The 115343-nt window shown below is 72.5% G+C and carries 90 protein-coding genes and 2 pseudogenes (1 of these 92 running past the window's edge); 54 read left to right on the top strand and 38 right to left on the bottom strand.

Annotated elements, in window-relative coordinates:
* On the bottom strand, positions 1-1418 hold the 5' portion of the coding sequence (locus ACFPP6_RS14765) for a helix-turn-helix domain-containing protein (protein ID WP_382041490.1). The gene continues 625 nt to the left of window position 1, outside the view; 1418 of the gene's 2043 nt are visible here — the first part of the coding sequence; it begins with the start codon at positions 1416-1418; its stop codon lies off the left edge, out of view.
* 291 nt (positions 1419-1709) lie between these two features.
* Here ACFPP6_RS14765 and ACFPP6_RS14760 point away from each other — a divergent pair, with 291 nt between their 5' ends.
* Together ACFPP6_RS14760 and pabB are read left to right on the top strand one after the other, a co-directional pair.
* The gene (locus ACFPP6_RS14760; protein ID WP_382041489.1) at positions 1710-2483 is read left to right on the top strand and encodes a 50S ribosomal protein L11 methyltransferase; all 774 of its coding nucleotides are present in this window, start codon (positions 1710-1712) and stop codon (positions 2481-2483) included.
* An 18-nt stretch (positions 2484-2501) separates the two neighbouring features.
* On the top strand, positions 2502-4592 hold the full coding sequence (gene pabB, locus ACFPP6_RS14755) for an aminodeoxychorismate synthase component I (protein WP_382041487.1): 2091 nt from the start codon (positions 2502-2504) through the stop codon (positions 4590-4592).
* Positions 4593-4954: 362 nt separating this feature from the next.
* Here the strand turns inward: pabB and ACFPP6_RS14750 are convergent, their stop codons facing one another.
* Positions 4955-6121, bottom strand: coding sequence for a transaldolase family protein (locus tag ACFPP6_RS14750; protein ID WP_382041484.1), 1167 nt, complete (start codon positions 6119-6121; stop codon positions 4955-4957).
* Positions 6122-6577: 456 nt separating this feature from the next.
* On the opposite strand from ACFPP6_RS14750, the gene ACFPP6_RS14745 reads away from it, so the two are divergent.
* From ACFPP6_RS14745 to tal, 5 genes are all read left to right on the top strand, one after another.
* Entirely contained in the window at positions 6578-7750 is a 1173-nt protein-coding gene (locus ACFPP6_RS14745; RefSeq protein ID WP_382041481.1) for a 3-deoxy-7-phosphoheptulonate synthase, read from the top strand.
* Positions 7751-7756: 6 nt separating this feature from the next.
* Positions 7757-8437 (top strand): isochorismatase family protein, encoded by a 681-nt coding sequence (locus ACFPP6_RS14740; protein WP_382041478.1) that lies wholly within the window; start codon positions 7757-7759, stop codon positions 8435-8437.
* Between the two features lie 29 nt (positions 8438-8466).
* Entirely contained in the window at positions 8467-10389 is a 1923-nt protein-coding gene (locus ACFPP6_RS14735) for an anthranilate synthase family protein (RefSeq protein WP_382041475.1), read from the top strand.
* Positions 10386-10895, top strand: coding sequence for a transketolase-like TK C-terminal-containing protein (locus ACFPP6_RS14730; RefSeq protein WP_382041472.1), 510 nt, complete (start codon positions 10386-10388; stop codon positions 10893-10895). The genes ACFPP6_RS14735 and ACFPP6_RS14730 overlap by 4 nt, the downstream gene beginning before the upstream one ends.
* 476 nt (positions 10896-11371) lie before the next feature.
* A complete protein-coding gene (gene tal, locus ACFPP6_RS14725) occupies positions 11372-12457 on the top strand; it encodes a transaldolase (protein ID WP_382041469.1) in 1086 nt (361 codons plus the stop codon).
* Here tal and ACFPP6_RS14720 read toward each other — a convergent pair.
* Positions 12403-13212, bottom strand: a complete 810-nt coding sequence (locus ACFPP6_RS14720) for an NADPH-dependent FMN reductase (RefSeq protein ID WP_382041466.1) — start codon at positions 13210-13212, stop codon at positions 12403-12405. The two genes, tal and ACFPP6_RS14720, sit on opposite strands and share 55 nt — an antisense overlap.
* Positions 13213-13818: 606 nt before the next feature.
* On the opposite strand from ACFPP6_RS14720, the gene ACFPP6_RS14715 reads away from it, so the two are divergent.
* The 3 genes from ACFPP6_RS14715 to ACFPP6_RS14705 are packed head-to-tail and all read left to right on the top strand — an operon-like array spanning position 13819 to position 18064.
* Positions 13819-14859: an arylamine N-acetyltransferase family protein gene (locus tag ACFPP6_RS14715; protein WP_382041463.1), complete on the top strand. Its 1041-nt coding sequence runs from the start codon at positions 13819-13821 to the stop codon at positions 14857-14859.
* Positions 14856-16496, top strand: a complete 1641-nt coding sequence (locus ACFPP6_RS14710; RefSeq protein ID WP_382041460.1) for a class I adenylate-forming enzyme family protein — start codon at positions 14856-14858, stop codon at positions 16494-16496. The genes ACFPP6_RS14715 and ACFPP6_RS14710 overlap by 4 nt, the downstream gene beginning before the upstream one ends.
* Positions 16493-18064 carry an FAD-dependent monooxygenase gene (locus tag ACFPP6_RS14705; protein ID WP_382041458.1) on the top strand — a complete coding sequence of 524 codons (1572 nt, stop codon included), beginning with the start codon at positions 16493-16495 and terminating at the stop codon, positions 18062-18064. Before ACFPP6_RS14710 ends, ACFPP6_RS14705 begins: the two co-directional genes overlap by 4 nt.
* Before the next feature lie 772 nt (positions 18065-18836).
* Here ACFPP6_RS14705 and ACFPP6_RS14700 read toward each other — a convergent pair.
* The 3 genes from ACFPP6_RS14700 to ACFPP6_RS14690 form a co-directional block, all read right to left on the bottom strand.
* Positions 18837-20228, bottom strand: a complete 1392-nt coding sequence (locus ACFPP6_RS14700; RefSeq protein WP_382041456.1) for an MFS transporter — start codon at positions 20226-20228, stop codon at positions 18837-18839.
* A gap of 45 nt (positions 20229-20273) precedes the next feature.
* Positions 20274-20861, bottom strand: a complete 588-nt coding sequence (locus tag ACFPP6_RS14695) for an SRPBCC family protein (protein WP_382041453.1) — start codon at positions 20859-20861, stop codon at positions 20274-20276.
* A gap of 136 nt (positions 20862-20997) precedes the next feature.
* A complete protein-coding gene (locus ACFPP6_RS14690; protein WP_382041450.1) occupies positions 20998-21993 on the bottom strand; it encodes an NADPH:quinone reductase in 996 nt (331 codons plus the stop codon).
* 301 nt (positions 21994-22294) lie between these two features.
* On the opposite strand from ACFPP6_RS14690, the gene ACFPP6_RS14685 reads away from it, so the two are divergent.
* The 10 genes and pseudogenes from ACFPP6_RS14685 to ACFPP6_RS14640 all read left to right on the top strand — a co-directional run bounded on the left by ACFPP6_RS14685 (position 22295) and on the right by ACFPP6_RS14640 (position 36715).
* The gene (locus ACFPP6_RS14685) at positions 22295-24355 is read left to right on the top strand and encodes an FAD/NAD(P)-binding protein (RefSeq protein ID WP_382041448.1); all 2061 of its coding nucleotides are present in this window, start codon (positions 22295-22297) and stop codon (positions 24353-24355) included.
* A gap of 455 nt (positions 24356-24810) precedes the next feature.
* Positions 24811-26190, top strand: coding sequence for a nitrosuccinate lyase (locus ACFPP6_RS14680; RefSeq protein ID WP_465269376.1), 1380 nt, complete (start codon positions 24811-24813; stop codon positions 26188-26190).
* A 219-nt stretch (positions 26191-26409) separates the two neighbouring features.
* A pseudogene (locus ACFPP6_RS36655) lies at positions 26410-27432 on the top strand (ATP-binding protein); the annotation flags it as partial.
* Positions 27433-28301: 869 nt separating this feature from the next.
* Entirely contained in the window at positions 28302-28754 is a 453-nt protein-coding gene (locus ACFPP6_RS14670) for a roadblock/LC7 domain-containing protein (protein WP_382041439.1), read from the top strand.
* Positions 28751-29113, top strand: a complete 363-nt coding sequence (locus ACFPP6_RS14665; RefSeq protein ID WP_058042179.1) for a DUF742 domain-containing protein — start codon at positions 28751-28753, stop codon at positions 29111-29113. The genes ACFPP6_RS14670 and ACFPP6_RS14665 overlap by 4 nt, the downstream gene beginning before the upstream one ends.
* The gene (locus tag ACFPP6_RS14660; RefSeq protein ID WP_382041436.1) at positions 29091-29708 is read left to right on the top strand and encodes a GTP-binding protein; all 618 of its coding nucleotides are present in this window, start codon (positions 29091-29093) and stop codon (positions 29706-29708) included. The genes ACFPP6_RS14665 and ACFPP6_RS14660 overlap by 23 nt, the downstream gene beginning before the upstream one ends.
* A gap of 689 nt (positions 29709-30397) precedes the next feature.
* Positions 30398-31921 (top strand): cytochrome P450, encoded by a 1524-nt coding sequence (locus tag ACFPP6_RS14655; RefSeq protein WP_382041788.1) that lies wholly within the window; start codon positions 30398-30400, stop codon positions 31919-31921.
* On the top strand, positions 31918-33021 hold the full coding sequence (locus ACFPP6_RS14650; RefSeq protein WP_382041433.1) for a cytochrome P450 family protein: 1104 nt from the start codon (positions 31918-31920) through the stop codon (positions 33019-33021). Before ACFPP6_RS14655 ends, ACFPP6_RS14650 begins: the two co-directional genes overlap by 4 nt.
* 194 nt (positions 33022-33215) lie before the next feature.
* A complete protein-coding gene (locus ACFPP6_RS14645) occupies positions 33216-35267 on the top strand; it encodes an APC family permease (protein WP_382041430.1) in 2052 nt (683 codons plus the stop codon).
* Between the two features lie 110 nt (positions 35268-35377).
* Positions 35378-36715, top strand: a complete 1338-nt coding sequence (locus ACFPP6_RS14640; RefSeq protein ID WP_382041427.1) for a class I SAM-dependent RNA methyltransferase — start codon at positions 35378-35380, stop codon at positions 36713-36715.
* Between the two features lie 478 nt (positions 36716-37193).
* On the opposite strand, the gene ACFPP6_RS14635 is transcribed toward ACFPP6_RS14640, so the two are convergent.
* From ACFPP6_RS14635 to ACFPP6_RS14615, 5 genes are all read right to left on the bottom strand, one after another.
* A complete protein-coding gene (locus ACFPP6_RS14635; protein WP_382041424.1) occupies positions 37194-37535 on the bottom strand; it encodes a MerR family transcriptional regulator in 342 nt (113 codons plus the stop codon).
* 968 nt (positions 37536-38503) lie between these two features.
* On the bottom strand, positions 38504-38842 hold the full coding sequence (locus ACFPP6_RS14630) for a RipA family octameric membrane protein (RefSeq protein ID WP_465269375.1): 339 nt from the start codon (positions 38840-38842) through the stop codon (positions 38504-38506).
* A gap of 60 nt (positions 38843-38902) precedes the next feature.
* Positions 38903-39421 (bottom strand): hypothetical protein, encoded by a 519-nt coding sequence (locus tag ACFPP6_RS14625; protein WP_382041420.1) that lies wholly within the window; start codon positions 39419-39421, stop codon positions 38903-38905.
* Positions 39422-39548: 127 nt separating this feature from the next.
* Positions 39549-39719 carry a hypothetical protein gene (locus tag ACFPP6_RS14620; RefSeq protein ID WP_382041417.1) on the bottom strand — a complete coding sequence of 57 codons (171 nt, stop codon included), beginning with the start codon at positions 39717-39719 and terminating at the stop codon, positions 39549-39551.
* Between the two features lie 35 nt (positions 39720-39754).
* Positions 39755-40111 carry a PRC-barrel domain-containing protein gene (locus tag ACFPP6_RS14615; RefSeq protein ID WP_382041414.1) on the bottom strand — a complete coding sequence of 119 codons (357 nt, stop codon included), beginning with the start codon at positions 40109-40111 and terminating at the stop codon, positions 39755-39757.
* Positions 40112-40272: 161 nt separating this feature from the next.
* Here ACFPP6_RS14615 and ACFPP6_RS14610 point away from each other — a divergent pair.
* A pseudogene (locus ACFPP6_RS14610) lies at positions 40273-40865 on the top strand (hypothetical protein).
* A 52-nt stretch (positions 40866-40917) separates the two neighbouring features.
* On the opposite strand, the gene ACFPP6_RS14605 reads toward ACFPP6_RS14610, so the two are convergent.
* Positions 40918-41880: a YihY/virulence factor BrkB family protein gene (locus ACFPP6_RS14605; RefSeq protein ID WP_382041785.1), complete on the bottom strand. Its 963-nt coding sequence runs from the start codon at positions 41878-41880 to the stop codon at positions 40918-40920.
* 564 nt (positions 41881-42444) lie between these two features.
* Between ACFPP6_RS14605 and ACFPP6_RS14600 the strand changes: the two genes are divergently transcribed.
* Together ACFPP6_RS14600 and ACFPP6_RS14595 are read left to right on the top strand one after the other, a co-directional pair.
* The gene (locus ACFPP6_RS14600; protein ID WP_382041411.1) at positions 42445-43359 is read left to right on the top strand and encodes a hypothetical protein; all 915 of its coding nucleotides are present in this window, start codon (positions 42445-42447) and stop codon (positions 43357-43359) included.
* A 160-nt stretch (positions 43360-43519) separates the two neighbouring features.
* A complete protein-coding gene (locus ACFPP6_RS14595; RefSeq protein WP_382041409.1) occupies positions 43520-44575 on the top strand; it encodes a hypothetical protein in 1056 nt (351 codons plus the stop codon).
* 234 nt (positions 44576-44809) lie between these two features.
* Here the strand turns inward: ACFPP6_RS14595 and ACFPP6_RS14590 are convergent, their stop codons facing one another.
* The 12 genes from ACFPP6_RS14590 to ACFPP6_RS14535 form a co-directional block, all read right to left on the bottom strand.
* A complete protein-coding gene (locus tag ACFPP6_RS14590) occupies positions 44810-45850 on the bottom strand; it encodes a ParA family protein (RefSeq protein WP_382041407.1) in 1041 nt (346 codons plus the stop codon).
* Positions 45847-46851, bottom strand: a complete 1005-nt coding sequence (locus tag ACFPP6_RS14585) for an ATP-binding protein (protein ID WP_382041405.1) — start codon at positions 46849-46851, stop codon at positions 45847-45849. The genes ACFPP6_RS14590 and ACFPP6_RS14585 overlap by 4 nt, the downstream gene beginning before the upstream one ends.
* A gap of 816 nt (positions 46852-47667) precedes the next feature.
* Entirely contained in the window at positions 47668-48189 is a 522-nt protein-coding gene (locus ACFPP6_RS14580) for a flavin reductase family protein (protein WP_382041402.1), read from the bottom strand.
* 34 nt (positions 48190-48223) lie between these two features.
* Positions 48224-49498: an ATP-grasp domain-containing protein gene (locus tag ACFPP6_RS14575; RefSeq protein WP_382041399.1), complete on the bottom strand. Its 1275-nt coding sequence runs from the start codon at positions 49496-49498 to the stop codon at positions 48224-48226.
* Positions 49495-50463, bottom strand: a complete 969-nt coding sequence (locus tag ACFPP6_RS14570; RefSeq protein ID WP_382041396.1) for a 3-oxoacyl-ACP synthase III family protein — start codon at positions 50461-50463, stop codon at positions 49495-49497. Before ACFPP6_RS14570 ends, ACFPP6_RS14575 begins: the two co-directional genes overlap by 4 nt.
* Positions 50460-51254 carry a thioesterase II family protein gene (locus tag ACFPP6_RS14565; RefSeq protein ID WP_382041393.1) on the bottom strand — a complete coding sequence of 265 codons (795 nt, stop codon included), beginning with the start codon at positions 51252-51254 and terminating at the stop codon, positions 50460-50462. Before ACFPP6_RS14565 ends, ACFPP6_RS14570 begins: the two co-directional genes overlap by 4 nt.
* Positions 51251-54499: an amino acid adenylation domain-containing protein gene (locus ACFPP6_RS14560; protein WP_382041390.1), complete on the bottom strand. Its 3249-nt coding sequence runs from the start codon at positions 54497-54499 to the stop codon at positions 51251-51253. The genes ACFPP6_RS14565 and ACFPP6_RS14560 overlap by 4 nt, the downstream gene beginning before the upstream one ends.
* Positions 54496-55569 (bottom strand): MupA/Atu3671 family FMN-dependent luciferase-like monooxygenase, encoded by a 1074-nt coding sequence (locus ACFPP6_RS14555; RefSeq protein WP_382041387.1) that lies wholly within the window; start codon positions 55567-55569, stop codon positions 54496-54498. Before ACFPP6_RS14555 ends, ACFPP6_RS14560 begins: the two co-directional genes overlap by 4 nt.
* Before the next feature lie 8 nt (positions 55570-55577).
* Positions 55578-57158 (bottom strand): amino acid adenylation domain-containing protein, encoded by a 1581-nt coding sequence (locus tag ACFPP6_RS14550; RefSeq protein ID WP_382041384.1) that lies wholly within the window; start codon positions 57156-57158, stop codon positions 55578-55580.
* Positions 57155-59173 carry a beta-ketoacyl [acyl carrier protein] synthase domain-containing protein gene (locus ACFPP6_RS14545; RefSeq protein ID WP_382041382.1) on the bottom strand — a complete coding sequence of 673 codons (2019 nt, stop codon included), beginning with the start codon at positions 59171-59173 and terminating at the stop codon, positions 57155-57157. The genes ACFPP6_RS14550 and ACFPP6_RS14545 overlap by 4 nt, the downstream gene beginning before the upstream one ends.
* A 17-nt stretch (positions 59174-59190) precedes the next feature.
* A complete protein-coding gene (locus ACFPP6_RS14540; RefSeq protein ID WP_382041379.1) occupies positions 59191-59499 on the bottom strand; it encodes an acyl carrier protein in 309 nt (102 codons plus the stop codon).
* A gap of 279 nt (positions 59500-59778) precedes the next feature.
* Complete coding sequence (locus tag ACFPP6_RS14535) at positions 59779-61110, bottom strand: MFS transporter (protein ID WP_382041376.1); 1332 nt, start codon at positions 61108-61110, stop codon at positions 59779-59781.
* Positions 61111-61178: 68 nt separating this feature from the next.
* Here ACFPP6_RS14535 and ACFPP6_RS14530 point away from each other — a divergent pair, with 68 nt between their 5' ends.
* Positions 61179-61685, top strand: a complete 507-nt coding sequence (locus tag ACFPP6_RS14530) for a MarR family winged helix-turn-helix transcriptional regulator (protein WP_382041373.1) — start codon at positions 61179-61181, stop codon at positions 61683-61685.
* A 47-nt stretch (positions 61686-61732) separates the two neighbouring features.
* On the opposite strand, the gene ACFPP6_RS14525 is transcribed toward ACFPP6_RS14530, so the two are convergent.
* On the bottom strand, positions 61733-62734 hold the full coding sequence (locus tag ACFPP6_RS14525; RefSeq protein ID WP_382041371.1) for a ParB/RepB/Spo0J family partition protein: 1002 nt from the start codon (positions 62732-62734) through the stop codon (positions 61733-61735).
* Positions 62735-63009: 275 nt separating this feature from the next.
* Here ACFPP6_RS14525 and ACFPP6_RS14520 point away from each other — a divergent pair, with 275 nt between their 5' ends.
* The 10 genes from ACFPP6_RS14520 (at position 63010) to ACFPP6_RS14475 (ending at position 72996) form a co-directional block, all read left to right on the top strand.
* Positions 63010-63984: a helix-turn-helix domain-containing protein gene (locus tag ACFPP6_RS14520; protein ID WP_382041369.1), complete on the top strand. Its 975-nt coding sequence runs from the start codon at positions 63010-63012 to the stop codon at positions 63982-63984.
* Positions 63985-64140: 156 nt separating this feature from the next.
* Complete coding sequence (locus tag ACFPP6_RS14515) at positions 64141-66156, top strand: glycosyltransferase family 2 protein (RefSeq protein WP_382041366.1); 2016 nt, start codon at positions 64141-64143, stop codon at positions 66154-66156.
* A 252-nt stretch (positions 66157-66408) separates the two neighbouring features.
* Positions 66409-67512 (top strand): histidinol-phosphate transaminase, encoded by a 1104-nt coding sequence (hisC, locus tag ACFPP6_RS14510; protein ID WP_382041364.1) that lies wholly within the window; start codon positions 66409-66411, stop codon positions 67510-67512.
* A 207-nt stretch (positions 67513-67719) separates the two neighbouring features.
* Positions 67720-69015, top strand: coding sequence for an ATP-grasp domain-containing protein (locus ACFPP6_RS14505; protein ID WP_382041361.1), 1296 nt, complete (start codon positions 67720-67722; stop codon positions 69013-69015).
* 111 nt (positions 69016-69126) lie between these two features.
* Positions 69127-69738, top strand: coding sequence for a type 2 periplasmic-binding domain-containing protein (locus ACFPP6_RS14500; RefSeq protein ID WP_382041359.1), 612 nt, complete (start codon positions 69127-69129; stop codon positions 69736-69738).
* 4 nt (positions 69739-69742) lie between these two features.
* Positions 69743-70156: a DUF2000 family protein gene (locus tag ACFPP6_RS14495; RefSeq protein ID WP_382041356.1), complete on the top strand. Its 414-nt coding sequence runs from the start codon at positions 69743-69745 to the stop codon at positions 70154-70156.
* 159 nt (positions 70157-70315) lie between these two features.
* Positions 70316-70729, top strand: a complete 414-nt coding sequence (locus ACFPP6_RS14490; RefSeq protein ID WP_382041354.1) for a cell division protein SepF — start codon at positions 70316-70318, stop codon at positions 70727-70729.
* A 24-nt stretch (positions 70730-70753) separates the two neighbouring features.
* A complete protein-coding gene (locus tag ACFPP6_RS14485; RefSeq protein WP_382041352.1) occupies positions 70754-72010 on the top strand; it encodes an AAA family ATPase in 1257 nt (418 codons plus the stop codon).
* A gap of 37 nt (positions 72011-72047) precedes the next feature.
* Positions 72048-72383: a nucleotide pyrophosphohydrolase gene (locus ACFPP6_RS14480; protein WP_382041782.1), complete on the top strand. Its 336-nt coding sequence runs from the start codon at positions 72048-72050 to the stop codon at positions 72381-72383.
* A gap of 154 nt (positions 72384-72537) precedes the next feature.
* Positions 72538-72996, top strand: a complete 459-nt coding sequence (locus tag ACFPP6_RS14475; protein ID WP_382041350.1) for a DUF6099 family protein — start codon at positions 72538-72540, stop codon at positions 72994-72996.
* Between the two features lie 11 nt (positions 72997-73007).
* Here ACFPP6_RS14475 and ACFPP6_RS14470 read toward each other — a convergent pair whose 3' ends face one another.
* The gene (locus tag ACFPP6_RS14470; RefSeq protein ID WP_058042285.1) at positions 73008-73202 is read right to left on the bottom strand and encodes a hypothetical protein; all 195 of its coding nucleotides are present in this window, start codon (positions 73200-73202) and stop codon (positions 73008-73010) included.
* Positions 73203-73450: 248 nt separating this feature from the next.
* Between ACFPP6_RS14470 and ACFPP6_RS14465 the strand changes: the two genes are divergently transcribed.
* From ACFPP6_RS14465 to ACFPP6_RS14435, 7 genes are all read left to right on the top strand, one after another.
* Entirely contained in the window at positions 73451-74374 is a 924-nt protein-coding gene (locus ACFPP6_RS14465; RefSeq protein ID WP_382041347.1) for an LLM class F420-dependent oxidoreductase, read from the top strand.
* Positions 74375-74411: 37 nt separating this feature from the next.
* Positions 74412-75329 (top strand): homocysteine S-methyltransferase, encoded by a 918-nt coding sequence (mmuM, locus tag ACFPP6_RS14460; protein WP_382041344.1) that lies wholly within the window; start codon positions 74412-74414, stop codon positions 75327-75329.
* A 116-nt stretch (positions 75330-75445) separates the two neighbouring features.
* Complete coding sequence (locus tag ACFPP6_RS14455) at positions 75446-76966, top strand: hypothetical protein (protein WP_382041341.1); 1521 nt, start codon at positions 75446-75448, stop codon at positions 76964-76966.
* A gap of 4 nt (positions 76967-76970) precedes the next feature.
* Entirely contained in the window at positions 76971-77804 is an 834-nt protein-coding gene (locus ACFPP6_RS14450; protein ID WP_382041338.1) for an NUDIX hydrolase, read from the top strand.
* A 34-nt stretch (positions 77805-77838) separates the two neighbouring features.
* A complete protein-coding gene (locus ACFPP6_RS14445; protein ID WP_382041335.1) occupies positions 77839-79359 on the top strand; it encodes a 3' terminal RNA ribose 2'-O-methyltransferase Hen1 in 1521 nt (506 codons plus the stop codon).
* The gene (locus ACFPP6_RS14440) at positions 79356-82046 is read left to right on the top strand and encodes a polynucleotide kinase-phosphatase (RefSeq protein WP_382041332.1); all 2691 of its coding nucleotides are present in this window, start codon (positions 79356-79358) and stop codon (positions 82044-82046) included. The genes ACFPP6_RS14445 and ACFPP6_RS14440 overlap by 4 nt, the downstream gene beginning before the upstream one ends.
* 114 nt (positions 82047-82160) lie before the next feature.
* On the top strand, positions 82161-82601 hold the full coding sequence (locus tag ACFPP6_RS14435; RefSeq protein ID WP_382041330.1) for a hypothetical protein: 441 nt from the start codon (positions 82161-82163) through the stop codon (positions 82599-82601).
* Between the two features lie 39 nt (positions 82602-82640).
* Here the strand turns inward: ACFPP6_RS14435 and ACFPP6_RS14430 are convergent, their stop codons facing one another.
* Entirely contained in the window at positions 82641-83120 is a 480-nt protein-coding gene (locus tag ACFPP6_RS14430; protein WP_382041328.1) for a RidA family protein, read from the bottom strand.
* Entirely contained in the window at positions 83117-84253 is a 1137-nt protein-coding gene (locus ACFPP6_RS14425; protein WP_382041325.1) for an acyl-CoA dehydrogenase family protein, read from the bottom strand. The genes ACFPP6_RS14430 and ACFPP6_RS14425 overlap by 4 nt, the downstream gene beginning before the upstream one ends.
* Before the next feature lie 193 nt (positions 84254-84446).
* Between ACFPP6_RS14425 and ACFPP6_RS14420 the strand changes: the two genes are divergently transcribed.
* Together ACFPP6_RS14420 and ACFPP6_RS14415 are read left to right on the top strand one after the other, a co-directional pair.
* The gene (locus ACFPP6_RS14420; RefSeq protein ID WP_382041323.1) at positions 84447-86105 is read left to right on the top strand and encodes an AMP-binding protein; all 1659 of its coding nucleotides are present in this window, start codon (positions 84447-84449) and stop codon (positions 86103-86105) included.
* Entirely contained in the window at positions 86098-86940 is an 843-nt protein-coding gene (locus ACFPP6_RS14415; protein ID WP_382041320.1) for a PaaX family transcriptional regulator, read from the top strand. The genes ACFPP6_RS14420 and ACFPP6_RS14415 overlap by 8 nt, the downstream gene beginning before the upstream one ends.
* A 114-nt stretch (positions 86941-87054) precedes the next feature.
* Here ACFPP6_RS14415 and ACFPP6_RS14410 read toward each other — a convergent pair whose 3' ends face one another.
* The 5 genes from ACFPP6_RS14410 to ACFPP6_RS14390 form a co-directional block, all read right to left on the bottom strand.
* Positions 87055-89307, bottom strand: coding sequence for a bifunctional salicylyl-CoA 5-hydroxylase/oxidoreductase (locus ACFPP6_RS14410; RefSeq protein ID WP_382041317.1), 2253 nt, complete (start codon positions 89305-89307; stop codon positions 87055-87057).
* A complete protein-coding gene (locus tag ACFPP6_RS14405) occupies positions 89304-90131 on the bottom strand; it encodes an enoyl-CoA hydratase family protein (protein WP_382041314.1) in 828 nt (275 codons plus the stop codon). Before ACFPP6_RS14405 ends, ACFPP6_RS14410 begins: the two co-directional genes overlap by 4 nt.
* 146 nt (positions 90132-90277) lie before the next feature.
* A complete protein-coding gene (gene argF / locus ACFPP6_RS14400) occupies positions 90278-91279 on the bottom strand; it encodes an ornithine carbamoyltransferase (protein WP_382041311.1) in 1002 nt (333 codons plus the stop codon).
* 88 nt (positions 91280-91367) lie between these two features.
* Positions 91368-92675 carry an arginine deiminase gene (locus ACFPP6_RS14395; protein WP_382041308.1) on the bottom strand — a complete coding sequence of 436 codons (1308 nt, stop codon included), beginning with the start codon at positions 92673-92675 and terminating at the stop codon, positions 91368-91370.
* A 117-nt stretch (positions 92676-92792) separates the two neighbouring features.
* On the bottom strand, positions 92793-94322 hold the full coding sequence (locus tag ACFPP6_RS14390; RefSeq protein ID WP_382041305.1) for a helix-turn-helix domain-containing protein: 1530 nt from the start codon (positions 94320-94322) through the stop codon (positions 92793-92795).
* 103 nt (positions 94323-94425) lie between these two features.
* On the opposite strand from ACFPP6_RS14390, the gene ACFPP6_RS14385 reads away from it, so the two are divergent.
* From ACFPP6_RS14385 to ACFPP6_RS14350, 8 genes are all read left to right on the top strand, one after another.
* Positions 94426-95412, top strand: coding sequence for a hypothetical protein (locus ACFPP6_RS14385; RefSeq protein WP_382041302.1), 987 nt, complete (start codon positions 94426-94428; stop codon positions 95410-95412).
* 1 nt (position 95413) lies between these two features.
* The gene (locus ACFPP6_RS14380) at positions 95414-95776 is read left to right on the top strand and encodes a GntR family transcriptional regulator (RefSeq protein WP_382041299.1); all 363 of its coding nucleotides are present in this window, start codon (positions 95414-95416) and stop codon (positions 95774-95776) included.
* A 126-nt stretch (positions 95777-95902) separates the two neighbouring features.
* A complete protein-coding gene (locus ACFPP6_RS14375; RefSeq protein ID WP_382041297.1) occupies positions 95903-96799 on the top strand; it encodes an alpha/beta fold hydrolase in 897 nt (298 codons plus the stop codon).
* A 219-nt stretch (positions 96800-97018) separates the two neighbouring features.
* Entirely contained in the window at positions 97019-99733 is a 2715-nt protein-coding gene (gene acnA / locus ACFPP6_RS14370; protein WP_382041294.1) for an aconitate hydratase AcnA, read from the top strand.
* 257 nt (positions 99734-99990) lie between these two features.
* On the top strand, positions 99991-100260 hold the full coding sequence (locus ACFPP6_RS14365) for a hypothetical protein (protein WP_168092120.1): 270 nt from the start codon (positions 99991-99993) through the stop codon (positions 100258-100260).
* Positions 100261-100299: 39 nt separating this feature from the next.
* Positions 100300-100644 (top strand): hypothetical protein, encoded by a 345-nt coding sequence (locus ACFPP6_RS14360; protein ID WP_382041290.1) that lies wholly within the window; start codon positions 100300-100302, stop codon positions 100642-100644.
* Positions 100645-100728: 84 nt separating this feature from the next.
* Positions 100729-101973, top strand: coding sequence for a zinc metalloprotease (locus ACFPP6_RS14355; RefSeq protein ID WP_382041287.1), 1245 nt, complete (start codon positions 100729-100731; stop codon positions 101971-101973).
* 83 nt (positions 101974-102056) lie between these two features.
* Positions 102057-103280 carry a serine hydrolase domain-containing protein gene (locus ACFPP6_RS14350; protein ID WP_382041284.1) on the top strand — a complete coding sequence of 408 codons (1224 nt, stop codon included), beginning with the start codon at positions 102057-102059 and terminating at the stop codon, positions 103278-103280.
* Positions 103281-103362: 82 nt separating this feature from the next.
* On the opposite strand, the gene ACFPP6_RS14345 is transcribed toward ACFPP6_RS14350, so the two are convergent.
* Positions 103363-104418, bottom strand: a complete 1056-nt coding sequence (locus ACFPP6_RS14345; RefSeq protein ID WP_382041281.1) for an FG-GAP repeat domain-containing protein — start codon at positions 104416-104418, stop codon at positions 103363-103365.
* A gap of 120 nt (positions 104419-104538) precedes the next feature.
* Positions 104539-108384, bottom strand: a complete 3846-nt coding sequence (locus tag ACFPP6_RS14340) for a GH92 family glycosyl hydrolase (RefSeq protein ID WP_382041278.1) — start codon at positions 108382-108384, stop codon at positions 104539-104541.
* 616 nt (positions 108385-109000) lie between these two features.
* Between ACFPP6_RS14340 and ngcE the strand changes: the two genes are divergently transcribed.
* From ngcE to ACFPP6_RS14325, 3 genes are all read left to right on the top strand, one after another.
* The gene (ngcE, locus tag ACFPP6_RS14335; protein ID WP_382041276.1) at positions 109001-110446 is read left to right on the top strand and encodes an N-acetylglucosamine/diacetylchitobiose ABC transporter substrate-binding protein; all 1446 of its coding nucleotides are present in this window, start codon (positions 109001-109003) and stop codon (positions 110444-110446) included.
* Between the two features lie 223 nt (positions 110447-110669).
* Complete coding sequence (locus ACFPP6_RS14330) at positions 110670-111587, top strand: carbohydrate ABC transporter permease (protein ID WP_382041273.1); 918 nt, start codon at positions 110670-110672, stop codon at positions 111585-111587.
* 1 nt (position 111588) lies between these two features.
* Positions 111589-112497 carry a carbohydrate ABC transporter permease gene (locus tag ACFPP6_RS14325; RefSeq protein WP_382041270.1) on the top strand — a complete coding sequence of 303 codons (909 nt, stop codon included), beginning with the start codon at positions 111589-111591 and terminating at the stop codon, positions 112495-112497.
* Positions 112498-112587: 90 nt separating this feature from the next.
* On the opposite strand, the gene ACFPP6_RS14320 is transcribed toward ACFPP6_RS14325, so the two are convergent.
* The 3 genes from ACFPP6_RS14320 to ACFPP6_RS14310 all read right to left on the bottom strand — a co-directional run.
* Positions 112588-113070, bottom strand: coding sequence for a hypothetical protein (locus ACFPP6_RS14320; RefSeq protein WP_382041268.1), 483 nt, complete (start codon positions 113068-113070; stop codon positions 112588-112590).
* Positions 113071-113263: 193 nt separating this feature from the next.
* Positions 113264-114928: an FG-GAP-like repeat-containing protein gene (locus ACFPP6_RS14315; RefSeq protein WP_382041266.1), complete on the bottom strand. Its 1665-nt coding sequence runs from the start codon at positions 114926-114928 to the stop codon at positions 113264-113266.
* 121 nt (positions 114929-115049) lie between these two features.
* Positions 115050-115343 (bottom strand): FG-GAP repeat domain-containing protein (locus ACFPP6_RS14310; RefSeq protein ID WP_382041263.1); only part of this gene is annotated, 294 nt, incomplete at its 5' end.

Raw genomic sequence — 115343 nt, 5'->3', positions numbered from 1 at the left:
GAGGACGCCCAGATGGCCATCTTGCCGCGGGCGTCGCCCTCGGGGCGCGCCACGACCACGACGTGCGGCTTGCTCAGGTTGATGCCGAGCCGCCGCGCGTGCTGTTCGAGCTGGTGCGGCGGCCGCTGCGGGCTCGCCAGCAGGTCGGCGAGGAAGTCGTCGCGCACCTGCCCCTCGGCGATCGCCGTCCGGCTGCTCTCCACCAGCAGCTGCACGGCCATGACCTGGGCCACCAGCCGCAGCAGCCGCTCGTCCTGCACCGCGTCGGGGCGGTCGGGGCGCAGCAGCAGGGTGCCGAGGTTGCTGCCGGTGCCCGCGGAGATGGGCACGGCCCACAGGCCGTCGGCGAGGGCCACGGGTTCGCGGGCGGCGTGGGCGTCCATGGCGGCGGGCACCAGCAGCGTCTCGGCCGGGGGCGCCTCCCCGTCCTCGTCCGCATCCCCGGTGAACTCGGCCTCTCCGGCGTCTCCGGCCTCTCCCGCGTCCTCCGCGGCTTTCGCGGCCTCCCGGACGAGCCCCGCGGAGGTGAGGACGGTGCCGTTGGCGGCGCACACCTGGACCGCGGCGCCCAGCTCCGTGGCGGAGGCGCGGGCGAGGGTGTCCAGGTTGCAGTCGCCGAGCACCAGCTGGATCAGCCGGTGCTGGGCGTCGCTCAGCTCCTGGGCGCTGCGCAGCCCGGCCTCGACGCGGGTCGAGTGCTGCTCCAGCTCGGCCACCAGGGCGGTGGTCCGGTCCAGCAGCTCGGCCTTCTCGATGGCCACGCCGGCCAGGTCGCTGAGGGAGCTGAGGAGCGCTATCTCGTCGGTGGTGAAGTGCCGGACCTTGCGCTCGGCCACGTAGAGGGTGCCGAAGGGGCGCGCGCCGCGGCTCAGCGGGACGGCGAGGACGGCCTGCAGCCCCTCGGCCTTGACCACGTAGTCGATCTCGCCGCTGTGCTGGATGCGCTCGTCGGCGAGGTAGTCCGGGGTCCAGAACGGCGAGGGGTTGTCCATGACCGCGGAGCCCAGCCCGCTGCCGCCGGGCAGCCGCAGGCCCACGTTGAGGGCGGTGGTGTGGCCGTCGGCGGCCCGTATGCTCACGTACCGCTCGCCTTCGGCGTACATCCCGATGTACGACATGTCGACGGCGAGGAGCCGCCGGGCCCGCCGGAGGATGACCTTCAGGAGGGTGTCGAGGTCGTGCGGGGTCGCGAGGTCGCGCGCGGTGTCGATGAGCGCGGACATGCCGGCCTCGCGCTGCTGCTGACGCTCCGTCCACGTCCGTATGGTCAGGCCGAGTTGGACCGCCTCACCGAGCCGGTCGAGGAGTTGCGGCTGCGCGCCGGCGCGGCGGAACCGTTCGACGAGGGCTTCGTATTCCTGGGCCGGCGCCCCGGCGGCCAATAGTTCCAGCACGGCGAATATGCCGTCCTCGGACATGCCTTGCGACACGATGCCCCCCGGGTCCGGTGCGCTCTGCCGCACGGATAGAGCCGCGGCACGGTATGCGGGGAAGCTATGCACACGGGCAGTGGTGCGTCAACCGCAGCCGATCAAGACGCCGGTGGCGGCCGCAGCAGGCGCGGCGGGGTGCGTCCGGTGGTGTCCGGACCACCGCCGAATCCCGACGGTGTGTTACTGGATCACCTTCCTGTTAAGTGCCCTTATAGGTGAAGGTTGATGAACACCCGGCGCGCGGCCGGGAGTTGTCGCCGATTCAGGGGGCTCGGTATGACGGGGGTACGCGACTACAGGCTCTCTCTCGAACGCAGCCGTCAAGCGCTCGTGCGGGAGGACCGGCCGGCCGCTTTCACGATGCGCGGCCTCGAGTGGGATCTCTTACCGGAAGTATTTGCTCCGATTTACTCGCCCGCGACGGGAATCGCACTCGACTTCCTCGGCCTCGCCGGGGCGTCCGCGGAGACGGATTCCCCGCGGTTCCCCGGGGCACCCGGTGCCCGGCGGGGGTCGCTGCTGGAGATCGGCAGCGGCACCGGCGTCGTCGCCGTCGCCGCCGCCCTGGCGGGCTGCACCCGCGTGGTCGCCGCCGACATCAATCCCGCGGCGGTACTGAACACCTCGATGAACGCGGCCCGGCACGGAGTGTCCGGCAGGGTCCGCGCCCTCCGCAGCGACCTCTTCGACCGGCTGGATCCGGGGGAAAGGTTCGACACGGTCTTCTGGTCCTCCAATTATGTGCTGGCGCCGGCGGAGTACCGGCCCCGGACCATGCACGAGCGGGCCTACATCGACCCCGGCTATGCGGCGCACAGCCGCTTCCTGGAGGGGGCGCCCGGCCTGCTGGCCCCGGGCGGCACGGTCCTGCTGCACTTCAGCAGCCGGGGGGACGTGCCGGCCCTGCGCCGCATCGCGGACCGGTGCGGCCGCCGGCTGGACGTCGTGCGCCGCACCGTCGTGAGGGAAGGCGAGCACGAAGTCGAGCACATGCTGCTGGAGGTGACCCCGGCGGCGGATTCCGCCCGCCGCCCGGAAGTCGTCCGATAACGCCGAGACGGGGGATACGTGCGTACGTTATTAGTCGACAACTACGACTCCTTCACCTACAACCTGTTCCACTATCTGGCCGAAGTCAACGGCCGGGAACCGGAAGTCGTCACCAACGACGACCCGTTCTGGAAAACCGGCCGGCTCGCCGAATTCGACAATGTCGTCCTCTCGCCCGGACCCGGAACCCCGGAACGCGAGGCCGACTTCGGAATCTGCGCAGATATCCTGCGCCACGGCACGCTCCCCACGCTCGGCGTCTGCCTGGGCCACCAGGGCATCGCCCTGGTGTACGGAGGCGAAGTCGGCCGGGCGCCCGAGCCCCGCCACGGCCGGGTCTCGCCCGTCCACCACGACGGCACCGGCCTCTTCGAGGGGCTGCCGTCCCCTTTCGCGGCCGTGCGCTACCACTCGCTGGCCGTGGGCAGGCTGCCCGCGTCCCTGGAGGTGACGGCGCGCACCGCCGACGGCACGGTCATGGGGCTGCGCCACCGTGAGCTCCCGCTGTGGGGGGTCCAGTTCCACCCCGAGTCGATCGGCAGCGCGTACGGGCACCGCATTCTGGACAACTTCCGCCGCATGACGGAGCGCCACGGGGTGCGGCGGAGCGCAGGGCCCCGCCCCGCGGCCCTCCGCACGCCGGAGAAGCCGCGGCCCGGGCGCCGCCTCCGGGTCCTCACCGCGGCCCTGCCGACCCGCTGGGACGACGAGGTCGTCTTCGACCGCCTCTTCCGCAGGGGCCCGCACGCCTACTGGCTCGACAGCAGCAGGCGCGACGGCCCCGCCGGACGGTTCTCCGTCATGGGGGACGCCTCCGGGCCGCTCGCCCGGATCGCCTCGGCGGACGTCCGCAGCAGCACGGTCACCGTCCGCGGCCGCCACGGCACCGAGGTGGTGACGGGAGGCTTCCTGGACTGGCTGGCCCGGGACCTGGAAGCGACCCGCACCGCGGAAATCCCCGCCCTGCCCTGCGACTTCGCACTCGGCTGGGTGGGCTACCTCGGCTACGGCCTGAAGGCGGAGTGCGGCGGCGAAGCGGGCCACCGGCCCGACGAGCCGGACGCCACCACGGTCTTCGCGGACAGGGCCCTCGTCCTGGACCACGCGACCGGCACCACCCATCTCCTGGCACTCGCCGAGGACGGCGACGAGACCGCGGCCCGCTCGTGGCTCGACGCCACCGCCCGCAAGCTCACGGCCCTCGCCGGACTGCGGCCCTTTCCCGCCGGCCGCCCCGGCGCGCTCGGCGAACTGCGGCTGCGCCACGACCGCGACGCCTACCTGCAGCTGATCGACGAGTGCCGGGAGGAGATCGCGGCGGGGGAGACCTACGAGGTCTGCCTGACCAACATGGCCGAGGCCGCCGGCACCCTGGACCCCTGGGAGGGCTACCGCTTCCTGCGCCGCACGAGCCCCGCCCCCTTCGGCGCCCTCCTGTCCTTCGGCGGCCTCTCGGTCCTCAGCACCTCGCCGGAGCGGTTCCTGCGCATCGACCGGGACGGCCGGGCCGAGTCCAGCCCGATCAAGGGCACCCGCCCGCGGGGCACGACCCCGCAGGAGGACGCCCTGCTCGCCGCGGACCTGGCCGCCAGCGAGAAGGACCGGGCCGAGAACCTGATGATCGTGGACCTCGTCCGCAACGACCTCGGCCGCTGCGCCGAAGTCGGCTCCGTCGAGGCGGAGGACGTCTTCCGCGTGGAGAGCTACGCCAAGGCCCACCAGCTCGTGAGCACGGTACGGGCCACGCTGCGCCCGGACCGCTCGCCCGTGGACTGCGTCCGCGCGGCCTTCCCGCCCGGTTCGATGACCGGCGCGCCCAAGGTCCGCACCATGCAGATCATCGAACACCTGGAACAGGGCCCGCGCGGCGTGTACTCGGGCGCGATCGGCTACTTCTCGCTCAGCGGCGCGGTCGACCTGAGCGTCGTGATCCGCACGGCCGTGGTCACGGCGGACCGGGTGCGGTACGGGGTGGGCGGCGCGATCATCGCCCTGTCCGACCCGGAGGAGGAGTACGAGGAAACGGCGGTGAAGGCGGCCCCGCTCACCGCACTCACGTGCACGGACTTCCCGGACCGCCACGGGGCGAAGGACAGGGTGACGATCTGACGAGACGAAGCGGGCGGGTCGGGCCCGGCCCGCCCAGGCACGAGGAGCGACCGACGGAGCCCACCCACAGGCGGCAAGGGACAGAAGGGGCAAACGCCCGCCCGCCCACCAGGAGCGACCGACGGAGCCCACCCACGAACAGCAAAGGACAGGTAGGGCAGGCGCCCGCCCGCCCGACCCCTCACCGGGGGACCGGGTGCAGGAGACGGGAGGGGACGGGGCCGCAGGGGCAGGGGTCCGGGACGCTGACGTGTATTTGCGGGTCCGGAGGGGCAGGGGGCGCCAGGACGGCGCCGGGCGCGGACCCGAAAATATACGGTCCCGGACCCCTGCCCCGGAGGCCCCGGCCCCGCACCACCCGCTCACCCGCCCGACCCCCCGCGCAACCGATCCGCCACGGCCCCCCGCAACGCCCCCCACGCCCGCCCCGGCCGCACCGAACTCTCCGCCTCCAGCGCCCCCGCCACCTCGTCGAACGACACCCCGCTCGCCTCGAACCGGACCACGGCAGCCCGCGCCGCCCCCTCCTGCCCCGTCAGCGTGTCCCCCCGCAGCCGCCCGCGCCGCCCCGCCGCGGCCAGCGTCGTCCCGGACATCGCGCTGACGGTGCCCCAGGCCACGAGCGACTCCACGTACGGCACGCCGCGCGGCTCCGTCTCCACGGGGGAGCCGACGGACCACATCACCCGCTGCGGGCGGGCCCCCGCCGCGGCCAGGACCCGCCAGCGCGCGCTGCCCAGCCCTTCCTCGTAGCGCCGGTACACGAGCCGGGCGACGGTCAGGGCGGCGCTGCCCCGTACCTCCGGGACCGCCGCACGCCCCGCACGCCCCGCACCCGAGGCCCGCAGCCGCGCCCCGACCTCGGCGTCGATCCGCGCCACGGGCAGCGAGGCGAGCGAGGGGATCGCCGACAAGTCGAGGCCGGCGGCCCGGGCCCGTTCCAGGCCGGTGAACCACACGTCCACGACCTGCTCGTAGCGGCGCACGGAGAAGACGTCGGTGACGTGCACCCCGATGCCGCGGGCCAGGCACGCTCCGGTGGCGGCGAGCCCCTCCTCCGTGGCGGGGATCTTCACGAGCGCGTTGGGCCGGCAGGCGGCCCGGTGCAGGGCGGCCGCGGCGTCGGCGAAGGCGCCGGCCGTCACGCGGGCGCCGCCCGCCGCCAGCCATGGATCCGGGCCCATGGACACGTGCCCGTCGATCCCCTGCGTGGCGGCGAAAACCGGCCGCAGCTCGTCGCACGCGGCGCGCAGGTCGTAGGCGCACAGCGCCTGCACCGCGGTCGCGGGCGGGACGGACCGGCAGGCCAGGTGGTCCAGTTGCTGCTCGTAGGCGGTGCCGCCGGCGACCTCGGCGGCGAGGGCACCGGGGTCGGACGTGGCCCCCCGCACCTCGCCCGCGGCGACGAGCCGGGCGAGGGCGCCGGAGGCGAGGAGCGAGCGGCGCAGCCCGTCGAGCCAGGGGGAGACGCCTTCCGCGAGGAGCTCCCGCAGGACCTCACCACCAGACGTCACCGTGCGCTCTCCCATGGCAGGGTCGCCCCCTCTCCGGATCGGCCGCGGAAACACATAGGGCAGAGAGCACGACAGTAGGTCCGGTCCGGGGCGCCGCGGGAACAGCCTGTCTGTACTCCGTCAACTTGGCGCAAACGGAGTCTTGACAGCCATCTGATGGAGTCGGGCTCCATCTGACGGAGTGAGCGGGGCGGCATTGGCGGAACAGGGGCGTTCTCGGACGATCGAGAACCGACCGCGTCCGCGGCCGGACGAGGCCCGCAGGCCGGACGAGGCCCGTACGCCGGACGAACCCGCACACCAGACGAAGCCCGCGCGCCGGACGAACCCGCACGCCACCGGCACCACTCAGGCCACTCGCCCCAGCAACCCAGGGAGCCGCCGCTCACGAACCCGGGCACGCCCCTTGCTTTGCCTTGCATGCTTGCTTGTTCTCAAGAGCAGTCACTTAAGCGTTTTTTGGAGAACCCCATGACCGACGCTCTGCTCGACGTCCAGGACAAACCCGCTCTCCAGCAGCCCGATTGGGGCGACGCCCCCCAGGTGCGCCGGGTCCGCGAGGAGCTGGCGCGCCGCCCGGCCCTCGTCCGCGCCGACGACGTACGGACCCTGCGCCACCACCTCGCCGAGGTCGCCCGCGGCGCCGCCCAGGTGATTCAGGCGGGCGACTGCGCGGAGGACCCCGCGGAGTGCACCTCGGGCTACGTCGCCCGCAAGGCCGGCCTCCTGGACGTCCTGGCCGGGGTCCTGAAGATGGTCGCCCACAAGCCGGTGGTCCGCGCGGGCCGCATGGCCGGGCAGTTCGCCAAACCCCGCTCCAGCGCCACCGAGCGCGTCGCGGGGACGGAACTGCCCGTCTACCGCGGCCACATGGTCAACAACCCCGAGCCCCACCCGGAGCGCCGCCGCCCCGACCCGCAGCGCCTGCTCTCCGGCTACCTGGCGGCCGGCGAGGCCATGACGCACCTCGGCTGGCTGGACCCCTCCCGCCGCTCGGGCGTCTGCCCGCCGGTGTGGACGAGCCACGAGGCGCTCCTGCTCGACTACGAGCTGCCCATGGTCCGCGCGGGCGAGGACGGCCGTCCCCTGCTCACCTCCACGCACTGGCCCTGGATCGGCGAGCGCACCCGCCGCACGGACGGCGCGCACGTCGCCCTGCTGGCCGCCGTCGCCAACCCCGTGGCCTGCAAGGTCGGGCCCACGACGACCACGGACGAGATCCTGGCCCTGTGCGAGCTCCTCGACCCGGGGCGGGAGCACGGGCGGCTCACCCTCATCGCCCGCATGGGCGCCGACAGGACCGGCGAGAAGCTGCCCCCGCTCGTGGCGGCGGTCCGCGATGCCGGGCACCCCGTCATCTGGCTCACCGACCCGATGCACGGCAACACCCTCACCGCGCCCGACGGCCTCAAGACGCGCCTGCTGGACACGGTGATCCGCGAGGTCCGCAACTTCCAGTGCGCCGTGCGGACCTCCGGGGGGATCGCGGGCGGCCTGCACCTGGAGACCACTCCCGAGCACGTCACCGAGTGCGTCCGCAACGAGTCCGAACTCGACCACGTGGGCGACAAGTACACGAGCTTCTGCGACCCCCGGCTCAATCCGCAGCAGGCCATCTCCGTCGTCTCGGCCTGGGAGGGCTGATCCACCATGGCAGGCATTCCCCCCATCGAGCCCTATCCGATGCCGGCCCCGGGCGAGCTGCCCGGGAACACCGCCGACTGGGACGCCGACCCGGCCCGCGCCGTCCTGCTGATCCACGACATGCAGCGCTACTTCGTCGGGCACCTGCCGGAGCACCCTCGCGAGGAACTGGTCGCCAACGCGGCCCTGCTGCGCGAGGCCGCGGCCGCGCTCGGCATCCCCGTCGCGTACACGGCCCAGCCCGGCGGCATGGACGACGAACAGCGCGGCCTGCTCAAGGACTTCTGGGGCCCGGGGATGCGCGTCGACCCCGCCGACCGGCGCGTCGTCGAGCCGCTCGCCCCGGCCCCCGGCGACTGGGTCTTCACCAAGTGGCGCTACAGCGCCTTCTTCCGCTCCGACCTGCTCGGGCGGATGCGCGCCAACGGCCGCGACCAGCTGATCGTCTGCGGGGTGTACGCCCACGTCGGCGTGCTGATGAGCGCCGTGGACGCGTTCACCAACGACATCCGCCCGTTCCTGGTCGCGGACGCCGTGGCCGACTTCTCCGCCGCGTACCACCGCCTCGCCCTGGAGTACGCGGCGGCGCGCTGCGCGGTGGTCACCACCACCGAGGACATGCTGGGCCGGCTGCAGGACGCGGGGGGTCCTGCGGACACGCTCGCGGTACGGGGGGCGGCGGTATGAGCGCCGAGAGGAAAGGACCGGGTCCGATCGTGAACACGACCGATGACACGACCGCGAACGCCGCCGGCGACCTGCTCGCCCGGGTGCTGGGCCCCCGGCCGCCCGCCTTCGCCCTCCTCCACCGCCCCGAGTCCACCGGACCGGGCGCCGTCGAACTCCTCCTGGGCGAGATCTCCCGGCCGGAGACCGTGGCGTCCATCCCCCTGCAGGACGCCCCCACCGGGGCGGCACCCCGCGGGGCCTCGCACGACGTCCTGGCGATCGTGCCGTACCGCCAGATCGCCGAACGGGGCTTCCGCGGCGCGGACGACGGCGCCCCGCTGCTCGCCATGACCGTCACCCACCAGGCCGTCCTGCCCCTCGCCGAGGTCCTCGCCCGGACCCCCGAGACGCCGATCACCCTGTCCGGCGGGCACTTCGACATGGACGACGAGGCGTACGCGGACACCGTCCGCCGGGTCGTCGCCGACGAGATCGGCGAGGGCGAGGGCGCGAACTTCGTCATCAAGCGCTCCTTCCTCGCCGGCATCGACGGCTACACCCCCGCCCACGCCCTGACCTTCTTCCGCCGCCTCCTGGAGCGCGAGTCCGGCGCCTACTGGACCTTCGTCGTGCACACGGGCGAGCGCACGTTCGTGGGCGCCACGCCCGAGCGCCACATCAGCGTCCGCGGCGGCACCGCCGTGATGAACCCCATCAGCGGCACCTACCGCTACCCGGCCGCCGGGCCCAGCCTGCCCGAGGTCATGGACTTCCTCGCCGACCGCAAGGAGGCCGACGAGCTGTACATGGTCGTCGACGAGGAACTGAAGATGATGGCCCGCATCTGCGCGGGCGGCGGCCGCGTCGTGGGCCCGTACCTCAAGGAGATGGCGCGCCTCGCCCACACCGAGTACTTCATCGAGGGCACCACCGACCGCGACCCGCGCGAGATCCTGCGCGAGACGATGTTCGCGCCCACCGTCACCGGCAGCCCGCTGGAGAGCGCCTGCCGGGTCATCGACCGCTACGAGCCCCAGGGCCGCGGCTACTACAGCGGCATCCTCGCCCTCGTCGGGCGCGACGCGCACGGCGAGCGCACCCTGGACTCGTCGATCCTCATCCGCACCGCGGACATCGACCGCACCGGCGGCGTGCGGATCGGGGTGGGCGCCACCCTCGTACGCCACTCCGACCCCGCCTCCGAGGTCGCCGAGACCCGCGCCAAGGCCGCCGGGCTGATCTCCGCCCTGGAGTCCGGCGGCGCCGCCCGGTTCGGCGGCCACCCGAGCGTCCGCGCCGCCCTGGAACAGCGCAACGACAGCATCGCCGGCTTCTGGCTCGCCCAGGAGGCCGACCGGGCGCTCACCGCACCCGGCCTGGCCGGGCGGCGCGTCCTGGTCGTCGACGCCGAGGACACCTTCACCTCCATGATCGGCCACCAGCTGCGCGCCATGGGGCTGACGGTGACGGTCAGGCGCTTCGACGAGCCGTACGTCTTCGGCGGGCACGACCTCGTCGTGATGGGGCCCGGCCCCGGCGACCCGCGCGACGGCCGCCACCCCAAGATCGCCCATCTGCGGGGCGCCGTCCGCGCCCTCCTGGACGAGCGGCGGCCCTTCCTCGCCGTCTGCCTCAGCCACCAGGTGCTCTCCCTCGCCCTCGGCTTCGAACTCGTCCGCCGGGACGTCCCCAACCAGGGCGTCCAGCGCGAGATCGACCTCTTCGGCAGCCGCGAGCGCGTCGGCTTCTACAACACCTTCGCCGCACGCAGCGACCGCGACAGCGTGGACGTGGAGGGCATCGGCACGGTCGGCGTCAGCCGCGATCCGCTCACCGGCGAGGTGCACGCGCTGCGCGGGCCCCACTTCGCCTCCATGCAGTTCCACGCGGAATCGGTCCTCACTCAAGGAGGACCGCGCATCGTGGGCGGACTGCTCGCCGCTCTCGCTCCGGAGGTGCCCGTCGCATGAACCCCGCCCAGATCACCGAAGTCCCCGTCGCCGCGGGCGACGGTGCCGCCCGCGGCGGCTACGTCCTCGCCGAGGCCCACGACGCGGACCTGGCCGCCGCGGCCCCCGACGTCGTCCTCGTCGCCGCGGGCGGCGAGGTGCCGACCGCCCTGGACGCCCGCCGCATCCTGCAGCGCGAGGGCATCGCCACCCGCGTGGTGTCGATGCCCTGCGCCGCCTGGTTCCACCGGCAGAGCAGCGCCTACCGCGACGCCGTCCTGCCGCCCGGCGCGCCCGCCACCGTCTCGGTGGGGGCGGCCGCGGAAGTGGGCCGGTACCAGCTCCTCGGCGGAACCGGCGAGCACGTGTGCCTGGACCACTTCGACACCGGCACGCCCGGTCAGGGCCCGTACGGCCAGGGTCTCTACGGCCAGGGTCTGTACGGCCACCACGGCCTCACCCCGGAACGGGTGGCGGCCGCGGCCCGGGCGGCCCTGTCCCGCGCCACGGGAAGAGGCCGGCCGTGACGCCCGTGGACGGCCGCGGCGGCGGCTGCGGCCGCGAGGGGGTGGGTGCCGCCCCGTCGACCCCTGCACGCGGACCGGGCCCGGCCGGGGGTTCTGCGAACGGCCCGGCCGGGGCCGACGGGGGTCCGAACGGGCAGGGCCCGGCCCGGCCTCCGAACGGAACCGACGACGCAGGCGCCGCGGGCACGGTGAGGCCCCGCGGCGCCGACGGCGCTCGGGGCGGTCCGGCCCGGTCTCCGGAGGGAGCGGACAGTGGCAGGGCTGCGCACGGGCGGCGCCCGGCCGCGGCTCCGGGCAGGCCCGGCGCAGCCGATGACGTTTCCGGTGGCACGGCCCGGGCTTCGGGTGGGCCCCGTGCCAGCGGTGCTGCTTCGGGCGGGTCTCGTACTGCCGGTGGTGCTTCGGGTGGGTCCTGCGCTGCCCGTGCCGCCTCGGGCGAGCCCCGTGCCGGCGGCTCCGTGGTCGGCGGGTCCGGGGTGACCGGGGTTTCCGTGTGGCTCGACGGGCTCGCCCGGCAGCGGCTGGCGAGCGGCCGGCTGGCCGCGCTGGCCCGGCAGGGGCGCATCGCCGGTGTCGTCTCCGACCCGGCCTTCCTCGCCCGGTCCCTGACCCGCGGCCCGTACTACACGGGCCAGCTCGGCGACCTCGCCGAGCGCGGCATCCCCGCCGAGCGGGCCCTGAAGGCCCTGGCCGTCCACGACATCCGGTGGGCCTGCGACATCCTGCGGCCCGTCCACGAGGCGACCGCGGGCGTCGACGGGCTCGTCTCCGTGAGCCTCGACCCCCGCCTCGCCCACGACAGCGAGGCCACCCTCGCCGAGGCCCGCGCACTGTGGCGGGCCGTCGACCGCCGCAACGCCATGCTCGGCATCCCCGCCACCTCCGCCGGCCTCACGGCCCTCAGCGCCTGTCTCGCCGAGGGCATCAACGTCAACGCCACCCTCGTCCTGTCCGCCGCGCGCCACCGGCAGGCCGGCGAGGCCTACCTGGAGGGGCTGGAGCGGGCGCGCGCCGCAGGGCGTCACCTCCCCGCGCTCGCGTCGGTCGCCTCCTTCCCCGTCAGCCGCATCGACGCCGCCGTCGACGCCCTGCTCGACCGCGAGGGCACCCTGGAGGCCAGGGCGATGCGCGGCGCCACCGCCGTAGCGGTCGCCCGGCAGCTCCACGAACAGTACGAGCGCACGCTGGACGAGCCCCGGTGGCACGCCCTGGCCGCCCACGGGGCCCGCCCGCAGCGGCTGTTGTGGACCGCGACGGCCGTCTCCGGCCCCGGTCTCCTGCCCACGCGCTACGCCGCCCCGCTGCTGACGCGCGGCACGGTGACGGCCGTCCCGGAGGACCTGCTGGACGAACTGGGGGCGGTACCGGCCGGTCCCCCGCCCGGTGCCGGTGCGTACGCCGCCGCCGGGCGGCTGCTCGGGCACCTGGAGTGGTTCGGCATCGACCACGGCGAACTGGCCCTGCGCCTGGAGTCCGAGGCGCTCAAGGAGCTCAACGACGCCTGGCATCAGCTCCTGGACGAGGTCACGCTGGCCCTCGACGGAGCGTCCGCGCCCCGCTGAGGCGCCGGCGGCACGGTCCCGTGCGCAGTCCGCACGGGACCGCGCGGCGCCCGTACCGGCCTGCCCTCTTCCCGCACGGGGCTGCTCTCCGCTTCCCTTACGGGGCTGCTCTCGACGCGTACAAGCCCGCTCTCCGCGCGTACGGGCCCGCTCTCTTCGCCCACGCGCGCGTGCAGCTCCCGCACCGACCTGCGCTGCTCCTCCATGATGGCCACCGCCTCGAACGTGGCGTCGACCAGCTCGCACAGCGCCCGCACCGCCTCACCGTCGGTCATCTCACCCGCGGCGTCGAGCCGCTGGTGCGCCCGGCGGATGGCCACGGGCGGGTGCTCGACCGTGATCGCCTCGCAGCTGTCCAGCAGGTCGAACAGTGCCGGCTGGGCATCGATGCCTCCCCGCCCGCCGGGCGAGGCGCTCAGGACGGCGGCCACCCTTCCGGTGAGCGGGCTCGCACCGTCCGGGCGGGAGAGCCAGTCGAGGGCGTTCTTCAGCACGCCGGGCACCGCGCCGTTGTAGCAGGGCGTGCTGATCATCAGGGCGTCGGCGCCTGCGACCAGCGCGCGGGCGGCGGCCACGGCCGGGGTCGTCCCCGTGCCCTCCATGTCGCCGTTGTAGAACGGCAGCCGGCCGATCGGCAGCGAGACCACCGAGGCGGCCGGACGGGTCCGTCCGATGATGCGGCGTACGGCCCTGAGCGCCGCCGAGTTCACCGATGCGGCGCGCAGACTGCCCGAGATCAGTACCACCTTGGTCATGTCGGTCCCCGCTTCTCCGTCGGAGGCCCCGGCGCGGCGCCGGCGCGGGCCGCGGCGAACGGCGGCCCTCCGGCCCTGCCGGACGGTCCGAGGGTAGATCGACGCAGGGCGGCGCGCCCCCGCCCCGGGGCCCGTCTGTCAGGTCACCCGGCCCCGTACGGACCCGACTTGACGCACTGGCGGGCGGGCTGACGCACTCCGCCGCCGCGCGTTGGCCCGGCCGCGCGGACGGCCCAGGATGGCAGGCACCCGGGCCGTGGGGAGACCCCCGGAACGGCCCCACGGCCCGAGGGTCAACGGTTCGAGTGCCAATGGTCCGAGTGCCAATAGGTCCCCGGGGCACCGGCCCCGAGCCAACGGCCCACGGGGCAATGTCCCCGCAGGACGAAGGCCCACGGGGCAACGGTCCGCGGGGCCAACGGCCCGCGGATCAGTGATCCGACGGTCAGCAGTCGGCGGGTCGGCGGGTCGGCGGGCCGGCAGAACCAGCGGACCTGACGATCTGCGGGGCAGCGGTCCGCGAGGGCAGCGCCCCCCGATACACCTGCCGGAACCGCACCGCACCGCACCACATCCCCCCGCACGGGAGTAAGGAGCACGCGGCCCATGCCGAACACCGCCGTCATCCAGGGCCCCGCGGGGCCGGCCGACCCCTCCGCCGGCCGGTCGGGCCCCGAGGGCCCACTCGTCGGGCCGCCCGTCGCAGCCGCGGCCGCATGGGACACCGCCGCCCTCGACCTGGACGCCTACCTCGCCAGGACCGGCCTGACCGGTCTGACCAACCTGACCGGGGCGGCCAACCTGACCGGCCTCGCCGGGCCCACCCGCCCCAACGGCCCCACCCCCGTCCACCCCCTCCCGCCGACCGCCGCGACGCTGCGCGCCCTCCAGCGCGCCCACACCGCCGCCGTCAGTTTCGAGAACGTCGACGTCCTCCTCGGCCGGGACATGCCGCTCGACACCGACGCACTCCAGCGCAAACTGGTCCGCGCGCGGCGCGGCGGCTACTGCTTCGAGCAGAACCTCCTCTTCGCCGCCGTCCTCGAACGCCTCGGCTTCCCCGTCGTCCGCCACCTCGCCCGCGTCCGCCGCGGCAGCACCCGCGTGCGCCGCCGCTCCCACGCGACGCTCGTCGTCGAGGCGGACGGCCGCCCCTGGCTCTGCGACGCCGGCTTCGGCGACGAAGGCCCCCTCGAACCCGTACCGCTCACCCCCGGCGCCACGGTCACCACCGGCGACTGGACCTGGCGCCTGGACCTCGAACCGGCGGCGGCGGGCCGCGGCGCGTCCGCCGTCCCGGAGCAGTGGGTCCTGCGCTCCCTGCACCCCGACGGCTGGTTCGACGTCTACTCCCTGCGCCTGGAGCACCACGTCCCCGACGACTTCGAGGCCGCCCACCACTGGACGTCCCACCACCCCCGCTCGCCCTTCACCGGCCGCCTCGTCGCCCAGCGCGGCGACGACCACGTCCGCCACACGCTCACCGACCGCACCCTCGCCGCCTGCTACGCCGACGGCCGCCTCCTGCGCACCGAACTCGCCCCCGACGAGGTCGGCCCCGTCCTGCGCGGCACCTTCGGCATCGTCCTCACCGCCGAGGAGTCCGTCCTGCTGCAGCGGCACGCCGCATCGTGGACGGCCTCATGAAAGGCCTCCGCCTCGGGCTGATCCCGGAGCGCGCGGCCGCCGCGCACGGCTCCGTGCCGGTCACGCTCGACCACGACCTCGACGCGCTGCCCGGCACGGGCCGCCGGCTCACCTACACCGGCCTCGCCGGGCACGTGGACGACCTGGCGGCCCGGCTGTGGGCGGCCGGCGTGCGCCCCACCGAGCACGTCGCCGTCCACAAGGCCGCGAACTTCGACATCTACCTGCTGGCCTGCGCCGCCGCCCGCATCGGGGCCGTTCCCGTCCTGCTCTCCCCGGAGCTCGACGGCGCCACGGCCGGCGCCCTGCTGCGCCGGCTGTGCGGCTCGCAGAACCCCCGCCGCCCGCACCACCCGCACCGCCCACATCGCCCGCACCGCCCACACCTGCTCACCGACGACGACAAGCTGCGCACGTGCCTGGCGCCGCTCGACCTGGCCGACGTCGCCGCCACGGTCCTCACCACCGGCCCCGCCCGCCCCGGCTGCACCTCCCTCGCCGCCCTGGCCGGTGCGCCGCGCCGCGCCCCCGTGCTCCTGCCCGCGGACCGCCCCGCACTGATGACCCACACCTCCGGCACCACCGGCCTGCCCAAGCTCGTGGTGCACACGGCGGCCGGCCTGTACGGCCGGTACGCACCGCAGTGCGCGCTCGCCGCCCTGATCCGCACGCCCGAGACCTACGCGGCGCACCTCAGCCCCGTCCACTCGCGGATGTACCTGGCGCTCGCCGTCGCGCTGCCCAAGGGCATGCCCCTGGTCATCGTGGGCGACCCCGGCCCGGCGCACGTCGCGGACCTCTTCGCCCGTACCCGCCCCGGCTTCGTCGAGACCCACCCCAACTCCTTCGTGGCCTGGGAGGAACTGGCGGACGACCCGCGCGAACCCCTCGCCACGGTCCGGTACTTCAGCTCCACCTTCGACGCCCTCCACCCGCCCACCATGCGCAGGCTGCTGCTCGCCTCGCGCCGCGCCTCCCCGCGGTTCTTCCAGTTCTACGGGCAGAGCGAGTGCGGTCCGCTCTCCGGCCGCTGGTACACCCCGCGCACCGTCCACCGGGCCGACGGCCGCTGCCTGGGCCTGCCCCTGCCCGGCGTCCGCGTGCGCCTCGCCGCCCCCGGCGGGCGCCGCCCCACGCGAGAACGCCCCGGCGCCATCGAGGTGCGCGCCCCGGGCCGGGCCACCGGCTACTTCGCCGAACCCGAGCGCTTCGCGCGCCAGCTGCACGACGGGTGGTGGCGCACCGGCGACGTCGGCTACCGCACCCGGTTCGGCTGCCTGCACCTGCTCGACCGCGAGGTCGACGTCCTCCCCGCCGTCGGCTCCACCCTCGAAGTCGAGGACCGGCTGATGGACCGGCTGCCCGAACTCGCCGAGGTCGTCCTCGTGCCCGGGCCCCGCAAGGAGCCCGTCCCCGTGGTCTGCACCCGCGGCGACGCGCCCCTCGACGCCGGCCGCTGGGCCTCCGCCGCCGCCGAGTGGCCGCAGCTCGCCGGGCCCGTGCAACTGCCCCTGTCCGCGCTGCCCCGCACCGCCACCATGAAGGTGCGCCGCCTGGAACTCGCCCGCAGGCTGGGTGGGGGCGAGGACGTGGGTAAGGGCGTGGACGTGGGCGAGGGTGCGGAGCAGACGCCGTGACCCCGGCAGGGGACGGGGACGGGTCCGGTGCCGCCGTGCTCGTCACCGGCGCCGGCCCCACCGGGCTCCTCGCCGCCTGCGAACTCCTGCGCCGCGGCGTGCCCGTGCGCCTCGTCGACTGCGCCCCGCACCCCGCGCACACCCCCAGGGCGCTGTCCCTGTGGCCCCGCGCGCTCGGCATCCTCGACGACCTCGGCATCGGCGACGACGTGCGCGCCGCGTCCGTACGCATCGACGCCTACCGCTACTTCACGGGCGGCCGGCCCCTCGCCGCCTTCGCGTTCCCCGCCGGCTGCGCGGCCCGCAACCTTCCGCAGTACGAGACGGAACGGCTGCTCACCCGGCGGCTGCACGAGCTCGGCGGCAGCGTCGAACGGGGCGTGCGGCTGGCGGACTTCTCCCAGGACGACGACACGGTGCGGGTGCTCCTGCGCCACCCCGGCGGTCGCGAGGAGACGTGGCGCACGCCGTACCTCCTGGGCGCCGACGGCGCGAGCAGCACCGTCCGCGACCGGCTCGGGACGCCCTTCGAAGGCACCACCTACCCGATGTCCTTCGCCCTCCTCGACACCCGCGTCGAAGGACACCTGCCGCCCGGCGAGATCCACTACTACCAGGCCCCGTCCGGCACCCTCGTGATCGTGCCCCTGCCCGGCGGCGTCTTCCGCATCCTGACCGCCCTGCCCGCCGGAGTGTCTGCCGGAGCGTCCGCCCCCGGCGTCCCCGCCGTGCAAGCCCTGCTCGACGCGCGCGGGCCGGGCGGGGGCGGCGTACGCATCACCGAGCCCGTCCACCAGGCCGTCTTCCGCGTCCACGCACGCCGGGCCCGCAGCCTGCGGCACGGCCGCGTCCACCTCCTCGGCGACGCCGCGCACATCCACAGCCCCGCGGGCGGCCAGGGCATGAACAACGGCCTCCAGGACGCGCACAACCTCGCCTGGAAACTCGCCGCGGTCCTCCACGGCGACTCCCCGGCCTCCGTCCTCGCCGACTACGGCCCCGAGCGCGCCGAAGCCACCCGGCGCATCGTGCGCGACACGGACCTGCAGACGCGGGCGTGGATGGCGGACGGGCGGGTGCGGGTCGCGGCCCGCGACGCCGCGTTCCGGCTCCTGGATCGGACGGGGGTGGTCACGCGCTTCTACGCGCCCGTCATGGCGGGGCACCGCCTCGCGTACCGGCCGCGGCGCGCCACGCAGGAGCCGGCCCGCCCGGCGGCCTGCCGCCTGCGGGGCGGCGTACGGGCCGGGGCCCTGTTCCCCCGCGGGGTCGCCCTCGCCCACGGCATCAGCGGCCCGGCCACGGACCCGTCGGAGTGGGCCCTGGCCCTGATCCTCCGCCCGGGAACGCCCCCGGCGTGGGCGGTGGAGGCCACCCAACTGGCCTCCACCCACCGCCGCATACGCCCGTACCACCTTCCCCTGGCCACGACAGCCCCGGTCACCCACTGCCATCACCCGGGCTACTACCTGATCCGCCCGGACGGCCACATAGCGGCCCACGGCCACGCCCACGACACCCCAAACCTGCAGACAGAGCTGGCCCACGCCACGGAGCCTTCCCCCTGACCGGGGCCGTCCGGCACGGCAACGGTTCAGGGGTACGGTCCCCTTGGCGCCCCACGGTCAGCCGGCTTGAAGGGTGCCACTCGCCCTCTTCCGCCCGCCGCGACGCCGATCGGCCACGACGGTGGCCCCCGGCGGCACCGAGCCCACCTGTGCCGCTGGCCCGCGCCGTGGCGGCGGGTCCAAGGGGGGCAGGCACCGCTTGCCCGATCGGCCGTGGTGCGCCGTGGCCGGGTGAAGGGTGCTGCCCGCGCCCTTCTGTCCGCCGCGACGGCGATCGGCCACGATGCTGGTGTTCGGCGGTGCCGAGCCCACCTGTGCCGGCCGGTTCGGCACCGCCGGTCCGCGCCGTGGTGGTTGTTCGCCGCGGCGGCGGGTTCAAGGGCTGTGGGCACCGCTTGCCCGGTCGGCTGTGGTCTGCCGTGGCCGGGTGAAGGAGGGACGTTCCCCTGGCCGTTGGGGTGCGGTCTGGGTGAAGGGCGCTGTCCGCGCCCTTCTTTCCGCCGCGATGGTGATCGGCCACGACGTTGGTGTCCGGCGGTGCCGAGCCCACCTGTGCCGGCCGGTTCGGCACCGCCGGTCCGCGCCATGGTGGTTGTTCGCCGCGGCGGCGGGTTCAAGGGGGGCGGGCGCCGCTTGCCCGGTCGGCCGTGGCCGGGTGAAGGGGCTGTCCGCACCCTTCTTTCCGCCGCGACGGTGATCGGCCACGGCGGTGGCGTTCGGCGGTGCCGAGCTCACCCCGTGACCCTGTTCGGCACCGTCACCCCGCGCCTGGTCAAGGGTGTACGGGCTCACCCGAGCCCGCCCGGTACCGCCGGGCCGTCGGTGCCGTCTCGCGGCGGGCGTACGCCGTCCACGTGATCGCCGCGCACAGGGCGTAGAGGCCGAGGAGGCCCCAGAGGGCGGGAGCCGGGGAGCCGGCGTCGTAGGCGGCGCCCAGGGAGAGGCCGATCGCGGCGGCACCGAGCGCGCCGGCCGGGCCGGTGAGGGCGGCGGCGCCGGCGGTGCGCCGGCGGGCGGCCGCGAAGGCGGTCCTCGCGTCCTGGCCGGAGAGGATGGCCTCTCCGGCCCGCGCCGCGAACACCGCGGGGGCGACCGTCACGACGGCACCGGCACCCACGCCCCCGAGAACGATGAGCACCGCGAACGCGGCGCCGAACACCCCCGCGGAGCCCCGCGAGGACGCCGCGGCGAGCACGGCCGTACCCACCGCCATCCCCGACAGGCTCCCCAGCGTGACCCGTGCCCCGCCCCACCGCCCTGCCAGCCACCCGCCGCAGGGCCGGGCGGCCGCGCCGAGCAGCGTGGCCGGCAGCGCGCAGGCGAGGGCCACGAGGGCGGAGACGCCGAACTCGTGCCGCAGCACCAGCCCGAAGGCGAGCCCGTAGCCGGTGAACGAGCCGACGGTGGCGAGGAACAGCAGCGGCAGCCACACCGAGTGCGGATCCGTACCGGCCCTGCGCCGCGCCCCCGCCCCGGCGTCCGCGTCGGCGACTCGCCCCGGCAGGTTGTCCATCCGCAGCGCGGCCACCAGTGCCGCCAGTACGGTCAGCGGGATGTGGACGGCGGCGATCAGCGCGGGGGAGGAGCCGCCCGCGGTCACGGCGGCGAGCAGCCCGGCGAGTTGGGCGGAGGCGAGCCCGAGGTCGCCCCCGGCGGTCGCGAGGGCGAGGGCCCGCGCCCGGGCGCGCCGCGGGTAGGAGGCGGCGGCGCCGGCCGGGGAGGCCGCGGCGGCGTCACCGGCGCCGGCGGTCGCGGCGGCGGCCAGGAGGAGCCACAGCGGCGCGCCGGGCCGCTGCAGGACGTACACGGCGGCGAGCCCGGGCAGGGCCAGGGCGGCCGTGGTGACGGCGGTACGGTCCCGTCCGCCCAGCCGGGCGAAGGCGCGCCCGGCGGCCGGGCGCAGCGCCGCCCCGGCGACCACGGGCGTCACGAGCAGCAGGAACTTCTCGCCCGGACCGGGCCCGGCCACCGCCCCGCCGCCCGCCGGCAGGAACAGCACGATCACCGGCCACATGCCGCGGACGGACAGCCCCAGGTGCCCGCAGACCGCCGCCAGCAGCAGGTTGCGCCGGGCCACGTGCTGCCCGCCCCGGGCCCAGAAGCCCGGGTCGTCGGCGTCCCACTGCTCGGCCCAAGGGGGTGACGGCGCCGCTCGGTTCGACATCTCTCCTCATCCCTCGGCCCTCGCGGGACGGGCCTGTCGACCCTGTCAGACGGCCCGCTCGACGGCTGCCCGTTCGACGATGTCCTTGATGCGGGACAGCGACGCGGCCACGTCGTCGGCGAGCTTGCGGTTCCACTCGGCGGTGAACCGCCGCTGCCCGTCCGGGCCCAGCTGCCGGAAGATCTTCGCGAGCCCTTCGGTGGGCCGGCCGAGCCGGTAGCGGTGGACGAGCAGGCAACCGTCCCCGGCGGCCTCGAACTCGTACGTCCAGGTGCTGTCCTGGCGGCGCCCGGCGCTGTCGCGGACGACCCACTGGAACAGGCGCCCGGGCTCGGCGGCCACGACCTCGGATTCGGTGGTCCAGGGGCCGCGGACGATCGGCGCCCAGGGCACGACGTCCGCTCCGCGGTGGTTCTCGCCGCGGAAGACGGCGCCGACCGTGCGCGGCGTCCCGGACACCCACCGGCCGCCGGTGCACTCGCGGCTCCACTCGCCGCTGCGGGCGAGCTCGCTGACCGTGTCGTAGACGGCGTCCGGCGCGGCCGCGACGAGGATGCGGGCCTGCACCCGGAGGATCGCGTCGGCGTCGGCGGCCTTGGCAGCCTCGGTGTCCTCGGTGGCTGGGGGAGTCATAGGTACCAGGGTGCGCGGGCCTGCGGGCCCCGGGCAATGGCGGCCCGACGGATGAGTCAGGTCCCGGGCGCCCCCCCCGTACGGCTCCCCGTTCTCCGTTTCCGTTCTCCGTTTCCGTTCTTCGTGGCGCCGGACCTCAGATCGTCAAGAGCAGCCTGCGCCCGCGGAGTTCGCCGCCCTCCATGCGGCGGTGCGCCTCGGCGGCGGCCGCGAGCGGCAGCCGTTCGACGGCCCGCGCCCGGAGCCGGCCCGTGGCGGCCAGCCGTCCCACGACCCCCGCCGCCTCGGCGAGCTCGGCAGTGGACGCGTGGGAGATCGCGAACCCCACCACCGCCCCGCCCTTCTGGTACAGCGGCCCCACGGGGAGTACGGGCCGGGCGGCGACGCCTGCCAGCAGCACGATCCGGCCGCGCGGCGCGAGCAGGGTTACGGCGGCGTCCAGGTCGTGCCCGCCGTGGGTGGCGACGTGCACGTCGACGCCGCCGGGCGCGGCCGCCGCGAGGCGCCCGGCGAGCCCGGGGCCGGTGAGCCCGTGGTCGGCGTAGTCGAGGACCTCGCCGGCGCCGAGCGAGCGCACGTACTCCGCGTCGCGTGCCGCGGCCGTGGCCACGACCCGGGCGCCCGCCCACACGGCCAGCGTCACCAGCGCACTGCCCACGTTCCCGGCGGCCCCGCCGACGAACACGGTCCCGCCGGCCCGCAGCCCGCCGTGGGTGAACAGCGCGAGGTAGGCCGTGACGGCGGGATGGGCGACCGCGACGACGTCCTCGGGCCGCGCCCCGGCCGGCAGCGGGTAGAGCCGGTCGGCGGGGACTACGGCCTGTTCGGCGGCGGCCCCCTGCCGGCCGCAGTGCCCGAGGCTGTTGCACCACACCGGGTCGCCGGGGGCGAACCCGGGCGCGCCCGGCCCGGCCTCGGCGACCGTCCCCACCAGGTCCCGGCCGATCACGAAGGGGAAGGGCAGCGCCGTCCGGAAGCGCCCCGAGCGGACGAGGGCGTCGACGGGGTTGACGGTCGTGGCGGCGACGTCGACCAGGACGTCGGTGGGGCCCGGCCCGGGCCGCGGGGCGGGGAGCTCGCCGACCACGATCTCCTCCGGCGGGCCGAGCCGATCGATGTAGGCGGCGCGCATGCCGCCCACTGTGGCACGGGGCGGCGGGCGGGGGAGGGGGCCGGATGAGGGCTGTTGACGGTATGTCATCTCACGCCGTCCCGGCGGCGGAGACCTGACGGACCGCGTGCCCGCACGTTGACCCCCGTCGTCCGCCGACGGCCAGATGAGACCAGAGGAAAACCGTGCGGAATCCGCCGCACCGCAACCGTTCGCGTACCGCCTGTACCGCCCGTTACTGCAACCGTTCGCGTACCGCCCGCACCGCCGCACCGCCGTGCATCCCCGCCCGGGAGTCCCCTCAGAACGGAGGAGCATACGCATGAGCAGCAGCAGTCGTATCGAGGTCGGCATCGTCGGTGCCGGCCCACGGGGACTGTCCGTTCTGGAGCGGCTGTGCGCCAACGAGCGCGCCGCGCCCTCGCACTCCGCGGTGACCGTGCACGTCGTCGACCCCTCCGCGCCCGGTGCGGGCACCGTGTGGCGCACCGACCAGTCCCCCCACCTGCTGATGAACACCGTGGCCTCGCAGATCACCGTGTACACGGACGACAGCGCCCGGATCGAGGGCCCGGTCGAGCCGGGACCCAGCCTGTACGAGTGGGCGCGAGGCGTCGCCGCCGACGGGGCAGGTGGGGCGAACGGGGCCGACGGGGCGGACAGGGCCGACGGGGCAGACGGGGACAGCGAGAACAACGGGCAGTACGACCCCGCCACCCTCGCCGAGGCCCGCGCCCTGGGGCCGGACGCCTACCCCACCCGCGCCTTCTACGGCCGCTACCTCCACGACAGCTTCCGGCGGATCGCCGCCCGCGCCCCCGCGCACGTGACCGTCGAGGTCCACCGTTCGCGCGCGGTCGCCATGGCCGACATCGAGGGCATCACCGGCGGCCCCCAGGGCATCCGCCTGGAGGACGGCACGCGCCTCAACCGGCTCGACGCCGTCGTCATGGCGCTCGGGCACGTGCCCGCCCAGCTGTCCGCCCGGGAGGCCCGTACGGCGTCGCTGGCCCGCATCCACCACCTCGACTACGTCACGCCCGTCAACCCCGCCGACCTCGACCTCGGGCACATCGCGCCCGGGCAGCCCGTCCTGCTGCGCGGCCTGGGCCTGAACTTCTTCGACTACATGGCCCTGTTCACCGCCGGGCGCGGCGGTACGTTCGTCCGTGAGGGCGGCCGGGGCCGGGTCGTCTACCGCCCGTCGGGCGCGGAGCCGCGGCTGTACGCCTTCTCCCGGCGCGGCGTCCCGTACCACGCGCGCGGCGAGAACGAGAAGGGCGCCCACGGCCGCCACCGGCCCCGGCTGCTCACCGCCCGCTACATCGCCGGCCTGCGCGAGCGCGCCGGGCGCGGGGGCCCCGTGCGCTTCGGCACCGACCTGTGGCCGCTGATCGCCGGCGAGGTGGAGAGCGTCTACTACGGCACGCTGCTGGAGCGGCTCGGCCGGGCGGGCGAACGGAAGGAGTTCACGGGGCGCTACCTGGCGCTGGAGAAGGACGACGAGCGCGCGGAGCTCCTCGACGCCTTCGGCATCGCCCCCGCCGACCGCTGGGACTGGCAGCGCCTCGCCAGACCGTACGGGGATCGCGCGTTCACCGGCCGTGCCGACTTCCACGCCTGGCTCCTGGAGTACCTGCGCGCGGACGTGCGGGCCGCCCGCGAGGGCAACGTCAGCGGGCCCCTGAAGGCGGCCCTGGACGTCCTGCGCGACCTGCGCAACGAGATCCGGCTCGCCGTCGACCACGGCGGCCTCGAGGGCGACTCCCACCGGGACGACCTCGAAGGCTGGTACACCCCCCTCAACGCCTTCCTCTCCATCGGCCCGCCGGCCTCCCGCATCGAGGAGATGGCCGCCCTCATCGAGGCAGGCGTCCTGGTCGTCACCGGCCCCGGCACCGTCGTCCGCCTGGAGGTCGCCGGCCCCGACGGGCCCGCCTTCGCCGCCGACTGCCCGGCCGTGCCCGGGCCGCCCGTCCGCTCCCGCGTGCTCATCGAGGCCCGGCTGCCCGAACCGGACCTGCGCCGCACCGCCGACCCCCTCCTGCGCCACCTCCTGAACACCGATCAGATCACCACCTACCGCATCCCCACGGCCACCGGCACGGGCTACGAGACCGGCGGGCTGGCCGTCACCGAGCGCCCGTACCACGTCCTCGACGGCCGCGGCCGGCCCCACCCGCGCCGCTTCGCCTACGGGGTGCCCACGGAGTCCGTGCACTGGGTGACGGCGGCGGGCATCCGCCCGGGCGTCGACTCGGTGACCCTGGGCGACGCGGACGCCATCGCCCGCGCGGTCCTGTCCCTCCCCCCGATAGCCCACGTCCCCCCGGCTCTCCGCCCCCCGACCCCGGACGCGACCCCGGAAGGAGTGATCGTATGACCGGCACCGGAGGGAACACGGCCCCTCGCGAGACGACCCGGACGAGCCCGACCCAAGACCGCCGCGTCGCCGGCGGACCTGCGCCCGCCCACGAGCCAGCAGCCGCCCCCGCCCAAGAGCCGCCCGCCCCCACGAATCCGCCGCCACGGTGCGTAACCCCGGCGGTGGAGTCCGGCGGTGCCGTGCCTGCTGCGGCCGCCGGTTGGGCGCCGCCGGGCGCCGCCGTTGTGGCTGGTCGCCGCCGCGGCGGCGGTGGCGATACGGCCGCTCGTGAGACGGCAGCCGGGCCCGGCCAGTCAGCGCCCGCCCCCACGAACCCGCCGCCACGGCGCGCAACCCCCGCGACGGAGCCCGGCGGTGCCGTATCCGCATCCGCCGGGACCGCATCCGTATCCGCCGTATCCCTATCCGCCGGGACCGGTTCGGCGCCGCCCGACGGCGCCGCCGTCCCGGTCATCGACGCCGGGCTCCTCTCGCCCGTCAGGGTCGGCACAGCCGTCGAGGAGGTCACCGCCGATACCGCCTGGCTGCAGGCCATGCTCGATGCCGAGGCCGCTCTCGCCCGGGCGCAGGCCCGTCTCGGGGCCGTGCCCGCCGTGGCCGCGGAGGCCGTCACCCGGTGCGCGCGGGCCGGGCGGCTCGACGTGCGGGCCCTGGCCCTGGCGGCCCGTGAGACGGCCAACCCCGTCGTCGGCCTCGTCCAGGCGCTCACCCGTCTCGTCGCCGCCGACACCCCCGAGGCCGCCGCCTACGTGCACCGCGGCTCCACCAGCCAGGACATCCTGGACACCGGCGCCATGCTGGTAGCGGACCGCACCCTGCGTATCGCCCGCGCCGACCTGACCCGTACCGCCGAGGCGCTGGCCGTCCTCGCGGCCCGGCACCGGGACACCGTCATGGCGGGCCGCACGCTCACCCTGCACGCCGTGCCCACCACTTTCGGGCTGAAGGCGGCCGGCTGGCGGCAGCTCGTCCTCGACGCGGAGGCACGGCTCGGCCGGGTGCACGAGAGTCTGCCGGTCTCGCTGGGCGGCGCGGCGGGCACGCTCGCCGGCTACCTGGAGCACGCCCGGCTCGACGGCGTCGCGGGCACCGGCGACGGCAGCTACGCCGACCGGCTCGTGGACGCGTTCGCCGCCGAGACGGGCCTGGCCCGCCCCGCCCTGCCGTGGCACGCGCTGCGCACCCCGGTCGCCGACCTCGCCGCGGCCCTCGCCTTCACCGCGGGCGCCCTCGGCAAGATCGCGGCCGATGTGCAGTCGCTGGCGCGCACGGAGGTCGGCGAGGTCGCCGAGCCGGGCGGCGGCCCGGCCGGGCGCGGCGGCTCCTCTGCCATGCCGCACAAGCGCAACCCCGTGCTCGCCACCCTGATCCGCAGCGCGGCGCTGCAGGTCCCCGCGCTGGCCGGTGCCCTGACGCAGTGCCTGGCGGCCGAGGACGAGCGGTCGGCCGGCGCCTGGCACGCGGAGTGGCAGCTGCTGCGCGAGTGCCTCCGCCTCTCCGGCGGGGCCGCCCGCACCGCCGCCGAACTGGCCGGCGGCCTGGACGTGCGGGCGGACCGCATGCGCGCCAACCTCGCCCTGACGGGCGCACAGATCGTCTCGGAGCGGCTCGCGGCGGTCCTCGCGCCGCGCATCGGCAGGGCCGAGGCCAGGCGGCTGCTGACGGAGGCGTCGGCCGAAGCGGCCGCCGGTGGCCGGGAACTGCAGGCGGTTCTCGCCGAGAATCCATTACTGGACGGTCACTTCACCGCGGCCGAACTGGCGGCCCTGTGCGACCCCGCCGACTACACCGGCGCCGCAGGCCCGCTGGTGGACCGCGCATTGTGGCCCTGACAACACATCACGCGAATCACCTGCGTTTTTCCTCCGCCTTCCGTACCCTCACCCGAGGCCCGCGGAAGGCGGATGCGTGTTCGGTCATCCACGGGCGAAGATCGGCCAAGCGGGCAGCGCCGTGGTTAGGATGATCGGCGTATTCCGCTTCTGGACGGGACGTCAGGGACCACGGCCCCGTCCAGCCGTCCGCATGCCCCCTGCGTCCACGAGGAATTGATGTCACATCACATACCGGACGTAGTGACCTGGTGCCTGGCCGCCGCACTGATCGCCGTCGCGGTCCTGCTGGTGCGCCAGCGGGGGATCGCCGCGGCCCTGCGGCTGCGCGCCACCACGCTGGAGGAGGGGCAGCGGGCGCGCGACAGCGAACTCGGGCACCTGGTCACCGTCCGGCTCCCCGCCGTCACGGCCTCCATGAACCAGCCGGTGCCGCTGCCCGGCCTGCTCGACGAACAGCTCACGGGCACCGTCTTCGCACACGGCCTGCAGTCGGTGATGGACACCTTCACCCAGGCCGTCGACAAGGCGCAGGCCCGCGCCGACCAGTCCGCGAAGGCCGCCCTCAAGGCCTCCATGCGCGCGCTCCAGGGCCTCGCCCACGAGCAGCAGCTGGCCATCTCCGACATGCAGGACCGGCACGACAACCCCGACGTGCTGCGCGACCTGCTGCAGATCGACCACGCCAACTCCCAGTTCGGCCGCCGCGCCCAGGCCATCGCCGTCCTGTGCGGCTCCTGGCCGGGCCGGCAGCGCGCCGCCTCCCCGCTCACCGACGTCGTCCGCGGCGCCACGTCCCGCATCCGCGACTACCGGCGCGTCCAGGTCCACAGCCAGGCCGACCTCGCCGTCGTCAGCCGCGCCGTGGAGCCCGTCGTCCTCGCCGTCGCCGAGCTCCTCGACAACGCCGCCCGCCACTCCCAGCCCAACACCACCGTCGAGGTCGGCCTGCAGCCCGTGCACAACGGCGCCTGCATCGTCATCGACGACGCCGGGGTCGGCATGGACGGCCAGGAGACCCAGCGGGCCGGCGCCCTGCTGTCCGGCCGCGCCGCCGTCGACGTCTCCCGCCTCGGCGACCCGCCGCAGTTCGGCTTCCCCGTCATCGGCGTGCTCGCCGCGCGCTACGGGTTCAGCGTCTCCGTCGACACCCGCTCGCCCTACGGCGGCGTCCGGGCCGTGCTGTTCCTCCCCAGCACCCTGCTCACCCAGCTCGACATCGACGGGCCCGGCACCACGCCGCTGCGGCCCCCGGGCGCGGGTGCGGGCGCGGGCTCGTACGCGGCGGACCGCACCGCCGCGACGCGGCCCCCCGGACGTACGCCCGTCCCGGACTTCCCCGACTTCCCGGAGGCCTCGGCCGCCGCTTTCCCGGAGAGCTCCGCGCGAGGGCCCGAGGGGCAGGGCGGCTTCCCGGAGACTTCCGTCCGCGGGCCCGAGGCCCCCGGCGGTTTCCCGGAGGCTTCCGCTCGTAACCGCGAGGGACGGGCCGCCGGTTTCCCGGAGGCTTCCGCTCGCAACCGCGAGGCGCCGACCGGCTTCCCGGAGACCTCCGCCCGTAGCCCCGAGGCGGAGGCCGGCTTCCCCGGCATGCCCGGCGGCAGCCGCGGTGGCTCCGACGGCCCCCTCGGCGGTGGCCCCGTCCCCGGCCGTGGCCCCGTCCCCGGCGGCGGTCCCGTGGCCGGTGCCGGCCCGGGCGCCGACGGCGGCGCGGTCTCCGGAGGCGGCTTCCTCCCCGGCGGCGCCCCCGCCTCCGGTGACGGCTCCCTCCCCGGAGGGGCACCCGTTCCCGGTTCCGTGGGCTCCACCGCCGGAGGCCTCCCCAAGCGCCGCCGCCGGCAGCCGTCCCCCGACGGCCGCCGTGGCCGCCCCGCGCCCCTGCCTGCCGAGTCGCCCGCACCGGGCGCCCCCGGCAGCGGGCCCGCCGCCCCCGAGCGCACCGCCGAGGAGACCGCCCGCCGCATGGGCGCCTTCGCGCGCGGCACCCGCGCGGGCCGCACCCCCGCCGCAGGCACCCCCGTCGGCCCGCCGCACGGGGCCCCGGAACCGGACGCCGCCCACCCCTTTGCCCAGGCCCCCGCCCCCGTAGACGACGAAGGGAACCCCCACGCGTGAACGACCACCTCAACAACGAGCTCGGCTGGATGCTGGACGAGGTCGTCAAGATGCCCGAAGCCCGGCACGCGATCCTCCTGTCCTCGGACGGCATGCTGCGCGCCCGCTCCCAGGGCATCGAGCGCGACGAGGCCGAGCGCCAGGCCGCGGCCCTCTCGGGCCTGCAGTCGATCAGCCGCTCCACGTCCGAGTTCTGCACCCACCAGGCGCAGCAGGACAACCCGTGGCGGCAGACGCTCGTCGAGTTCGCCCACGGCTACGTCTTCCTCATCGCCGCGGGACCCGGCGCCTACCTCGCCGTCTCCGCCACCGAGCACGTCGACATGGAAGCGGTCACGTACCGCATGCAGAAGCTCGTCGACCGGCTCGGCAAGGAGCTGACCAGCCCGCCCCGCGCGGGCAACGCGGGCATCGCGGGCAACTGGCAGGGCTCGGGCGCCCCGGCATGACCCCGCCCACGCCGAGGCACGAGCGAGGGTTAGTGCGCCCGTACGTCGTCACCGACGGCCGCGCCCACCCGACCCGCAACACCTTCGACCTGGTCACCCTGGTCCTGGCCCAGTACGACCGGCCGCTCACCGGGCTCAGCCCCGAGAAGCGCCGGCTCATGGAACTCTGCCTCGGCGGCCCGCTGTCGGTCGCCGAGATCGCCGGGCACCTCATGCTGCCCGTCAGCGTCACCAAGGTGCTGCTCGGCGACCTCGTCGACAGCGGCCACCTCATCACCCGGGCCCCCATCCCCTCGGCACAACTCCCCGAGGCCCAGATCCTGCAGGAGGTGCTGGATGGACTCCGCGCTCGCCTCTGAGCCAGCTCCCGACGGAGACCTCTATCTGCGCCGCACCGTGCGCACCGCCGCGAAACTCCTCGTCGTCGGCCACTTCGCGGTCGGCAAGACCACTTTCGTCGGCTCGCTGTCGGAGATCCGGCCGCTGCGCACCGAAGAGACCATGACCCAGGCCGGTGCGAGCGTCGACGACCTCGCCGGCATCGAGGGCAAGACCACCACCACGGTCGCCATGGACTTCGGCCGGCTCACCCTCAGCGACAGCCTCGTGCTCTACCTCTTCGGCGCGCCCGGCCAGCAGCGCTTCACGCGGCTGTGGCAGGACATGACCCACGGCGCGCTCGGCGCGCTCGTCCTGGCCGACACCCGCCGCCTGGAGCAGTCCTTCGACGTCATGGGCCTCCTGGAGGAGCTCGGCCTGCCGTACGCGGTGGCCGTCAACCACTTCGAGGGCGCGCCGGTGTACCCCGAGGAGGAGATCCGCGAGGCGCTCGACCTGCTCCCCGAGACGCCGCTGGTCACGTGCGACGCCCGCGACCGGGTGTCCTCCACCCGCGCGCTCATCTCCCTCGTCGAGTACCTGCAGCGGCGCACCGTAGTACGGGAGCACGTGTGAACCACCGTCCCGACGCGTGGGGGACGGGAGGGGAACCCACCCCCGCCCCGATCCCCCCACCGGGCTGCCCGGCCCACCGGGGCCCGACCCGACCGGGCCCTGCGCCGCAGGGCTCGGGGATCCATGAGCCCATGCCGCAGGACCCTGCGCACCAGGGCTTCATGCCGCAGGACGCGGTGCACCAGGGCACCATGCCGCAGGGCTCCGCGTACCCGGCCGCTGCCCATCAGGGCCCCGGACAGTCGAGCCCCGGCCACCAGAGCCACATCCAGCAGGACCCTGTGCACCAAAACTCCGGGCATCAAGGCCACCTGCAGCAGGACCCTGCCCACCAAAACCCCGTGCATCAAGGCCACCTGCAGCAGGACCCTACGCACCAGGCCTCCATGCAGCAGCCGCCCGCGCACCGCGGCTCCATGCGGCAGGACTCCGCTCATCCGGGCGCCGCCCACCAGAGCCACACCCAGCGGAACCCTGCCCACCAGGGCCCCATGCCGCAGCAGCCCCTGGCCGACCCGGGTGCCGCCCACCAGGCCCCGCCCGCTGCCTGGCCCCCCGCGGGGCCGACGGGCCAGGCAGGCCCCGGCGGCCCCGCAGGCTTCGGCGGCCCTGGAGGCCCCGCCGGTCCCGCAAGCCCCGCCGGCCCGACGCCCTCCACATGCCCCGTAGGCGCCCCCGCGCCCACCCCCATGTACGGCCCCGACTTCGCCGCCGACCCGCACGCCGTCTACGCGCGCCTGCGTGCCCAGGGCCCGGCCGCCCCCGTGGAGCTGGCGCCCGGCGCGCACGCGACCCTCGTCACCGACTACCGGGCCGCCCTCGAAGTGCTCCGGACACCCGAGATCTTCGGCAAGGACGCCCGCCGCTGGCGCGCCCTCGCCGACGGCCGGGTCGCCCCGGACAACCCCGTCGTGCCGATGATGGCCTACCGGCCGAACTGCCTGTTCTCCGACGGCGAGGCCCACACGCGGCTGCGCCAGGCCGTCACCGACTCCCTGGCGCGCATCGACCCCAACGCCCTGCGCGGCTACGTCGAGCGCAGCGCCGACACGCTCATCGACCGCTTCGCCGGCCTGGGCGAGGCCGACCTCCTCGGCGCGTACGCCAAGGTGCTGCCGCTGCTGGTCTTCCAGCAGCTCTTCGGCTGCCCGCCCGAGCTGGGCGACCGGCTCGTCGAGGGCTTCTCGGGCATCTTCGACGGCGTCGACGCCGAGCGCGCCGACGCCCTCATCACCAGCAGCCTCGTCGAGCTCATCGCCCTCAAGCGCGAGCAGCCCGGCGCGGACATGACGTCCTGGCTGATGGCGCACCACGCCCGCCTGAGCGACGAGGAGCTGATCCACCAGCACGTCGTCCTCATCGGCGCCGGCACCGAGCCCCAGCAGAACCTCATCGCCAACGCCCTGCGGCTGCTGCTCTCCGACGACCGCTTCGCCGGCGACCTCGCCGGCGGCAGCATGCCCGTCGAGGACGCCCTGGACGAGGTGCTGTGGCTCGACCCGCCCATGGCCAACTACGGCGTCCACTACCCCGTCCAGGACGTCGACTTCGGCGGCGTGCCGCTGGCCGCCGGCGAGCCCGTGGTCGTCAGTTTCGCCGCGGCCAACACCGACCCGGCGCTGCTCTCCGGCCGGCGCACCGGCAACCGCGCCCACCTCGCCTGGAGCGCGGGCCCCCACCACTGCCCGGCCAAGGACTCGGCCCGCCTGATCGCCGCCGTCGCCGTCGAGAAGCTCCTCGACCGCCTGCCCGACCTGGAGCTCGCGATCCCGGCCGACCGCCTCGTCTGGCGCCCGGGCCCCTTCCACCGCGCGCTGACGGCCCTGCCGGTGCGCTTCCCCCCGGCGCCGCCGTCCGGCGCGCGTCCGGCGCCCGTCCACGACCTCTCGGCGTCCGCCGTACGCGGCCCAGGGCCTGGGCCCGGGCCCGGTTCCGGGTCTGCACCCGGTCCCGGCCCCAGGCTCGGTCCCGGTCCCGGCCCCGTGCCGCCGTACGAGCAGCCCCGCTCCGATCAGTCCGCTCATTCCCCGCAGCAGGCCGACCTCCCTGGAGACAGCCGATGGAACGCAAGCCCAGTACCGTCCCGGTTCAGCCCGCCCCCTTCCGGATCGACGCCACCGGCAGCGACATCCACGGCGAGGCCGCCCGCATCCGGGCCCGGGGCGCCGCGACGCCCGTGGAGCTTCCTGGGGGAGTGGTGGCGTGGGCAGTGACCACCCAGCCGCTGCTGAAGGAGCTCCTGACGGACCCGCGCGTCTCGAAGGACCCGCACCAGCACTGGCCGGCCTGGATCAACGGTGAGATCTCGCCCGAGTGGCCCCTGTTCACCTGGGTGGCCGTGCGGAACATGTTCACCGCCTACGGCACGGACCACAAGCGCCTGCGCGCCCTCGTGGCCAAGGCCTTCACCGCCCGCCGCACCGCCGCCCTGCGCCCCCGTATCGAGGCGATGACGGCGGAGCTCCTCGACGCTCTGGCCGCCACGGATCCGGGCGAGCCCGTCGACCTGCGCGAGGTGTACGCCTACCCGATCCCCATCCAGGTCATCTGCGAGCTCTTCGGCGTCACCGACCCGGACCTGCGCGAGGGCCTGCGCGACTGCGTCGACAGCATCTTCCACACCTCCGCCGACCCGGCCGAGGTCACGGCCACGTACGCGCGGACCTACGAGCTCCTCGGCGCCCTCGTCGCCGCCAAGCGGGCGGCCCCCGCCGACGACATGACGAGCGTGCTGATCTCCGCCCGCGAGGAGGACGGCTCGCGCCTCAGCGAGCAGGAGCTCCTCGACACCCTGCTGCTGGTGATCAGCGCCGGGCACGAGACCACCGTCAACCTCCTCGACAACGCCATCCACGCCCTGCTCACCCACCCCGACCAGCTGGCCCTCGTCCGCGCGGGCACGGCCGGCTGGGACGACGTGATCGAGGAGACCCTGCGCAACCGGTCCCCCGTGGCGAGCCTCCCGCTGCGCTACGCCACCGAGGACATCGCGCTGCCCGACGGCACCGTGCTGCAGCGGGGCGACGCGATCCTCGCCGCCTACGCCGCGGCCGGCCGCGACCCGGAGCTGCACGGCGCGGAACCGGACCGCTTCGACGTCACCCGCACCGTCAAGGACCACCTCGCCTTCGGCCACGGCGTGCACTTCTGCCTCGGCGCCCCCCTCGCGCGCCTGGAGGCCGCGATCGCCCTGCCCGCGCTCTTCGACCGCTTCCCGCGGATGCGGCTCGCCGTCGAGCCGGGCGACCTGCGGCCCGTGGAGTCCTTCATCTCCAACGGCCACCGCGCGCTGCCGGCCCTGCTGCACGGCTGATCCGCCCGCCGGCACGACCGGCCCCGCCGTGCCGCACGACGCGACCGAACGTGCGGCACGACGACTCTGCGTCAGGCGTGGCGACTGAGCGTTCTCGCCGCACCACGGAACGGGTGGTGCGGCGTGCGCCACATTTCCGTTCCGGCGGGTGGCGGGTGGGCGGCGCTCCGGGCGAGCGCTTACGATCCTCTGTTGTGTCCAAACTGACCGACCTGCCGAAACGGATCCTCATCGGCCGGGCGCTGCACAGCAGCAAGCTGGGAGAAACCCTTCTCCCGAAGCGCATCGCCCTGCCCGTCTTCGCCTCCGACCCGCTCTCCTCCGTGGCGTACGCGCCGGGCGAAGTGCTCCTCGTGCTCTCCGCGGCAGGCGTGTCGGCCTACCACTTCAGCCCATGGATCGCCGTCGCCGTGGTCGTGCTGATGTTCACGGTGGTCGCCTCGTACCGCCAGAACGTCCACGCCTACCCCAGCGGCGGCGGCGACTACGAGGTCGCCAACGTCAACCTCGGCCCCAAGGCCGGCCTGACCGTCGCGAGCGCCCTGCTCGTCGACTACGTCCTGACCGTCGCGGTCTCCATCTCCTCCGGCATCGAGAACCTCGGCTCCGCCGTCCCCTTCGTCATCGAGCACAAGACGGCGTGCGCCGTCGGCGTGATCGTGCTGCTCACCCTGATGAACCTGCGCGGCGTCAAGGAGTCGGGCAAGCTCTTCGCGATCCCCACGTACGTCTTCGTGGGCGGCGTGTTCATCATGATCGTCTGGGGTGCGGCCCGCGGCCTCTTCATGGACGAGACCATGAAGGCCCCCACCGCCGACTTCACCATCCACGCCGAGCACCAGGGCCTCGCGGGTGTCGCCCTCGTCTTCCTGCTGCTGCGCGCCTTCTCCTCCGGCTGTGCGGCCCTCACCGGCGTCGAGGCCATCAGCAACGGCGTCCCCGCCTTCCGCAAGCCGAAGTCGAAGAACGCCGCCACGACGCTCGCCCTGATGGGCGCCCTCGCCGTCACCATGTTCTGCGGCATCATCGGCCTGGCCATGGCGACGAACGTCCGCATGGCCGAGAACCCGGCCACCGACCTGCTCAAGAACGGCACGCCGGTCGGCGAGGACTACACCCAGAACCCGGTGATCTCGCAGGTCGCCGAGGCCGTCTTCGGAAGCGGATCGTTCCTCTTCATCATCCTCGCGGCGTCCACCGCGCTGGTGCTGTTCCTCGCGGCGAACACCGCGTACAACGGCTTCCCGCTGCTCGGCTCGATCCTCGCCCAGGACCGCTACCTGCCGCGCCAGCTGCACACGCGCGGCGACCGCCTGGCCTTCTCGAACGGCATCGTGCTGCTCGCGGGCGCCGCGGCCGTCCTGGTCTACATCTACGGCGCGGACTCGACCAAGCTGATCCAGCTCTACATCGTCGGCGTCTTCGTCTCCTTCACCCTGAGCCAGACCGGCATGGTCCGGCACTGGAACCGCCACCTGCGCACGGAGACCGACCCGGCCAAGCGCCGCCGCATGGTCCGCTCCCGCGCGATCAACATGTTCGGCGCCTTCCTCACCGGCCTGGTCCTCGTCGTCGTCCTGCTGACGAAGTTCACCCACGGCGCGTGGGTCGCCCTGCTCGGCATGGTGATCTTCTACGCGACCATGACGGCGATCCGGAAGCACTACGACCGGGTGTCCGAGGAGATCGCGGCCGACGAGGGCCCGGGCGACGACACCGTCCGCCCCTCGCGCGTCCACTCGATCGTCCTGGTCTCCAAGATCCACAAGCCGACGCTGCGGGCCCTGGCCTACGCCAAGCTCATGCGCTCCGACACCCTCGAAGCGCTCAGCATCAGCGTCGACCCGGCCGAGACCAAGGCGCTGCGCGAGGAGTGGCAGCGCCGCAGCGTCGACGTCCCGCTGAAGATCCTCGACTCGCCCTACCGCGAGATCACGCGCCCCGTCATCGACTACGTCAAGAGCCTCCGCAAGGAGAGCCCGCGCGACGTCGTCAGCGTCTACATCCCGGAGTACGTGGTCGGCCACTGGTACGAGCACCTGCTGCACAACCAGAGCGCCCTGCGCCTGAAGGGCCGCCTGCTCTTCACGCCGGGCGTGATGGTCACCTCGGTGCCCTGGCAGCTCGACTCCTCCGAGGCGGCCAAGCTGCGGGCCCGCAAGCGCGCCGAGTGGAACGCGCCGGGTTCGGTGCGCAGAGGCCCGGTGGGGGAGCAGAAGAAGGAAAAGGCGTCGACGAAGAAGTAGCGCGGAAGCAGCACCGCCGACCCGGTGAATTCGCAGGTGGGGTGGGACGGCCCGTAGACTGGACGGCTGTCCCGCCTCACCTTTCCCTTTACGCTCTGGAGCCGACCACCATGCAGAACGCACCGCAGGAATCGCTGGTCGGCGAGGAGTACGAGGTCGAGGTGGGCCCGGTGGCCCACGGCGGCCACTGCGTCGCCCGTACGGAGTCGGGCCGCGTCCTCTTCGTCCGCCACACGCTCCCCGGCGAGCGCGTGATCGCGAAGATCACCGAGGGCGAGGCGACCTCCCGCTTCCTGCGCGCGGACGCGGTGCGGATCCTCACGCCGTCCAAGGACCGCGTCGAGGCCCCCTGCCCCTTCTCCGGCCCCGGCAAGTGCGGCGGCTGCGACTGGCAGCACGCCAAGCCCGGCGCCCAGCGCCGCTTCAAGGGCGAGGTCATCGCCGAGCAGCTGAAGCGCCTCGCGGGCCTCACCCCCGAGGACGCCGGCTGGGACGGCACCGTGATGCCGGCCGAGGGCGACAAGCTCCCCGCGGGCGAGGTCCCCGCCTGGCGCACCCGCGTCCAGTACGCGATCGACGCCGAGGGCCACGCGGGCCTGCGCAAGCACCGCTCGCACGACGTCCAGGTCATCGACCACTGCATGATCGCCGCGCCGGGCGTGAGCGAGCTGGGCATCGAGAAGCGCGAGTGGCCGCAGATCGCCTCGGTGGAGGCCATCGCGGCGAGCGGCTCGGCGGACCGCCAGGTCATCCTGACCCCGAAGCCGGGCGGCCGCCTCCCGATCGTGGAACTGGACAAGCCGGTCTCGGTGATGCGCGTCGGCGAGAACCGCCGGGGCGACAAGCAGGTCCACCGCGTCCACGGCCGCCCCTTCGTCCGCGAGCGCGCCGACGAGCGCACGTACCGCGTGGGCGAGGGCGGCTTCTGGCAGGTCCACCCGCAGGCGGCCGACATGCTGGTGAAGGCCGTCATGCAGGGCCTCATGCCCCGCAAGGGCGACATGGCCCTCGACCTCTACTGCGGCGTGGGCCTCTTCGCCGGCGCCCTCGGCGAGCGCATCGGCGAGAAGGGCGCCGTCCTCGGCATCGAATCCGGCAAGCGCGCCGTCGAGGACGCCCGCCACAACCTCCAGGACCTCGACCGCGTCCGCATCGAACAGGGCAAGGTCGAGCAGGTCCTCCCGCGCACGGGCATCAAGGAGGCCGACATCATCGTCCTCGACCCGCCCCGCGCCGGCGCCGGCAAGCAGACGGTCCACCACCTCGCCTCCCTCGGCGCCCGCCGCATCGCCTACGTGGCCTGCGACCCGGCCGCCCTGGCCCGCGACCTCAACTACTTCGCCGAGGCCGGCTACAAGCCGGTGAAGCTCCGGGCTTTCGACCTCTTTCCGATGACCCATCACGTGGAGTGCGTGGCGATCCTCAAGCCCACGGGAGACCGCGTCTGACCTGCGGTTTTACCTGGCGTGCGTTATGTGCGCTATGAGCGTTAGGGGAGAAATTCTGACGCTGAAATGACGCTCGTGACGCTCGCAGGAGGGCGGCCAGAGGTCGTGAATCCGCCCGCCAGCGGGGCCGCTAGGGTCCGCCGGCGGGCGGTTGCGTTGGCTGGAGTAGGCGTTTCACATCACTGGAAAAGGCTTCAAGTAGGCAACCCGAGTCAGAGCGGTTGCTGGTGCCAGGAGTCCGGCACCGCTCCTGCCGCTCGGATATGGGGCCGTCGCTTGTGGGCATAAAAGTGGCTCTGGCACGGAATGTGAGACAGGGCCACGATTTTCGCGCGTCGCCGACACGCAGCGTCGGCTCCTGCAGAGATCGACGTCGTGCCGCTGGCGCCGGAGCAGGAGGCGCCCGCTAGGGCGTCCAAGGCAGGCGGGCTCGCGGCTGCCCAGGGCTGTCGCCGGGTTTGCCGACAGACCGTGGATTTCAGGAGTCGGTGGTGTGGTGGGGCTGCTGGGGCGCGGTGTGGCGTAGTTCTTCGTTGATGCGCTGGGCTTCTTCGAGTTGGTCTTCGAGGATGATGATCCGGCAGGCGGCCTCGATGGGGGTGCCCTGGTCGACGAGTTCGCGGGCGCGTGCGGCGATGCGTAGCTGGTAGCGGGAGTAGCGGCGGTGTCCGCCTTCGGAGCGGAGCGGGGTGATCAGGCGGGCTTCGCCGATGGCGCGCAGGAAGGCGGGGGTGGTGCCGAGGAGTTCGGCGGCTCTGCCCATGGTGTAGGCGGGGTAGTCGTCGTCATCGAGCCGGTCGAGGGGGTCTTGTGTGGTCATCTGCGCCTTCGTTTGCGGGAACGCGGTCGAGGGGCCCTGGTTGCCGTGCGGCAACCAGGGCCCCGAGGGATTTCAACACCATCTGCCAGCCTGCTACGGGGCCGGCCTTCTTGTTCCGCGGCCGGGCCTGAAAGGCCGGGCATGCGGGGATCGCAGTTGCGTGACCGGGGACCACCTTCCAATCCGGGGTCTTGCGGTACCCGGGCCGTGCAGCTTCCTCGCCCGGGCGATCCTGATGGCGTCTGCCTCCTTCTTCTTCGTGCTGCTTGGAGCTTCGGTACTGCTCGCGGCCCCGTGAGCCGCCCGGGCCGGGGGCCAGTGACGGGACCTTGTCTACCTTCCGGCCCCACCGCTCCGCCGCCGTGCCGCTCCTGCTGAGACTTGCATGCGCGGTAGTTCGTCCTCTGCCGCGCCTTACTCGATCTCGTGGCTTCGGACAAAACCGTAACCCCCTCACACGGCCCATGTCTACTCTCGCCACGACAGATTTTCTACACGGCTGAGATGCCTTCTCTGTCAGTCTCCAGCACTGGAAATCTGTACTAGGGACTGCCCCAAGCTCGATGGCCGCCCGCCTGCGTTGCTGCCTGTCAGCTGCCCGAGTCGGCCGGTCAGCGGCTGGCACTGGAGATGGCTGGGGCGGACTTCCTCGACTCTGCCGGGCTGCACGAGCTGCTGTGGTGGCACAGGCATGCGGCTGCAAAGGCGTCTGGTCCTGACCGGGTGTCGGCTGCAGTGCAGCGGGTCCTAGCGCTCACTGGCGCCGACCAGGTGCTGACGGTGGACGCGAAGGTCCCCGATGGCCGTAGCGGGCCATGTTGGCCTCGCGCCGTTGCCGTGGGCGGGCGCCAGTCACCGGAGGCCGGGATGCTGGTGGTCGCTCGCCTGCCCTCGTGGTGGTGCTCTGGCGAAGGCGACAGTAGTGGGGCGATGACAGCCCGGCGAGAAGGGCCCGGCGTGCTGGGCAGCTAGCTCCCATGGGACCGCGGAGCAAAAGGGTGCCACCAGCCCCGACAGGTGAAGACCAGCAGCAGAACGGGCCTGCGCACGCCGATGCCCCACCTGTACCTGCTCCCCCTTGGCCTGCAGCAGCGCACGATGCGTTCGGACGTCCCCAGCTCGGCGTAGCGCTTGCGCCAGCCTGGAATCGGATCGCTCTTCAGTGCCTCCCATTCGTCAGCGCAGATGTGGACAGGGAGGCATTCCTCCAGCTTGTTGATGACCTTGAACTTCGCGGTGTTGAGGTCCCGGTAGCTGCGCAGTTGCATCCACCAGGCAGCCGACAGAGTGATGCCGGCGTCGGCCATTTCCACGGCGAGCTTGTAGAGCTCGAAGGCCCTCCGGCCGCTGGCCCTCAGGGGGCGTCGTCACCGGGCCCCTCCGACGAGGAGCTTGAGGTTCTCCCACGTCCACTTGTAGATCTTGTCGGCGGGCTTGGCCGTGGTCGGTTTCCTGCCGTTCTTGCCGCTGTATCCGTTCAGGAGAAAGTGGTCGACTCCTTCCTCCTGGATGATCTTGAGCTCGATGCCCACACCGATAGCTGTGTCCGTGTGCTCGCCACAGATGACGATGACGACGTGCGGCGTCCGGATTCCGGCGCGGGCCTTGTCTTTCCAGTCAGGGGATGCCTCCTTGATCGACCAGTCATGGATCTCGAAGGGCGAGTCCGGATTCTTGGCCTGGCCGATCAGGAAGTCCTTCAGGGTCTTGTCGTAGTCATAGTCGAAACTGAGAGGCAGAGGCCAGGGCGCGAGCCCGCTGCCGTCGGCGCGGTTGCGCCCATTCGCAACGACCTGACGTAGCCACCGGCCCAGCGGTCGAGCGATCGCTTTGTGCAGCGGGATGACCCATTCGCGCATCAGCTCCCGGCGCTCGCGGATCAGCACCCTGTACGCGACACCGCCGATGGTCAGGACGGAGGCCGCGCCGATCCCGCCCGTCTCCAGGATGGCGACGGCCTGGTCCCGGTTCTCCCAGAGGTCCTGGATGGTCTGCGCAGGCCACAGTCCTCCGTCAGCGTAGGGGGCGCCGGGCCGAGCGCCGGGACCAGTGGGCGCCGTAGAAGGCCACTGTGACCACAAAAAGCACGATGCCGATGATCAGCAGGTAGAACAGCCCCTCCGCTACCACGCCGATGATTCCCAGCAAGACGGCCACAAGGGCGAGGAAGAGGAAGAAGGCCATGGCGCGAACACCTCTTTTGGGCTGAGCGTGGTCGGTTAGCGGCGGGCGAGTTGGCGTTCGCCGCCTGTGCCCGGCTGGTAGGTCATGTCGTAGTGCTGGAAGATCGCTTCCTCTGCCTCAGCGGGCAGGATGTCGTCCATGCCGATTGAGGGTGCCTTCTTCACCAGTGCCTTGGCGTAGGAGACCTTGACGTAGTCCGGGCCGAGGATCACGTTGTCGAGGGGGACGAAGGCCAGCTGGTGACGAGTGGGGAGTCCGATCCGGACCGTGGCCATGGCCGGCTCATCGGTGGTGGTGTCCACGTAGATCGCTTCGAGTACGCCGATCTTGTGGTCCTTCGGGTCGACGACGCTACGGTTGCGCCACTCGCGGATATCGGCTGCACGGATCATGGGTTTGCCCTCCTGAGCCGTTCACCCGGGCCGGTGCGAGGCCGTCCCACGAGCAGTCGCTGCCCGCTGGGGCCGGTGGCCTCTTGCCCTTCCAGGCTATCGGGGAACCTCTGCGTCGCGCCCTCGCGCGGTGACGGTATCGACCGTGGTAGTCGACGGGCATGCCGATGAAGCCTTCCAGCGCTGCCGGCCGTCCAACTCTGTCCGGACGGCTGCGCTCCGTGATCAGCTGTTCACCTGTCGGACGAGGCTGGAGGCGGAGCAGCGATCTCCAGTTGGGCCGGCGTTCTCTGGGCTTCGCCGCGCTGGGATTCCTCACGCTGGTGCCGCTGCTGATCGTTGTCTCCGCGGCCCGCTGGTGGGCCAGATGGCGGCACGTGGTGTGGCTCGTCGTCCTCGTCGCATACCTCTTCGCCTCCGCGACCACCACGCTGCGGCAGGAGTCCCCGAGCGCCGTCCTGTTCGTCTGGTGGTCGCAGCGCACGCTGCTCGGCGTGCGGGTTCGGTGGCGTGCCCTGTTGCCCGGCGCGGAGGTCACCGTGGCCGGCAGCTCGGTCTCAGGGCCTTCTCCCGGATGGTCTTCTCGCCGTTGATCGCATCCAATGCGGTTCCCTACGGCGCGTTCGGAATTGTCCTGGCCCTCCAGTTCTGGCTGGTCGGCGTAGGCATTGTCGCCTTCGGCGGTGCGATGGCCGGCCGCGTTCTGCACGAGGAGCTGCCGCGCCTGTCACATGCGCTGAAGGGGCGCAGGTGAGGTCAAGTCGAACACATCAGCCAGCTGCGCTGGCCCGCTACCGCGCTCGGCATCACGGGCCGTGCGCTGGAGGCGGCGCGTGGCGCGGGGCTGGTGCGCGGTCGTTGGACTCCGTCCGCTGTGCGCCGCCGACCGCGGGGCTGCCTCCGAGCCCGGGGCTCTCATCATCCGCGGGCTCGCTGGATGGCACCGCTGTCGCCGTCCAAGCGGCGCAGTACAGCAGCAGCCTGGCCATGAGGTTGATCCACAAGACCACGGCGACTGGTACAGCGAAAGCGCCGTACATGCTCTTCGCCGCGACACCCTGCAAGTAGCCGGTCAGCAACCACTTGAACAGTTCGAAGCCGACCGCACCGATCAGCCCGGCGAACACGACCTCGCGTCGGCCTGGATGGACCCGCGGCATCCGGGTGAGCAGGTAGACGAGCAGCAGGAAGTCGACGAGCAGGGCGATGGCCAGGCCGGCCAGGAACAGCAGCGCCCGTCCTGCCCCGCCCTCGATCCCGACCTTGCCGGCGGCCCAGCCGACCGCGGCGTTCGCGAACACCGAACTGCCGATCGCGACCAGCCCGACCACGCCGAGACCCACCAGCACACAGGCGTCTTTGAGCTTGAGCAGGAACGGATTCCCCGGGTCCTGCTCCCTCTCCCACACCGCGCGCAGGCACCCGCGCAGGGCGCCGACCCAGTTGATGCCGACCACGAGCAACAGCACGCCCGCGATCAGCCCGACGGCTCCGGCGTGAGCGACGAGACTGTCCAGGTCCAGCAGGCCGGACAGCCCCGGCGCCTGCTCGGCGATCTTGTCCTGGAGTTTCCCGAGCTGGTCCTCGCTCAGCAGCTTCGCGCCCACAGCCGCCCCGACGGTTATCAGAGGGAAAAGCGCGACGAAACTGGTGAACGTGATGGCGGCGGCGAGCCGGGCCCAGTGGACCGTGGCCAGCCGCTCGTACGATCGCCACACGTGCGTACGCATCAGCCGTGCGATCACAGGCAGCCGTGTCAGCCATTCCATGAAGAACACCCACTCTCAGCGTACCCACGGCGGGAGAAGAAGCACTCAGCGGCGAAACCCCACCGACTTCCGTTGTGGGGTCGATGCCCAGTGAGTGCGGCGCCGGTCACTGTTCGTGGATCGCGGGATCTAGCCCAGAGATCGCCCCCGTCGCGGCTCTTGTCGTACGGGTGGTCCCCTCTGAACCGCAGCGCCTCCAACGAAGCGACCGGGCCGGTACCGTCGGCACTGCCGGACTGAGGACGGAGGGCGTCGTGATTCCCTCCCGCCCAGGAGAGCCAGCAGTGAGCGCTGCTCGAACGCCGCCCCTCTCTTCGCCGAACTCTGTGACCGCGGCTACCAGGGCGACAGCACCATTGTCCGCAAGTACGTCCGACAGCTCCGCAAAGCCTTTCCTCACGACGAGGCACCCCGCAAGCAGCCCTCGGTGCGAGACGTCACCAACTGGATCACCCGCCACCCCGACAGCGTGAGTACCGACCAGGCCCAACAGCTCATCGGCATTCTCGCCCGTTGCCCTCAACTCGACCGGGCCGCTGGAATGCGCGGGCCTTCGCCGAGTTGATGAACAACCGCCAGGGTTGCCAAGTTCATAGCCGGATTGCCCGGGGCCAGGCCGACGACCTGCCTGCCTTTCACACCTCCGCCCGCGAGGCGCACCTCGCGGGACAATTGGCGCGCCCTTTCGACGACCCTGTGTGGCGGGCGGAGGCGAGCTATCCATTTCACGTAGCCGCTCTCGCGCGGCGTTACCGCGTGAGCACCCACTCAGCCGAGCGGAAGGACGGACTGCTCAAGCTCGGCGAAGGAACGGCACGCACCCTGGGTATCCTCGTCCTGCGTGAACTCATTGCGCACCACGGGAGCTTCACCAGATCTCTACGCAAATCGTTCAGTCAAGGGGCGACCTTTGGCACCTGGACCACGCTCATTCAAAGATTCCTGGATGAGGTCCCCGCTCCGCAGCTGCCGGAACTCATCGCACTCCACGAACACAACGTCACGCAATCACTTCTGAAGGAAATCAAGGACCTTCGTAACGGTTTCCACCACGCTCACGGGGTGCGTAGGGACCACGAACTCGACGAGGACGTCGAAAAACTCGAACCGCCTGTGGTCTCAGCTCTCAGCTCGGTTAACTGGCTGTCGAGCACCGACTGGTTTTGGGTCGAGCGCTGCGAATACCTCGACGAGTCGTCCTTCCAGGCTGTGGGCCTGAGGCTACGAGGGAGTCACCCGAGTTGGGAGCCGTTGAGTCGGCCGATCAACCATCCCCTGCGGCCGGAGAGGGTCTATGTCGACGGCACTCCGCCAGGCGAACCGATTGATCTATGGCCATTGGCGATGGTCAGTTTGTGTCCGGACTGCCGGACGCGGGAACTGTTCTTGCTCAACCAGATAGCAAATGGCACAGCGGTTCTGCGCAGCCTGGAGGAGCACGAGTTGACAATCCCATACCCCGCCGATTCACAGAACTGAGCTTGTGAACGCGTCCAGCTCGGACTGCACTGTCTAGTGTCAGTGGTTTGGTAGAGGGCGGGTGTCCATTGACAAGACTGGCGCGGCGCAGGAGTAGCAGGATGAGATGATCACGGACTGATTCCCCGTTTACTCGGCAGACTGACTGGAGGAAGGCGACATGGCCACGCGTGCCACGTTGAGGGGCTATCTATTGGAAGAGTCGTTGGCCTGGTTGCTTCGGCACAGCGGCTACCGGCTGTTGGTCGACGCCAAACAGGATCCGGTAGAGCTCGTTTCAGAAGGGAACACGCTCCGGGTCCGTGGGCGTGGTGCTCTGCATCAGGTGGATGTGCTGGGAGAGTTCGCCTTCACGCCGGCCTTTTCGCTGCCGATCCGACTGTTCCTGGAGGCCAAGTTCTACCGCACGCCATGTCGGCTGGAGGTCGTGCGCAATGCCCACGGAGTGCTTCACGACGTCAACGAGAACTTCATGACCCTGCCGAGTACCCGTCCTCGCCAGCGCTACCAATATTCGTACGCCCTGTTCTCAGCCAACGGCTTCACCACCGACGCCCAGAAGTATGCCCTGGCTCACCAGATATCACTCGTAGACCTGTCGGGTGAGTCCTTCGACTGGCTCCGCAACGCGCTCTACGCAACGGCGCGTGCGCTGTTCGACGCCCAGAATACGTACCACCTGAGGTCCTTCCCCGTGTCCTGGATGCGGAACGAGCTGAGAAAAGCTCTGGGTATGGGCCCCGCCGACCTCTTGCCTGAAGTGGGTACCAGCGCGACGCAGTTCGAGGGCGTGGCCAGCCAGCTCCTCGCGGACTTCGTTGCTGTGCTCGAGGAGCACAGTGAGGCCGAGCTGCTGTTGGGATTCCCCGCTGCTCCGTTCATCCTGCCACTGGCCGCCGATGACAAACAGCAGTTCTTGAAGTACGCCGATGCCAGTCCGGACCACTCGGTTCGGCTCCGGCGGACTGGGCATGGTGAGGCTGCTGAGTGGACTCTGTCTCCATGGGGCGCTGATGAGGGTGCCTACCGGCTTACCTTTAAGTTGCCGGAGCACATCGAGCAGTGGATCAGCGGAGTCGAGGAAAAAGAGCGGCAGCGCACCTCGGAGATCAAGTCACAATTCCTGAGCGCGATCACCATCTACCGCATGAACGGAGCTGGGGTTCGTTCCTACCAGTTGCGATATGAGCCGAGCGCGCTGTGGAATCCGTGTTAGCCAAGGGTGGCACGACGGGCCATGGGCAAAGCCAGCCACGGATCCATCCGCAGGAGAGCCTGAAATTCGACTCGCCGGACGGGCTAAGCCGCTGGCGCGCGGGAGTGTGCCGTGCCCGCCGTTCGTCGCTTCCTTGGGGTGGATGGGGAGGTTGACGCGGGTTGCCGTGGTGACGGGGCGGATCACGGCACGGGAGTCTGGCTTCTACAGGTTGGTGACCTGGGACGAGCGAGGCTACGCGCGCGGCAGGGACTCAACTCGCAAGAGGACCTGCTCGGCGAGTGACTTGAACTCCTGGTAGCAGGTTTGCACGTATTTCTGCGTACTCCCCAGGGCGCCGTCGGCGGCTCGCAGGTCGAACATGGGCTTGCGGGCGTCGTGTGCGAGTGGCATCAGGCTACGGTAGTTGCGCAGGGTCGCGATCTCGTACGACCGGTCCTCGTCAGGCCAGGATGCATGGCCGAGCACGGCCGTGCCGTACACCCACGGAATCCGCGCCAGCCAGCGCTGGAAGGCCCGGACCGGACGGTCGAGGCGCATCTCAGGCTGCCTGATCACGTAGCCGAGCGGAGCCATGGTCGCCCGAGGGGCCGAGATGGTTGCGGGGATCTTCGGACTGACCAACCCCTGCCAGTTCGCACGCCACTCGCGGAGGGTGGGCCCCAGGTTGAGAAGACCCTTCAACGAGAACAGGTCGGCGGCCATGGGCGTGAGTACGGCGTCGGCAGCGAGCAGGGCAGCCCGATTGATGGCGCCGAGGTTCGGGCCGACGTCGATGAGCACGATGTCTGCTTCAACGGCGGCCGCGGCGTGCTCGATGATGCGGTGGAAGGCTGTTGTGGTGCGGATCGCTGCGACGTCGCCCGCGTATCCACTGAGCCAGGCGGCGGAGAGCTTGTCCTCGAACGAGCTCAGCTCGAGATTTCCAGGCAGGAGCCACAACCCCTCGTTCACCAGAGCTGGGGCGACCGGTGAGATGTCGCCCGTGCCTTCGAGGATGGGACGAACGGCGTCCGCGATGGTGCGCTGGTTCTCCGTGCGGGTGAACAGCTTGCGCTGCTCCGGATAGCCGTTCTGCGCGAACAGCTCTGAGTCATTGCCCCACAGCTGCTCCAGCTCCTCCTCGTCCAGGATGGCCGCAGTGAGATTCGACTGCGGGTCCAGGTCCACGGAGAGCACCCGCGCTCCCTGCCGCTGGAGCATGTGAGCCAGGTGGTAGGCCAGGGTGGTCTTGCCGACGCCCCCCTTGTTGTTGAACAGGGCGATCGAGATCACTGCGCGCTCCTCAGGGTGACGGACCAGGACGAGTCGTCGATCAGGTACCCCGCCGGCGGATTCCCGTTGCGGGCGAGTGCGGCGCGCACGCGCCCGATACCGCGGCCGAAGCGGTTCACGTAGCCGAGGGACTTCATCGCCGCGGCCAGGGAGGGGTTTCGGTAGTCGTTGACACGTTCGAAATTGTCGCTGCGGACCTGCCCATACGGACCTCCGGGGTTGGTCACCTCGATCCGGTCATCGAACCAGGCCACCCGCACCGGGGCGTAGGACGTCTCGTAGTTGCGGTGCATGATGGCGTTCATGCACAGCTCCCGAAGAGCTTCCAAGGGGTAGTCGGGTCGCTGCTCCTCTCGGAAGCCTCCTGCCTCGACGATCCTCGTATGGAGGTGACCGCGGAGCACCGTTTCCAGACGGTCTGCGACCGCCATCACGTTGTGCCGGAGCTCCTGCTCGTCCGCGATCGGTGCGTCCAGGTCGCTCCCCTGGTAGCGCACGAACTGCACATATGCGCCAGGCAGAAAGGCGGTCGGATCGTACCCGGCGACGATCAGTCCCATCGCGGTCGCCGTGCCGTCGGGCGTGGCGAGCCGTAGAGAGGCGAGCTGCTGTTCCACCGGTCGCCCGTTCTCCTCCAATACCTCGGGCCCGACGGCTGCCGGCAGATAGGCCGACCGGAACAGCTCCAGGTCCAGATCCCGCAGTCCGGAACCGGCTGCTGGGCGGCTGTCATAGGGGCCGTCGGCTGCGCGGCGTCGCTCGGTGAGCACTCGCTCGTCGTCCCGGTTCGCCTTGCGCGTGGTGGGCCCAGGACGTACCCAGACGATCCCGTCGAAGCGGACGGGTGCGGTCGACGACGCCTCAACCCGGATTCGGACGACAGGCTTGCTTCGGTAGACCGCCACGGAGACGGTCATGGAAGGTCGATCCAGGATCAGGCCGTCGTCCCTCATGTCCGTGAGAGCCAGCAGCGTCCGGTCGCGTGTATCGACCTCGTCCACCGGGTCCCCGCTGTCGGATACCCCCACCAGGATGTCGCCGCCCCCGACCCCGGCCAGGTCGTTTCGCCATCGCGCAGACGGCGCGCCGAATCACCTCGGGCTTCTTTGCGCTGCGCTTGAACTCCAGGCCGGAGGTCTCCTGAGTGCCGAGCAGGTCGGCGAGGTCGGTCGTCATGGGGCTTTCTTCCCGATCCTTCCTGATCTCTTTGTCTCGGTGGACTCGGTGAATGGGTCTTCTCGTAGGTCATTCTCCGGGACGCAGACCCGGGCATGCACCGCGCCGGGACGTGCCGCCGTGCTGTGTCAGTCTCGCAGCCGCCACTGACAGGGCATCCCGGCCTTCGGTAGGGTTGTACGGCTCCTCGTAGCTGCTGAGCACCCATCCACTCATGCTCAGCGTCGCTGACGGCCGCTCCGGGACCGGGCGGCGTGCATCACATACTGTCGCGCATCCCACCTCACGGTGCTGATGGCGCTATCGAAATGTTGTTGCGGGCCGCGGCTGGACGGAAGTCTGTCGCTCACAGCAGGGGGGGCCGAGCGGGGGGGAAAAAACGGCCGTGCAGTACTGCTCGCCCAGCCAGCTTGAGCGTGGGGTATCTGGCCGTCGCATGACGGGGAGGCTGACGCACGTCTGACGCACGTACGTCTGGCCGGTGCTGCCAGTGTGCTTTTGACCTGCGAATTCTTTGATCGTTTCCGTCTTCATGTCGTCCGATGACCCACCACGCGGAGCGCGTAGCCATCCTGAAACCCGCCGCGAAGGACGCCTGACCGGGCCCAGGGCTCCCGGCCCCGGTCAGGCGGTCCTGCGGGCTACTGAGCCGGCCGCCCCGCAGGTGTGCGGAATTCTCGTTGGTACCACAGCAGCGGCTCGCCGCCACCCCCCGAGCGGGTTTCCAGGAGTTCGCCGATGAGCAGGTCGTGGTCGCCGGCGGGGAGGACGTCCGCTCGGCGGCACAGGAAGGCCGCGTGGGCGTTCGTGAGGAGTGGGAGGTCCGAGCCCGGCCACGGTTCGAAGCCGCCGGCCGCGAAGCGGTCGACGCCGCTGCGGGCGAACGTCCTCGCCGTGGCGGCGTGTTCGGCGCCCAGGAGGTTCACCACGAACTCGGGGGCCGAGGTCAGGGCCGGGTGGCAGCTGGACGTGCGGGCGATCCCGACGAGCAGCAGCGGCGGTTCCATGGACACTGAGGTGACCGCGCTGGCGGTGAACCCCCAGCGGCGCCCCGCCGCGTCCGCGGTCGTGATGATGGTCAGCGGCGCCGCCAGGTGCGCCATGGCGTCGCGGAACTCGGCCGCACCGATCGGTGCCCGGGCCGTCTGCGTCGGCGTGGTCACGGGGTCTCCTCCCAGCGGAACGTCTTGTGAGAACTCACCGCAGCAGCTCGGCCGGGGTGACCCTGCGCGTCGTCCCGTCGGCGAACGCGAAGTCGTAGGCGAGTGCGGACAGCGTCTTGTCGTACAGCGCGGCCATCTCCGCGTGGTCGGCGCCGCTGCCCCACACCAGGTACAGGATCTGGGTGTTGACGCCCCCGGGCAGTTCCTCGCCGATGCGCGTGAAGCCGCGGTAGCCCGCGATGCCGTCCAGGGCGCGCACGTCGTCCTCGCCGTGGACGGCGACGAGCCGGGCGGGCTCCACCGGCGCGAGGCCGATGAACACGAAGTGCACCCGGTCCGGGCGGAGCGGGGGGAGCCGCACCTGCTCGCCGAGGGCGAGGAGCGCGGCCACCCGGGCCAGGTCGACGCCGGACGATTCCTGGCCGAGCTGGTGGATGTGGCCGCCGATACGGCCGTTGACCTCGATGATCCGCGGCCCGTCGGGGGTCAGCTTGACCTCGGTGTGGGTGAGGCCGTTGGTGACCCCGAGGGCGCGCAGCGCGTCCCCCGTCAGGGTCCGGATATCGTCCTCCAGCCCGTCCGGCAGGGCCGGCGGCCAGAAGTAGCCGGTCTCGCGGAACGGCGGCGCGAGCGGGAGCTTGCCCGTGACCGCCAGGTGCGTGATGCCCTGCGGCCCGCACAGGCTCTCCACCGAGACGTAGTCGCCGAAGTCCAGGCCGGTCCGGCCCTGGAGCAGTTCCTCGGCGACCACGGTGGTGCCGGTCGCGTCCGCGGTCACGAACACCTCGGCGACCAGGCGCTCCACCTCCTCCGGGTCCGCGACGACGAAGACGCCCCGGCTGCCCTCGCCCCGCAGCGGCTTGACGATGGCGGGCAGGCCCACCTCGGCGGCCACCCGCGGCCACTCGTCGGCCGAGGTCAGCGCGATGCTGCGGACCCGGTCCACCCCGGTCTCCGCGAGGCGGGCCCGCTGGCGGGCCTTGTCGATGAGCATCAGCGTCGTCTCGGGGGAGTGGCCGGGCAGGCCGAGCGCCGAGGTCAGGGCCGAGGTGGTGGTCAGCTGCGACTCGGCGAAGGTGAGCACCGCGGCCGGGTTCTCGGCCCGGACGGCGGCGATGTCCGTCTCCGGGTCGCCGGTCAGCCGGAGGGTGCGCCCGACCTGTTCGAGCAGGGGCCGCATCTCCTCGTTGTGCGCCGAGCCGGGCAGCAGGAACAGCAGCTCGCCGAGGCCGGACAGGCCCGCCGCGAACTGGGCGGGCGCGACCGCGCCCTTGTCGTAGACGACCGCTATGGTCCGGGCCGTGCTCATCGGGCACCCTCCGCACAGTATTCGAGCGCGGTGACGCCGAAGCTGAAGCCCATGCCGCTGGACGCCACCAGAATCAGATCGCCGTGCTGCAGTTCCTCACGTGCAGCCAGCTCCTTCAGACAGATCACGGTGTCACTGCTCGCCATGTGGCCGAGCCGGCCGTACGTGAAGACGCTCTGCTCCTCGGTCAGGCCGAGCGCGGTGAGCAGGCGCGACTGGATGTTGCGGTCGCCCTGGTTGATGAGCAGGTAGGCGATGTCGCCGCGCTTGCGGTCGATCGCGTCGAGGGTCTGCTGCGCGAGGGCCTCGAAGTTCTCCATGTAGGCCGTCGACAGGCCCTGGCGTCCGCCCTGGTACCGGAACGAAGGCCCGTCCGGGCCCTGCTCCCCGCCCCAGAAGTCGGCCCAGCTCGCGTCGGTGCGCATGGCCGCGTGCAAGTGGCGGTACGCGTAGCCGTCGGGCCCGACGAGGACGGCGCCACCGGCGTCGCCCGCGTTGAACAGGGGCAGGGTGGTCGCGTCGCGGTAGTCGACGAGACGGCCCAGCCGGTCGCCGAGCAGGACGAGCACGTACCCGCCGTGCGACCGGGACTTCTCGCAGGCGATCTGCAGCGCCGTCATGCCCGCGTTGCAGAAGTTGCCCACCTCGAAGCAGTGCGCCCGGTCGATGCCCAGCTCGTGTGCGATCTTCGCGGCGGGGGACCAGGCGGGCCGGTCCCAGACGCCCGAACCCGCGTACAGGACGTGCCGGATCGCGGCACGGTCCACGCCGGTCCGGTCCAGGACCGCGGCCGCCGCGTCCCGGGTGATCTCCCAGGCGGTCTCGTCCGGACCGAGGACCGGGATCTCCTCGCACAGGGTGATCTTGCGGATCTCCTCGGCGGGCAGCCCGGAAGCGAGCCGCATCTGTTCCACCGTGGCGCGGCCGCGGGGGAAGCGCACATCGAGATCGACGATTCCGCTCATGGCCGCGCCGTCTCGGGCGCGGCCGTGTTCGTGCGGTGGCGCACGGTGTCCTCCAGGATTTCTTCGAGTGCCGCGGCCGGGCCGGTGACCCGGTCGCCGAGGTAGAAGTGGTGGCCCGCGAACACCCGCAGGGTGAACGGGCCTTCGGTGTGGGCGCGCCAGGCCGTCGCGTCCGCCACCGTCGTCGTGGGGTCGAAGGCCCCGGTGAAGGCGGCGAGCGGAGCGGCCACGACGGCCCGGGGGTCCGGGCGGTGGGTCAGCGCGGCCCGGACGTCGGCCCGCAGGGCCGGCAGGACCAGGCGGAGCAGCTCCGCGCTCTCCAGGACGCGTGCGTCGGTGCCGTGCATGGCCCGGATCTCGCCGAGAAGCTCGTCGTCGCCGGGCGGCGTCTCCTCGCGGTGCACGGAGGGGGCGCGCCGCCCCGAGACGACCACGGCCGCGGGGCCCGGCCCGTCCGAGGCCTCCAGGCGCAGTGCCAGCTCGAAGGCGAGTACGGCGCCCATGCTGTGCCCGAAGAGCACCAGCGGCCGGCCGGCGGCGTCGGGCACCTCCCGGGCGAGCGCGGCGTGCAGGGCGTCGGCGCAGTCGTGCAGGGACGTGAACGCGGGCTCCGCGAGCCGGTCCTGACGGCCCGGGTACTGCACGGCCAGCACCTCCGCCGCCCCCCGGGCCGCCAGCTCCCCGGCCAGCGGCCGGAAGAAGCCGGCGGACCCGCCGGCGTGGGGCAGGCACAGCAGCCGCGGCGCGTCCGCGGCCGCCGTGCCCAGGGTGCGGATCCATCGGCCGGTCACGGGGAGACGAGCTCCCACAGCGCGGCCTCCAGGGCCACGGCCAGCTCCTGCGCGGCCCCGGCGGCCACCTTCGCGGGGTCGGTCGTGATGTCGAGCCGCCACTGGTCGCTGCCGGTGTGGCGGCCGATCTCCACGGAGACGGGGAAGCTGTTGCGGTCGCTCAGCCACCAGTCCGCCGTCTTGAGGAGCACGAGGTCGTCCAGGGTGTCCACCACGCCGAAGCTGGTGAAGTTGAACAGGACCTCGAACGGCGTGGCCTTGACGTCCCGGGTGATCCGGGACAGCGGGTAGCGGCGGTGCGGCAGCATCTCCTGCTCCGCGGCGAAGGCCGCCCCGACCAGGCCGGCGGGGTCCTTGCCCGCCAGGTCCACGCGCAGCGGCACGCTGTTGAGGAACAGGCCGAGGGTCTCCTCCGCCGAGGCGGCTTCGGGCCTGCCTCCCGACACCACGCCGGTGACGACGTCCTCGGTTCCGGCGACCCGGCCGAGGGCCAGCAGGTGGGCGGCGAGGAAGACGCTCTTGACCGGGGCGCCGAGCGCGGCGGCCCGCTCGCCGATCCGCGCCACCAGCTCGGGCGGGAGGATCACGGTGACGTCCCGCTCGGGCGCGCGGCCGCCGCCGTCGGCTGCCCCGCCCGCGGCAGGCGCCCCGGACGGGGCGGGCAGCCGGGTGGCGGTGGCCCCGTCGAGCAGCCGTGTCCAGTACTCCCGGGCCGTGCCCGAACCGGCCTCGCGGGCCTCCAGCGCGACGAACTCCCGGTAGGGGAGGGGGCGCGCGTCGTCGGCGTACGCGGTGAGGCCCATCATTTCCCGGTCGTATCCGGTGAGCAGCTCGGTCATCAGGAGCGCGAAGCTCCAGCCGTCCAGGATGCTGTGGTGCGTGGAGACCGCCAGGTGGAAGTCCTCGTCCCCGTGCCGGAGCACGTGGCAGCGCAGGAGCGGCGCCCGGGTGAAGTCGAAGCGTTCCTGCCACTGCTCCTGCCACCAGCTGCGCAGTGCGGCGTCCGGGTCGAGTCCCGCGGCGGGCGTGACCACGGTCAGCGGGATCTCCGCCGCGGCGTGCACGTACTGGACGACCTGCCGGTGGCTGCCGAGGTCGAAGGAAGTACGCAGGATCTCGTGCCGGCCCGCGAGGGCGTCCAGCGCGCGCCGCAGCGCTCCGAGGTCGAGCGGTCCGTGCACGCGCACGCTCTCGAGGTCGTGGTAGAGCGTCGGATCGCCACTCATCTTGGAGTGGAAGATGATGCCCTGCTGGAGAGTGGAGGCCGGGTAGGCGGCCTCGACGTCGTCGGGGGCACCGGCGAGGAAGCGGTCCTCGGCGGTTTCGGGAGCGGTGCCTCCGGCTTCCCCGGCGCTCCCCCTGTCCCCGGTACCTCCGGCCTGCCCGGCGCTCCCGCTCTCCCCGGCGCTTCCGCTCTCCTCGGCCTGCGCGGCGGTCGCCTCCTGGGCACGGCAGTACGCGGCCAGTGCGCTCACGGTCGGGTGCGCGAAGAGCGCCACCACCGTGACCGGCAGGCCCGCCTCCTTGGCCCGCACCACCATCGGGATGGCGCGCATGGAGTCGCCGCCGATGGCGAAGAAGTTGTCGTCGGTGCCCACCGCGGGCACCCCGAGCGCCTCGGCCCAGATCGCCGCGAGCTGTTCCTCGACGCTGTCCGCGGGGGCCCGGAGCGGGCCCGCGGGGGGCATGACCCGTGTCTCGGGACGGGGCAGCGCGTCGCGGTCCAGCTTGCCGTTGGGGGTCATCGGCAGCGCGGTCATCGGTACGAACGCGGACGGCACCATGTGAGCGGGGAGCAGCCCGGCGGTGAACTCCCGCAGAGCGGCGGGCAGTCCGTCGGCGGGCAGTCCGCCGGACGGCCCCGCGCCGCCGCGCCCGACCCAGTAGCACACGAGGCGCTGCTGCCCGGGCTCGTCCTCGCGGACCACGGTGACGGCCTCGCGGACGTCGGGGTGGCCGAGCACGGTCGCCTCGATCTCGCCCAGCTCGATGCGGAAGCCGCGCAGCTGGACCTGGCCGTCGGCCCGCCCGTGGTAGTACACCTCGCCGTCGGCGCCCGGCTCGGCCAGGTCGCCGGTGCGGTAGAGCCGGCCGCCGGGGGTGAACGGGTCGGGCAGGAAGCGCTCCCGGGTCAGCTCGGGACGGTTCAGGTAGCCCCGCGCGACGCCGGCCCCGCCCACGTACAGTTCGCCCTGCACGCCCGGGGCGACGGGCCGCAGCTCCTCGTCGAGCACGTACAGGGTGAGGTCGGCCAGCGGGGTGCCGATGGGGCTGCGCCGGTCGTCGAGGTCGGCGCGGGTGATGCGGCGCAGGGTGACGTGCACGGTCGTCTCGGTGATGCCGTACATGTTGATCAACCGGGGCCGGTCGTCGCCGTACTGCTCCACCCAGCGCCTGAGCGTGGCCGGCTCCAGCTTCTCGCCGCCGAAGACCACCGTGCGCAGCGCCGTCCCGGGGAACCCGAGCGCCTCGGCGGCCGTGGCCAGCTGCCGGAACGCGGAGGGCGTCTGGCTGAGCACGGTGACGCGCTCGGCCACGAGCAACCGCACGAACGCCTCGGGGTCGCGGCTCAGCTCGTAGGGCACCACGACGACCCGGCCGCCGTACAGCAGGGCGCCCCACAGCTCCCACACGGAGAAGTCGAAGGCGATGGAGTGGAACATCGTCCACACGTCGTCCGGTCCGAAGCCGAACTCCGCCTCGGTGGCGGTGAACAGGCGGGCCGCGTTGGCGTGGCTGACGACGACGCCCTTCGGCCTGCCGGTGGAGCCGGAGGTGTAGATGACGTACGCGACGTGCTCGGGCCGCAGGCCGACGGCGGGTGCGGTGTCCGGCTCGTCCGCGAGGTCGTCCCGCGCCGGGGCGACGACGGTCAGGCCCAGCTCGGGCACCTCGTCGCCGACCACGAGGCGGCAGCCCGCGTCGGCCACGGTGGAGCGCAGCCGCTCCAGCGGGTAGCGCGGGTCGAGCGGCAGGTAGCCGGCGCCGGCCTTGAGGATGCCGAGCACCCCGACCACCAGGTCGACGGTGCGCGCGCAGGAGAGGGCGACCAGCTGCTCCGGGCCCGCGCCGAGCGCCACGAGCCGGTGGGCGAGCCGGTTGGCCGCGCGGTCGAGCTCGGCGTAGGTCAGCCGGCGTTCGCCGTCGCTGACGGCGATGCGCCCGGGCCAGGTGGCCGCGGCGGCGGCGAAGGTCTCGTGGAGGGGGCGCACCGCGTGCTCCCCGCCGTCGTGCGCGGTGGTCATCGCGGTCCCTCCGTGTCGTCGGAGCTGAGCCGGCGCAGCCGGTCCAGGTGGTCGAGGCCGCCGAGGACGTCGGCGGTGGGCAGGCCGAAGTCGATGAGGCAGGCGATCTCGTCGACGCCGATGTCGCGCAGCCGCTGCACCACCGCGCGGCACTTGTCGACGCCGCCGAGCAGGCCGCCGTCGTCGTAGTAGCGCTCGAAGGCCCGCTCCACGAGGAAGTCGATGTCCTTCTCGCGCAGTTTGGACGGGTCGATCCTGCGGGCGTTCTCCAGCTTCGAGCCGCCGAGGATGAGCCCGAGCGAGCTGCGCAGGTACGCCGACATGGGGGCGCGCACCAGCTCCCGCGCCGCGTCGTCGTCCTCGGCGAGGAAGGTGTGCACCATGAGGGCCACGTGGCCGGGCCAGCCGTCCGCGCCGGGGCGCTCGGCGACGGCCTTGCGGTACAGGGCGATCTTCTCGGCGAGCTGGTCGAGGTCCTGGCCGAGCAGGTGGGTGAGCAGGCCGTACCCGCCCTTGCCGGCCTCCTGCACGGTGCGGGCGTCGCCGCCGCTGGTGATCCACACCGGCAGCTCGGGCTGCACCGGCGGCGGGAAGATCCGTACGTCGGCCTCGTCGCCGGTGCCGCCCGTGACGGTCATCGGCTCGCCGCGCCACAGCTTCCGGACCTGTGCCGCCCGGTCGAAGAGGCTCTCCCTCCGGTTCTCGTACGCCCCGGGGTTGAGGCAGAAGTCCGTGGCGTGCCAGCCGGACGCGACCGAGATGCCCGCGCGGCCTCCGGAGATGTTGTCGACGACCGACCACTCCTCGGCGATGCGCAGCGGGTGGTGCAGTGGGGCCACCACGCTGCCCGCGCGGATCTTGACGCGCTCGGTGATCGCCGCGAGGGCCGCGCCGGTCACCGAGGGGTTGGGGTAGGTGCCGCCGAAGGCGTGGAAGTGCCGTTCCGGCGTCCACACCGCGGTGAAGCCGTTGCGGTCGGCGAACCTGGCGCCCTCCAGGAGGAGCTCGTAGCGGTTGCCGCCGTCCTCGCCCGCGCTGTCGTTGGCGAAGTAGAAGAGGCTGAAGTCCATCGGTTCCGTCACCCTTCGTCCCGGGTAGCGCGCTCGGCGAGCATCCGGACCAGTGCCGGACGGTCGGCCTTGCCGCTGGTGTTCAGCGGCAGCGCGTCGAGGTGCTCGTACTGCTGCGGCACCATGTGCACGGGCAGCTTCTTGCGCAGCCAGGTGCTCAGCGCGCCGCGGCCGAACTCCTCGGGGCCGGTGTGGAAGGCGACGAGGCCCGCGCCCGGGCCCTGCGGCGACACGACGACGACGGCCTGGTCGATGCCGGGGTGGCGGCGCAGCACGGTCTCGATCTCGCCGAGCTCCACGCGGTAGCCGCGGATCTTGACCTGGTTGTCGAGCCGGCCCAGGTGCACCCACGCGCCGTTCTCCAGGCGGACCCGGTCCCCGGTGCGGTAGTAGTGCGCGTCGGTCAGCTCGCCCGAGCCGTCGAACACGGTCGCCACCGGGCCGCCGGGGGTCTCCTCGACGGACACGAACCGGCCCGCGTCGTCCTCCGGGGCGTAGTAGCCGGCGAACCGCTGGGAGCCGCGCACCACGAGCTCGCCGTCCTCGGCGGGGCGGCCGTCCTCGTCCAGGACCAGCCACTCCAGGAAGGGGTACACCGGGCCGATGGGCACCGTGTCGTTGGAGGTCGACGGCCACTGCTCCGGGTCCGCGGGCAGTTCGTAGCCGGCGCAGGCCACGGTGAGCTCGGTGGGGCCGTACACGTTGCCGATCACAGCGCCGGGCGCGATCCGCCGCCATGCCGCGGCCTGTTCGAGGGTGAGCTGCTCACCGATGAAGAGGCTGTAGCGCAGCGTGTCCGACACGCCGGTGAACAGCTTGCCGAGGCTGCGGCTGACCGTCACCACCGAGGGCACGGAGAACCAGTGGGTGATCCGGCGGCCGATGAGGTAGTCGACCGGCGTGAGCAGCTCCGTGCGCTGCGGCACCACGAGCGTCGCGCCCGCCGCCCAGGTCACGAAGAGGTCGAAGACCGAGGGGTCGAAGGTGAGGTCGAACGTGTGCGAGACGCGGTCGCCCGGCCGCACGTCGTAGCGCTCCACGGAGTGGGCGACATACGCGGAGGCGTTCCGGTGCCGGATCGGCACGCCCTTGGGGCGGCCCGTCGAGCCCGAGGTGAACAGCAGGTAGGCCACGTCGTCCGGGTCGCCGCGGTAGGCGGGCAGGCCGCCGCCGGCTTTGGCCTCGGCCACATCCGCGGCGGTGAGCGTGATCACCTGGTGCCCCGACCAGCCCCCGGGGTCGGTGACCTGCGCCGCGCCGGACTCGTCGACGAGCACCACGTCGACCCGGGCGAGGTCGCAGGTGGCCTGGTTGCGGGTGACGGGGAAGCGCGGGTTGAGGGGGGTCACGACCGCGCCCAGGCGCAGCGCGGCGAGGTATCCGGCGTAGGCGACGTGGCTGCGCATGGCGAGCAGCGCGACCCGCTCGGGAGCCTTGCCGTGCTCGCGCACCAGGAGCTCGGCCAGGGCCTCGGCCTGGGCGTGGAGCTCGCGGTAGGTGTACGAGGCGTCCTGCACCTCGACGGCGGTGCGGTCCGGGTACCGGTCCACCGCCTCCTGGAACCAGGCGTAGAGCGTACGGGCGGTCATGCGGGTTCTCCTTGTGCTGGGTGGGGGCCGGACCCGCCGTCCGGCGGCAGGGGAGCGGCCGCCTGGCGGCCCGCCTGCGCAGGGAAGTGGTCGAGGGCCCAGTAGCGCTCGCGCGGGAAGGGGTAGGTGGGCAGGGGCACGCGCCGGCCGCGGCGGCCCGCGAGGGCGGCCCAGTCGACGTCGACGCCGTGCAGCCAGGCCTCGTGCGCCAGCTCCTCGACGGATTCCGCGAGGTCCGCGGGGCAGGCGGCCAGCCGTGCGACCGGGCCGGTGCGGCCGCCCGGGTCGAGGCCGTCGCCCACCAGGACGGTGAAGGCCCGCTCGGGCACGTCCGCGACGGTGTCGTAGCGGGCGCTGCGGCGCGGGAAGACGGTGGCGAGCAGGTCGAGGAGCGTGTCCGCCCCGGGCGCGTCACCGGCCGCCACGACGACCGCGAACAGGCCTGCGGGACCGGCCCGCCGCGAGCGCACGGCCGGGTCGGTGGCGTCGCGCAGGGCGGCGGCGAGGCGGGCGGGGCGGCCTGCGGGAACGGCCACCACGCGCCGCTCGGGGAAGGCCCGGCGGCCCGTGCGCAAGGTGTGGGCGAGGTCTTGCGCGGGTACGGCGCCGGACTCCGCGACGTCGGCCAGCCGCCGTGCCACGGAGTCCAGCTCGGCGCCGTTGCGGGCCGAGAGGACGAGGCGCACGACGGGCCGCTCCGGCGCCGGGGGGCGCACCGGTGCGGGCGGCGCGGCGACCACGGCGACCGCGTTGTTGCCGCCGAAGCCGATGTTGTTGACCAGAGCGAACCGCTCCTCCCCGGCGAGGGGCCGCGGCTCGGTCGTCACGTGGAACGGGCTCTGCGCGAACGCCTGGGGCTCGCGGGGCTCCTTGAACAGCGGGTGCGGCACGAGCCGGCCGGTGCGCACCACATGGACGGCGCCGAGCAGCCCCGCGAGGCCCGAGGCGGGCCCGGTGTGCCCGATGTTGGCCTTGACCGAGCCGAGCGCGATCCGGCCGGCCGGCACTCCGGGGCCCAGGCCCGCGGTGAGCCCGCGGATCTCCAGGCGGTCCCCGATGGGCGTGCCGACGCCGTGCCCTTCGACGTAGCCCACCTGGTGGCCGCTCACCCCGGCGACGTCCAGGGCCTGGCGCACCACGGAGGCGATCCCCGCCGCGCTGGGTGCGGTGAAGCCGGCGCGATCCGAGCCGTGGTTGCCCACGGCGGTGCCGCGCAGGACCGCGAGGACCGGGTCGCCGTCCGCCAGGGCGTCCGGCAGCCGGCGCAGCGCCACCGCACCGACGCCCGAACTGTAGAACGTGCCCGACGAACTCGCGTCGTACGAGCGGCAGTAGCCGTCCGCGGACAGGCTGCCGTCGGGGCGGCGCCGGTAGCCCGTCTCCGGTTCGAGGACCGTGGCGCCCCCGGCCAGCGCGAGGTCGCACTCGCCCGCGAGCAGGCTCAGGACCGCGTAGTGCACGGAGTACAGGGCCGAGGCGCAGGCCGCCTGGACGCCGGCGGTGGGGCCGCGCAGGCCCAGCTTGTAGGCCACGCGCGCGGCCATGAAGTCCCCGAGGCCCCCGAGGTGGAGCGGCAGGTCGCCGAGCGCCGCCGGCCAGCCGTCCCGCTGCGCCGTGGCGGCCAGCAGCCGTGCCGAGTACGGCCCGGCGTGGCTGCCCGCGAAGACGCCGGTGGCCGTGCCGGAACGGGCTCCGTGACCGGCGGACTCCAGGGCCTCCCAGCACACTTCGAGGAAGAGCCGCTGCTGCGGGTCGACGGCCTCGGCCTCGGCCCGGGAGTAGCCGAAGAACTCCCCGGCGAAGTCGGCGGCCCCGGACAGCCGGGCGGCCTTCCGGACGAACCCGGGATCGGCCCAGGTCTCCGGCTCCACCCCGGCGGCCAGCAGGTCCGCGTCGGAGAGCTCCCGTACGGAGACGGTGCCGTCCTCGAGGTTGCGCCAGAACTCCTGCGGATTCGACGCGTCGGGGAATCGGCACCCGGCGCCGACGACGGCGATGTCGGTGTCGCGGCTCACGCCTTCGCTACCCCGCCTCAGCGGCCGCGGGCCAGGAGCCGGCCGCGCCCCTCGGCCGCGTCGCCGGCGGCGTCCTCCCCGGCCTGCGGGGCGGCGAGGCCCGCGAGGAACTCGGCCTGGGCCTCCACGGTGGCGTGGTCGAACAGCTCGGCAGCCTCGATCTCGCGGCCGGTCAGGCGGTTGATCCGCTCCAGGAGAACGATGAAGAGCAGGGAATCACCGCCGGCCTCGAAGAAGTTCTCGTCGACCGGGACGTCCTCCTGGTCGAGCACCTCGGCCCAGATCAGCCGGATCTCTTCGAGGAGGTCGTGTGCGGCGGTGCTCATGGGATTCCTTTCGGGGCGTGCCGGTCCGCGCCCGGGCACCGGTGGCCGGTGTTCAGGGCGGCTCGGAAGGCCGTGGACTCCGCCCGTGCGGAGCCGGAGGATGCAGGGGTGATGGCGGCCCGGCGGGCTCGCGCGGTGCCGGCTCGCGCACAGCGCTCGCTCGTGCAGTGCGCGGGACCGCGCGGCTGAGTGCCGGAGCCGACCGTGCATGCATACTCCGAGGTACGCATTTTCCCGTCAAGGAATCCCCGCCGAACGGGAGTTAGGGCGCCTCGCGGCTCAGACGGGCGCCTTGGTGCCCTCCCCGCTCTCCCGGGCGCCTTCGCCGCCGTCCCCGCCCGCCCCGCCGGAGCCCGCCGCAGCGCCGGCTTCCTGCGCCGCGGGCCCGGAGCGGGCCGGGGCCTCGCGGTCCAGGCGCAGGTTCCGCACCCCGGGGACCGCGGCCGTGCCCACGCAGACCACCGCGACCAGGACCGCGGCGGCCGCGAAGGGCACCCGCTCGCCCCACAGGGACAGCGCGACCGGAGCGAGGACCACGCCGAGCGGCTGCGCGGCCAGCGACACCAGCCAGTCGTAGGAGCTGACCCGGGCGAGCACGCCCTGCGGGATGACCGTCTGGACGGTGGTGTCCCAGGTGGGGTTGAGGAAGCCGAGCGCGGCGAGGGCGACGCCGTAGCCGGCCACCAGCAACGGCACCGGGGCACCGGCGGCGAACAGGGCGAGCGGCAGCGCGTAGCTGGCGAGGGCGATGTTGCCGACGAGCACGGGCCGCTTCGGGCGGGCCCAGCCCGACAGGAGCGAGCCGGCGAGGAGACCGATGCCGCCCGCCTGGGTCACCGCGACCCAGGCGCCTTCGCCGCCGAGGCGCTTCACGGCGATGAGCGGGCCGAGCGTGAGCAGGATGTTGGCGACGAAGTTCCACACGGCGTGCGCGATCAGGCTGGTCCAGTACCAGTCCCTGGCCCGCACCTCGGCGAACCCCTCGGTGAGGTCGGCCCGGATCGAGGTGCGCGCCCGGGGGGCGGGGGCGGCCTCGGTCAGGCGGACCGTCAGCATCAGGGCGGCGCTGATGCCGAAGGCGGTCGCGTCGACCACGAAGACCCAGCCGTAGCCGACCGCGAAGATCAGGGTTCCGGCCAGGGCGGGACCGGCCAGCAGGGAGACGCTCTTGGCCACGCTCATCAGGGAATTGGCCTTGATCCGCTGCTCCCCGGCGGCGGGCACGATCTTGGTGACCAGGGGTGAGAGGTTGGACAGGCCGACCGCCGACGCCGCTCCCGCCACGGCCTGGGCGATCGCGATGTGCGTGACGCTGGGGTCGTCGCCGAGCAGTTCCACGGCCACCACGGCCTGGGTGACCATCCGCGTGAGGTCCGCGACGAGGGCGACCAGGCGGGTGTTGAACCGGTCGGCGACCGCACCGGCCACCGGCAGCAGCACGAGCCGGGTGCCGAGGGCGCAGCCCAGGACGACGGCCAGCAGCGTGGCCGAGCCGGTGACCTGGACGATGGCCAGGCTCAGCGCGGTCGGCACCAGGGCGTCGCTGAGCGTGGACATGGTCCGGCTGATGAAGAGCAGCCGGAAGTTGCGTAGCCGCAGGGGATGGGTCATCCGGCGAGATTAATTCGACGTCGCAATATTTGACAACGCACTTTATGGCGGCGAAGTAAAATGTGTCCATGGCTGAGCGCGACTCCGTGGACGAACACGTCACCCGCTGGCAGGAGATCCTGCCGACCCTCGATCCGGTGGTGGAAGGCGCGGTGACCCGGATGTCGGTGCTCGTCAGGCACCTGGGCCGGGCCAAGGAGGCCGCCCTCGCCGAGCACGGCCTGCAGAGCTTCGAGTACCTGACGCTGCACGCCCTCGCCGGCCGCGGCGGCCGGGCCACGCCGTCGGAGCTCGCGGCCGCGATCAAGCTCTCCCCGTCCGCGATGACCAGCCGTCTCGACGGCCTGGAGCGGCGCGGCTTCGTCCGTCGCGAGGCGTCCGTGGCGGACCGGCGCAAGGTGACGGTCGAGCTCACCGGCCCGGGGCGGACCGCCTGGCAGTCCGCCCTGGAGACCGAGGGGCGCGAGGAGCACCGCATCCTGCAGGCCCTCGACCCGGCCGAGCGGGAGCTCTTGGTGGACCTGCTCCGCCGGGTCCTCATCGAGGCCGAACGCGAACCGCGCTTCGGCGGCTGAGCCGGCCCGGTGCCCGGTGCCCCGGTCCCTGCCGCCCGCGGCCCCTGCTACCCGGCGCGCCAGGCGCCCGCCGACTCCTGCGTACGGCCGAGCTCCCGGGCGAACCGCTCCCACTCCTGCGCGTAGGACCGGGCCAGGTCGGCGACGGTGACCGCGCAGTGCGGCGGCACGGCGGCGAGCAGCTGCTCGCCGGCTTCGATGTCCAGGGCCTGCGTGCTCAGCCAGCGCAGCAGCGCGCGCCCCGACTCGGTGAGCTTGAGCGAAGGGTCGTTGACCAGCCTCCGCAGCACCGTCGCCCGGCTGCGGCGCACGTCGTGCGGCCCGGCCGCGGGTCCGGCCGGGGTGGCGGCCCGGCGGGCCGCGGCCGACTCGGGCTCGCCGCACTGCATGCGCCGGTGCACGTCATGGGCGGTGCTGACGGAGATCCCCGCGTGGGCCGCCACCTCGCGCAGCGGGACCCCGGGGTGCGCGGCCAGCAGGGCCCGGGCGGCCTCCCGGCGCCGGGCCGGGTCGAGCGGCCGGGCCCGGCCGTCCTGGCCCACCCGGGCGTTCGGCTGAGGAATTTCCTCGCACGAACGCCTGCGGGCCGCGCCCACGGTCTTCGGCGACAGGTCCGTGATCCGGGCGATCGCCCGGTCCGACCAGGCGGGATGCGTACGCAGGATCCGCTCGGCCGCCGCCTTGCGGTCCTTCAGGGTCAGTGGCAGGCCGTGGTCGATGTTCGCCGCGACGGCCCGGACGAACACCTCGTCGGCCGGCCCGTCCACGTAGCGGACCGCGATCTCGCGCTCGCCGCGCAGCACCGCCGCCCTCAACCGGTGCATCCCGTCGACGACTTGGCGCGTGCCGCGGTGCACCAGGATCGGGGTGAACTCCCGGGGGGACTGGGCGAGAGCCTCGACGTGCTCCTGGTCGATGCCGCCGAGCCGCGGCGAGTCCCCGCTGCGCAGGGAGTCCACCGGGACCCTGCTCACCGGGTACGGCAGGGACCGCAGTCCTGGCCCCGGCATCACCGACAGATTCTCCGCCCCTGCGTGCGTCTTCGACAACGCAGGCCCCCCTTCGCTCACGTGCGGCAGCGCCCCACGCCTCCCCTGTCGGCCCTCACCCAAAGATCAATTGCCAGGTTTGTCAAGCGTTGGCCGGGGTGGTTGCCGGCGTACGGATCGAGTAGGTTCCCTCACGGCTCGGCCGGCGTCGGCGCCCGTGCGCATCGGCCGCGGAACAGTGACGCGAAGGAGGGCGACTGCCCGGCAGTGGCACCATGACGGCCATGCGACAGCGAGCTAGGTATCTCCCGGAACAGCCGGGATTCGGCGCCCGGTTGAGGGAGATCAGACAGGCGCGCGGCATGATGCAGGCGGAGCTCGCCGGCCCGGGCATGTCGCCCGCGTACCTCTCGCGCCTCGAATCGGGCAACCGTCCGCCGACGGAGCGGGCCCTCACCTACCTCTGCGACAAGCTCGGCGTCCCCGCCGAGGTCTTCCGGCAGGAGTACCCCGACGAAGCGGCGCAGCGGCTCGCCGTGGTGCTCTCGGGCAGCGTCGCCGAGGACGCGGACGTCGTGCCGCTGCTGCTCGAAAGCCTGGAGCGGCCCGCCGAGATGGACCCGGCCGTGCGCTGGCAGGCGCTGTGGGTCCTCGCCGAGGCCTACCGCACGCAGGGCGACGGGGAGCAGGAGGAGCAGACCCTGCGGGCCCTGATCGCACTCGGCGCCGAGATCGGCAACCCCCGCCTGGAGGTCCGCGCCCGCGTCCAGCTCGCGCGGTACCTGCAGGCGTGCGGCCGGAACGGGGAGGCGCTGGATGCCGCCGGCAGGGCCCACGCCGTCACCGCCGAGCGGGCGATGCCCCAGTTGGACACGGCCCGTGCACTCCTGGTGCTCGTTCCCCTGGAGGCCGACGCCGGACGGCTCGCCGAAGCCGCCGCGCACACGGACGAGTTCCTCGCCCTCGTGGCGGAACTGCCGGCCCGCCTGAGGGTCGAGGCCCTGTGGACGGCGAGCACGGTGCGCGTCCGCCAGGAGCGGCACGCCGAGGCCGTCCTGCTCCTCGAACAGGCGATGTCCGAACTCACCTGTGCCGGCGGCGACCTGAAGCTCTGGCTCCGGTTGCGCCTGGCCGTGTCCTGGCTGTACTTGCGGACGGCTCCGCGGAACCTGCGCGGGGCCGAGCGCCGGCTGCGCGAGGCAGGACCCGCCGTCGAGCTCCTGGGCTCCACGAAGTACCAGCGGGAGTTCCTCGCCCTCTGCTCGTACCTCGCCTTCCACCGAGGCGGCGGAGCCCGCCCCGGTTCCTGATGGCCGGGGCCGTCACTCATCGGCGTCCTTGCGCCTCGTGTCCGTGCCGGGCCCCTTCGGCGATCCCCCGCCTTCGGCACGCTTCAACGAACACCGTTTCGATGTCTCCTATACCCTGAAACGACACCTTGTACTGCAGGAACGGAGCACTCCGCCATGTCCCGGCCCCGGCCCGACGTCACGGTCATCATCGCCGCGTACAACGCCATGCCGTACGTGACCGGCAGCGTCGGTTCCGTTCTGGAGCAGTCGCTCGGCGCCGACCGGATCGAGTTGATCGTCGTCGATGACGGGTCCACGGACGGTACGGCTGCCGAGCTGGACCGGCTCGCGGAGCAGGCGGGGCCGGGGATGCGGGTCGTTCATCAGCCGAACTCCGGGGGGCCCGCGGGGCCGCGGAACCTTGGGCTCGAGCAGGCCACCGGGCGCTACGTGTACTTCCTCGACGCGGACGACCGGATCGGGCCGGAGGCCCTGGAGCGCATGGTCGCGGCGGCGGACGAGAACGGGTCCGACGTCGTGCTCGGGCGGATCGTGGGAGAGGGCGGGCGCCGGGCGCCTCAGTCGATGTTCCGGCGGAACCAGCCCAGAACCGATGTTTTCACCTCCCGGGTCTACTGGACGCTCAACCCCATGAAGCTGTTCCGCCGCGAGCTGATAGACCGGCTCGGGCTGCGCTTCGACACCGGGCTGTCGATCGGTGAGGACCAGCCGTTCGTCGCCACCGCCTACCTCCAGGCCGCCGCGATATCCGTCGTCGCCGACTACGACTGCCTCTACTGGGTCGCGCGCGAGGACGGCAACAACATCACCGCGCAGGAGCACGGCGCGCGGATGCGAATAGACCTCTTCCGGATGATGGCGGGCCTCGTCGCCGAGCACGTGCCGGCCGGCCCCGAACGCGACACGCTGATGCACCGGCACTTCGCCGTCGAACTGCGCGACGCCGTCCTCCAGCTGAGCCGCGAGCCGCAGCGGGACGTCCAGGACAAGCTGCTGCACGAGCTGTCCGACCTGGTCGCGCTGCACTGGAGCGAGGGCCTGGCCGCGCGCCTGCCCGCCGTGGTCCGCCTGCGCTGCCACCTCATCCGCCACAGGCTCCTCGACGAGCTCCTCACCCTCGTCCGCTGGGAGCTCGACCGGGGCGCCGCCAGCTACGGCATCACCACCCTCGCCGCCACCGCCACCGCACTCCCGGACCTCCTGGTCGAGGGCGGCCGCGCCTACGCGCTCCACCCCTACTTCCGCGACTCCACGCTCAACATCCCCGACGACTGCTACGACATCACGGACGAGCTGCGCGCCCGCCACCGCGTCGACTCCGCGGAGATCAACGCCGCCGGGCTGCGCCTCACGGGGCACGCGTACATCCACCGCATAGCCACGCGCGACGTCACCACCGAGCTCGTCCTCCGCAAGCGCGGCACGGACACGGAGCACCGCCTCCCCGTTCATCACACCGCCACCCCGGGCCTGGGGGCCGAGGAGGACGGTGGCCTGCACGACTACGACGTCGCCGGGTACGACGCGACGATCGACCTCGCGTCGCTGACGGCCGGCATGTGGGACATCTCGCTCGCCGTGGGCGCCCAGGGCATCGTCAAGAACGCCCGCCTCGGCAGCAGCCGCGCGGAGTCCGTGACGACCGCGACGACGACACTCGTCACGGACGCGGGCACGGCGGTCGCCCTCTTCACCACCAAGCCCTACGGCAACCTCACGCTGGACGTCGGCGAGACCCGCCACCGCGTGCTGCCGCGCCTGCGCGTCACCGGCGCGGCGTGGGCGGCCGGCGCCGGCCCCGCCACCCTCGCGGTGAGCGGGCGCTGCACGCTGGAGAGCTGGCCCGGAGGCGCGCTGACGGTCCGCGCCAAGGGTCCGAAGGGCGCCGAGCAGACGGTTCCGGTCGAACCCTCGGCCTCCGACGGCACGTTCACGGTGCAGGTGCCCTGTACGACCGCCGGAGAGTGGGAGCTGACGCTCCGCCTCGCCGTGGCCGGCAAGGAGTGGTCCGTCCCCGTGCCGCCGCAGGCGTCGCTGAAGCCGGCGCGCTGGCAGCGGCTCGGTATGCCCTGGTACGCGAAGCCGCTGCCGGGGCGGGACGCGCTGACCCTGCGCGTCGGGCGGGTGGAGCTCCTGAAGGCCGTACGGGGGCGGCTGAAGCGGCGCTAGGAGGTCGCCGCGGGCCCGCGGACCGGAGGCTTCCGGCGGCGCGGTTTTCACCCGCAAACCCCAGCCTATTCGCTGACCTGCGGATCTTTACGTTTCTTTGCGACACCCGGGGGTCGCCCGGGCCTCGGTCACCCTCCGTGTTCACGTAATCTTGATCTTGGTCGTGCGGTCCTTCGGCCACGGCCCCGTCCTGTGCCTCGTGCCGGGCGAGGGGCGGCCGGGACCGCGTCGTGTCCAAGGAGGGGGAAGCACGTGGGGGAGTCAGGGCCCAAGCTGCGGGCGGCGCTGGAGGGGGTGCCGGCGAGCAGGCCGCGGAGCTCTGGGGGAGTTCCTGCGGGAGTTGCCGCGGCGCAGCCGGTGTACAAGCTGTCCGCGAACGAGAATCCGTATCCGCCGCTGCCCGGCGTGATCGAGCGCGCCGTGGCCGGCGCGCAGGGGATCAACCGCTATCCGGACCTGTGGTGCGGGGAGCTGACGCGCGAGCTCGCCGCGCGCTTCGACGTGCCGGAGGCGCACATCGCGACCGGCACCGGCTCGGTCGGCGTCACCCAGCAGCTGCTCCAGATCACCGCGCAGCCCGGCGACGAAGTCCTCTACGCCTGGCGGTCCTTCGAGGCGTACCCCGTCCTCACCCACATCGTGGGCGCACGCCCCGTGGAGGTGCCGCTGGCCGCGGGCGAGGTGCACGACCTCGACGCCATGGCCGCGGCCATCACCGGGCGCACCCGCCTCGTCTTCGTCTGCAACCCCAACAACCCGACCGGCACCATAGTGCGCCGGGCGGAACTGGAGCGCTTCCTCGACCGGGTGCCCTCCGACGTCCTCGTCGTCCTGGACGAGGCGTACATCGAGTTCGTCGCGGACGAGGACTTCCCGGACGGCATCGAGGTCTACCGCGAACGTCCCAACGTCTGCGTCCTGCGCACCTTCTCCAAGGCGTACGGCCTGGCCGGCATGCGCGTGGGCTTCGCCGTCGCGCACGAACCCGTGGCCGCCGCCCTGCGGAAGACGGCCATCCCCTTCGGCGTGACGCAGTTCGCGCAGGATGCGGCCGTCGCGTCGCTGCGGGCCGAGGCCGGGATGAGGGAGCGCGTGGCGCTCCTCACCGCCGAACGGCAGCGGGTCGGCGCGGCGTTGACGGAACAGGGCTGGACTCCGGAGCCGTCGCACGCCAACTTCGTCTGGCTGCGCACGGGGGAGCACACGGACGGCTTCGCCGCCCTGTGCGAGCAGGAGGGGATCCTGGTGCGGGCCTTCAGCGGCGAGGGCGCGCGCGTCAGCCTGGGGGAGCCCGCCGCGAACGACCGGTTCCTTTACGTCGCCGAGCGTTTCCGTAAGGAGTCACAGGGCCTGTAGCAGGCCCGCATTTCCGGGGAATCCTTTTCCCTTCTCCTTGTTCCGGCCTGCTGCCCGCATTATTTGCCGCAGGCCGGAACGCGCCTGCCCGAAAACAAAAGAAGCACCTTCCTTGTGACGTCCGACACCGTTGACTGATTCCGGAAAGTCGATCAAGGATTGGTGAATACAGGTGCGAATGCACGGAGATCGGTACGGGAGGATTCCTTGGGCACCCACCAGGATGTGCGCCGGCAGCGGAACGTGATTCTGGTCGACAGTTACGAGACTGCCGAGCACGGAGTTCCGCAGACGGCCCGTCACATCGCCCCGGCTTTCATCCGTGCCGGATATTCGTGCGTGCGCGTCCAGAGTTCCGCGAATCCGCCCGCCGTCTACGCGTCCTCGCGCCCCGCGCTGGAGAACTACGTCGCCAACCTCGTGCACGACGGCGACCTCGCCCGGACGGTCGCGGAACTGCGCGCGTACGACCCGGTGGCCGTGGTGCCCGGCGGCGAGTACGGCGTGGCGTTCGCCGACGTGCTGAGCGAGGCCCTCGGCCTGCCCACCAACGGGACCGCCCTCAGCCGGGCCCGCCGGGACAAGGCCGAGATGGCGGAGACCGTACGCCGGGCGGGCCTGCGCACGGCGGAGCAGCTGCGGGCGGAGAGCGAGCAGGAGCTCGTGGACTGGCACCGCAAGCTCGGCGGCCGGATCGTCGTCAAGCCGCTCTCCAGCGCGGGCGGCGACGGGGTCGCGTTCTGCGACACCCCCGAGCAGTCGGCGGCGGCGTTCCGCCGCATCGTCGGCGCGGACGACATCTTCTCGCGGCCCAACACCGCCGTGCTGGCCCAGGAGTACCTGGTCGGCACCGAGTACATCGTCAACACGGCGAGCCTGGACGGCGCCCATCACGCCGCCGAGATCTGGCGCAGCTCACGCTTCAGCGTCAACGGCATCCGCGACCTGTCGGGCGCCTGCTACATCGTGCCGCGCCGCGGCGAGGTGCAGGACCAGCTGGTCGAGTACGCCTTCGGGGTGCTCGACGCGCTGGGCATCCGGCACGGTCCGGCCCACGTGGAACTCAAGATGACTCCGGACGGCCCGTGCCTCATCGAGGCCGGCGCGCGGCTGTCCGGCGGCGACCTGCCGCACTACGCGCGGCTGGCGGCGGGCGAGTCCCAGCTCGACTGGGCCGTCGACGCCTACGTACGGCCCAAGCGCTTCCTGGCGCGCCGGGGGGAGCCGTACGAGATCGACCGGTACTTCGCCTGGGTGGCGCTGATCTCACCGGCCGCCGGCCGGCTCAAGAAGTACCGGAACGTCGAGGAAATCCGTTCACTGGAGAGCTTCCGCGAAATGTGGGAGCTGGTCCGGCCGGGGGAGGAGATTGTGCCGACCGTGGACGACACCACATACCCCGTCATCATCAATCTGATGCACGAGGCGGAAGAAGTAGTGCAGCGCGACATGGGAACGATCCGATATCTGGACGGGGCGGGATTCTATGAACTCGAGGGATGACCACCGGTTCCGTCCGCCGGTTCACCCGAAGGTCCACCTGACGGTTCACCCGAACGACGTCCCCGAGGAGTACACGCCGTGACCACGCAGACTTTGGACCTGAATGCAGCCGTGAATGCAGGCGCAGACGTCGACGAAATAGTGGCGGCGGCTTCTTTCAGCGCCTACATCGACACGGCCACCCGCTACGCCTCGGTGGCCACGCTCGCCGACGACCCGGCGGGGCTCACCTGCAGCGTCACCGTGGGCACGCGCTGGGCGGCGACGGGCAAGGCGAGCCGGCTGCTCGGCTACCCCTCCTTCGAGGAGGCCGCCGCGTCGGTGAAGGACGGCCGGAACGACGCGCTGCTCGTGGCCGGCGCCTACCCGGAGATCCGCACGTTCTTCTTCGACCCCGAACTGCGGGCCGTGGAGGCGTTCGTCGGCCCGCTGCCGGACATGGTCTTCGCCGCCCCGCCGCAGGACGCGGACCTGGAGCGGTTCGACGTCGTCCACTACCACCCGGCGACCAGGAAGCTCTTCGAGTCGCGCGTGAGCGGCCGGACCGGGGAGTCCTTCCACGCCACCTCGAACAGCGCCGCCTGCAAGGCCGCCCTGGCCCAAGGCGGCCGTGCCGCCGCCATCACCAACGCCACGTGTGCGGAGCACTACGGGCTGAAGGTCATCGAGGTGCTCTCCGCGGGCACCCCCATGAGCTTCGTCGTCTTCGAGCGGAGAAAATAACCGGATGTCAGAACTCCTCCGTACGGTGATCGCCGTCGACAAGTCCCTGGAAGCGGGCGCCGTCGCCAACGCGACCGCCATCGTGATGGGCCAGCTGGCCCGTATCGACGCCAGGATCTACGCGGACGACGTGCGGGACGGCGACGGGGTGCACCACGCCGGCATCCGCTTCAACACCGTCGTCCTCTCGGGCCGCACCGGTCACCTCCTCCAACTGGCCGAGGCCGCGCGGGCGGAGGGGCTCGCCCCGGTGGTGTTCACCACCCGCGGCCAGGCGCTCAGCAACAGCTTCGACGACTACCGGGCCATGGTCGAAGGAGCCTCCTCCGGGGAGCTCGGCATCTGCGCGGTGGGCGTCGTCGGCGAGGACGCCGGCATCCGGGCGCTGACGAAGCGCTTCAGCGTCTACAAGGGCTGACCGGCTGACCGGGCCGACCCGCCTGCCCCATGAGGGTGCGCCGGACGGGCCGTGACGGCCCGTCCGGCGCTCAGGCGTGTCATTGGTCCCGACGGGTGACGATTGTCCCTAGGATTGTGGGATGCATATAGCGAGCACGTTCCCCGGAGGGGTGAGCCGGTGAACAGGTCCGAGGCCACCGACGAGCAGTGGGAGGGTCTGGCCGAGGTCGTCCCGCTCCGAGGTCACCACGCATGGCCGTCTTGGCCCAACCACAGGGCTCTGCCCGAGGACGAGCAGCAGCCCGATCCGAACCAGCGGCGCATGGTCGTGCTGCGGGTCCAGGTCTTCGCGGACGCCCGCGAGGTCGCCGAGCACCTGATGGCCCGGGTGCCGGTCCTGCTGGACCTCACCAGCGCCGACACGGATGTCGCCAAGCGCATCCTCGACTTCTCCAGCGGCGTCGTCTTCGGCCTGGGCAGCGGCATGCACCGGGTCGACACGAACGTCTTCCTGCTGGCCCCGGAAGGGACGGAGGTGGCGTCGGGATACCCCGATCGTAGGAAAAGTGATCAGCCGAAACGGTTTGGCTGAATATCTGTCACATACGGTCCGGGCATGGACACACGCTGTGCCCGACCGGACGCTCTTCCCGCCGTCGCTTCCGTCGCTGCCGTTGCTTCCGCTCCTTCTGTTGCTTCCGTCTCTCCCACTCCTGCCCCCGTTCCTCCCGGCGGGCAGCGCCCCGCGGTGACCGAGTTACGGCTCTCCGCCTTCAAGTCCCACCGCAACGCCGTCTTCGCGCTCGGCCCGCTCACCCTCTTCCGGGGCCCGAGCGGCAGCGGCAAATCCAGTGCCCTCCAGGCCTACGAGGCCCTCGCGCGGCTCGCCGGAGGCGACACCCTGGAGGAAGCCCTCGCCGTCGTCGACGGCGGCCCCGCGGCCTGCGTCCCGCAACAGGCCCGCCCCGACGCGCAGGGCCGGCGCGGCTTCCGCATCGGCTGCACCGTCGGAGGGCCCCTGGGCCCCGTCCGCCTCGACGTCGCCGTCCAGGCCGAACCCGAGCTGCGCATCGTGGGCGAACGGATGACGGCCGCCGGCCGCACCCTGCTCTCCACGGCCCTGCGCGACCCCGGCCGCCGCGCCGTGGAAGCCGCCTGGCACACGGCCGGCGCCGTTCCCGTCACCCGCGCACCCCTGCCGGACGACCGGCTCGGGACCGCCCTGCTGCCCCTGCGCGTCGCGGGCAAGACCGCCGGGCAGCGCCTGGTCCTCGACGCCGCAGAGCAGGCCGTCGTGGCGCTGCGCTCCGTCTTCGCCTGCGACCCCCGCCCCGAGTTCATGCGGATGCCCGTCGCGGCGGGCGACGGTCTGCTGCGCGGCTCCTGCGACAACGCCGCCGCGGTCCTCGGCCGTACGCGCCACGAGTGCGCGACCCGCCACGCGGCGCTCGTGGCGGCGGTGGGCGCGGGATGCCGGGTGCCCGTGGACGAACTGGCGGTACGGGAGCTGGGCGACGGCCTCGTACGGGCCCTGCTGGAGCGGCGGTCCGGGCCGGCGACGCCCCTGGAGCGGCTGGGGGACGGCGAGTTGCGCTACCTGGCCCTCTGCCTCGTGCTGATGACCGGCCCGGGGGTGCTGGACATGGACCCGGCCGCCGAGGTGCTGCAGGCGCGGCAGACCCTCACCGTCCTGGCGGACGGCTTCGACCGCTGCCTGGACGCGCGGCAGGCGCGCGAGCTGCTCGCCCTGGCGGTGCGGATGGGGGAGCGGGGGCACGTCCGGCTGGTGGCGGCGGTGCAAGGGGGCACGGATCCCGCAGCGGATCCGGCCCTGGCGGGGATCTCGGTGGTAGATCTTGGGGGTGAATCCTGAACACCGAGAAGAGGGACGCGGCGGCGGAGAGGGCGAGCTGCGGGTGCTGCAGCGCCGCCTGGCCGACTTCGCGGCGGCGCGCCGCTGGCTTCCCTACCACACGCCCAAGAACCTCGTCGCGGCCCTGAGCGTCGAGGCGGCCGAACTCGTCGAGATCTTCCAGTGGTTGACGCCGGAGGAATCGGCGCAGGTGATGGACAGTCCGGGGACCGCCGCACGGGTCGAGGACGAGGTCGCGGACGTCCTGGCGTATCTCCTGCAGTTCTGCCAGACGCTGGGCATCGACCCGGCGGCGGCTCTCTCCGCGAAGATCGAGCGCAACGAGAAGCGGTTCCCGCTGCCGGATACACCAGATCGTCACTCTCCGGAGTGATTGAGTTATCCACACCCCATCTGGTATCCACAGATTTCTGAATTCCCCTGGCGTTTCCGGCGGTTAGTCATCACTCTGGGTAGTGAGCAGGTGTGGGCACGGCGCAGTCGGAAGCGCAGTCGAGGGCGCAGTCGGGAAGATGGGGATTCAGGCCATGGATGCAGTGCGGCTCATCGGAGCCACCCGGACGGCCCTGGCGCAGGCCAGGGCCGTCCACGACATCGTCACGGAGGCGTGGCAGACGCAGGCGCTGGCGGGAGCGGTCGGGGGGCACCTCGCGGTGCACGGGCCCTTCGAGGCCCGCGCCGCCGCGGGAAGTCTGAGCGAGGCCGGCGCCCGTGCGTCCGGCGCGCTGCGTCACACGCTGCGCGCCGGAGCGATACGGGCCGGGCAGCTCACCGAAGTGCGCGACCCCTGGGGCGCGTTGGCGGGGCTCTGCGGGCTCCTCGGCGAAGTGGGCATCGCCCTGGTGGGCGTCGCCTGCTCCTCCGGCGAGGACGCCATGTACTGGCAGTGCATAGAGGCGATCGACGCCGCCGACGAGACGAGCGACAGAGTCCGCTGGTTACAGAGACGGCTCGCGTCGCGCGAGCGGGAGGGTGGTGCCGCGTGAGGCGCGGGCGGTCAGCGGGCATCCCCTCCGTCGACGGACGCCGGGCGTCCGTCGCGCGGCTGCAGATCGGCGTCGAGCTGCGACAGATCGGCGTTGAGCGCGGCCATCAGCTCCTCCATCTGCTGCAGCAGGCCCTTGGGCGCGCCGGGCTGCCGGGCGGCGGGCTGGGCGGGCACCGTTTCGTCGGGCACGGCTTCCTGGGTCATCGCGGCCTCCTCGGCCCCGGCCCTCCCGGTGCGGGAGAGCGGTGTTGCGGTCGTCGCCTCCGGCAGAGCACACCGGTGCGCGGGCCGGGCGGTCCGGCTCCGCCCGAGCCAACGACCACCGGCCGCGGCGGACACTGGCCGGGGCTCACCCGTCCGGCGGGGGCGGCGGAATTTCACCCGACCGGGGTGGGTGGACCGGGGCAGGGCACGGTCGGTTGACGCGCGTGCGGCAGTGCAGGATGGGAGGCATGGATCTGCGAATCTTCACCGAGCCCCAGCAAGGGGCGAGCTATGACACCCTGCTGACGGTCGCCAAGGCCACCGAGGACCTCGGCTTCGATGCCTTCTTCCGTTCCGACCACTACCTGGCCATGGGCTCCGCGGACGGCCTGCCCGGGCCGACGGATGCCTGGATCACCCTGGCGGGGCTCGCCCGTGAGACGCGCCGCATCCGGCTCGGCACCCTGATGACCGCGGGCACGTTCCGGCTGCCCGGCGTGCTGGCCATCCAGGTGGCGCAGGTGGACCAGATGTCGGGCGGGCGGGTGGAGCTCGGCCTGGGCGCTGGCTGGTTCGAGGAGGAGCACAAGGCGTACGGCATCCCCTTCCCCAAGGAGAAGTTCGGGCGCCTGGAGGAGCAGCTCGCGATCGTGACGGGCCTGTGGGGGACGGAGGCCGGGCGGACCTTCGACTTCGACGGCGCCTACTACCAGCTCACCGACTGCCCCGCGCTGCCCAAGCCCGCGCAGCGGAAGGTGCCCGTGCTGATCGGCGGCCACGGTGCGAAGCGCACGCCGCGGCTCGCCGCGAAGTACGCCGACGAGTTCAACATCCCCTTCGCCTCGGTCGAGGACAGCGAGCGGCAGTTCGGCAGGGTGCGGGCGGCCGCGGAGGAAGCCGGCCGCAAGGGCGACGAGCTCGTCTACTCCAACGTGCTCGTCGCCTGCATCGGCAAGGACGACGCGGAGGTCGCGCGCCGTGCGGCGGTCATCGGGCGCGATGTGGCCGAGCTCAAGGAGAACGGCCTGGCCGGTTCGCCCGCCGAGGTCGTCGACAAGATCGGCCGCTATGCGGCCGTCGGCTCCTCCCGGGTCTACTTCCAGATCCTGGACCTGGACGACCTCGACCACCTGGAGCTGATCTCCTCGGAGGTCCAGTCCCAGCTGGGCTGACGCCGGCCCGGCGCCGCCGCACGACCGAGGAGCACCTGTGACGCCCGTCCCCACCACCCCTCTCGCCGACGCGCTGGAGCGCGGCCCGCTCGTCCTCGACGGAGGGCTGTCCAACCAGCTGGCGGCGCAGGGCTGCGACCTGTCCGACGCCCTGTGGTCGGCCCGGCTGCTGGCCGACGACCCGGGGCAGATCGAGCAGGCCCACGCCGCCTATGTGCGGGCGGGCGCCCAGGTCCTCATCACCTCCAGCTACCAGGCCACCTTCGAGGGCTTCGCGCGCCGCGGCCTGGGCCGTGCCGGGGCCGCGGCGCTGCTGCGGCGCAGCGTGGAGCTGGCGCGCGGCGCCGCGGAGCGCGAAGCCCCGGGGAAGGAGATCCGGGTCGCCGCGTCCGTCGGCCCCTACGGCGCCTTCCTCGCCGACGGCAGCGAGTACCGCGGGCGTTACGGCCTGAGCGTCGCCGAGCTGGAGCGCTTCCACCGGCCGCGGATCGAGGCCCTGGTGGAAGCCGGGCCCGACGTCCTCGCGCTGGAGACCGTGCCCGACGTGGACGAGGCGGAGGCGCTGCTGCGGGCCGTGGCGGGCTGCGGGGTGCCCGTGTGGCTGTCCTACAGCGCGGAGGGCGAATACACCCGTGCCGGTCAGCCGCTGCGCGAGGCGTTCGCGACGGCCGCCGGGAACGACCAGGTGGTCGCCGTCGGGGTCAACTGCTGCACGCCCGCCGATGCCGGCCGCGCCGTGCGGCTCGCGGCGGAGGCCGCGCGGAAGCCCGTCGTGGTCTACCCCAACAGCGGCGAGCAGTGGGATGCCGCGGCCCGGTCCTGGACGGGCCGGCCGGCCTTCGCGCCCGGTCGCGTCACCGAGTGGTACGAGGCGGGCGCCCGCCTCATCGGCGGCTGCTGCCGCGTGGGCCCGGCCGAGATCGCCTCCCTGGCCCGCGCCCTGCCCCGGCCGTAACCGCGTTCCCTAGCAGGCCGGTTGACGCAAGCCCGGGCGGGGGCCACGGGTTCACCGCTAGCGTGGTGGCGGACGTGAGAGATGCGTCGTAGGGGATCCAGGACCGGGGGTGGGGAATGTCCCAGGAATCCACTGAGACGACCGTCAGAGCGAGGCCGCCGGATCTGGCGCCGGGCGCGGTGATCGCCCAGTCCCTGGACAACCAGTGGGTGACCGCGGAACTGACCAGGGAGATGGTCGCAGGAGGGAGATCGCTCGGGGAGGTCGGGGGCACGCGGGCGAAGGAGGTGCGGGCCGAGTACTTCCGCAGTCTGATCAACACCCGCCAGGTGGTCGCCAACCGCGTCTTCTTCTACAACAACGCCGCCGTCAGCCGCGATCTCGTCGAGGGCGGCGCGGCCCGCCGCGCGCACCAGAAGCTGCTGGCGCAGGCGGCCCTCGTGCCGTACCTGCTGAACGAGCGCGATCCCGCCGAGCGCCCGACCACCGGGCTGGACTTCGACGAGCGGGCCTTCACCGCCTGGCAGGAGACGCTCGAGGGGATGCCGGCCGGCGAGCGCGTCAAGTGCGTCCGGTTCTCCTGGGAGGACCAGGAGAACCGGGACGCCACCAGGAGCGCCCTCTTCAACGCCTTCGCCGCGCGGGTGCAGGGGCTCACCGCGAAGGACATCCCCCTGCTCGCCGCGCAGGTGGGCGTCCCGCAGCGGCGGCACGAGGCGTTCGCCGCCCGGATCGGCGAAGTGGTCCGCCTCAGCAACGAGCGCAGCATCCGCGGCGACCTCGTCACGCGCAACGTGCTCTACGAGGAGTTCGTGACCGTGCCGGGCACGCCCGTCTCCGAGGGCAGGTACGACAGGAACAAGCCCTTCGCGGCCGAGATCAAGCAACTCCTCGACCTCATCTACAACGTCAACCTCGCCGACGCCCTCGGCATGTACCCGCTGACCCCGGCCGGCAGCCTGCGAAGAGTGGCCCTGCAGGAATGGCGCGACGTCCGTACGACACCCGCCGGAACGGTCACCGACCCCGAGCAGCTCCTGCTCTTCCTGCAGCGGCAGGCGTTCTCCACGGTCCAGGACCGGCTCGCCCTCACCCCCGCCGCGGTCGACGCCCTCGCCCTGGAGGACATCTGGAGCCTGCGGCAGAGCGACCCGTGGAACGCCTACATACGCGCCTTCGACGAGCTGACCGCCGACCCGGCGTCCTTCCACGAGCGCGTCGGCCCCGTCTTTGACCGCTACGTCAGGCTCAACTCCGAGATCGTCCGCCTCGCCGGGGCCCGCGGCGACAGCCGGGCCCGTGCCAACAAGTGGCTGCCCGTCATCGAGGTCGTCGTCACCGTCGGCGGCGCCGCCTTCACCGCCGTCACCGGGGACGAGACCTGGAGCGTGGCCGGCAGCCTCGGCGGGGCCTCGGCCAGGTACGGCGGCTCCGTGCAACTGGTGCTGCGCAACAGACTGGAGGGCCGGCGCGAGCAGAAGTTCGCACGGGAGATGGCCGCGGTGCGGTTCGACGGCGCGCGGGAGTGGGAAAGGTTCCACGACATGGTGCGCAAGCTGCCCGGGTACCGGGAGGAGGGCGGCTCCCCGACCGCCACCGGCTCCGCCACCGTGCAGGACGAGCTCCCGGAGTACTGAGCCAGTGCGAGAAGAGATCCCGGCCACCACCCCCTACGACCGGCTGCGCGCCGCCCGTCCCGAGCTGTTCGGCAACAGCCCGGGCGGGATCGACATCCTCTTCGACCCCGCAGACGTCGAGGAAGCCCGGCGCACGGCGGACACCGGGGCGCAGAACACCGGGGCGGAGAGCTCCGGGACGGCGGACGCCGGGACGGAGAGCACCGCGGCGGAGGGCGCCACGGCCCCGGTCGGCGTCGTCTACGCCGACCGCTTCGTCACCCTCGTGCGGGACGCCGTCCGCTTTCCCGGCGGCGCCCCCGGGCTCTACGTCCGCATGCTCTCCACGGTCGCGAGCCCCGGCGCCGTCGTCCTCCCCCTCACCCCCGCGGGAGAGGTCGTCCTCGTCGAGCACTACCGCCACGCCACCCGCTCCTGGCACTGGGAGGTGCCCCGCGGCATGGGCGCCCCGGGCGCCACCGGAGCGGAAAACGCCGTGCGGGAACTGGCGGAGGAAATCGGAGCGGACGCAACCGAATTGATTTCCCTCGGCCACATGCATCCCGACAGCGGACTGATCGCCGATCGCGTCGAGCTGTTCGCCGCCCGAATCGACGGCTTCGGTTCTCCGGAGACCTCGGAAGGCATCCGGCGAATCGTCCCCCGGCCCTGGCCGGAGGTCGCGGAAATGGTCGCCACAGGGGAGATCGCCTGCGGTTTCACCATCGCGGTCATCACCCGCGCCCTGTTGAACGGCCTGCTGGGCAAGGGTCTCCCGGCGGATGGTCTGCCGGAGACCGGTCTCCCGGGGAGCGGCCTTCCGGTGAATACGGCCGAGGGCACCGGCGAAAAGCATTAGCAGGAGGCACGCGCTCCCGGGGATACTCGACCGCGTGTTCCTGACGATATCCACCACCGGCACGACCGGATCCCCTGCGACCGACCTCGGATTCCTGCTGCACAAGCACCCCGGCAAGACGCAGCGTTTCTCGACCTCCCACGGCACCGCGCACGTCCTCTACCCCGAGGCCACGGCCGAGCGCTGCACCGCCGCGCTGCTGCTGGAGATCGATCCGGTGGCACTGGTGAGGCGCTCCAAGGGCAAGGGCCGCGGCGGCGCGCCCGACTCCGCGCTCGCGCAGTACGTCAACGACCGCCCGTACGCCGCGTCCTCGCTGCTCGCCGTCGCCCTCAGCAGCGTCTTCTCCACCGCCCTCAAGGGCCAGTGCACAGCCCGGCCCGAGCTGCCCGGAGCGGCCCGCCCGCTGCGCATCGAGGTGCCGGTGCTGCCCGCCCGCGGCGGCGCGGCGCTCGTGGAGCGGCTGTTCGCCCCGCTGGGCTGGACGGTGTCCGCCGAGCCGGTCGCGCTGGACGAGCAGTTCCCGCAGTGGGGCGACTCGCGCTACGTACGGCTGGTGCTGGAGGGCGAGCAGCGGCTCGCCGACGCCCTGCGCCACCTCTACGTCCTGCTGCCGGTGCTCGACGACTCCAAGCACTACTGGGTGGCGCCCGACGAGGTGGAGAAGCTCCTGCGCTCCGGCGAGGGATGGCTGGAGGACCACCCCGAGCAGCGCCTGATCGCCGGCCGCTACCTCGGCCGCCGCTGGTCGCTGACGCGGGACGCCCTGGAGCGCCTGGCCCTCGCCCGCCTCGCCGAGGCCGACGACAGCGAGGCCGAGGAGCTCGACAACGCCGTCGACGAGGAGACGGACACCGAGGAGCGGCCCGTCCCGCTGGCCGTGCAGCGCCGCGAGGCGATCCTGGGCGCCCTGCGCGCCTCGGGGGCCGCGCGCGTGCTCGACCTCGGCTGCGGACAGGGGCAGCTCGTGGGAGAGCTGCTGAAGGACCCGCGGTTCACCGAGGTGGCCGGCATGGACGTGTCGGCGCGCGCCCTCGCGGTGGCCGCGCGGCGGCTGCGCCTGGACCGCATGACCGAGCGCCAGTCGGCGCGGGTCGCACTGTTCCAGGGCTCGCTCGCGTACACCGACCGCAGGCTGGCCGGGTACGACGCGGCGGTGCTCAGCGAGGTGATCGAACACGTCGACCTGCCCCGGCTGCCCGCCCTGGAGCACGCGGTGTTCGGCGCGGCGCGCCCCGCGACGGTCGTCGTGACCACCCCGAACGTGGAGTACAACGTGCGCTGGGAGACCCTCCCCGCCGGGCACGTGCGGCACGCGGACCACCGCTTCGAGTGGACCCGCGAGGAGTTCCGCGCCTGGGCCGCGGGCGTCGCGGAGCGGTACGGCTACGAGGTGGCGTACGCGCCCGTGGGGCCGGACGACCCGGAGGTCGGACCGCCGACCCAGATGGGCGTCTTCACCCGTGCCGGGGACGAGAAGAACAACAAGGACAACAAGACCAGCAAGAACGACCAGAACGACAAGAGCGAGAAGAAGCAGGAGAAGGCCGCATGACCACAGCAACCGCCCCCGCGGCCGCCAAGCGCACCCTCGCCGTCACCGACCTCTCCCTCGTGGTGCTGGTCGGCCCGACGGGTTCGGGCAAGTCCACCTTCGCCCGGAAGCACTTCAAGCCCACCGAGGTGCTCTCCTCGGACTTCTGCCGCGGCCTCGTCGCCGACGACGAGAACGACCAGAGCGCCAGCGGCGACGCCTTCGACGTGCTGCACTACATCGCGGGCAAGCGCCTCGCCGCCGGCCGCCTCACCGTGATCGACGCGACCAACGTCCAGGCCGAGGCCCGCCGGCAGCTGGTCCGCGTCGCCCGGGAGCACGACGTGCTGCCCATCGCGATCGTCCTCGACCTGCCCGAGGACGTGTGCGCCGCGCGCAACGCCGCCCGCCCCGACCGGGCCCACCTGCCCCGCCACGTCATCCAGCGCCACCGCCGCGAGCTGCGCCGCTCGCTGCGCGGCCTGGAGCGCGAGGGCTTCCGCAAGGTGCACGTCCTGCGCAGCGCCGAAGAGGCCGAGGCCGCCGAGGTCGTCCTGGAGCGCCGCTTCAACGACCTGCGGCACCTCACCGGCCCCTTCGACATCATCGGCGACATCCACGGCTGCAGCTCCGAACTCGAGACCCTGCTCGGCCGGCTCGGCTACGCCGACGGCGTCCACCCCGAGGGCCGCACGGCCGTCTTCGTCGGCGACCTCGTCGACCGCGGCCCGGACAGCCCCGGCGTACTGCGCCGCGTCATGGGCATGGTCGCCTCCGGCAACGCCCTGTGCGTGCCGGGCAACCACGAGAACAAGCTCGGCCGCTGGCTCAAGGGCAAGAAGGTCCAGCCGACCCACGGGCTGGCCGAGACCATCGAGCAGCTGGAGCGCGAGGACGCCCGCGACCCCGCCTTCCGCGCGCAGGTGCAGGAGTTCGTCGACGGGCTCGTCAGCCACTACGTCCTCGACGGCGGCAAGCTCGTGGTCTGCCACGCCGGCCTGCCGGAGAAGTACCACGGCCGCACCTCGGGCCGGGTGCGCTCGCACGCGCTGTACGGGGACACCACCGGCGAGACCGACGAGTTCGGCCTGCCCGTGCGCTACCCGTGGGCCGAGGACTACCGCGGCAGCGCCGCCGTCGTCTACGGCCACACCCCCAACCCGTCGGCCACGTGGCTGAACAACACGATCTGCCTGGACACCGGCGCCGTCTTCGGCGGGAAGATGACCGCGCTGCGCTGGCCCGAGCGCGAGCTGGTGGACGTACCGGCCGAGCGGGTCTGGTACGAGCCGGCGCGGCCGCTGGCGAGCGGGGCGCCCGGCGGGGAGGACGGCCGCCCGCTGGACCTGTCCGACGTCACCGGCCGCCGCGTCGTCGAGACCCGGCACATGGGCCGGGTCGCCGTGAAGGAGGAGAACGCCGCGGCCGCCCTGGAGGTCATGAGCCGCTTCTCCGTCGACCCGCGGCTGCTGCCCTACCTCCCGCCGACCATGGCGCCGTGCGCGACCTCCCAGGAGGAGGGCTACCTGGAGCACCCGGCCGAGGCGTTCGCCGCCTACCGGGCCGACGGGGTGCGGCAGGTGGTGTGCGAGGAGAAGCACATGGGCTCGCGGGCCGTGGCCCTCGTGTGCCGCGACGCGGACGTGGCGCGGGAGCGCTTCGGCGCGGCCGGCGGGGCGAGCGGCGCGCTGTACACCCGCACCGGCCGGCCGTTCTTCGACGACCCCGCGATGACCGAGCGCGTCCTGCGCCGGCTGAGCAGGACGGTCGCTTCGGCCGGGCTGTGGGAGGAGCTGGAGACCGACTGGCTGCTGCTGGACGCCGAGCTCATGCCCTGGTCCCTCAAGGCACAGGGACTCCTGCGCCACCAGTACGCGGCCGTGGGTGCCGCGTCCGGGGCGGTCTTCCCGCCGGCGCTCGCCGCGCTGGAGTCGGCGGCGGAGCGCGGCGTGGACGTGTCCGGGCTGCTGGACCGCCAGCGCGAGCGGGCCGCGGACGCGGCTGCCTTCACGGAGGCGTACCGGCGCTACTGCTGGACCACCGGGGACAGCGCGCAGGGCTGGCCGGGGGAGCAGGCGGAGACGCAGTCCCCGCGCAGGGTCGGTGCCAAGGGCACGGACGGCCTGGACGGTATCCGGATGGCACCGTTCCAGATCCTGGCGGTGCAGGGCCGCAGCCTGGCCGCGCTCCCGCACGACGAGCAGCTCGCCCTGATCGACCGGATGATCGAGGCGGAGATGTACGACGCCGAGGCGAACAACGGCCTCTGCGCGTACACCCCGGTGTACGTCAACCGCCTGCTCGCCCCGACCCGCCGGCTCGTCGTCGACACCGAGGACGGGGAGTCTGTCGCGGCCGGCGTGCAGTGGTGGCTGGACCTGACCGGCGCCGGCGGCGAGGGCATGGTCGTCAAGCCGCTGCAGGGGCTCGTACGGACCGCGAACGGGCGGCTCGTCCAGCCCGGCGTCAAGTGCCGCGGCCGGGAGTACCTGCGGATCATCTACGGTCCCGAGTACACCCGCCCGGACAACCTGGCCCGGCTGCGCGCACGCCACCTCGGCCACAAGCGCTCGCTCGCCCTGCGCGAGTACGCGCTCGGGCTGGAGGCGCTGGACCGGCTGGCGGCGGGCGAGCCGCTGTGGCGGGTGCACGAGGCGGTCTTCGGGGTCCTCGCCCTGGAGTCGGAGCCGGTGGACCCGCGGCTGTAGGCGCCGCGGGCGGGGGACCGCCGCGCATCTGCGGGTGCGCAGCGGGGCACGGTCCGCCGCCCGTACGGGCGGCCCCCGCTCGCCGGTCCGCGGGCGCGGCGGCATGCTGGCCGCATGAGTACGCAGCACTGGGGCGACGACTACGCGCACGGTGCGCCGCCGCGCGTCCGCCACCGGGGACACCGGAAGTGGCCGTGGGTGCTGCTCGCCGCCGTGCTCCTGCTGGCCGCCGGGTGCGCGGCGATCGTCGTCGTGCTCGCCGGGCAGAGCGAAACGGTCCGGGTGCGGTACGAGGTCACCGGCGACGCGAGGGGCGTGTCCATCGCGTACAGCACCTGGCGGGACGGGGCCGTCGTGACGCAGAAGGAGGCCCCCCGGGACCTGCCCTGGCGCAAGGAACTGGAGACGACGGAGTTCGAGAAGGGCGGCCTGCTGGCCGTCACGACCGGGAAGGGCGGCGGTACGGTCTCCTGCTCGGTGACGGTGGACGACCGCCGGCCGTGGACCGCCACGGCGTCCGGCCGGGAGGCGACGGCGACCTGCAGCGGCTTCTGACCCCCTCGCCCCGGGTGCCGCTCACGGCGCGGGTTCCGCTCACGGCAGCATCGCGATCCCGTCCAGCTCCACCAGCGCCGCCTCGTCCCACAGGCGCACCGCGCCGATGACGGCCATCGCCGGGTAGTCCCGCCCGGCCAGCCGCCGCCAGATGCCGCCCAGTTCCCGGGCGTGCGCGCGGTAGGCGGCGACGTCGGTGGCGTAGACGGTGACGCGCGCGAGGTGCTGCGGCCCGCCGCCCGCGGCGCGGAGGGCGGCGAGCAGATTGCCCAGGGCCCGCTCGAACTGCTCCGGCAGCCCGCCGGGCACGATGCGGCCGGCGCCGTCGAGGGCGGTCTGTCCCGCGAGGAGGACGAGCCGGCTCCCGGTCACGGTGACGGCATGCGAGAAGCCTGCCGGCGGCGAGAGTTCCGGCGGGTTGACCCGCCGGAGCCCGCCGGTTCCGTGCGACGGAACGGAGCGGTCCGCACCGGCGGCCTCCCCGGTCTCCCCGTGGCCCGACGCAGTCGTCCCGCTCACCGGTACAGCTCCTTCGCGATGATCGTGCGCTGGACCTCGCTCGCGCCCTCGTAGATCCGCGGCGCGCGCACCTCCCGGTAGAGGTGCTCCAGGAGGTGCCCCCGGCGCAGCGCGCGGGCGCCGTGGAGCTGGACGGACGCGTCCACGACGTACTGCGCGGTCTCGGTGGCGAACAGCTTGGCCATCGCCGAGCGGGCCGCGATGCCGGGCTCGCCCGCGTCGTACGCCGCGGCCGCCGCGTACACCAGCAGCGCCGCGGCCTCCGTACGGGTGGCCATCTCGGCGAGCTGGTGGGAGACGGCCTGCAGGTCCTTCAGGGGGCCGCCGAACGCGCGCCGCTCCCCGGCGTGGACGACGGCGGCCGCGAGCGCGGCCCGGGCCATGCCGACGGCGAAGGCCCCCACGCTCGGCCGGAAGAGGTCGAGCGTGCGCATGGCGACGCGGAAGCCGCCGCCCGGTACCCCGAGGACGTCCCCGGCGCCGACCGGCACGCCGTCGAAGACCAGCGTGCCGATGGGGTGCGGACTGAGCATGTCCAGGCCGCGGCCGGACAGTCCCGCGCTGTCGCCGGGTACGAGGAACGCCGTCACGCCCCGCGAGCCGGGCGCCTGCCCCGTGCGGGCGAAGACGGTGTAGACGTCGGCCTCGGGGGCGTTGGAGATCCACGTCTTCTCGCCGGAGAGGCGCCAGCCGTCCCCGGCGCCGGAGGGGTCCGGCTCGGCGCTCAGCTCCAGCGCGGCCGCGTCGGACCCGGCGGCCGGCTCGCTCAGCGCGAACGCGGCCACCGCCCGGCCCGCGATCACCTCCGGCATCCAGCGGGCGCGCTGCCGCGCGGTCCCGGACTGTACGACGGGGTAGGCACCGAGCCCCTGCAGGGCGAGCGCGGTCTCGGCCTCCGTGCACTCCCGCGCGAGGGACTCCCGCAGCAGGCACAGGTCCGTCGCGCCCACCGGCCCCTCGGCGGGGAAGAGCCGGGCCAGCAGGCCGAGTTCGCCGAGGGCCGCGACGAGGGGCCGGTTGACGCGGCCCGGCTCGCCGCCGGCCGCGAGCGGGCGCAGCCGCTCCGCCGCGAGGGTGCGCAGGTCGTCGCACCAGGCGCGCTGCTGCGGGTCGAGGGCGAACGGGGTGACCATGGGCGGCCCCTTCGTGGTCTTCCGTGTCTTCCGCTGTCTGTCGCTGTCTGTCGCGGTCGCTTCCGACCGCGCGGTGCCGCCTATCGCGCTGTGTTGACTGCCGTCACCAAGTCGCTACGCTGACAGCGGATCCGCACGGCTGGCAAGACCCCCGTTCACCTCCATGTCACCGGCGCGAGGGGGCGCATCAGCGATGGCAGCGACCGAGCTTCAGCCGTCGGCCCACGTCGACACCTTCCCGCGCGACCACCTGCCTCCCGCCCGCCACTGGCCCGGCCTCCCGTACAAGAGCGGCGCCCTGCCGGCCTACCCGCCCCGCCTCAACTGCGGCAGCGAACTCCTCGACGCCACCGTGGCCCGGCTGGGCCCGGACCGCCCCGCCGTGCACGACGACTCCGGCTTCCGGTGGACCTACGGCCAACTCGCCGCCCACGTCGACCGCATAGCCCACACCCTCACCGACGACCTCGGCGTCGTCCCCGGCAACCGCGTCCTGCTGCGCGGCCCCACCACCCCCTGGCTCGCCGCCTGCTGGCTCGCCGTGATGAAGGCCGGCGCCGTCGCCGTCACCGTCCTGGCCGCCCAGCGGCCGCACGAACTCGCCACGATCTGCGAACTCGCCCGCATACGGCACGCCTTGTGCGACGCCCGCTCGCTCGACGGCCTCGACGCCCTCGCACAGGCCCCGGAACCCCTGCACATCACCCCGTACGGCGGGGACACCCCCGGCGACCTGCTGCGCCTGGCCGCGGACAAACCCTCATCGTATGCGGCGGTGGACACGTCCGCGGACGACGTCGCCCTCATCGCCTTCACCTCCGGCACCACCGGACGCCCCAAGGGCTGCATGCACTTCCACCGCGACGTGCTCGCCATAGCCGACACCTTCTCGGCACACGTCCTGCGGCCGAGCCCCGACGACGTCTTCGCCGGCAGCCCGCCCCTGGGCTTCACCTTCGGCCTCGGCGGCCTGGTGATCTTCCCGCTGCGGGCGGGCGCAGCCACCCTGCTGACCGACTGGCGCGGCCCCGAACACCTCCTCGCCGACATCCGGCACCACCGCGTCTCCGTGCTCTTCACCGCCCCCACCGCCTACCGCTCGATGCTGGAGACACTGCAACAGCCCGGCCCGCACGACGTCTCGTCGCTGCGCCGCTGCGTCTCCGCCGGCGAACACCTGCCCGCGGCCCTCTGGCACGCCTGGCGGCAGGCCACCGGGCTGCACGTCATCAACGGCATCGGCGCGACCGAGATGCTGCACATCTTCATCTCCGCCGCCGACGACGCGATCCGCCCCGGCACCACCGGCCTGCCCGTCCCCGGCTACGAGGCGCGCGTCGTCGGCCCCGACGGCCGGACGCTGCCGGACGGCGAACCGGGCCTGCTGGCCGTGCGCGGACCCACCGGCTGCCGCTACCTCGCCGACGAACGGCAGCGCGAGTACGTCCGCGACGGCTGGAACCTCACCGGGGACACCTACGTCCGCGAGCCGGGCGGCCACTTCCGCTACGTCGCCCGCGCCGACGACATGATCATCTCGGCCGGGTACAACATCGCGGGCCCGGAGGTGGAAGAGGCCCTGCTGCGCCACCCCGACGTCCTGGAAGCGGCCGTCGTCGGGCGCCCCGACGCGCGGCGCGGCGAGATCGTCGTGGCCCACGTGGTGCTCCGGGAGGGGGTGCCGCGCACCGCGGAAACGGCGGCGGCGCTGCGGGAGTTCACCAAAAAGGAGATCGTCCCCTACAAGTGCCCTCGCGAGATCGAGTTCCCGGAGGCCCTTCCCCGTACGCCCACCGGCAAATTGCAGCGCTTCCGGCTGCGTCACGGCGCTTTACAGTTTCCCCGTGACTGACCAGCAACCACTCCATACTCCTCGGTCCCTCATCGTCACTTTCTACGGCGCGTACGGCCGCGGGGGCGCCGCCCGCCATACGGGCGGCAGGCCCGTACCGATCGCGGCCCTGATCCGGTTGCTGGGTGCCGTCGGCGTGGACTCGCCCTCGGTGCGGTCGGCCGTCTCGCGGCTCAAACGACGCGGCCTGCTCGTCGCGGACCGCACGCCCGACGGGGCCGCGGGCTACGGGCTCTCGGAAGCCGCGCGGCAGCTTCTCGACGACGGCGACCGGCGCATCTACGGCCGGGCCTCCACCCGGGCGGCCGGCGGCTGGCTGCTGGCCGTGTTCTCCGTACCCGAGGAGGAGCGGCACAAGCGGCACCTGCTGCGCTCGCGGCTGGCCCGGCTCGGCTTCGGGACCGCCGCCCCCGGCGTGTGGATCGCTCCCGCACACGTCCACGACGAGACGCGGCACACCCTCGAACGGCTCGGACTGGCCTCCTACGTCGACCTGTTCAGGGGCTCCCACCTCGGCTTCGAACCGACCGCGGAGGCCGTGGGCCGCTGGTGGGACCTCGAGTCCCTGGCCGGGCAGCACCACGCCTTCCTGGACGCCCACGAGCCGGTGCTGCGGCGCTGGGCGCGGCGGCGGGTGGTGCCGCCGCGCGACGCCTACCGCGACTACCTCCTCGCGCTGGACTCCTGGCGGCACCTGCCGTACGCGGACCCCGGCCTGCCGGGCGGCTTGCTGCCGACCGACTGGCCCGGGGTGCGGGCGGCGCGGGTGTTCGCCGCGCTGCATTCGCGGTTGCGGGAGGCGGGGGCGCGGTTCGTGGCGGGGGAGCTGGCCTGACGGCCGGCCCACTGGAATCGAGGGGGGCTCAGAACAAAACAGAGCCGTCCGGCGATTGAGGGCCGGGGTCCGGGGCGGAGCCCCGTGCAACGGCGGGGTCACCAGACAGTGGCGCTAAGCCCCGCGCCCCGTCGGCGGGCGCCGGCTCCCCGCCCGGTACGGCTCCGGCCACCGCACCCCCGGCCCCGCGTACTCCTGTTCGGCCGCCGCGTGCAGCGTCCAGTGCGGGTCGTACAGGTGCGGCCGGCCGAGGGCACAGAGGTCGGCGCGGCCCGCGAGGATCAGGGAGTTGACGTCGTCCCAGGAGGAGATCGCGCCCACCGCGATGACGGGGACGCCCGCCTCGTGGCGGATGCGGTCGGCGAAGGGCGTCTGGTACGAGCGGCCGAAGGCGGGCCGCTCGTCGGCGACGACCTGGCCGGTGGAGACGTCGAGCGCGTCGGCCCCGTGGGCGGCGAAGGCGCGCGCGACGGCGACGGCGTCCTCCGCGGTGGTGCCGCCGTCGGCCCAGTCGGTGGCGGAGATCCGTACGGTCATGGGCCGGTCGGCGGGCCACACGGCCCGGACGGCGTCGAAGACCTCCAGGGGATAGCGCAGCCGCCCGCCGAGGTCGCCTCCGTAGGCGTCGTCGCGGCGGTTGGTCAGGGGGGAGAGGAAGCCGGACAGCAGGTAGCCGTGGGCGCAGTGGAGTTCGAGGAGGTCGAACCCGGCGCGGGCGGCGGCCTCCGCGGACCGTACGAACTGATCCCGTACGGCACCCATTTCTGCGACCGACAGGGCGTGCGGGGTCTGGTTGACGCCGGCCCGGTACGGCAGCGCCGAGGGGGCCACCAGCGGCCAGTTCCCCTCCGGGAGCGGCTGGTCGATGCCCTCCCACATGCGGCGCGTGGAGCCCTTGCGGCCCGCGTGCCCCAGCTGGAGGCCGATCGCCGTGCCCGGCGCCCGGTCGTGCACGAAGCCGGTGATGCGGCGCCACGCCCGCTCGTGTTCCGGGGTGTACATCCCCGAGCAGCCGGGCGTGATCCGGCCCTGTTCGCTCACGCAGACCATTTCGGCCATGACGAGCCCGGCCCCGCCGAGGGCGCGGGCGCCGAGGTGGACGAGGTGGAAGTCGCCGGGGGTGCCGTCGGCCGCGGAGTACATGTCCATGGGGGAGACGACGACCCGGTTGCGCAGGGTCAGGCCGCGCAGCCGGAAGGGGGTGAACATGGGGGGCGTGCCGGGCGGGACGCCGGCCTCGTCCTCCACGGAGGCGACGAAGTCCGCGTCGCGCAGGCGCAGGTTGGCGTGGGTGACGCGGCGGCTGCGGGTGAGGAGGTTGAAGGCGAACCGGCGCGGCGGCTGGTCCACGTGCACGGCGAGGTCCTCGAACCACTCCAGGCTGGCGCGGGCTGCGCGCTGGGTGGAGGCGACGGCCGGGCGCCGCTCGTCCTCGTAGGCGGCGAGCGCCGCGGGGACGCCCGGGTGCCGCTCCAGGGCCTGCGCGAGGGCGAGGGCGTCCTCCACGGCGAGCTTGGTGCCGGAGCCGATGGAGAAGTGGGCGGTGTGGGCGGCGTCGCCGAGGAGGACCGTACGGCCGTGGTGCCAGTGCTCGTTGACGACCGTGCGGAAGGCGGTCCAGGCGGAGCGGTTGGAGCGCAGGGGGCGGCCGCCGAGGGCGTCGGCGAAGTACTTGCCGCAGGCCTCCAGAGTGCCGTCCTCGTCGGCGCGGTCGAGGCCCGCGCGGCGCCACACCTCCTCGCGCATCTCGACGACGACGGTGCTGGCGTCGCGCCGGTAGGGGTAGCCGTGGAGCTGCATCAGGCCGTGTTCGGTCTCGGCGATCTCGAAGCGGAAGGCGTCGAAGGCGAAGTCGGCGGAGAGCCAGATGTAGCGGCAGCGGTGGGTGGTGAGCGTGGGCCGGAAGTGCTCCGCGTGGGTCTCGCGCGTGCGGCTGTGGACGCCGTCGGCGGCGATGACGAGGTCGTGAGTGCGGGCGAGTTCTTCGGCGGGCGGCGCCTCCGTGCGGAAGCGGAGCCGGACGCCGAGCCCGCGGCAGCGCTCGTGGAGGATCTCCAGGAGCCGGCGGCGGCCGAGGGCGGCGAAGCCGTGGCCTCCGGAGCGCAGCGTGGTGCCCCGGTGGACGACGTCGATGTCGTCCCAGCGGACGAACTCGCGGCGCAGTGCGGCGTAGACCTCCGGGTCGGCGCTCTCGATGCCGCCGAGGGTCTCGTCGGAGAGGACGACGCCGAAGCCGAAGGTGTCGTCGGGGGCGTTGCGTTCCCAGAGGGTGACCTCGCGCTCCGGGGCGAGACGTTTCAGCAGGGCCGCGGCGTAGAGGCCGCCCGGCCCGCCGCCGATGACGGCGACCCGCGCGGCGGCGGTCATCGCCCCCGCCACTTCGGGGGCCGCTTCTCGGTGAAGGCGGCGTGGAACTCGGCGTAGTCGGCGCTGTTCATGAGCAGGGCCTGGGTGGCGGCGTCGAGTTCGACGGCGGCGGCGAGGGGCATGTCGAGCTCGGCGGTGAGCAGGGCCTTGGTCTGGGCGTGGGCGAGGGCGGGCCCGTCGGCGAGGCGGCGGGCGAGGGCCTGCGCCGCGTCGCCCGCCCGCCCTTCGTCGGTCAGGTGACTGATCAGGCCGATGCGTTCGGCCTCGGCGGCGCGTACGGGCTCGCCGAGCATCAGCAGCCGGGTGGCGTGCCCGAGGCCGATGACGCGGGGGAGCAGGTAGGCGGCGCCCATGTCGCCGCCGGAGAGCCCGACCCGGGTGAAGAGGAACGCGAAGCGGGCGGTCGGGTCGGCGACGCGGAAGTCGGCGGCGAGCGCGAGGACGGCCCCGGCGCCCGCGGCGATGCCGTGCACGGCGGCGACGACCGGGAAGGGGCACTCGCGCAGGGCCCGTACGGTCTGGCCGGTCATCCGGTTGAAGTCCAGGAGCTGCCCGGTGTCCATGGCCAGGGTCGCGCCGATGATCTCGTCGACGTCGCCGCCGGAGCAGAACCCGCGGCCCTCGCCGCCGAGCACGAGGGCGCGCACGGAGCCGTCGCGGGCCAGCTCGGGCAGGAGGTCGCGCAGGTCGGCGTAGGCGCCGAAGGTGAGGGCGTTGAGCTTGTCGGGGCGGGCGAGGGTGACGGTCGCGACGCCCGCGTCGAGGGTGAGGCGCAGGTGCCGCCACTCCTCGGTACGGGACGCGGAGCCGGTGAAAGGACTCATGGAGCGCGGCCTCCTTCAGCCGGGGGGCTGGTGCGTGCCTGCGCTGTGAAGTTATCACCGGTGCGTGACTGTCGTCACGAGTGCGCGATAGAAGGGGAGTTGCCCCGGGCGGCGGCCGGCCGCCGCCCGCCCGAAGCGGCCCGGCGTCAGCCGGCCAGCGTCGCCACCAGCACCGCCTTGATCGTGTGCATCCGGTTCTCGGCCTGGTCGAAGACGACGGAGTGCTGCGACTCGAAGACCTCGTCGGTGACCTCCAGGGAGGTCAGCCCGTGCCGCTCGTGGATCTCGCGGGCGACCGAGGTCTCCAGGTCGTGGAACGCGGGCAGGCAGTGCAGGAACTTCACCGCCGGATTGCCCGTCGCGCGCAGCACGTCCATGGTGACGGCGTACGGCGCGAGCAGGGCGATGCGGGCGTCCCACACCTCCTTGGGCTCGCCCATCGACACCCACACGTCGGTGGCGACGAAGTCCGCGCCCTTCACGCCCTCGGCGACGTCCGGGGTGAGGGTGATCCGCGCCCCGCTCGTCTCGGCGAGCCGCCGCGCCATCGCGATGACGTCCGCGTCGGGCCACAGCTCCTCAGGGGCCACGATGCGCACGTCCATGCCGAGGAGCGCGCCGGTGACGAGGTAGGAGTTGCCCATGTTGTAGCGGGCGTCGCCGAGGTAGGCGAAGGCGACGTGGTCCAGGGACTTGGCGGTGTGCTCGGACATGGTGAGGACGTCGGCGAGCATCTGGGTGGGGTGCCACTCGTCCGTCAGGCCGTTGTAGACGGGCACCCCGGCGTGCGCGGCCAGCTCCTCCACGACGTCCTGGCCGTGGCCCCGGTACTCGATGGCGTCGAACATCCGGCCGAGCACGCGTGCCGTGTCCCTGACCGACTCCTTGTGTCCGATCTGGGAGCCCGCCGGGTCGAGGTAGGTCGTGCGGGCCCCCTGGTCGCCCGCCGCGACCTCGAAGGCGCAGCGGGTGCGCGTCGAGGTCTTCTCGAAGATCAGGGCGATGTGCCGGCCGAGGAGCCGCTGCTCCTCGGTGCCGGTCTGCCGCGCGGCCTTGAGCTCGGCCGCGAGCTCGACGAGGCCGTGGAACTCCTCGGCGGTGAAGTCCGTCTCCTTGAGGAAGTGACGGCCTTTGAGGTCTGTCGTCATGGGGATGGACTCCTAGCTGGCTCTGGCTCGCGGGGCTCACGACTGCGGAAAGATGGAATTCTATACATGCTTCCGCATTGCTATGCAATCAAATGTGCGAAGGGCCACCCGGGGCGGAGGCGGCGGAGGGCGCCGCGGCGGGGCCCGGGGCGGGAGGTCCGGCGGGCGGCCCGGCCACCGGGTCCCGCTCGATCGGACAGCTCATGCAGCGCGGCCCGCCCCGCCCCCGGCCCAGCTCGCTGCCCGGGATGGTGATCACTTCGATGCCGTTCTTGCGCAGGTGGGTGTTGGTCGTCACGTTGCGCTCGTAGGCCACCACCACGCCCGGCTCGATGGCCAGCACGTTGCAGCCGTCGTCCCACTGCTCCCGCTCCGCCGCGTGCACGTCCTGCGTCGCGGTGAGCACCCGCACCGAGTCCAGGCCGAGGGCGGCGGCGATCGCCCGGTGCATGTGCTCCGGCGGGTGGTCGGTGACCTTCAGCTCGCGCTCGCCCGCGCCCGGCTCGATCGTGTACGAGCGGAGCATCCCCAGCCCGGCGTACTGGGTGAAGGTGTCCCCGTCCACCATGGTCATCACGGTGTCCAGGTGCATGAACGCGCGCCGCTTGGGCATGTCCAGCGCCACGATCGTGCGGGCCGACCCGGCCGCGAAGAGCCGGTGGGCGAGCATCTCCACCGCCTGCGGGGTGGTCCGCTCGCTCATCCCGATCAGCACGGCGCCCTCGCCGATGACGAGCACGTCGCCGCCCTCGATCGTGGACGGGTAGGCGGCCTGGCCCTCGGACCAGACGTGGAAGCCGCCGCCCGAGAAGAGCGGGTGGTAGCGGTAGAGGGCCTCGTAGTGCACGGTCTCGTGCCAACGCGCGGGCCAGCGCATCGCGTTGACGCACACCCCGTCGTAGACCCAGGCGGAGGTGTCCCGGGTGAACAGGTGGTTGGGCAGCGGGTTGATCAGGAAGTCGTCCAGCTCCATGGCGTGGAAGCGCACCGAGACCGGCTCGCTCCAGCGCTCCAGGAACTCACGCTTGGTCATCCCGCCGACCAGCCACTCGCCCAGCTCCGCCGCCGGCAGCCGCTCGAACGCGGCCCGCAGGTGGCCGGTGGCCAGCGGTCCGTACTCCTTCTCGTCGAAGACCCGGTCCAGCACCAGCGCCCGGGCCTCCGGCACCGCCAGGCTCTCCTCCAGCAGGTCCTGGAAGAAGTGCACCTCGACCCCGCGCTCGCGCAGCACGTCCGCGAAGCCGTCGTGCTCGGCGCGGGCCCGCCGCACCCAGAGCACGTCGTCGAAGAGGAGAGCGTCCTTGTTGGAGGGCGTGAGCCGCTTCAGCTCCAGGCCGGGGCGGTGCAGTATGACGCGGCGCAGCCGCCCGGCCTCGGAATCGACATGGAATCCCATCCCCCCATCCTGTCCCGGATCACTCGTGATGACCCGGTTCACCACGGCGAAACGTCCACCGGCGGTTCGCCGCGGTCCCGGCGGGAGGGAGGAAGGGGGAGGGAAGGGCTGCCGGGGTCAGATGTCGCGGAAGATCTCGATCTGGGCGCCGATCGAGTTGAGGCGCTCCGCCAGGTCCTCGTAACCGCGGTTGATGACATATACGTTGCGCAGGACGGACGTGCCCTCGGCGGCCATCATGGCCAGCAGGACGACCACGGCGGGGCGCAGGGCCGGCGGGCACATCATCTCCGCCGAGCGCCAGCGGGTCGGGCCCTCGACGAGGACGCGGTGCGGGTCGAGGAGCTTGACGTCCGCGCCGAGGCGGTTGAGGTCGGTGAGGTAGATGGCGCGGTTGTCGTAGACCCAGTCGTGGATGAGGGTCTGGCCCTGGGCGGCCGCGGCGATGGCCGCGAAGAAGGGCACGTTGTCGATGTTGAGGCCCGGGAACGGCATGGGGTGGATCTTGTCGATCGGGGCCCGGAGCTTGGAGGGACGGACGGTCAGGTCCAGCAGGCGCGTGCGGCCGTTGTTCGCCGGGTACTCGGGGCTGCGCTCGTGGTCGAGGCCCATCTCCTCCAGGACCGCGAGCTCGATCTCCAGGAACTCCACCGGTACGCGCCGGATGGTCAGTTCGGACTCGGTGACGACGGCGGCGGCCAGCAGGCTCATGGCCTCGACCGGGTCCTCGGACGGGGCGTAGTCCACGTCGCGGTCGATGGTGGCGACGCCGTGCACGGTGAGGGTGGTCGTGCCGATGCCCTCGACGCGCACGCCGAGCTCCTCCAGGAAGAAGCACAGGTCCTGGACCATGTAGTTCGAACTGGCGTTCCGGATGACGGTCGCGCCGTCGTGCCGGGCGGCCGCCAGGAGGGCGTTCTCGGTGACGGTGTCCCCGCGCTCGGTCAGCACAATCGCCCGGGTGGGTGCGACCGAACGGTCGACCTGCGCGTGGTAGGTGCCGTCGGTCGCGGTGACCTCCAGGCCGAAGTGGCGCAGGGCCGTCATGTGCGGCTGCACGGTGCGGGTGCCGAGGTCGCAGCCGCCCGCGTACGGAATCTTGAAGTGGTCCATGCGGTGCAGCAGCGGGCCCAGGAACATGATGACGCTGCGCGTCCGGCGGGCGGCCTCGGTGTCCATGGCGGCCAGGTTGAGCTCCGCGGGCGGCACGATCTCCAGGTCGTTGCCGTCGTTGATCCAGCGGGTCCGGACGCCGATGCTGCCCAGCACCTCCAGGATCCGGTAGACCTCCTCGATCCGGGCGACCCGGCGCAGGGTCGTGCGGCCGGCGTTGAGCAGGGTGGCGCAGAGCAGTGCGACACACGCGTTCTTGCTGGTCTTGACGTCGATGGAACCGGAGAGCCGGCGTCCGCCGACCACCCTGAGGTGCATGGGCCCCGCGTAACCGAGGGAGACGATTTCGCTGTCCAGCGCCTCACCGATCCTGGCGATCATATCAAGGCTGATGTTCTGATTTCCTCGCTCAATGCGGTTCACGGCGCTCTGGCTGGTGCCGAGGGCTTCCGCGAGCTGCGACTGGGTCCAGCCTCGGTGCTGACGGGCATCGCGGATCAGCTTGCCGATACGGGCGAGGTATGCGTCTGTCATGCCGTAGACGTTATCTCACATATGAGATTTCATCCGCATGGCGGTTCTGGCCATTGGTTGTTCTATTACGATGCGTACAACTCGGAGGTGCCACGGAGGAGCCATGACTGTGACCCCGCGCCCGGTGAGCGGCCTTCGTGCGCCCCTCGTCGTGGCCGCCGCGCATCTGCTGGCCTGCGCCGCCTTCCTGACGGTCTTTCTGGAACGCCGCGACGGCCTGCCCGACCCCGTCGCCACGCACTTCTCGGGCTCCGGCGGCGCCGACGGGTTCACCGCGCTCGGCTCCTTCCCCTACCAGGCGCTCGGCCTCCTGCTCGTCATGGCGCTGCTCTTCGGCGGACTCGTGTACGCGGCGCGCGGCGCGCGGGTGCTCGTCGCCCTCGGCTGCGGTGTCGCGGGGCTCCTCGGCGCCGTCACCGTCTGCGTCGTCCTGGGCAACGCCCGCGCGGAAACGGCGGATCAGGCGCACCTCACCCTGGGGACGTTCGGCGTCGCCGCGGCCGTCGCCGCCGTGGCCGCGGGCATCGGCGCCCTCGCCGGAGGGCGCGGCGCCCCGGCAACGGCCCCGGCCCGGGCGGCCGCCGGCGCTGCCGCCGTGCCCCGCCTCGACCTCCGCGAGGGCGAGAGCGCGATCTGGACCCGGAGCGCGGGCTCGCGCCCCCTGCTCGTCGGCGGCGGGGCCCTCGTGGCGGCCGGCGCCGTCCTCACCCCGCTCGCCGGCTGGGCGGCGGGCGCAGGCCTGATGGCCGGCGGAGCCGTGCTGTGCGCCTGCTTCGGCGTCCGCGTCACCGTCGACCGGCACGGACTCACCGTCAACGTGCTCGGCCTGCCCCGCCCCCGCGTCCGCATCCCCCTCGACCGGATAGCGGAGGCCGTCCACCGCGACGTCGACCCGCTGCGCGACCTCGGCGGCTGGGGCTACCGCGCCGTCCCCGGCCGCAGCGGCTTCGCCCTGCGCTCCGGCGACGCCGTGGTGGCCCGCCTGACGACCGGCAGCGAATTCGTCGTCACCGTCGACGACGCCGTCACCGCCGCCGCGCTCCTCAACGCCCTGGCCGAGCGCGCCCGCACGGCGAACGGCGGCGGCTGACATGCTCTTCCGCCTCGACCACAACTCCCCGGTGCCCCTCGGTGACCAGATCGCCGCCTCCGTGCGCGGCGCCATAGCCGACGCCGCCGTACGCCCGGGCGAGCGCCTCCCCGCCGCACGCGCTCTCGCCGACTCCCTCGGCGTCAACGTCCACACCGTCCTGCGCGGCTACCAGCAGTTGCGCGAGGAGGGCCTCATCGAACTCCGGCGGGGCCGCGGCGCGGTCGTCACGGCCGACCCCGCCGCCCCGGGCCGCGCCCGCCTGGGCGACGTCGTCCGCACCCTCGTCAAGGACGCCCGCGCGCTGGGCCTGACGGACGAGGAGATCGTCGACGCCGTCCGGGGCGGGCTGACGGGGCGGTAGGCCCGGCCGGGCGCGGCCGGTGGGCGCGCGCCCGCGAAGGGATCACCCAGCCGAAGTCCCCGATCCGCCCCCTGTCATGATCGAAGACGCGGCGGCCGGGGGTGCCGCCGCAGGGGAGGTCACCTCATGGGTGCTCAGGTCAGTTCCTTCGCCGACGACGCCGCGCGGGCGCGGATACTCGGTGCCTACGACGCGGCCATGGCCTTCTGGCCGGAGCCTCGGGGGCAGCAGGACGTCGCGACGTCCTTCGGGAGCACCCGCGTCCACACCTACGGCGGCGGCCCGGGCACCCCGGTCGTCCTGCTGCACGGCCAGAGCGCGACCCCCGCCGAATGGGCGCCGCACGTGGCCGCGCTCGGCGAGGGCCGCCCCGTGCTGGCCGTCGACCGGGTCGGCGAGCCGGGGTACAGCACGCAGAGCGCCCCCATCACCACCGCGGAGGAGACCGCGAACTGGCTGGAAGAGGTCCTTGCGGGCCTCGGCCTGGAGCGGGCGCACCTGGTCGGTCACTCGTACGGCGGCTGGGTCGCCCTCAACCACGCGGCCCGCAAGCCCGCCCGCGTGGCCTCGGTCACCGCCTACGAGCCGCCCCGCGCCCTGGCCCCGCTGCGGGCGGGCTTCGTCCTGGGCGCCGTCGTCTCGATGCTGAGCGGATCGGAGAAGTTCCAGCGCCGCTGGTTCACCGCGCTCATCGGTGACACGGGTGCGGATCCCGAGGAGGCCGAGGCCCAGACGGCCCTGTCGCTGGAGGCCATGCGCGGCTTCCGCGTGCGCCTGCTGCCGCCGCCGCGCATGAGCGACGAGGAACTGCGCTCCGTGACCGCCCCCGCCCTGATCCTGCTGGGCGGGGCGGACCGGGCCATGGACTCGAAGCGCGCCCGGGAGCGGGCCGCCCGCCTGATCCCGGACGTGCGGGCGGAGATCGTGCCCGGTGCCGGGCACGGCATTCCGGTGAAGGCGCTGAACAGCCGCGTGCCGGAGTTCTGGCGCGAGGTGGAGGCCGCGCCGGGCGGGCACGCCTGAGGAGGCGGGCACCCGTCGCGGAGGGTTGGGGGCCCGCCAGGACATGACCGTTCCCCGGCGATGTATTAGAGTTATCTCGACATCGAGATATCTGCCGAGAGGCGTACCGCTGTCGCGCCAGTAAGGCATGCCTAACTAAGGCACACCTTATCGGATCGGCGGGACCGTGGGGCGGCAGGATGGCCGCAGTACGCGAATTCATGCATGAAGGAGACTGTCGTGTCGGCGAACAGCTTCGACGCCCGCAGCACGCTGCAGGTGGGCGACGAGTCGTACGAGATCTTCCGGCTGGACAAGGTCGAGGGCTCCGCACGCCTTCCCTACAGCCTGAAGGTGCTGCTGGAGAACCTGCTCCGCACGGAGGACGGCGCGAACATCACCGCCGACCACATCCGTGCGCTGGGCAACTGGGACTCGCAGGCCCAGCCCAGCCAGGAGATCCAGTTCACGCCGGCCCGCGTGATCATGCAGGACTTCACCGGCGTCCCCTGCGTCGTCGACCTCGCCACCATGCGTGAGGCCGTCAAGGAGCTCGGCGGCGACCCGGCGAAGATCAACCCGCTGGCCCCGGCCGAGCTGGTCATCGACCACTCCGTCATCGCCGACAAGTTCGGCACGAAGGACGCCTTCGGCCAGAACGTCGAGCTGGAGTACGGCCGCAACAAGGAGCGCTACCAGTTCCTGCGCTGGGGCCAGACCGCCTTCGACGAGTTCAAGGTCGTCCCCCCGGGCACCGGCATCGTCCACCAGGTGAACATCGAGCACCTGGCCCGCACGGTCATGGTCCGCAACGGCCAGGCCTACCCGGACACCCTGGTCGGCACCGACTCGCACACCACCATGGTCAACGGCCTCGGTGTGCTGGGCTGGGGCGTCGGCGGCATCGAGGCCGAGGCCGCGATGCTCGGCCAGCCGGTCTCCATGCTCATCCCGCGCGTCGTCGGCTTCAAGCTGACCGGTGAGCTCCCGGCCGGCACCACCGCCACCGACCTGGTCCTCACGATCACCGAGATGCTGCGCAAGCACGGCGTCGTCGGCAAGTTCGTCGAGTTCTACGGCGAGGGCGTCGCCGCGACCTCCCTGGCCAACCGCGCCACCATCGGCAACATGTCGCCGGAGTTCGGCTCCACCGCCGCGATGTTCCCGATCGACGGCGAGACGCTGAAGTACCTCAAGCTCACCGGCCGCTCCGAGCAGCAGGTCGCGCTGGTCGAGGCGTACGCCAAGGAGCAGGGCCTGTGGCTGGACCCGGCCGCCGAGCCGGACTTCTCCGAGAAGCTGGAGCTGGACCTGTCGACGGTCGTCCCGTCGATCGCCGGCCCGAAGCGCCCGCAGGACCGCATCGTCCTCGCCGAGGCCAAGGCCCAGTTCGAGCGTGACGTCCTCAACTACGTCTCGACCGCCGACGAGGCGGGCGAGGAGTCCTTCCCGGCCTCCGACTCCCCGGCCGCCGCGAACGGCGTGCCCAGCCGCCCGACCACGGTCACGGCCCCCGACGGCACGACGTACGAGATCGACCACGGCGCCGTCACCGTCGCCGCGATCACCTCCTGCACCAACACCTCGAACCCCTACGTCATGGTCGCCGCGGCGCTCGTGGCCAAGAAGGCGGTCGAGAAGGGCCTGACCCGCAAGCCGTGGGTCAAGACCACCCTCGCCCCGGGTTCCAAGGTCGTCACCGACTACTTCGACAAGGCGGGCCTGACCCCCTACCTCGACAAGGTCGGCTTCAACCTCGTCGGCTACGGCTGCACCACCTGCATCGGCAACTCCGGCCCGCTGCCGGAGGAGGTCTCCAAGGCGGTCAACGAGCACGACCTCGCGGTCACGTCCGTCCTGTCGGGCAACCGCAACTTCGAGGGCCGCATCAACCCCGACGTCAAGATGAACTACCTGGCCTCCCCGCCGCTGGTCGTCGCGTACGCCATCGCGGGCTCCATGAAGGTGGACATCACCAAGGACGCCCTGGGCACCGACCAGGACGGCAACCCGGTCTTCCTCAAGGACATCTGGCCGACCGAGGCCGAGGTCAACGACGTCGTGGCCAACGCCATCGGCGAGGACATGTTCAACAAGTCCTACCAGGACGTCTTCGCGGGCGACGCCCAGTGGCAGGCGCTGCCGATCCCGACCGGCAACACCTTCGAGTGGGACACCGAGTCCACCTACGTCCGCAAGCCCCCTTACTTCGAGGGCATGACGATGGAGACCACCCCGGTCTCCGACATCGCCGGCGCCCGCGTCCTGGCGAAGCTGGGCGACTCGGTCACCACCGACCACATCTCCCCGGCCGGTGCCATCAAGGCCGACACCCCGGCCGGCAAGTACCTCACCGAGCACGGCGTCGAGCGTCGTGACTTCAACAGCTACGGCTCGCGCCGTGGCAACCACGAGGTCATGATCCGCGGTACGTTCGCCAACATCCGCCTGCGCAACCAGATCGCGCCGGGCACCGAGGGCGGCTTCACCCGCGACTTCACGAAGGACGGCGCCCCGGTGTCGTTCATCTACGACGCCTCGCGCAACTACATCGAGCAGGGCATCCCGCTGGTCGTCCTGGCCGGCAAGGAGTACGGCTCGGGCTCGTCCCGCGACTGGGCCGCCAAGGGCACCGCGCTCCTCGGCGTCAAGGCCGTCATCGCCGAGTCCTACGAGCGCATCCACCGCTCGAACCTCATCGGTATGGGCGTCCTGCCGCTGCAGTTCCCCGAGGGTGCCTCGGCCGAGTCGCTGGGCCTGACCGGCGAGGAGTCCTTCACCTTCACCGGTGTGACCGAGCTCAACGAGGGCCGCACGCCCCGCACGGTCAAGGTCACCACCGACACGGGCGTGGAGTTCGACGCGGTCGTCCGCATCGACACCCCCGGTGAGGCCGACTACTACCGCAACGGCGGCATCATGCAGTACGTGCTGCGCTCGCTGATCCGCAAGTAAGCGGTTCCGGCGCCACAGCCGAGCGGTTCAGGGCCGCACCCCGTCTCGTACGGGGTGCGGCCCTGCCGCGTTCCGGGGCCCGCAACTCGCGTGCGCCCTCGGCCCGGTACGCGCGTTCGGCCCCCGCACTCTCACGGGGCAAACCCTAACTCGACCGGGTGATAGGGGTGTTGGTGAAGTGTCGGACATTCCCCTCCTGGTTAACCTCCCGCGGGGATCGACGCCGGGACGATGTCGCCCCTAGGGAGGGAACAACCATGGGATCCGCCGTCACTTTCGGGGAGCTCGAACGCCTTTCGGGCGAAGAGCTCCCGCCGCGGCTCGCGCTGTCGAGCATGTTGTCGGCGGGGACCGACCAGCCGGTCTATCCGGCGATGGTGAAGACCGACCACGGCACGACGGTCGCCTACGCCTGCCAGTACCGGCAGAACGCGGGAAGTCCTCCGCTCCTCGTCTTCCTGGGACTCGCCTCCCAGGACCCCGGCTACACGACGACGTGCATTCCCGCGGCCATCTCCACCCGTTGAGCACTGATCCGCAATCCGTAATCAGAGAAGGGGAATGGAATGGACAACGCCATCAGCTTCGAGGAACTCGACGGCGTCGCGGGCGAGCTCCTGCCCGAGCGCACGGTCATGGGCATCGTGGCCGCCCCGCTCGCGTACGGCCCCGCCGGGGACGGTGACGGCGGTGCCGGCGCCGGTGCCGGCAGCTCCAGCAGCAGCTCCGCGACGGCCTCGGGCGGCGGCGTCTACGCTCCGCCCGCCTCCGACCACGGCACCACCATGCTGTCGGCCTGCCAGTCCGTGGACCGGCAGCAGAACGCCGGCCTGCTGAGCGGCCTCGGCCTGAACTCCCAGAACCCGGCCACCGGCATGCACTGCATCCCGGCAGCCGTCTCCAGCCACTGACGTACGGCCGTACGCACCAGGGGAAGGGCCGGCCGGAAGCGTCCGGTCCTTCCCCGCCCTCTGTCCCCCTACGGAGAGCGCAGAATGACACTGCCCGCACTGGTGGCCGGTACGGAACTGGTCGGCGAGTTCGAGGACTCCGGCTACCGCGAGCCGCCGCACCTGGTCTGCCGGCCCGACGGGCAGATCGTCCGGCTCCCCCCTCTGCTGTACCAGGTCGCGCGGGCGCTGGACGGCCGGCCCGTCGCGCGGGTGGCCGAAGAGGTCAGCCGGGAGACCGGCCGGCAGTTCACCGCGGAACACGTCGTCTACGTCATCGACAAGAAGCTCGCCCCGCTCGGCATCACCACCTACAGCGACGGCTCGCCGCCCCCGCCCGCGCGGAAGAGCGACCCGTTCCTCGCCTTCCGGTTCCGCCTGGCGGTGCTGCCGGAGCGCGCCACGTGGTTCCTGGCCGGGCTGTTCGCGTGGCTGTTCCGGCCCCTGCTGGTCCTGCTCGCCCTGGGCGCCTTCGCCTTCGGCGAGGTCTGGCTGTGGATGACCCAGGACACGGGCGCCGCGCTGCAGTCCGTGCTGTCCTCCCCGGCCGACGTCCTCCTCGTCGTCCTCCTGGCCGTCGCCTCCTGCGTGTTCCACGAGATGGGCCACGGGGCGGCCTGCCGCTACGGAGGCGTGCGGCCCGGCGCGATGGGCTGCGGCATCTACCTGGTGTGGCCCGCCTTCTACACCGACATCACCAGTTCCTACCGGCTCGGCCGGGCCGGGCGCATCCGCGCGGACCTGGGCGGCGTCTACTTCAACGCCCTGTTCGTGCTGGGCCTGCTGGCGCTGTACGAGGCGACCGGGAGTCCGCTCCTGCTGGTGGCGGTCTTCTCCGTGCACGTGGAGATGGTCCAGCAGCTGCTGCCCACGCTGCGGTTCGACGGCTACTACATCGTGGCCGATCTCGTCGGGATCCCCGACCTGTTCAAGTACATCGCACCGATCCTGAAGCGGGTCGTCCTGCGCCGCCCGGAGGACGAGCGCCTGAAGGCGCTGAAGCGGTGGCCGCAGATCGTGGTCGCGGCGTGGGTCCTGTTCCTGGTGCCCGCGCTCGCGCTGCAACTGGGCATGGTGCTGGCCAACCTGCCGCAGCTGCTCCGTACGGACTGGCAGACGATCACGCTGCTGGCGGGGCACGTGGGAGCCGACGGCTTCCCGGTGCTGGGCCTGATCGCGGCGGCCGTGCAGGTCGTCCTGCTCACGCTGCCGGTGGCGGGCCTGACGCTGGCTCTGTGGAGGCCGGTGCGGTCGCTCTTCCGGCTGGCCCTCGGGGCGCTGCGTGGATGAGGCACCTGCACGGGGTCCAGGCCGTGTCGGGGGCCGGAATTGATCACCTAGGATCGAGAGGATTCGAACTCCTGGGGGAATGTGTGACCTTGAGACTCCGCTCCGGCGCTCGCCGCGGTGTGGCCGCGGTCGTGGCCGCCCTCGCCATCGGCCTCGCCCTCCCGCCGGGCACGGCCGTGGCCGCGGACAGCGCCCCTGCGGGCGCCGCTCCCGCAGCCCCCGCGCCGTCGGCCGTCGCCCCGGCCGGGCTGGACGCCAAGGCCCTGCAGGCGGCGCTGGACAAGCTGACCGCGGCCGGTGCGCCCGCGGCCCTCGCCGAGGTGCGGGTCGGAGACCAGCGCTGGTCCGGCGCCAGCGGGGTGCGGGACGTACGGACCAAGCAGTCCGCCCGTCCCGGTGACCGCTACCGCGTCGCCAGCGTGACCAAGTCGATGGTCGCGACCGTCGTCATGCAACTCGCCGACGAGGGGCGGCTGAAGCTCGACGACCCGGTCTCGAAGCACCTGCCGGGCGTGCTCCCCTACAAGGAGCCCATCACGCTGCGGCAGCTGCTCAACCACACCAGCGGCATCCCGGACTACCTCGACGACCTGTATCCGACCGGCTCGCTCGAGGAGCACCAGAAGAACAGGTTCCGGTACTTCGCTCCGCAGAGCGTGATCAGGAACGCGGTCAAGAAGCCGCTCGCGGACCCGGCGAGCCCGGACCTGCCCTACTCCAACACCAACTACGCACTGCTCGGCCTGGTGGTGGAGAAGGTCACCGGCAAGTCCCTCGGCACCGAGCTGACGCGCCGGGTGTTCCGGCCCGCCGGAATGCGCGACACCTCGTACCCGACCGTGAACCCGTTCCTGAGCGGACCGCACGTGCACGGGTACATCAAGCCGGAGAGCGGGCCGCTCTTCGACGCCACGGACTACACCCCGTCGGTGTGGGGCGCCGCGGCCGCCGTCGTGTCGACCAGCACCGACCTCAACCGGTTCTTCCGCGCGCTGTCCGACGGCACGCTGCTCTCCCCGGCCGGGCTGGCCGAGATGCGCAAGCAGGACGGCAAGTACCCGTACTACACGCAGGGCCTGATGCCCGGCGGCGACCTGTGTCCCGCAAAGCCCGGCGAACTGCTGTGGGGCAACCGGGGCAACGGCTTCGGCTACCGGTCCATGACCTTCAGCTCGCCGGACGGCCGTCGTCAGGTGAGCTTCGGCTGGACGGTGAGCGTGCCGGGCGTGAGCGGTCCGCCGGCCGTGGAGAAGGCCTGGCAGGAGTTCCTGCTCGCCGCCCTCGGCGCCACGTGCGGGCGCGGCTGAGAGGCGGGCTGAGAAAAGGGCCGCACCCCCCCCGGGGGGGGCGGCCCTTTCGTCACATCACGTCGCGCTGCATCACGTCACGTCAGTACATCATGCGGAACTGGTTCCAGCCCGAGTTGCCGATCTTCACCTTGTAGTCGTACGGCTGGGCGGCCTTGCCCGTGCCCTTGTAGAGCCACAGGGCGCCGTCCTTGTCGCGCGCGATCAGGTCGGCCTTGCCGTCCAGGTCGACGTCGCCGGTGCCGACCAGCTTGTTGAACTGGTTCCAGCCACCGCCGATGCGCTGCTTGTAGTCGAAGGGCTTGGTGTAGTCGCCGGTGCCCTTGTAGAGCCACAGCACGCCGTCCTTGTCGCGGGCGACGATGTCGGCCTTGCCGTCACCGGTCAGGTCGCCGCGGCCGGCGATCTCGGTGAACTGCCCCCAGCCCGGGCCGACCTTCTTGCGGCCGGTCAGCGTGCCGTCCGGGTAGGCGAGGTAGAGCCACAGGACGCCCTCGCGGTCGCGGACGAGGATGTCGGACTCCTTGCCGCCGCCCAGGTTGCCGGGCGACATGAACTGGTCGTACTGGCCCCAGTCGTCCGCCACGATGCTCGCGCTCCTGCCCGCGGGGGCGAAGATGATGTTCTGGTCGTTGTCGCGGACGTACAGGCCGTCGGCGATGCCGTCCCGGTCGTGGTCGACGCGGGCCGCGGCGTTGATCGCGTTCCAGCCGTCGGTGACGTACTCCTTGGGCGTGATGCCGCCCTTGCCGTCGGGCCAGTAGAAGTACAGGTCGTCGTTGTTGACGGCGCTCAGCGGGAGGAAGGGGGCCTCGGCGGAGGGGCCGTCGGCCTTGGCACCCTTGCGCGGGGCCGCGAGCCCCGGGGCGGGGGCGGCCGAGGGGGCCTTGGGGGCGAGGGGGCCGGACTTCGGGTAGTCGCCGGACTTCGCCTCGCCGCGCAGCGCCTCGGAGCGGTGCTTGAACGACGTGCCGGCGGGCAGCTCGGCCGCCCGCTCGGCGGCGCCGGTGACGCGGGAGGGCCTGGGGCCGTCGGCGAGAGCCGTGCCGGCGGTGGTGCCGACCAGGGCGGCGGCTATCGCGGCGGTGGCGACGCGCTGCACCGCGCGGGAGCGCGGGCGGCCGGGAAGGTGAGCCACGTGGGTTCTCCAAGAGGGTCTCAGCGAAGAGCGGTGTGCCCCCGTCAGGAGCCCCTGACAGGGGCACGCCACTGGATCCACGTGATCGTTTCACACTCTCTTTACATGTCAACGGTGCAGTTATGCGGATCTCGGCCCCAATAGTTCGATCTCCGCCAGAGTGCTCTCGCCCGCCGGCCGCAGCCGGTAGTGGCGGTACGAACCGGGCCGGGCCACCGAGAACACCCGGGTCTGCCGGTCCCAGGAGAAGACCTCGCCCGTGCGCCGGTCCACCTCCTGCCACTGCTCGCCGTCCGGCGAACCCTCCAGGACCCAGCCCTCGGGCGCCTTGGCCCGGTCGGCCGAGGTCAGCGTGTAGGAGGCCACGCGGGCGCCGGTCGGCACCTGCAGCAGGGCCGTCGTGAAGGGGGCCTCCGTGAGCGAGGTGTCGTCGGTGAGGGGGGAGACGCCGGGCAGGGTCACGTCGCCGTCCGGGACGGGCGCCTCGAAGTCCTTGCTCAGCGAGCCCGGCCCGTCGTTCCTGCCGCTGCCCCAGGACGACGGCCGCGGGCCCATGGCGAACTCCAGCGTCGCCCCCTTCGCGAGGACGGAGTGCGGGAGCGCCGTGGACCGCCAGGCCTTGCCGTTGACGCGCAGCCCCTGCACGTACACGTTGCGGGCGCTGTTCCGCGGGGCCTTCACCACCAGGTCGCGGCCGCCCTCCAGGTGGACCGTCGCCTTGGTGAACAGCGGCGACCCCACCGCGTACTCGCCGCCGCCCATCACCAGCGGGTAGAAGCCGAGCGCGCTGAACAGGTACCAGGCCGACATCTCGCCGTTGTCGTCGTCACCCGGGTAGCCCTGGCCGATCTCGCTGCCCAGGTAGAGCCGGGACAGCACCTCGCGCACCTTCTCCTGGGTCTTCCACGGCTGCCCCGCCGCGTCGTAGAGGTACGCGATGTGGTGCGAGACCTGGTTGCTGTGGCCGTACATGCCCATGCGGACGTCCCGCGCCTCGGTCATCTCGTGGATGACGCCGCCATACGAACCGGCGAACTCCGGCGCCCCCGTCTCCGGCGTGCCGAAGAACTGGTCGAGCTTGTCGGCCAGGCCCGCCCGGCCGCCGTACAGCCCGGCCAGCCCGCGGGTGTCCTGCGGGGCGTGGAAGGCGAAGTTCCAGCCGTTGGTCTCGGTGTAGTCGTGGCCCCAGATGCGCGGGTCGTACCGCCCGGGCGGCAGCCGCCGCGAGCCGTCGGCGTTGCGGCCCTGGAAGAAGCCGACGGCGGGGTCGAAGAGCTTGACGTAGTTGCGGGCCCGGTTGGCGAAGTACGCGGCCTCGTCCCGGTAGCGCGGCTTGCGGGTCCGCTCGTGGAGCGCCTTGCCCATCGTCGCGAGCCCGAAGTCGTTGAGGTAGCCCTCCAGGGCCCAGGACATGCCCTCGCGCGTCGTGGTGCTCGTGTACCCGAGGAAGACGGAGGTGTCCATGCCCTTGCGGCCGACCCCGGGCTGCGTGGGCACCACCGTCGCGTTCTTGAGCGCCGCCTCGTAGGCCGCCTCCGCGTCGAAGGAGACGCCCTTGGCGTAGGCGTCGGCGAAGGCCACGTCGGAGCTCGTGCCCGTCATCAGGTCGGCGTAGCCGGGGGAGGACCAGCGCGAGATCCAGCCGCCGTCCTTGTACTGCTGGACGAAGCCGTCGACGAGCCGGCCGGCCTGCTTGGGGGTCAGGAGGGAGTAGGCGGGCCAGGTGGTGCGGTAGGTGTCCCAGAAGCCGTTGTTGACGTACACCTCGCCGTCGACGACCCGCGCGCCCGTCCGGGTGGGCGTGCTCTCGCCCTCCGGGCGCGAGAAGGGGCTCGCGTAGCGGTGGCGCGGGCGGGCCCGGGTGCCGGTGTTCTCGAAGCCGGAGTTGGGATAGAGGTAGAGCCGGTAGAGGTTCGAGTAGAGCGTGGTGAGCTGGTCCCGGGTCGCGCCCTCGACCTCGACCCGGCCCAGGACGGCGTCCCACGCGGCACGGGCGCGGTCGTGGACGCGGCCGAAGGCGGCGCGGCCCGCGCCCTCCGGGACCTCCTGCTCCAGGTTGGCCTTCGCCTGCTCGGTGCCGATGAGGGAGGTCGCGATGCGCAGCGTCACCGTGCGGTCCCGGCCGGGGGTCATCCGCAGGTAGCCGGTCGTGCCCTCCTCGCCGCCCGGGCCCGGCTTGCCGCTCGCCGTGACGGGCGCGTCGAGCACGCCGTAGACGAAGAGCCGGCTCGCGCCGACGGACAGCCCGCTGCGCACGTCCGACCAGGCGGTGAAGGAGCGGTTCCCGGGGTCGAGCGTGAGGCCGCCCTCGTTGCGGACGTTGTCGAGGACGAGGGCGGCGGTGTCCGTGGCGTCCCCCGGATAGGTGAAGCGCATGACCGCGGCGTGGTCGGTGGGCGCGATCTCGGCCTTGAGACCGTTGTCGAAGGTCACGCCGTAGTAGTGGGGGCGCGCCGTCTCGTTCGTGTGGTGGAAGGGGAGCGCCCGGGCGGTGCGCCCGGTGTCGGGAGCGTCCGAGGCGGCGGCGGTCCGCGGCATCACCGCCGGCATCACCTGGAACGTCTGCCGGTCGCCCATCCAGGGGCTCGGCTGATGGCTCGCGCTGAACGCCTGGATGGTGGGGAGGTTGTCGGCGTTGTTGGCGGCGGCGTACTGGTAGAGCCAGTCCATGGCGCCCGCGTTGGTCACCGGCGTCCAGAAGTTGAAACCGTGCGGTATGGCCGTCGCGGGGAAGGTGTTGCCGCGCGAGAAGCTCGCGCTGGAGTGGGTGCCGCGCGTCGTCACGGCGTAGTCGGCCAGGTGCGCCGGAGGCCGCTCGGCGGGCGCGGGGGCGAGGGAGACGTCGTCCACCCAGCCGCGGAACTTCGCCGGACCGGACGGGGAGTCGTACGCGACGAGCACCCGCGCCACGCTCTTCCCCGCGGCGACGGCTCCGATGCGCGACTCCCTGTTGTTCCACTGATTGGCGTACAGCGTCCGCGACTCGGCCTGGCCCCGCGGGGTGAGCGGCGCACCGTGCTGGTCCACCGCGCCGAGGTCACTCAGATAGGTGCCGTCGGTGAAGGCGAGGTCCAGGGCGACGTGCGTGGCCGGATAGCGCCGGTCGACCTCGGGCATGGACGGGAAGACCTTGTACGAGAGGACCGTCTTCGGGGTCACACGCAGGCCGCCGCTCCCGATCGAGAAGACCTTGTTGTACGAGTACGCGCGGTCCCTGCTCTGGTGGACGCCGCCGTAGCGCAGGGCGTGCGTGCCCGTGAAGCCGGCGCGGGCCTTGGCGGTGGGGGAGCCCGGGGGGCCGCTGTCGACGTAGCTGCGCATGTCGGACGGGGGCGGCGGTCCGGTGTAGAGCGGCGCCAGCTGCACCTCGGCCAGCTGGGTGATGTCCGCACCGCTGTTACGGGCTATGTCGAGCCGGTAGTGCCGGAAGGGGGTGGAGTTGAGGAAGGAGAACTCGCGGGTCTGGAAGCGTTTTTCGAAGGTCTCGCCCTTGCGGGAGTCGAGGGGCGTCCAGGTCCGGCCGTCCTGCGAGCCCTGGAGCGTCCAGTCCCGGGGGTCGCGGCCGGGCGAGTCGTTGGCGGACGTGAGGGCGTAGCGCACGGCGGTGACCGGCTCGGAGAGCTCGAATTCCAGCCAGGCCGCCTTCTCGAAGTCGAGCCACTTGGTCGTGCTCTCGCCGTCGAAGAGGTTCTCCTTGACCTCGCCCGAGCCCGCGTTCTCCCCGCTCGCCCTGACGGCTGTCACGGTCTCGGTGACGTTGCCGGGGATGCCGCGCTCGTCGTTGCCGTCGATGCCGGAGGACCGCTTGTGACCGCCGGGGGCGGTCTCGACGGTGTTGCGCCAGTCGGGTTGCGGCTGGCCCGGCTCGAAGGAGGAGGCGAAGGAGGAGGCGGGAGCCTCGCGGTCGGTGGGGGCGGCCGGTGCCGCGTGGGCGGCGTGGGTCCGAGTCACCTGAATGGCCGTCATGAGGCTGGAGGCCAGGAGGAAGGAGAGGAGCAGCGTGAGCGAACGGGTGAGACTGGGCCATCGGTGCCGGGGTCCGTGCCGCTGCCTGCCCTGCCGCATCTCAAGTCTCCCAACGAAACCGACAACGTTGTCAAGTGAGTCGCGCAGAGATAAGTAGGGCGTGAGAGGTGGGTGGTGTCAAGGGCCCCGGGGTTGGTGTCGCGGTTGCATGTGGCCGTACGGGGTCGTACGGGGTCGTAGGCGGGTGGGGCCTCGTGCCGTAGGAGGTCTCAACTAGGGAAAGACTGAAGCCCAAAGCTGCTTCCGATCTTGCCCAGTTGGTGAGAAGTGGACTATACCTGTCGGCTACCGGGGAGGTCCTGAGGGCCGCCACGGCGGACCCGGGGGAGAGCGGCGGGGGAGAACGCCGCGGGCACGTCACCGCTCCCGGCGCACGCACCCCCAGCACGCCAAGCACTTCCTGCACTTCCTGTATACCCAGCACTTCCTGTATACCCAGCACTTCCTGCACATCCAGCTTCAACTGACCCGCGGTGTCGGGCCCTTCGTCAACTCTTGTGAACAAGGGGAAGTACCGGTGCACCGCCTGAGTCCTGGAGAAGGCGAGGACTTGAGCATGGGATCGAGCACGGGATCCACAGGGGAATTCGGCCGGCGCGACCTGATCAGGAGAGCGGCTGCACTGGGCTTGATCGCGGTGCCGTCGATGGGCGTGCTGAGCGCCTGCGCCAGCGGGGGCGGCGACAGCGACAACAAGGTCGACAAGGGGACGAAGACCGATAAGAACCCGCTCGCGGTGAACGATTCCGCGCCGCTCGACGTCGTCATCTTCGACGGCGGCTTCGGCCAGCAGTACGCGAAGGACGCCGAGGCCGAGTACAAGGCGGCGTTCCCGAATGCCAAGGTCCAGCACGCGGCCACGCAGGAGATCCAGACCCAGCTCCAGCCCCGTTTCAACGGCGGCACCCCGCCCGACCTGATCGACAACTCCGGTGCCAAGCAGATGGACATGGGCACCCTGGTGGGGAAGAAGCAGCTGACCGATCTGAACGCCCTGCTGGACGCGCCGTCGATCGACGACCCGTCGAAGAAGGTGCGGGACACGCTGCGGCCGGGCGTCGTGGAAATGGGTCAGTTCGACGGCGGGGAGACGTGGGTCCTCTTCTACGCCTACACCGTCTACGGCGTCTGGTATTCGAAGACCAATCTGGAGAAGCTGGACGCGCAGTACCCCGAGACGTGGGACGAGATGCTCGCCGTCTGCGAGAAGGCGAAGAAGAAGGGCATCGCCGGCTGGACGTACCCCGGCAAGCACCCGTACTACCTGCCGTTCAGCCTCTACCCGTTCATCGCGAAGATCGGCGGGAAAGAGGTCATCGACCGGATCGACAACCTGGAGCCGAACGCCTGGAAGGACCCGGCCGTCAAGGCCGCCTTCGAGGCCTATTACGAGCTCCACAAGAAGGGCTACATCCTCCAGGGCACCCCCGGCCTCACCCACATCGAGGCGCAGACGGCCTGGAACCAGGGCAAGGCGCTGTTCATCCCGAACGGATCGTGGGTGGAGAACGAGTCGAAGAAGACCACGCCCGCCGATTTCAAGATGTCGGTCGGGGCGCCGTCGAGCCTGGACGCGAAGCGCGACAAGATGCCCTTCGGCACGATCTGGGCTTCGGGCGGCGAGCCCTTCATCGTCCCGAAGAACGCCAAGAACCCGCAGGGCGGCATGGAACTGCTCCGCATCATGCTGGGCAAGAAGTCCTCGCAGAACTTCATCAAGCAGGTCTCGTCGCTGACGTCGCTGAACGGCGGCACGGAGGGCCTCACCCTGCCTCCGGGCCTCAGCTCCTCGCAGGAGGCCCTCGCCAAGGCCGGTCAGAACGTCATCAATCCGCGGATCGGGGACTGGTACACCGCGCTGCAGAAGGAGAAGATCGGCGTGGCCGCGCTGGGCGAGATGATGGCGGGCCGGATGACCCCGGACGAGACGGTCGCGAAGATCCAGAAGTTCTCGGACGAGGCCCGCGCGGACGACTCGATCAAGAAGTACCGGCACAGGTAGCCCGTACGGAACGCGTTCACGTACTGAGGCAGGCCGGATCGGATCGGATCAGTTCCGATCAGGTCAGGTCAGCAGGTCAGCAGGTCAGCAGGTCAGCAGGTCAGCAGGTCAGCAGGTCAGGTCACCGGCGGCGGTGCGGCCACGTGCGCGCCCGCCGCTCCGCGTCTGCGGGAGATCCGTGGGAGATCCGCGGGAGATCTGCGGGAGATCGGGGTCGAAAGCAATGCAGCACGGCAAGTACCGGTTCATCGTGGGGTTCCTGGCCGTACCCCTGGCGATCTACGCGGTGTTCGTGATCTCACCGTTCCTCCAGGCCATCTACTACTCCTTCACGGACTGGACCGGACTGAGTCCCGACTTCAAGATGGTCGGGTTCAAGAACTACCGGAAGATGTTCGCCGACGACGTGTTCTGGAAGTCCGTCGGCCACAACGTCCTGCTGTTGCTGGTCCTGCCGCTGGTGACGCTGGGGCTGGGGCTCTTCTTCGCGTTCATGCTGAACGTGGGCGGGCGGAGGAGGAAGAACGCGGCGGTGGCGGGCGTCCGCGGCTCCGGTTTCTACAAGGTCGTCTACTTCTTCCCGCAGGTGCTGTCGATCGCGATCGTGGCCCTGCTGTTCCAGTTCGCGTACAACCCGAACAGCGGCGCGCTGAACTCGTTCCTGGACGCGGTGGGTCTGGACTCCGTCCGCCCGGACTGGCTGGGGGACCCGGATCTCGCACTGTGGTGCGTGATGGCGGTGATGGTGTGGAGCAACGTCGGCTTCTACGTGGTGCTCTTCTCGGCCGGTATGAGCTCCATCCCCAAGGACTTCTACGAGGCCGCGCTGCTGGACGGTGCGAACCGCGTCCAGACGTTCTTCCGGATCACGCTCCCGCTCCTCTGGGACACCGTCCAGACGGGCTGGGTCTACATGGGCATCATGGCGCTCGACGGCTTCGCGGTCGTCCAGATCATGACGGTCGGCCCGGGCGGACCGGACTATTCGACCGAGGTGCTCGCGTACTTCCTCTACACGAAGGCATTCCGCGACGGGCAGGCGGGATACGCGACCACGCTGGGCGTCGCCCTCCTCATCGTCACCCTGATCTTCGCCGGCATCGTGATGAAGCTGGGCCGGCGCGAACGGCTGGAGTTCTGAGATGAGCGCCGCAGAGAGCGAAACCGCAGTGGAGGGGAACGGCACCGAGGACCGTATCGGTACCGAGGACCGCATCGGCACCGAGGGAAGAGTCCTCAACGTCTTCTCGCACGGAGTGCTGATCCTGTGGGCCCTGATGGTCACGCTGCCGCTGCTGTGGGCGGTGATGAGCGCCCTGAAGGACGACAAGGCCATCTTCACGTCGCCCTGGGCGCTGCCCACGAGCCTGCACTTCGACAACTGGTCGAGGGCGTGGTCGCAGGCGCACATGAGCGAGTACTTCATGAACTCGGTGGTGGTGGTAGCGGGTTCCCTGTTCGGCACGATGCTGCTGGGCTCCATGGCGGCATACGTGCTGGCGCGCTTCGAATTCCCGGGAAACCGCTTCGTCTACTACCTTTTCGTGGGCGGGATGAGCTTCCCGGTGATCCTCGCGCTGGTGCCGTTGTTCTTCGTCCTGAAGAACATGCAGCTGCTGGACACGTACCACGGACTGATCCTGGTCTACATCGCCTATTCGCTGCCCTTCACGATCTTCTTCCTCAGCGGTTTCTTCCGCACCCTCCCCAGCTCGGTGGCCGAGGCCGCGATGATCGACGGGGCTTCGCACACCCGGACCTTCTTCCAGGTGATGCTCCCGATGGCCAAGCCGGGCCTGATCAGCGTCGGGATCTTCAACTTCCTGGGCCAGTGGAACCAGTACCTGCTGCCGGCGGTCCTGAACGTGGGCGACGAGGACAAGAAACTGCTCCCGCAGGGCCTGGTGGCGCTGGCCGTCAGCCAGGGCTACAAGGGCGACTGGTCGGGCCTCTTCGCGGGCCTGGTCATCGCGATGCTGCCGGTGCTGGCGGCGTACATCGTCTTCCAGCGGCAGGTACAGGCGGGGCTCACGGCGGGGGCACTGAAGTAGAGCCGCGCCGGCGAGGGCCCGATCCGGTCCCCCGGTGCCGGGACACCGGGGGACGGCCTGCCGTCCGGCGCCCGGACGACTGCGGGACGACTACGAGCGGCGCCCGTAGTCGTGGTCGCCGTGGTGGTGGTCGTTGTCGTGACGGTCGCCGTGGTCGTGGCGGTGGTCGTCACGACGGTGGTCGTCGTCGCGGCGGTGATCGTCCCGGCGGTGGTCGCCGTCGTGACGGTGGTCGCCGTCGTTACGGTGGTCGTCCCAGCGATGGTCGTCGTTCCAGCCGTGGTCGTCGCCACGGTGGTGGTCGTCACCATGGTGGTCGTCGTCGTGCCGGTGGATCTCGTACGGGTGCACCCACCAGCCGTTGTGACAGACGCGGCCTTCGGCGTCACGGTCCCCCTCGTCGTAGACGCCGCTGCCTCTGCTCTCCCCACTGGGCCCGGGACGCCCGTGGGAGTACACGTACCGGCAGTCGAGGGGTGCCGCAGACGCCGCCGCCTGCGCCACCGGGATGACGGGCAGCGCAGCACCGGTCGCACACAGGACCACCAGCGCTGCACGCGCAATATTTCGCATCGGATCGCCCTTCACTCATCGATGGGCCGCGCCGTCACACGACCCCGGGTGAACCACGATGTCGAAGGAAAGACGACCATCTGTGACCTATCCGCACCAAACCACACGAATGCGTAATGTGGTGCGCTAGGCGTCAAATGTGACTTTTGAAGGGCGGCGGGCCGGGCCTCGGCTGTCCAGCGCCGATACGTTGCTAGATCCGGACCCTGTAGCCGGGTGCGGCGCCCGTGGCGATGCGGCCGTAGTCGGCCCATGTGCCGCGGCCGTCACCGCCCGGGTTCACCAGGACGTCGATGGCGCCGTTGTCGTGGACGACGAGGTGGTCGGCCCTGCCGTCGCCGTTGATGTCGGCGAAGCGGATGCTCGTGCCGGGTTCAGGGGTACGCGTGACGAGCAGGCCCTGGTCGATCCAGCTTCCGTTCCCGTCGCCGCCGTTGTTGGTCCAGACATGGACGGCGCCGTTGTCCTGGAGGACGAGGTAGTCGGCTTTGCGGTCGCCGTTGATGTCGGCGAAGCGGACTTTGCTTGCGGGTGCGCCGGTGCCGGTGGCGATGATGCCTTGGTCGTCCCAGCTTCCGTGCCCGTCGCCGCCGTTGTTGGTCCAGGCGTGGACGGATCCGTTGTCTTCGAGGACGAGGTAGTCGGCTTTGCGGTCGCCGTTGATGTCGGCGAAGCGGACTTTGCTTGCCGGTGCGCCGGTGCCGGTGGCGATGATGCCTTGGTCGTCCCAGCTTCCCTGCCCGTCGCCGCCGTTGTTGGTCCAGGCGTGGACGGACCCGTTGTCTTCGAGGACGAGGTAGTCGGCTTTGCCGTCGTTGTTGATGTCGGCGAAGCGGACCTTGTTTCCGGGTGCGCCGGTGCCGGTGGCGATGATCCCGCGGTCGGTCCACGTTCCGTGCCCGTCGCCCCCCTTGTTGACGTATGCGTGCACGGAGCCGTCGTCCTCGACGACGAGATAGTCGGCCTTGCCGTCGGCGCTGATGTCCACCTCGTAGTCGCCGAGTGGGGCCTCCCGGTGCGGGGCCGGCTTGATGTCCACGCGTTCGCGCACGAAGCCGCTTCCGGCCGCCCGGGCCAGGCCTTCGTAAAAGGCGTTCGCCATTTTGGCGTAGCCGCTGTCGTTGGGGTGGAGGCGGTCTTTGAGATCGCCGGGAGTCACGGCGCTCATGTCGACGTATCCCACCTTGAAGCCCTTGTTCCGCCGTTCCGCGACCAGGCGCGGCACTTCGGCATTGAACTTCTCGACGCGTCTCTGCACCTCTGCGTGTTGTGACGGCACCAGGGAGGAGACGAGCAGCGTCATATCGGGAGCGGAACGGGTGATCTGGTCGATCAGACGGCCGAGCCGGGCGGGAGCGCCGTCAACGTCGTTGTTGAGGTCCATGTCGTTGGTACCGATGTGGAGGAGCACCACGTTCGGGCCTGCCTCCGGCAGCCATCGTTCGATGTTCTCGGAGAGGCCAGAGATCAGCCATCCCGAGTGTCCTTCGTGGTCCGCGCCGTTGGTGCGGACCGAGCCCACGAACTGCAGGGTGTCGGCGTGAGGGGCCAGCTTGTCGCGCAGGGCGATGCGGTAGCCGTTGCCGGTGGAACTACCGGCGCCCCAGGTGATCGAGTCGCCCAGGGGCATCACCGCCAGCCGGGGAACCTTCCATTTCTGCTGGCCTTCCGGGGCGGCGACCGGGCCGGCGACCGGGGCAGGCGGGGACGGCGCTGCGACGGCGGTGGCGGCTGTTCCCACCGGGCCCGTCGTCAGCGTCGACAGCATCGCCGCCAGTGCAGGTAGGAGAATCCGCGCCGCCGAGCGGCGACGGGTTTGAGCGAGGGGCATCGTGCCGGGACTTTCCATGAGTTCCATGAGGGCCGCCGCCGTTGCGCCGGGAGGCAGCCGGGGTGAATGCGGAGCCCCGCGCCTGTACGGAGGCGCGGGGCTCGGTCGCATCCGCCGGTCGAGCCGGCGGATCGAGACGAAGGCAAGGTCAGATGCGGACTTTGCTTGCGGGTGCGCCGGTGCCGGTGGCGATGATGCCGCGGTCTCGCCAGTCGTCCTTGGCGTTGTCGGTCTGGTTGATCCAGGCGTGGACGGATCCGTTGTCTTCGACGACGAGGTAGTCGGCTTTGCCGTCGTTGTTGATGTCGGCGAAGCGGACCTTGTTTCCGGGTGCGCCGGTGCCGGTGGCGATGATGCCGCGGTCTCGCCAGTCGTCCTTGGCGTTGTCGGTCTGGTTGATCCAGGCGTGGACGGATCCGTTGTCTTCGACGACGAGGTAGTC

The sequence above is a fragment of the Streptomyces aureoversilis genome (assembly GCF_042657885.1).
Lineage (GTDB): Bacteria > Actinomycetota > Actinomycetes > Streptomycetales > Streptomycetaceae > Streptomyces > Streptomyces aureoversilis.
The sequence above is the reverse complement of the archived record's forward strand: the minus strand, read 5'-3'. Positions and strand labels throughout refer to the sequence as shown.

Excerpts from the sequence above, each read along its gene's own strand:
- ACFPP6_RS14425 (WP_382041325.1), bottom strand. The coding sequence starts at position 84,253 with ATGGTCACCCCGTTCGCCCTCGACCCGCAGCAGCGCGCCTGGTGCGAC.
- ACFPP6_RS14710 (WP_382041460.1), top strand. The coding sequence starts at position 14,856 with ATGAAAGGCCTCCGCCTCGGGCTGATCCCGGAGCGCGCGGCCGCCGCG.
- ACFPP6_RS14660 (WP_382041436.1), top strand. The coding sequence starts at position 29,091 with ATGGACTCCGCGCTCGCCTCTGAGCCAGCTCCCGACGGAGACCTCTAT.
- ACFPP6_RS14750 (WP_382041484.1), bottom strand. The coding sequence starts at position 6,121 with ATGGGAGAGCGCACGGTGACGTCTGGTGGTGAGGTCCTGCGGGAGCTC.
- ACFPP6_RS14325 (WP_382041270.1), top strand. The coding sequence starts at position 111,589 with ATGAGCGCCGCAGAGAGCGAAACCGCAGTGGAGGGGAACGGCACCGAG.
- ACFPP6_RS14385 (WP_382041302.1), top strand. The coding sequence starts at position 94,426 with ATGACTGTGACCCCGCGCCCGGTGAGCGGCCTTCGTGCGCCCCTCGTC.
- ACFPP6_RS14570 (WP_382041396.1), bottom strand. The coding sequence starts at position 50,463 with ATGAGCGGAATCGTCGATCTCGATGTGCGCTTCCCCCGCGGCCGCGCC.
- ACFPP6_RS14740 (WP_382041478.1), top strand. The coding sequence starts at position 7,757 with ATGGCAGGCATTCCCCCCATCGAGCCCTATCCGATGCCGGCCCCGGGC.
- ACFPP6_RS14605 (WP_382041785.1), bottom strand. The coding sequence starts at position 41,880 with ATGGAATGGCTGACACGGCTGCCTGTGATCGCACGGCTGATGCGTACG.
- ACFPP6_RS14615 (WP_382041414.1), bottom strand. The coding sequence starts at position 40,111 with ATGATCCGTGCAGCCGATATCCGCGAGTGGCGCAACCGTAGCGTCGTC.
- ngcE (WP_382041276.1), top strand. The coding sequence starts at position 109,001 with ATGGGATCGAGCACGGGATCCACAGGGGAATTCGGCCGGCGCGACCTG.
- ACFPP6_RS14390 (WP_382041305.1), bottom strand. The coding sequence starts at position 94,322 with ATGACAGACGCATACCTCGCCCGTATCGGCAAGCTGATCCGCGATGCC.
- ACFPP6_RS14455 (WP_382041341.1), top strand. The coding sequence starts at position 75,446 with ATGTCCCAGGAATCCACTGAGACGACCGTCAGAGCGAGGCCGCCGGAT.
- ACFPP6_RS14600 (WP_382041411.1), top strand. The coding sequence starts at position 42,445 with ATGAACAACCGCCAGGGTTGCCAAGTTCATAGCCGGATTGCCCGGGGC.
- ACFPP6_RS14355 (WP_382041287.1), top strand. The coding sequence starts at position 100,729 with ATGACACTGCCCGCACTGGTGGCCGGTACGGAACTGGTCGGCGAGTTC.
- ACFPP6_RS14640 (WP_382041427.1), top strand. The coding sequence starts at position 35,378 with ATGCAGAACGCACCGCAGGAATCGCTGGTCGGCGAGGAGTACGAGGTC.
- ACFPP6_RS14730 (WP_382041472.1), top strand. The coding sequence starts at position 10,386 with ATGAACCCCGCCCAGATCACCGAAGTCCCCGTCGCCGCGGGCGACGGT.
- ACFPP6_RS14515 (WP_382041366.1), top strand. The coding sequence starts at position 64,141 with ATGTCCCGGCCCCGGCCCGACGTCACGGTCATCATCGCCGCGTACAAC.
- ACFPP6_RS14495 (WP_382041356.1), top strand. The coding sequence starts at position 69,743 with ATGTCAGAACTCCTCCGTACGGTGATCGCCGTCGACAAGTCCCTGGAA.
- ACFPP6_RS14375 (WP_382041297.1), top strand. The coding sequence starts at position 95,903 with ATGGGTGCTCAGGTCAGTTCCTTCGCCGACGACGCCGCGCGGGCGCGG.
- ACFPP6_RS14340 (WP_382041278.1), bottom strand. The coding sequence starts at position 108,384 with ATGACGGCCATTCAGGTGACTCGGACCCACGCCGCCCACGCGGCACCG.
- ACFPP6_RS14690 (WP_382041450.1), bottom strand. The coding sequence starts at position 21,993 with ATGCGCGCCGCCTACATCGATCGGCTCGGCCCGCCGGAGGAGATCGTG.
- ACFPP6_RS14405 (WP_382041314.1), bottom strand. The coding sequence starts at position 90,131 with ATGAGTCCTTTCACCGGCTCCGCGTCCCGTACCGAGGAGTGGCGGCAC.
- ACFPP6_RS14410 (WP_382041317.1), bottom strand. The coding sequence starts at position 89,307 with ATGACCGCCGCCGCGCGGGTCGCCGTCATCGGCGGCGGGCCGGGCGGC.
- ACFPP6_RS14540 (WP_382041379.1), bottom strand. The coding sequence starts at position 59,499 with ATGAGCACCGCCGCACACGACCTCCTCGAAGAGATCCGGCTGATCTGG.
- ACFPP6_RS14360 (WP_382041290.1), top strand. The coding sequence starts at position 100,300 with ATGGACAACGCCATCAGCTTCGAGGAACTCGACGGCGTCGCGGGCGAG.
- ACFPP6_RS14655 (WP_382041788.1), top strand. The coding sequence starts at position 30,398 with ATGTACGGCCCCGACTTCGCCGCCGACCCGCACGCCGTCTACGCGCGC.
- ACFPP6_RS14635 (WP_382041424.1), bottom strand. The coding sequence starts at position 37,535 with ATGACCACACAAGACCCCCTCGACCGGCTCGATGACGACGACTACCCC.
- ACFPP6_RS14475 (WP_382041350.1), top strand. The coding sequence starts at position 72,538 with ATGGATGCAGTGCGGCTCATCGGAGCCACCCGGACGGCCCTGGCGCAG.
- ACFPP6_RS14720 (WP_382041466.1), bottom strand. The coding sequence starts at position 13,212 with ATGACCAAGGTGGTACTGATCTCGGGCAGTCTGCGCGCCGCATCGGTG.
- ACFPP6_RS14530 (WP_382041373.1), top strand. The coding sequence starts at position 61,179 with ATGGCTGAGCGCGACTCCGTGGACGAACACGTCACCCGCTGGCAGGAG.
- ACFPP6_RS14665 (WP_058042179.1), top strand. The coding sequence starts at position 28,751 with ATGACCCCGCCCACGCCGAGGCACGAGCGAGGGTTAGTGCGCCCGTAC.
- ACFPP6_RS14700 (WP_382041456.1), bottom strand. The coding sequence starts at position 20,228 with ATGTCGAACCGAGCGGCGCCGTCACCCCCTTGGGCCGAGCAGTGGGAC.
- ACFPP6_RS14365 (WP_168092120.1), top strand. The coding sequence starts at position 99,991 with ATGGGATCCGCCGTCACTTTCGGGGAGCTCGAACGCCTTTCGGGCGAA.
- ACFPP6_RS14315 (WP_382041266.1), bottom strand. The coding sequence starts at position 114,928 with ATGGAACTCATGGAAAGTCCCGGCACGATGCCCCTCGCTCAAACCCGT.
- ACFPP6_RS14440 (WP_382041332.1), top strand. The coding sequence starts at position 79,356 with ATGACCACAGCAACCGCCCCCGCGGCCGCCAAGCGCACCCTCGCCGTC.
- ACFPP6_RS14695 (WP_382041453.1), bottom strand. The coding sequence starts at position 20,861 with ATGACTCCCCCAGCCACCGAGGACACCGAGGCTGCCAAGGCCGCCGAC.
- ACFPP6_RS14715 (WP_382041463.1), top strand. The coding sequence starts at position 13,819 with ATGCCGAACACCGCCGTCATCCAGGGCCCCGCGGGGCCGGCCGACCCC.
- ACFPP6_RS14465 (WP_382041347.1), top strand. The coding sequence starts at position 73,451 with ATGGATCTGCGAATCTTCACCGAGCCCCAGCAAGGGGCGAGCTATGAC.
- ACFPP6_RS14620 (WP_382041417.1), bottom strand. The coding sequence starts at position 39,719 with ATGGCCTTCTTCCTCTTCCTCGCCCTTGTGGCCGTCTTGCTGGGAATC.
- ACFPP6_RS14470 (WP_058042285.1), bottom strand. The coding sequence starts at position 73,202 with ATGACCCAGGAAGCCGTGCCCGACGAAACGGTGCCCGCCCAGCCCGCC.
- ACFPP6_RS14745 (WP_382041481.1), top strand. The coding sequence starts at position 6,578 with ATGACCGACGCTCTGCTCGACGTCCAGGACAAACCCGCTCTCCAGCAG.
- ACFPP6_RS14395 (WP_382041308.1), bottom strand. The coding sequence starts at position 92,675 with ATGGGATTCCATGTCGATTCCGAGGCCGGGCGGCTGCGCCGCGTCATA.
- ACFPP6_RS14595 (WP_382041409.1), top strand. The coding sequence starts at position 43,520 with ATGGCCACGCGTGCCACGTTGAGGGGCTATCTATTGGAAGAGTCGTTG.
- ACFPP6_RS14630 (WP_465269375.1), bottom strand. The coding sequence starts at position 38,842 with ATGGCCGACGCCGGCATCACTCTGTCGGCTGCCTGGTGGATGCAACTG.
- ACFPP6_RS14435 (WP_382041330.1), top strand. The coding sequence starts at position 82,161 with ATGAGTACGCAGCACTGGGGCGACGACTACGCGCACGGTGCGCCGCCG.
- ACFPP6_RS14560 (WP_382041390.1), bottom strand. The coding sequence starts at position 54,499 with ATGACCACCGCGCACGACGGCGGGGAGCACGCGGTGCGCCCCCTCCAC.
- ACFPP6_RS14535 (WP_382041376.1), bottom strand. The coding sequence starts at position 61,110 with ATGACCCATCCCCTGCGGCTACGCAACTTCCGGCTGCTCTTCATCAGC.
- ACFPP6_RS14550 (WP_382041384.1), bottom strand. The coding sequence starts at position 57,158 with ATGACCGCCCGTACGCTCTACGCCTGGTTCCAGGAGGCGGTGGACCGG.
- ACFPP6_RS14760 (WP_382041489.1), top strand. The coding sequence starts at position 1,710 with ATGACGGGGGTACGCGACTACAGGCTCTCTCTCGAACGCAGCCGTCAA.
- ACFPP6_RS14420 (WP_382041323.1), top strand. The coding sequence starts at position 84,447 with ATGGCAGCGACCGAGCTTCAGCCGTCGGCCCACGTCGACACCTTCCCG.
- ACFPP6_RS14330 (WP_382041273.1), top strand. The coding sequence starts at position 110,670 with ATGCAGCACGGCAAGTACCGGTTCATCGTGGGGTTCCTGGCCGTACCC.
- ACFPP6_RS14685 (WP_382041448.1), top strand. The coding sequence starts at position 22,295 with ATGAGCAGCAGCAGTCGTATCGAGGTCGGCATCGTCGGTGCCGGCCCA.
- ACFPP6_RS14380 (WP_382041299.1), top strand. The coding sequence starts at position 95,414 with ATGCTCTTCCGCCTCGACCACAACTCCCCGGTGCCCCTCGGTGACCAG.
- ACFPP6_RS14555 (WP_382041387.1), bottom strand. The coding sequence starts at position 55,569 with ATGGACTTCAGCCTCTTCTACTTCGCCAACGACAGCGCGGGCGAGGAC.
- argF (WP_382041311.1), bottom strand. The coding sequence starts at position 91,279 with ATGACGACAGACCTCAAAGGCCGTCACTTCCTCAAGGAGACGGACTTC.
- ACFPP6_RS14575 (WP_382041399.1), bottom strand. The coding sequence starts at position 49,498 with ATGAGCACGGCCCGGACCATAGCGGTCGTCTACGACAAGGGCGCGGTC.
- ACFPP6_RS14485 (WP_382041352.1), top strand. The coding sequence starts at position 70,754 with ATGGACACACGCTGTGCCCGACCGGACGCTCTTCCCGCCGTCGCTTCC.
- ACFPP6_RS14320 (WP_382041268.1), bottom strand. The coding sequence starts at position 113,070 with ATGCGAAATATTGCGCGTGCAGCGCTGGTGGTCCTGTGTGCGACCGGT.